At 63.4% G+C, this 86,346-nt stretch carries 70 protein-coding genes and 1 pseudogene; 31 read left to right on the top strand and 40 right to left on the bottom strand.

All coding sequences use genetic code 11. From position 1 onward, the window contains the following. Positions 1-300: 300 nt before the first annotated feature. The 7 genes from rpsA to mtnA form a co-directional block, all read right to left on the bottom strand. Positions 301-1,977, bottom strand: a complete 1,677-nt coding sequence (rpsA, locus tag WF331_RS22210; RefSeq protein WP_003252673.1) for a 30S ribosomal protein S1 — start codon at positions 1,975-1,977, stop codon at positions 301-303. Between the two features lie 124 nt (positions 1,978-2,101). Further along, the gene (cmk, locus tag WF331_RS22215; RefSeq protein WP_016501010.1) at positions 2,102-2,788 is read right to left on the bottom strand and encodes a (d)CMP kinase; all 687 of its coding nucleotides are present in this window, start codon (positions 2,786-2,788) and stop codon (positions 2,102-2,104) included. After that, positions 2,785-5,037: a bifunctional prephenate dehydrogenase/3-phosphoshikimate 1-carboxyvinyltransferase gene (locus tag WF331_RS22220; protein ID WP_284363383.1), complete on the bottom strand. Its 2,253-nt coding sequence runs from the start codon at positions 5,035-5,037 to the stop codon at positions 2,785-2,787. The genes cmk and WF331_RS22220 overlap by 4 nt, the downstream gene beginning before the upstream one ends. 151 nt (positions 5,038-5,188) lie before the next feature. Next, complete coding sequence (gene pheA, locus WF331_RS22225; protein WP_016501012.1) at positions 5,189-6,283, bottom strand: prephenate dehydratase; 1,095 nt, start codon at positions 6,281-6,283, stop codon at positions 5,189-5,191. Beyond that, positions 6,283-7,368: a 3-phosphoserine/phosphohydroxythreonine transaminase gene (gene serC, locus WF331_RS22230; protein ID WP_041168115.1), complete on the bottom strand. Its 1,086-nt coding sequence runs from the start codon at positions 7,366-7,368 to the stop codon at positions 6,283-6,285. The genes pheA and serC overlap by 1 nt, the downstream gene beginning before the upstream one ends. Before the next feature lie 228 nt (positions 7,369-7,596). Continuing rightward, positions 7,597-10,362 (bottom strand): DNA gyrase subunit A, encoded by a 2,766-nt coding sequence (gene gyrA / locus WF331_RS22235; RefSeq protein WP_059395298.1) that lies wholly within the window; start codon positions 10,360-10,362, stop codon positions 7,597-7,599. Between the two features lie 366 nt (positions 10,363-10,728). Next, positions 10,729-11,805: an S-methyl-5-thioribose-1-phosphate isomerase gene (gene mtnA / locus WF331_RS22240; protein WP_016501015.1), complete on the bottom strand. Its 1,077-nt coding sequence runs from the start codon at positions 11,803-11,805 to the stop codon at positions 10,729-10,731. Positions 11,806-11,915: 110 nt separating this feature from the next. Here mtnA and ubiG point away from each other — a divergent pair, with 110 nt between their 5' ends. The 3 genes from ubiG to WF331_RS22255 all read left to right on the top strand — a co-directional run bounded on the left by ubiG (position 11,916) and on the right by WF331_RS22255 (position 14,119). Further along, positions 11,916-12,614 carry a bifunctional 2-polyprenyl-6-hydroxyphenol methylase/3-demethylubiquinol 3-O-methyltransferase UbiG gene (gene ubiG, locus WF331_RS22245; RefSeq protein ID WP_016501016.1) on the top strand — a complete coding sequence of 233 codons (699 nt, stop codon included), beginning with the start codon at positions 11,916-11,918 and terminating at the stop codon, positions 12,612-12,614. A gap of 2 nt (positions 12,615-12,616) precedes the next feature. Continuing rightward, entirely contained in the window at positions 12,617-13,288 is a 672-nt protein-coding gene (gene mupP, locus WF331_RS22250; RefSeq protein WP_003252659.1) for an N-acetylmuramic acid 6-phosphate phosphatase MupP, read from the top strand. A gap of 90 nt (positions 13,289-13,378) precedes the next feature. Then, entirely contained in the window at positions 13,379-14,119 is a 741-nt protein-coding gene (locus tag WF331_RS22255) for a YciK family oxidoreductase (RefSeq protein ID WP_059395299.1), read from the top strand. A 124-nt stretch (positions 14,120-14,243) separates the two neighbouring features. Here WF331_RS22255 and WF331_RS22260 read toward each other — a convergent pair whose 3' ends face one another. From WF331_RS22260 to WF331_RS22290, 7 genes are all read right to left on the bottom strand, one after another. Further along, positions 14,244-15,029, bottom strand: a complete 786-nt coding sequence (locus tag WF331_RS22260) for a TenA family transcriptional regulator (protein ID WP_059395300.1) — start codon at positions 15,027-15,029, stop codon at positions 14,244-14,246. Between the two features lie 30 nt (positions 15,030-15,059). Further along, positions 15,060-17,516: an EAL domain-containing protein gene (locus WF331_RS22265; protein ID WP_284399583.1), complete on the bottom strand. Its 2,457-nt coding sequence runs from the start codon at positions 17,514-17,516 to the stop codon at positions 15,060-15,062. Between the two features lie 197 nt (positions 17,517-17,713). Further along, positions 17,714-19,546 (bottom strand): ABC transporter ATP-binding protein, encoded by a 1,833-nt coding sequence (locus tag WF331_RS22270; RefSeq protein WP_284399585.1) that lies wholly within the window; start codon positions 19,544-19,546, stop codon positions 17,714-17,716. Continuing rightward, on the bottom strand, positions 19,539-20,171 hold the full coding sequence (locus tag WF331_RS22275) for a DsbA family protein (protein WP_016501022.1): 633 nt from the start codon (positions 20,169-20,171) through the stop codon (positions 19,539-19,541). The genes WF331_RS22270 and WF331_RS22275 overlap by 8 nt, the downstream gene beginning before the upstream one ends. Positions 20,172-20,174: 3 nt before the next feature. Then, entirely contained in the window at positions 20,175-21,107 is a 933-nt protein-coding gene (gene trhO, locus WF331_RS22280) for an oxygen-dependent tRNA uridine(34) hydroxylase TrhO (protein WP_016501023.1), read from the bottom strand. Between the two features lie 220 nt (positions 21,108-21,327). Further along, entirely contained in the window at positions 21,328-21,624 is a 297-nt protein-coding gene (locus WF331_RS22285) for a BolA family protein (RefSeq protein WP_016501024.1), read from the bottom strand. Positions 21,625-21,634: 10 nt separating this feature from the next. Further along, positions 21,635-22,159 carry a DUF2059 domain-containing protein gene (locus WF331_RS22290; RefSeq protein ID WP_016485344.1) on the bottom strand — a complete coding sequence of 175 codons (525 nt, stop codon included), beginning with the start codon at positions 22,157-22,159 and terminating at the stop codon, positions 21,635-21,637. 154 nt (positions 22,160-22,313) lie between these two features. Between WF331_RS22290 and WF331_RS22295 the strand changes: the two genes are divergently transcribed. Further along, positions 22,314-23,708 carry a class II fumarate hydratase gene (locus WF331_RS22295; protein WP_016501025.1) on the top strand — a complete coding sequence of 465 codons (1,395 nt, stop codon included), beginning with the start codon at positions 22,314-22,316 and terminating at the stop codon, positions 23,706-23,708. Between the two features lie 177 nt (positions 23,709-23,885). Here WF331_RS22295 and WF331_RS22300 read toward each other — a convergent pair whose 3' ends face one another. Beyond that, positions 23,886-24,848: a DMT family transporter gene (locus WF331_RS22300; protein WP_016501026.1), complete on the bottom strand. Its 963-nt coding sequence runs from the start codon at positions 24,846-24,848 to the stop codon at positions 23,886-23,888. Positions 24,849-25,102: 254 nt separating this feature from the next. Then, positions 25,103-26,596, bottom strand: coding sequence for a polyphosphate:AMP phosphotransferase (gene pap, locus WF331_RS22305; protein WP_059395306.1), 1,494 nt, complete (start codon positions 26,594-26,596; stop codon positions 25,103-25,105). A 136-nt stretch (positions 26,597-26,732) separates the two neighbouring features. Here pap and mnmC point away from each other — a divergent pair, with 136 nt between their 5' ends. The 5 genes from mnmC (at position 26,733) to WF331_RS22330 (ending at position 34,054) form a co-directional block, all read left to right on the top strand. Beyond that, positions 26,733-28,697 (top strand): bifunctional tRNA (5-methylaminomethyl-2-thiouridine)(34)-methyltransferase MnmD/FAD-dependent 5-carboxymethylaminomethyl-2-thiouridine(34) oxidoreductase MnmC, encoded by a 1,965-nt coding sequence (mnmC, locus tag WF331_RS22310; RefSeq protein WP_340623297.1) that lies wholly within the window; start codon positions 26,733-26,735, stop codon positions 28,695-28,697. A 199-nt stretch (positions 28,698-28,896) separates the two neighbouring features. Beyond that, complete coding sequence (locus tag WF331_RS22315) at positions 28,897-30,684, top strand: N-acetylglutaminylglutamine amidotransferase (RefSeq protein WP_016501029.1); 1,788 nt, start codon at positions 28,897-28,899, stop codon at positions 30,682-30,684. Positions 30,685-30,687: 3 nt separating this feature from the next. Then, complete coding sequence (gene ngg, locus WF331_RS22320) at positions 30,688-32,433, top strand: N-acetylglutaminylglutamine synthetase (RefSeq protein ID WP_059395308.1); 1,746 nt, start codon at positions 30,688-30,690, stop codon at positions 32,431-32,433. Positions 32,434-32,557: 124 nt separating this feature from the next. Further along, positions 32,558-33,742, top strand: coding sequence for an osmoprotectant NAGGN system M42 family peptidase (locus WF331_RS22325; protein ID WP_003252630.1), 1,185 nt, complete (start codon positions 32,558-32,560; stop codon positions 33,740-33,742). Positions 33,743-33,826: 84 nt separating this feature from the next. Continuing rightward, positions 33,827-34,054, top strand: a complete 228-nt coding sequence (locus WF331_RS22330) for a YheU family protein (RefSeq protein ID WP_016501031.1) — start codon at positions 33,827-33,829, stop codon at positions 34,052-34,054. 52 nt (positions 34,055-34,106) lie between these two features. Here the strand turns inward: WF331_RS22330 and csrA are convergent, their stop codons facing one another. Then, positions 34,107-34,286 (bottom strand): carbon storage regulator CsrA, encoded by a 180-nt coding sequence (csrA, locus tag WF331_RS22335; protein ID WP_016501032.1) that lies wholly within the window; start codon positions 34,284-34,286, stop codon positions 34,107-34,109. A 290-nt stretch (positions 34,287-34,576) separates the two neighbouring features. Here csrA and WF331_RS22340 point away from each other — a divergent pair, with 290 nt between their 5' ends. Continuing rightward, positions 34,577-34,729 (top strand): DUF3309 family protein, encoded by a 153-nt coding sequence (locus WF331_RS22340; protein ID WP_003252624.1) that lies wholly within the window; start codon positions 34,577-34,579, stop codon positions 34,727-34,729. 154 nt (positions 34,730-34,883) lie between these two features. Here the strand turns inward: WF331_RS22340 and WF331_RS22345 are convergent, their stop codons facing one another. From WF331_RS22345 to WF331_RS22390, 10 genes are all read right to left on the bottom strand, one after another. After that, a complete protein-coding gene (locus WF331_RS22345) occupies positions 34,884-35,693 on the bottom strand; it encodes an SDR family oxidoreductase (protein ID WP_016501033.1) in 810 nt (269 codons plus the stop codon). A 41-nt stretch (positions 35,694-35,734) separates the two neighbouring features. Beyond that, a complete protein-coding gene (locus WF331_RS22350; RefSeq protein ID WP_340623298.1) occupies positions 35,735-39,004 on the bottom strand; it encodes a transporter substrate-binding domain-containing protein in 3,270 nt (1,089 codons plus the stop codon). Positions 39,005-39,013: 9 nt separating this feature from the next. Then, positions 39,014-39,640: a response regulator transcription factor gene (locus WF331_RS22355; protein WP_059395312.1), complete on the bottom strand. Its 627-nt coding sequence runs from the start codon at positions 39,638-39,640 to the stop codon at positions 39,014-39,016. A 29-nt stretch (positions 39,641-39,669) separates the two neighbouring features. Next, on the bottom strand, positions 39,670-40,866 hold the full coding sequence (locus WF331_RS22360; RefSeq protein ID WP_114942783.1) for a hypothetical protein: 1,197 nt from the start codon (positions 40,864-40,866) through the stop codon (positions 39,670-39,672). Beyond that, entirely contained in the window at positions 40,863-41,597 is a 735-nt protein-coding gene (locus tag WF331_RS22365) for a molecular chaperone (RefSeq protein WP_284363343.1), read from the bottom strand. The genes WF331_RS22360 and WF331_RS22365 overlap by 4 nt, the downstream gene beginning before the upstream one ends. A gap of 116 nt (positions 41,598-41,713) precedes the next feature. Then, the gene (locus WF331_RS22370; RefSeq protein WP_016501038.1) at positions 41,714-44,224 is read right to left on the bottom strand and encodes a CS1-pili formation C-terminal domain-containing protein; all 2,511 of its coding nucleotides are present in this window, start codon (positions 44,222-44,224) and stop codon (positions 41,714-41,716) included. A 91-nt stretch (positions 44,225-44,315) separates the two neighbouring features. Further along, positions 44,316-44,795, bottom strand: a complete 480-nt coding sequence (locus tag WF331_RS22375) for a CS1 type fimbrial major subunit (protein WP_016501039.1) — start codon at positions 44,793-44,795, stop codon at positions 44,316-44,318. Between the two features lie 221 nt (positions 44,796-45,016). Further along, on the bottom strand, positions 45,017-46,681 hold the full coding sequence (locus WF331_RS22380) for a cation acetate symporter (RefSeq protein WP_016485333.1): 1,665 nt from the start codon (positions 46,679-46,681) through the stop codon (positions 45,017-45,019). After that, positions 46,678-46,989, bottom strand: coding sequence for a DUF485 domain-containing protein (locus WF331_RS22385; protein WP_016501040.1), 312 nt, complete (start codon positions 46,987-46,989; stop codon positions 46,678-46,680). Before WF331_RS22385 ends, WF331_RS22380 begins: the two co-directional genes overlap by 4 nt. Positions 46,990-47,230: 241 nt before the next feature. Then, complete coding sequence (locus WF331_RS22390) at positions 47,231-48,091, bottom strand: glycine betaine ABC transporter substrate-binding protein (RefSeq protein ID WP_016501041.1); 861 nt, start codon at positions 48,089-48,091, stop codon at positions 47,231-47,233. A 197-nt stretch (positions 48,092-48,288) separates the two neighbouring features. Between WF331_RS22390 and WF331_RS22395 the strand changes: the two genes are divergently transcribed. Beyond that, positions 48,289-49,854 carry a glycoside hydrolase family 17 protein gene (locus WF331_RS22395; protein ID WP_041167838.1) on the top strand — a complete coding sequence of 522 codons (1,566 nt, stop codon included), beginning with the start codon at positions 48,289-48,291 and terminating at the stop codon, positions 49,852-49,854. Between the two features lie 126 nt (positions 49,855-49,980). Here the strand turns inward: WF331_RS22395 and WF331_RS22400 are convergent, their stop codons facing one another. Then, positions 49,981-50,349: a hypothetical protein gene (locus tag WF331_RS22400; protein WP_284363327.1), complete on the bottom strand. Its 369-nt coding sequence runs from the start codon at positions 50,347-50,349 to the stop codon at positions 49,981-49,983. A gap of 190 nt (positions 50,350-50,539) precedes the next feature. Here WF331_RS22400 and WF331_RS22405 point away from each other — a divergent pair, with 190 nt between their 5' ends. Beyond that, the gene (locus WF331_RS22405) at positions 50,540-51,838 is read left to right on the top strand and encodes a serine/threonine protein kinase (RefSeq protein WP_041167839.1); all 1,299 of its coding nucleotides are present in this window, start codon (positions 50,540-50,542) and stop codon (positions 51,836-51,838) included. Then, positions 51,831-52,658: an MlaA family lipoprotein gene (locus WF331_RS22410; protein WP_016501045.1), complete on the top strand. Its 828-nt coding sequence runs from the start codon at positions 51,831-51,833 to the stop codon at positions 52,656-52,658. The genes WF331_RS22405 and WF331_RS22410 overlap by 8 nt, the downstream gene beginning before the upstream one ends. A 114-nt stretch (positions 52,659-52,772) precedes the next feature. Here WF331_RS22410 and WF331_RS22415 read toward each other — a convergent pair whose 3' ends face one another. Then, positions 52,773-53,921, bottom strand: coding sequence for a patatin-like phospholipase family protein (locus WF331_RS22415; RefSeq protein WP_059395319.1), 1,149 nt, complete (start codon positions 53,919-53,921; stop codon positions 52,773-52,775). A 143-nt stretch (positions 53,922-54,064) separates the two neighbouring features. Next, entirely contained in the window at positions 54,065-55,000 is a 936-nt protein-coding gene (locus tag WF331_RS22420; RefSeq protein ID WP_114942682.1) for a lipid A biosynthesis lauroyl acyltransferase, read from the bottom strand. Between the two features lie 111 nt (positions 55,001-55,111). Between WF331_RS22420 and minC the strand changes: the two genes are divergently transcribed. The 7 genes from minC (at position 55,112) to WF331_RS22455 (ending at position 61,845) form a co-directional block, all read left to right on the top strand. Further along, complete coding sequence (gene minC, locus WF331_RS22425; RefSeq protein ID WP_016501048.1) at positions 55,112-55,873, top strand: septum site-determining protein MinC; 762 nt, start codon at positions 55,112-55,114, stop codon at positions 55,871-55,873. Positions 55,874-55,974: 101 nt separating this feature from the next. Further along, positions 55,975-56,787: a septum site-determining protein MinD gene (gene minD, locus WF331_RS22430; protein ID WP_016501049.1), complete on the top strand. Its 813-nt coding sequence runs from the start codon at positions 55,975-55,977 to the stop codon at positions 56,785-56,787. Between the two features lie 3 nt (positions 56,788-56,790). Beyond that, complete coding sequence (gene minE, locus WF331_RS22435; RefSeq protein ID WP_003252572.1) at positions 56,791-57,045, top strand: cell division topological specificity factor MinE; 255 nt, start codon at positions 56,791-56,793, stop codon at positions 57,043-57,045. A gap of 151 nt (positions 57,046-57,196) precedes the next feature. Then, positions 57,197-57,832: an RluA family pseudouridine synthase gene (locus WF331_RS22440; protein ID WP_016501050.1), complete on the top strand. Its 636-nt coding sequence runs from the start codon at positions 57,197-57,199 to the stop codon at positions 57,830-57,832. Positions 57,833-58,001: 169 nt separating this feature from the next. Next, positions 58,002-59,291 carry a M18 family aminopeptidase gene (locus WF331_RS22445; RefSeq protein WP_084967327.1) on the top strand — a complete coding sequence of 430 codons (1,290 nt, stop codon included), beginning with the start codon at positions 58,002-58,004 and terminating at the stop codon, positions 59,289-59,291. 188 nt (positions 59,292-59,479) lie between these two features. Continuing rightward, the gene (locus WF331_RS22450; RefSeq protein WP_016501052.1) at positions 59,480-59,647 is read left to right on the top strand and encodes a hypothetical protein; all 168 of its coding nucleotides are present in this window, start codon (positions 59,480-59,482) and stop codon (positions 59,645-59,647) included. A gap of 44 nt (positions 59,648-59,691) precedes the next feature. Continuing rightward, positions 59,692-61,845 carry a mechanosensitive ion channel family protein gene (locus tag WF331_RS22455; RefSeq protein WP_059395321.1) on the top strand — a complete coding sequence of 718 codons (2,154 nt, stop codon included), beginning with the start codon at positions 59,692-59,694 and terminating at the stop codon, positions 61,843-61,845. Positions 61,846-61,962: 117 nt separating this feature from the next. Here WF331_RS22455 and WF331_RS22460 read toward each other — a convergent pair whose 3' ends face one another. Continuing rightward, complete coding sequence (locus WF331_RS22460) at positions 61,963-62,667, bottom strand: UTRA domain-containing protein (protein WP_340623299.1); 705 nt, start codon at positions 62,665-62,667, stop codon at positions 61,963-61,965. A 328-nt stretch (positions 62,668-62,995) separates the two neighbouring features. On the opposite strand from WF331_RS22460, the gene WF331_RS22465 reads away from it, so the two are divergent. From WF331_RS22465 to WF331_RS22490, 6 genes are all read left to right on the top strand, one after another. Continuing rightward, entirely contained in the window at positions 62,996-64,054 is a 1,059-nt protein-coding gene (locus WF331_RS22465) for an ABC transporter substrate-binding protein (RefSeq protein ID WP_016501055.1), read from the top strand. A 129-nt stretch (positions 64,055-64,183) separates the two neighbouring features. Beyond that, positions 64,184-64,990 carry an alkaline phosphatase family protein gene (locus WF331_RS22470; RefSeq protein ID WP_241800421.1) on the top strand — a complete coding sequence of 269 codons (807 nt, stop codon included), beginning with the start codon at positions 64,184-64,186 and terminating at the stop codon, positions 64,988-64,990. Further along, entirely contained in the window at positions 64,987-65,838 is an 852-nt protein-coding gene (locus tag WF331_RS22475; protein ID WP_061203664.1) for an ABC transporter permease, read from the top strand. The genes WF331_RS22470 and WF331_RS22475 overlap by 4 nt, the downstream gene beginning before the upstream one ends. Further along, a complete protein-coding gene (locus tag WF331_RS22480) occupies positions 65,828-66,622 on the top strand; it encodes an ABC transporter permease (protein ID WP_059395324.1) in 795 nt (264 codons plus the stop codon). Before WF331_RS22475 ends, WF331_RS22480 begins: the two co-directional genes overlap by 11 nt. Before the next feature lies 1 nt (position 66,623). Beyond that, a complete protein-coding gene (locus WF331_RS22485; protein ID WP_016501059.1) occupies positions 66,624-67,613 on the top strand; it encodes an ABC transporter ATP-binding protein in 990 nt (329 codons plus the stop codon). 14 nt (positions 67,614-67,627) lie between these two features. After that, the gene (locus WF331_RS22490; protein WP_340623300.1) at positions 67,628-68,281 is read left to right on the top strand and encodes an HAD family hydrolase; all 654 of its coding nucleotides are present in this window, start codon (positions 67,628-67,630) and stop codon (positions 68,279-68,281) included. 120 nt (positions 68,282-68,401) lie between these two features. Here the strand turns inward: WF331_RS22490 and WF331_RS22495 are convergent, their stop codons facing one another. Next, positions 68,402-69,364: an NAD(P)H-quinone oxidoreductase gene (locus tag WF331_RS22495; RefSeq protein ID WP_284363300.1), complete on the bottom strand. Its 963-nt coding sequence runs from the start codon at positions 69,362-69,364 to the stop codon at positions 68,402-68,404. Positions 69,365-69,504: 140 nt separating this feature from the next. Here WF331_RS22495 and WF331_RS22500 point away from each other — a divergent pair, with 140 nt between their 5' ends. Both WF331_RS22500 and WF331_RS22505 read left to right on the top strand, forming a co-directional pair. Further along, a complete protein-coding gene (locus WF331_RS22500) occupies positions 69,505-71,586 on the top strand; it encodes a carboxy terminal-processing peptidase (RefSeq protein ID WP_165605159.1) in 2,082 nt (693 codons plus the stop codon). A 118-nt stretch (positions 71,587-71,704) separates the two neighbouring features. Next, complete coding sequence (locus WF331_RS22505) at positions 71,705-72,673, top strand: EAL domain-containing protein (protein WP_016501063.1); 969 nt, start codon at positions 71,705-71,707, stop codon at positions 72,671-72,673. A gap of 44 nt (positions 72,674-72,717) precedes the next feature. Here WF331_RS22505 and WF331_RS22510 read toward each other — a convergent pair whose 3' ends face one another. From WF331_RS22510 to pcaQ, 5 genes are all read right to left on the bottom strand, one after another. Further along, a complete protein-coding gene (locus WF331_RS22510) occupies positions 72,718-73,086 on the bottom strand; it encodes a hypothetical protein (RefSeq protein ID WP_016501064.1) in 369 nt (122 codons plus the stop codon). After that, entirely contained in the window at positions 73,083-73,421 is a 339-nt protein-coding gene (locus WF331_RS22515) for a helix-turn-helix domain-containing protein (RefSeq protein WP_016501065.1), read from the bottom strand. Before WF331_RS22515 ends, WF331_RS22510 begins: the two co-directional genes overlap by 4 nt. 110 nt (positions 73,422-73,531) lie before the next feature. Next, positions 73,532-73,972, bottom strand: coding sequence for a YkvA family protein (locus WF331_RS22520; protein ID WP_016501066.1), 441 nt, complete (start codon positions 73,970-73,972; stop codon positions 73,532-73,534). Between the two features lie 288 nt (positions 73,973-74,260). Next, on the bottom strand, positions 74,261-75,025 hold the full coding sequence (locus WF331_RS22525) for an FKBP-type peptidyl-prolyl cis-trans isomerase (protein ID WP_016501067.1): 765 nt from the start codon (positions 75,023-75,025) through the stop codon (positions 74,261-74,263). Between the two features lie 228 nt (positions 75,026-75,253). Continuing rightward, a complete protein-coding gene (gene pcaQ, locus WF331_RS22530; protein WP_016501068.1) occupies positions 75,254-76,186 on the bottom strand; it encodes a pca operon transcription factor PcaQ in 933 nt (310 codons plus the stop codon). A 177-nt stretch (positions 76,187-76,363) separates the two neighbouring features. Here pcaQ and WF331_RS22535 point away from each other — a divergent pair, with 177 nt between their 5' ends. Then, the gene (locus WF331_RS22535) at positions 76,364-77,698 is read left to right on the top strand and encodes a hypothetical protein (RefSeq protein WP_284363291.1); all 1,335 of its coding nucleotides are present in this window, start codon (positions 76,364-76,366) and stop codon (positions 77,696-77,698) included. A gap of 19 nt (positions 77,699-77,717) precedes the next feature. Then, positions 77,718-77,801 (top strand): annotated as a pseudogene (locus WF331_RS22540) (NAD(P)-dependent oxidoreductase); the annotation flags it as partial. Between the two features lie 47 nt (positions 77,802-77,848). Here WF331_RS22540 and nirD read toward each other — a convergent pair. From nirD to WF331_RS22555, 3 genes are all read right to left on the bottom strand, one after another. Then, complete coding sequence (gene nirD / locus WF331_RS22545) at positions 77,849-78,211, bottom strand: nitrite reductase small subunit NirD (RefSeq protein ID WP_061203639.1); 363 nt, start codon at positions 78,209-78,211, stop codon at positions 77,849-77,851. Continuing rightward, on the bottom strand, positions 78,211-80,763 hold the full coding sequence (gene nirB, locus WF331_RS22550; RefSeq protein WP_340623301.1) for a nitrite reductase large subunit NirB: 2,553 nt from the start codon (positions 80,761-80,763) through the stop codon (positions 78,211-78,213). The genes nirD and nirB overlap by 1 nt, the downstream gene beginning before the upstream one ends. A gap of 304 nt (positions 80,764-81,067) precedes the next feature. After that, the gene (locus tag WF331_RS22555; protein ID WP_284399617.1) at positions 81,068-85,093 is read right to left on the bottom strand and encodes a bifunctional nitrate reductase/sulfite reductase flavoprotein subunit alpha; all 4,026 of its coding nucleotides are present in this window, start codon (positions 85,091-85,093) and stop codon (positions 81,068-81,070) included. Positions 85,094-85,411: 318 nt separating this feature from the next. Here WF331_RS22555 and map point away from each other — a divergent pair, with 318 nt between their 5' ends. After that, entirely contained in the window at positions 85,412-86,203 is a 792-nt protein-coding gene (gene map / locus WF331_RS22560) for a type I methionyl aminopeptidase (RefSeq protein WP_229610057.1), read from the top strand. Positions 86,204-86,346 lie beyond the last annotated feature (143 nt).

An 86,346-nucleotide genomic window follows, 5' to 3' on the forward strand; every position in this document is an offset into this window, starting at 1 on the left:
TGTGAACAGTCAGAATCGGGCATTTAGTCCCACCACCCCTTCAAGTCTAACCATACAAGCGGGCATGCCCGCGAAGCAGGCGGCGCAGTGGATGGCACGGGCTTCACCCGTGTTCGCGGGCGCGCCCGCTCCCACAGTGATCGCGCTAGCTTTTAAGCTTTGTGCAACACAATTACCCCTACCGGGGATCGGGCCAGCTGATGGAACTTTGCGAGCAACGCCTACTACGCCGAGCTGGCTTCGTACACGCAAAAAAAAGGGCGACCCGAGGGTCGCCCTTTTTTACCGATCAAACAGAACTCAGTTCTGCTTGGCCATTGCTTCGCGCAGCAGCGCAGCCATGGTGGTGTCGGCAGCCGCTTCCGGAGCGTTTTTCAGGCTCTGGATGGCTTCACGCTCTTCAGCGTCGTCTTTCGATTTGATCGACAGGCTGATAACGCGGGACTTGCGGTCAACGCTGATGATCTTGGCTTCGATCTCTTCGCCTTCCTTCAGAACGTTACGCGCGTCTTCAACGCGGTCACGGCTGATTTCGGAAGCTTTCAGAGTGGCTTCGATGTCGTCGGCCAGGGTGACGATGGCGCCTTTGGCGTCAACTTCTTTCACGATGCCCTTGACGATAGCGCCCTTGTCATTGACAGCAACGAAGTTGGAGAACGGATCGTCTTCCAGCTGCTTGATGCCCAGGGAGATGCGCTCGCGCTCTGGGTCGACCGACAGGATGACGGTTTCCAGCTCGTCGCCCTTCTTGAAACGACGTACGGCTTCTTCGCCGGTTTCGTTCCAGGAGATGTCGGACAGGTGAACCAGGCCGTCGATGCCGCCGTCCAGACCGATGAAGATACCGAAGTCGGTGATCGACTTGATGGTACCGGTGATCTTGTCACCCTTGTTGAACTGGCCGGAGAAGTCTTCCCATGGGTTGGACTTGCACTGCTTGATGCCCAGGGAGATACGACGACGCTCTTCGTCGATGTCCAGAACCATGACTTCCACTTCGTCGCCAACCTGAACGACTTTCGACGGGTGGATGTTCTTGTTGGTCCAGTCCATTTCGGAAACGTGTACCAGACCTTCAACGCCTTCTTCCAGCTCAGCGAAGCAGCCGTAGTCGGTCAGGTTGGTAACGCGAGCTTGTACGCGAGTACCTTCTGGGTAACGGGCAGTGATAGCTACCCACGGATCTTCGCCCATCTGCTTCAGACCCAGCGAAACGCGGTTACGCTCGCGGTCGAACTTCAGAACGCGTACGTCGACTTCGTCGCCAACGTTAACGATTTCCGAAGGATGCTTGATGCGCTTCCAGGCCATGTCGGTGATGTGCAGCAGGCCGTCGATACCGCCCAGGTCCACGAATGCGCCGTAGTCGGTGAGGTTCTTGACGATACCTTTGACTTGCTGGCCTTCCTGCAGGGTTTCCAGCAGGGCTTCGCGCTCGGCGCTGTTCTCGGCTTCCAGCACGCTGCGACGCGAAACAACAACGTTGTTGCGCTTCTGGTCCAGCTTGATGACCTTGAATTCCAGCTCTTTGCCTTCGAGGTGGGTGGTGTCGCGCACAGGGCGGACATCAACCAGGGAGCCCGGCAGGAACGCACGGATGCCGTTAACGTCGACAGTGAAGCCGCCTTTAACCTTACCGTTGATAACGCCCTTGACCACTTCTTCGGCGGCGAAAGCTGCTTCCAGAACAATCCAGCACTCGGCGCGCTTGGCTTTTTCACGGGACAGTTTGGTTTCGCCAAAGCCGTCTTCGACCGCGTCCAGCGCAACGTGAACTTCGTCACCGACCTTGATGGTCAGCTCGCCAGCTTCGTTGTAGAACTGCTCGAGCGGGATGACGCCCTCGGACTTCAGGCCAGCGTGTACGGTAACCCAGTCGCCGTCGATGTCGACAACGATACCGGTGATGATGGCACCCGGCTGAAGATTGAGGGTTTTCAGGCTTTCTTCAAAGAGTTCTGCAAAGCTTTCGCTCATTTTAATTCCTGTAGATTCGGGCGAAACAAACGCCCATAACCACATTCCAGACAATGTGGGTTCGTTTTAAGTAAAGGAAAGCCGGCAGGACGTTGACTGGTGCCCCTGCCTGCTTTCCTGGCGATCAGGCGAGGTCGCGCAGGGCGATCTCGCTTCTGATACGTTGCAACACCTGCTCGATGGACAACTCGGTAGAGTCCAACTGAATGGCATCGGCCGCTGGCTTCAGCGGGGCCACTGCACGTTGGGTGTCGCGCTCATCACGCGCACGAATCTCATCCAGCAGACTCGACAGACTAACATCTTCACCCTTGCCCTTCAACTGCAGGTAACGGCGACGTGCGCGCTCTTCTGCGCTGGCGGTCAGAAACACCTTCAACGGCGCGTCAGGGAATACCACGGTACCCATGTCGCGGCCGTCGGCGATCAACCCCGGCACATCGCGAAATTCGCGCTGACGCACCAGCAGGGCATCACGCACTGCCGGCAACGAGGCCACCATCGACGCGCCGGCGCCGACGGTTTCGGTGCGGATGACATTGCTGACATCCTCACCCTCAAGGATGATCTGTTGCAGCTTACCGGGCTGGGCAGCGATGAACTGCACATCCAGATGGGCGGCAAGCCGGGTCAGCAGCTCTTCGTTGGTGAGGTCGACGCCATGATTGCTGGCGTTGAACGCCAGCAAGCGGTACAGCGCGCCGGAGTCCAGCAGCTTCCAGCCCAGCTCGCGGGCCAGCAGGCCGGCGACCGTGCCTTTGCCCGAGCCGCTCGGCCCGTCGATGGTGATGACCGGTGCCAGCGAATTCACGACTTGCCCTCTTCCGCCACGCGGATACCCACTTCGGCGCACAGCGCCAGGAAGTTGGGGAACGAGGTGGCGACGTTGGCACAGTCGTGGATGCGAATTGGCGCGCTGGCGCGCAGCGAGGCGACGCTGAAGGCCATGGCGATACGGTGGTCACCGTGGCCATGCACTTCGCCACCGCCCAGCTGGCCGCCGTCGATGATGATGCCGTCCGGGGTTGGTTCGCACTTGATGCCCAGGGTGATCAGGCCATCGGCCATCACCTGGATACGGTCGGATTCCTTCACCCGCAGCTCTTCGGCGCCACGCAGCACGGTACGCCCTTCGGCGCAGGCGGCAGCCACGAACAGTACCGGGAATTCGTCGATGGCCAGCGGCACGAGCTCTTCAGGGATGTCGATACCTTTCAGCCTGGCACCGCGCACGCGCAGGTCAGCCACTGGCTCGCCGCCAACTTCACGCTGGTTTTCCAGGGTGATGTCGCCACCCATCAAGCGCAGGATGTCGATTACACCGGTGCGGGTCGGGTTGATGCCAACGTGTTCCAGCACCAGCTCGGAACCTTCGGCAATGGAGGCCGCCACCAGGAAGAAGGCTGCCGAGGAAATGTCGGCCGGCACTTCAATGCGGGTAGCGGTCAGCTTGCCGCCGGACTGCAGCGAGGCCACCGGGCCGTTCGACTCGACCGCATAGCCAAAGCCGCGCAGCATGCGTTCGGTGTGGTCACGGGTAGGCGCAGGCTCGGTAACGGTGGTCTTGCCTTCAGCGTACAGGCCGGCCAGCAGCAGGCAGGATTTGACCTGGGCGCTGGCCATCGGCAGCGTGTAGGTCAGCCCTTTGAGCTTGTGGCCACCGCGAATGGTCAGCGGCGGACGGCCTTCCGGGCCGGTTTCGACTACGGCACCCATTTCACGCAGCGGGTTGGCCACACGGTTCATCGGGCGCTTGGACAGCGAAGCGTCGCCGGTCATGGTCACGTCGAACGACTGACCGGCCAGCAGGCCCGACAGCAGTCGCATCGAGGTACCCGAGTTGCCCACGTACAGCGGCCCGGGCGGCGGTTTGAGGCCATGCAGGCCAACACCATGAATGGTCACGCGACCGTGGTTGGGGCCTTCGATGACCACACCCATGTCGCGGAATGCCTGCAGGGTCGCCAGTGCGTCCTCACCTTCGAGGAAGCCTTCGACTTCGGTGGTGCCTTCGGCCAGCGAGCCGAGCATGATCGAGCGGTGGGAAATCGACTTGTCGCCCGGTACGCGGATCCGCCCGTTCAGGCGGCCACCCGGTTGGGCCAGGAAAATCAGATCGTTGGCGTTCATAGCGTCCACATAGGCCCGGCGGGCCAGGATTTTACTGAAATGCTCGCGGGCAACACGCGCACGGGTGAATACACCCAGCAACTGGTGCCCGTCCCCTTCTGCGATCGCGTCGCGCAAGGCGTCGAGATCGCTGCGATATGTATCGAGTGTGCGCAGGACAGCGTCGCGGTTGGCGAGGAAGATGTCGTGCCACATGGTCGGGTCGCTGCCGGCGATTCTTGTGAAATCGCGGAAGCCTCCCGCAGCGTACCGGAAGATCTCGAGGTTTTCATTGCGCTTGGCCAGCGAATCGACCAAGCCAAAGGCCAGCAGGTGCGGCAAGTGGCTGGTGGCTGCGAGCACCTCGTCATGACGCTCGACCGACATGTGCTCCACATCGGCACCCAGCGCACGCCACAGGCGGTCGACCAGGACCAGCGCGGCCGGGTCGGTTTCGGCCAGCGGCGTGAGGATCACCTTGTGCCGACGGAACAGGGTGGCGTTGGAGGCCTCTACCCCGCTCTGCTCGGAACCCGCGATCGGGTGGCCGGGGACGAAGCGCGGCAGGCGCTGACCGCTCTCGTTGACAAAAACAGAGCGCGCCTCACGGACGACGTTGCCCTTGGCACTGCCGACATCGGTAATGATCGCATCGCCCAGATCGAGCCGGGCCAGCAGGGCCAGGACTTTTTCCATGGCCAGGATCGGCACGGCCAACTGGATGACATCGGCACCGACACAGGCTGCGGCAAGGTCTTCTTCGCAGCGGTCGACCACGCCCAGGGCCACGGCCTGCTTACGCGAAGGGGCGTCCAGGTCGACACCGACCACTTCGCGGCACAGGCCGCTTTCACGCAGGCCCTTGGCGAACGAGCCACCGATCAGGCCGAGACCGACCACGACCAGGCGGTTGATGATCGGCTCAGGTTTGGTTTTTGCTGCTTTTACCACTGGTGCGAACCCTGTTCTGAAATCTGGACAGCCTGCTGGACCCTACGGGGCCGCTTCGCGACCCTTCGCGGCACAAGGCCGCTCCTACAAGGACCCTGTAGGAGCGGCCTTGTGCCGCGAAGGGCTGCTTTGCAGCCCCAAGGGCCTTGAATCAAAGCACCGCCTTCGGATAAGAGCCCAGCACCTTCAGCGCCACAGCCTCCTGGCTGATCTGCTCGAGCACCGCCTTGATCAACGGGTCGCGGTGGTGGCCAACGAAGTCGATGAAGAACACGTAGGTCCACTTGCCACTGCGCGACGGGCGGGTCTCGATGCGGGTCAGGTCGATGCCGTTCTGGTGGAACGGCACCAGCAACTCGTGCAAGGCACCTGGCTTGTTGCTCATCGAGACAATGATCGAGGTCTTGTCGTCGCCGGTCGGCGGCACTTCCTGGCTGCCGATCATCAGGAAGCGCGTGGAGTTGTCCGGGCGGTCTTCGATCTTTTCGGCCAGGCGGGTCAAACCATACAGGTTGGCCGCCATGTCGCCGGCAATCGCCGCCGAGTTCCACTCGCCCTTGACTCGCTTGGCCGCCTCGGCATTGCTCGAAACCGCCACGCGCTCCACGTTCGGGTAGTGCGCGTCCAGCCACTTGCGGCACTGGGCCAGCGACTGGGCGTGGGAGTAGATGCGCGTGATGCTGTCGGTCTTGGTGCTCTCACCTACCAGCAGGTGATGGTGGATTCGCAGCTCGACTTCGCCGCAAATGACCATGTCGTGCTCAAGGAAGCTGTCCAGGGTGTGACTGACAGCGCCTTCGGTGGAGTTTTCCACCGGCACCACGCCAAAGTTGACGGCACCGGCCGCCACTTCGCGGAACACTTCATCGATTGCCGCCATCGGCCGGCTGATCACCGCGTGGCCGAAGTGCTTCATGGCCGCAGCCTGGGTGAAGGTACCCTCAGGGCCGAGGTAGGCGATTTTCAGCGGCTCTTCAAGGGCCAGGCACGACGACATGATTTCGCGGAACAACCGCGCCATCTCCTCGTTGCCCAGCGGGCCCTTGTTGCGTTCCATGACGCGCTTGAGCACAGCAGCTTCGCGCTCAGGGCGGTAGAACACCGGCTTCTCGCCTTCTTTCAGCGAGGCGGTCTTGACCCGGGCGACTTCTTCAGCGCAACGGGCACGGTCGCTGATCAGCTCGAGAATCTTCTCGTCGAGGCTGTCGATGCGTACACGCAGCGCCTTGAGTTCCTGTTCGGACATCAGCCGTGCTCCTTCTCGAATTCGGCCATGTAGCCCACCAAGGCCTCTACAGCCTCAAGGCCCAGGGCGTTGTAGATGGAAGCGCGCATGCCGCCCACCGAACGGTGGCCCTTGAGGTTGAGCAGGCCGCGGGCATCGGCGCCGGCGAGGAAGGCCTTGTCCAGGCGCTCGTCAGCCAGGCGGAACGGCACGTTCATCCACGAACGGGCGTTGACGCTGATCGGGTTGGTGTAGAAATCGCTCTTGTCGATGAAGCCGTACAGGCGCTCTTTCTTGGCGCGGTTGCGCTGCTCCATGGCGTCGACGCCACCCTGCTCTTTCAGCCACTCGAAGACCAGGCCCGACAGGTACCAGGAGTAAGTGGCCGGGGTGTTGTACATCGAGCCGTTGTCAGCCGAAACCTTGTAGTCGAGCATGGTCGGGCAGCTGCTGCGGGCATGGCCCAGCAGATCTTCGCGCACGATGACCACCACCAGGCCGCTTGGGCCGATGTTTTTCTGCGCGCCGGCGTAGATCAGGCCGAACTGCGACACGTCGATGGGGCGCGAGAGAATGTCGGAGGACATGTCGACCACCAGCGGCACATCGCCAGTCTGCGGCACCCAGTCAAACTGCAGGCCACCGATGGTCTCGTTGGACGCATAGTGCACGTAGGCAGCGTTCTTGGTCAGGTTCCAGTCGTTCTGGCCCGGGATATTCAGGTAGTCGTAGGGCTTGGCACTGGCTGCGACGTTGATGTTGCCGAAGCGGCGCGCTTCCTCGATGGCCTTTTTCGACCAGATACCGGTTTCGATGTAGTCGGCAGTGCCGCTTTCCGGCAGCAGGTTCAGCGGAATCTCGGCGAACTGCTGGCTGGCGCCGCCCTGCAGGAACAGCACCTTGTAGTTAGAGGGGACGGACAGCAGGTCACGCAGGTCCTGCTCGGCCTTTTCGGCGATGGCCACGTAGTCATCGCTGCGATGGCTCATTTCCATCACCGACAAGCCCTTGCCGCGCCAGTCCAGCATCTCTGCCTGGGCGCGCTGCAAGACAGCATCAGGAAGCGCGGCAGGGCCTGCGCAGAAGTTAAAGGCTCGTTTGCTCACATCCACTCTCGCTCTGCCAAATAGAACAAAATCTTGATTCGATGCTACCGGGAACCCTGTGGGAACGGGTTCACCCGCGAACACCGGCGCAGCCGGTGCCATCTACCGTGTCGCCTTCTTCGCGGGTGAACCCGCTCCCACAGGGTATTGCACCGCCCTCGAGGACGTTGCCACGTCTAATCAGTCAAACGGGGCGACCTTGGTCGCCCCGTTCGGGTTTACGCTTGCTTACTCCTGCGGGGCCTCTTCGGCACCCGCAGCGTCTTCATTGTCTGGCGCTTCAGCCTCGACGCCCTCCTCGTCCGTCTCGATCACATCATCGAGTTCGTCCTCGGACGGCTCCTGGATACGCTCCAGGCCCACCAGGGTCTCGTCAGCCGCCAGCTTGATCAGCGTAACACCCTGGGTGTTACGGCTCAGGCTGGACACCTCGCCAACCCGGGTACGCACCAGCGTGCCCTGGTCGGAAATCAGCATGATCTCCTCGCCTTCCTGCACCTGGATAGCACCGACCAGCAGACCGTTGCGCCCTTTGGTCCCCATGGCGATCACGCCCTGGCCACCACGGCCGCGACGCGGGAACTTGGACAGCGGGGTGCGCTTGCCGAAGCCACGCTCGGAGGCAGTGAGGATCTGCGCGCCGGACTCCGGGATCAGCATCGAAATGATCTGCTGGCCTTTGCCCAGTTTCATGCCGCGCACACCGCGGGCCGTACGGCCCATTTCACGCACGACGCTTTCGGCGAAGCGGATGACCTTGCCGGCGTCGGAGAACATCATGACTTCTTTGGCGCCGTCGGTGATGGCCGCCGCAATCAGGGTGTCGCCTTCTTTCAGCTTCAAGGCGATCAGGCCGTTGGAGCGCGGACGGGCAAACTGCACCAGCGGGGTCTTCTTGACGGTACCGGAGGCGGTGGCCATGAAGATGTAAGCGCCAGTCGGCTCTGCCACCCATTCTGCGGTGTCGCCGTCTTCTTCGTCGACTTCCTCGGCCTCTACCAGCTCACCCTCAAGCACGGTGTCATCAGCGTCTTCCAGTTCTTCGTCGAGGTCGGCGTTCTGCTGCAGCGCTTCGAGGTCGATCTGCAGCATGGCGGTGATGCGCTCACCCTCCTCCAGCGGCAGCAGGTTGACCAGCGGGCGACCACGGGCAGCGCGGGACGCTTCGGGGATTTCGTAGGTCTTCTTCCAGTACACCTTACCTTTGCTGGAGAACAGCAACAGGGTGGCATGGCTGTTGGCAACCAACAGGTGCTCGATGTAGTCCTCGTCCTTCACGCCGGTTGCCGACTTCCCTTTGCCGCCACGGCGCTGGGCCTGGTAAGCGGACAATGGCTGGGTCTTGGCATAACCACCGTGGGAGATGGTAACCACGCGCTCTTCTTCCGGGATCATGTCGCCGTAGTTGAGGTCGTGGCTGGCATTGAGGATTTCGGTGCGGCGCACATCGCCGTACTCGGCACGGATGGCTTCCAGCTCTTCGCGGATCACTTCCATCAGGCGCTCGGCGCTGCTGAGGATGCGGATCAGCTCGCCGATCTGCTCGAGGATTTCCTGGTACTCGGCCAGCAGCTTCTCGTGCTCCAGGCCGGTCAGGCGGTGCAGGCGCAGGTCGAGAATGGCCTGGGCCTGCTCCGGCGACAGGAAGTACTTGCCCTCATGCAGGCCGTACTGCTCAGGCAGGTCTTCAGGGCGGCAGGAATCGGCGCCGGCGCGCTCGACCATGACCTGCACGGCACTGGATTCCCACGGCGTGGAAACCAGGGCTTCCTTGGCCTCGGACGGGGTCGGCGAAGCCTTGATCAGGGCGATGACCGGGTCGATGTTGGACAGCGCAACCGCCTGGCCTTCAAGGATGTGGCCACGCTCACGGGCCTTGCGCAACTCGAATACGGTGCGGCGGGTCACCACTTCACGGCGGTGACGGACGAACGCTTCGAGCAGGTCCTTGAGGTTGAGCAGGCGCGGACGACCGTCGATCAGGGCGACCACGTTGATGCCAAACACGCTCTGCAGCTGGGTTTGCTGGTAGAGGTTGTTGAGCACCACCTCCGGCACCTCGCCGCGACGCAGCTCGATGACGATGCGCATGCCGTCCTTGTCGGACTCGTCGCGCAGCTCGGTGATGCCTTCGATCTTCTTCTCTTTGACCAGCTCGGCGATCTTTTCGATCAGGCGCGCTTTGTTCAGCTGGTACGGCAGCTCGGTGACGACGATCTGCTGACGGCCGCCCACCTTGTCGATGTCTTCGATTTCGGAGCGGGCGCGCATGTAGATGCGGCCACGACCGGTACGATAGGCCTCGATGATGCCTTGGCGACCGTTGATGATGCCGGCAGTCGGGAAGTCTGGCCCAGGGATGAACTGCATCAGTTCATCGATGGTGACTTCCGGATTGTCGATCAGCGCCAGGCAGCCGTCGATGACTTCACCGAGGTTGTGTGGCGGAATGTTGGTCGCCATGCCCACGGCGATACCGCTGGAACCGTTGACCAGCAGGTTGGGAATACGGGTCGGCATGACTGCCGGGATCTGCTCGGTGCCGTCGTAGTTGGGCACCCAGTCGACGGTTTCCTTGTGCAGGTCGGCCAGCAGCTCGTGCGCCAGCTTGGTCATGCGCACTTCGGTGTATCGCATGGCTGCGGCGTTGTCGCCGTCCACCGAACCGAAGTTGCCCTGGCCGTCGACCAGCAGGTAGCGCAGCGAGAACGGCTGGGCCATACGCACGATGGTGTCGTAGACCGCAGTGTCGCCGTGCGGGTGGTACTTACCGATCACGTCACCGACCACACGGGCGGATTTCTTGTACGGCTTGTTCCAGTCGTTGCCCAGTTCGCTCATCGCATAGAGAACGCGACGATGCACGGGCTTCAAGCCGTCACGCGCATCGGGCAGCGCTCGCCCGACAATCACGCTCATCGCGTAGTCGAGGTAAGACTGTCTCAGTTCGTCTTCGATATTGACCGGGAGGATTTCTTTGGCCAGTTCGCCCATGAGAAGCCTGATTCCTTTTTCTGGTGAAACTTCGCAGCTCCATCAAGGGCCGAACGAAGCTCGCCGCCGCAGCGTACAAGCGTGCGACGACTTACGACAAATCAATGAGTTGTGCCATGGATCTGCGCAATGAAGGCCGCCGTGATGGGCGGTCTTGGAAACTGCCGGATGTTATCACAAAGGCGGGGGCGGTGGGGAGAGGTGGCAGCTGGTCTGAGCCGGGTTTGACTCCTGGTTTTTTTATTGCCTGCACCGGCCTCTTCGCGGGCTCGCCCGCTCCCACAGATTCACCACCGCCCTAAGGCCATGCGATCTCCCTGTGGGAGCGGGCAAGCCCGCGAAGAGGCCGGTGCAGGCAGCGCAAAATCAGTGCAGACGCTTGCGGCAAATCAACTGGGCCAGTTTGGCGGTATCCGGGCGCTCGACAACACCCCGCTCGGTCACGATAACGTCAATCAGGTCGGCCGGGGTCACGTCGAACACCGGGTTGAATACCTGCACATCCCGTACCGCCGGGGCACCGCCAAAGTCCAGCCACTCGTCGGCGTCACGCTCTTCCAGCGGGATATCCTCGCCGGTGGCCAGGTTCAGGTCGATGCTGGTACTCGGCGCCACCACCATGAAGCGCACACCATGGTGCATGGCGCTTACCGCCAACTGGTAGGTGCCGATCTTGCTGGCCACGTCGCCATTGGCAGCGATGCAGTCCGCGCCCACCACCACCCAGGTGATGCCCTTGGTCTTCATCAGATGCGCCAGCGCCGAATCGGCGCACAGGGTCACCGGAATTCCCTCGTTGGCCAGCTCCCAGGCCGTCAGGCGCGAGCCTTGCAGCCAAGGGCGAGTTTCGCCGGCATACACCCGCTCCACCATGCCCTCCAGGTAGCCGGCGCGGATAACCCCCAGCGCAGTGCCGAAACCGCCACTGGCCAGGGCACCGGCATTGCCGTAGGTAAGCAGCGTCTGGGCATTGCCCTGATGACGGCGGATCAGCTCGATGCCTTGCTGGGCCATGGTCAGGTTGGCTTCACGGTCGCTTTCGTGGACGGCCACTGCTTCTGCCTCCAGCGCTGCCAGCACGTCTTCATCCGGGCGCAGACGCAGCAGGCGCTCACGCATGCGGTTCAGCGCCCAGAACAGGTTGGCCGCCGTGGGGCGTGCTTCGGCAAGGGTGAGAAAGTCCTCTTCAAGGTCCATTTCCCAGTCGCCACCCTCTGCCAGCCGCTCTTCCAGGGCCAGTACCAGGCCGTAGGCGGCAGCAATGCCGATGGCCGAGGCGCCGCGCACTGCCATGTCGCGGATTGCCGCCGCCACCTGCGCGACATTGTCGCAGGCCAGCCAGCGTTCTTCCGACGGCAGCAGGCGCTGGTCGAGCAGGTGCAAGATGCCGCCCTGCCAGCGGATCCCGGTCACCTTCTCAGCCGCCAAAAGTCGCTCGCGCATCGCCTCTCCCCGTGGTTCGCATGTCAAAAGCCGGCGATTATAGCGAGCCTGGGGGCCGAGCGCTCGGGTATACTCCGGCGCAATTTTGCGAAGTTTCAGAGGACTGTTCAATGAGCAACGTCGACCGCGCCGAAATCGCCAAGTTCGAAGCGCTGGCCCACCGCTGGTGGGACCGCGAAAGCGAGTTCAAGCCGCTGCACGAAATCAACCCGCTGCGCGTCAACTGGATCGACGAGCGGGCCAACCTGGCCGGCAAGAAAGTGCTGGACGTAGGCTGCGGCGGCGGCATCCTCAGCGAAGCCATGGCCCTGCGCGGCGCCACGGTCACCGGTATCGACATGGGCGAGGCCCCCCTGGCCGTGGCCCAGCTGCACCAGCTGGAGTCGGGCGTACAGGTGGAATACCGGCAGATCACCGCCGAAGCCCTGGCCGAGGAAATGCCCGAACAGTTCGACGTGGTCACCTGCCTGGAAATGCTCGAGCACGTGCCCGACCCATCCTCGGTGATTCGCGCCTGCTACCGCATGGTCAAGCCTGGCGGCCAGGTGTTCTTCTCCACCATCAACCGCAACCCCAAGGCCTACCTGCTGGCCATCGTCGGCGCCGAGTACATCCTGAAGATGCTGCCGCGCGGCACCCATGACTTCAAGAAGTTCATCCGCCCGTCCGAGCTGGGCGCCTGGAGCCGCGATGCCGGCCTGCAGGTGAAGGACATCATCGGCCTCACCTACAACCCGCTGACCAAGCACTACAAGCTCAACAGCGACGTCGACGTCAACTACATGATCCAGACCCTGCGCGAGGAATAAGCATGCGTTTGCGAGCAGTACTCTTCGACATGGACGGCACCTTGCTGGACACGGCGCCGGACTTCATCGCCATTTGCCAGGCCATGCTCGCCGACCGCGGGCTGCCGGCCGTTGACGACAACCTGATCCGTGGCGTGATCTCGGGTGGCGCCCGCGCCATGGTCGCCACTGCGTTCGCCATGGACCCGGAGGCTGACGGCTTCGAGGCCCTGCGCCTGGAATTCCTCGAGCGTTACCAGCGCGACTGCGCGGTGCACAGCAAGCTGTTCGAGGGCATGGCCGAGCTGCTGGCCGACATCGAGAAAGGCAACCTGCTGTGGGGCGTCGTCACCAACAAGCCGGTGCGCTTCGCCGAGCCGATCATGCAGCAGCTGGGCCTGGCCGAGCGTTCGGCGTTGCTGATCTGCCCAGACCACGTGAAAAACAGCAAACCCGACCCCGAGCCGCTGATCCTGGCCTGCAAGACGCTGAACCTGGACCCGGCCAGTGTGCTGTTCGTCGGCGACGATCTGCGCGACATCGAGTCTGGCCGCGACGCCGGCACCCGCACGGCAGCGGTGCGCTACGGCTATATTCATCCAGAGGACAACCCCAACAACTGGGGTGCCGACGTGGTGGTGGACCACCCGCTGGAACTGCGCAAAGTGATCGACAGCGCGCTGTGCGGCTGCTGAGTTGCAATGGTTGACGACTGACCCTGTGGGAGCGGGCACGCCCGCTACCACAGGGCTCGGCGCCACCCCAATGACCAAGGGAAAATGCTGATGTTCGACTACACCGCCCGTCCCGACCTGCTGCAAGGCCGGGTCATCCTGGTTACCGGCGCAGGCCGCGGCATCGGTGCTGCGGCCGCCAAGGCTTACGCGGCAGTGGGCGCCACCGTGCTACTGCTGGGCAAGACCGAAGCCAACCTGAACGAGGTCTACGACGAGATCGAAGCCGCCGGGCACCCCCAACCGGTAGTCATCCCGTTCAACCTGGAAACCGCCCTGCCCCACCAGTACGACGAGCTGGCAGTGATGATCGAAGACCAGTTCGGCCGCCTGGACGGCCTGCTGAACAACGCCTCGATCATTGGCCCGCGCACGCCGCTGGAGCAGTTGTCGGGCGACAACTTCATGCGCGTGATGCACATCAACGTCGATGCCACCTTCATGCTCACCAGCACCCTGCTGCCACTGCTGAAACTGTCGGAAGACGCCTCGGTGGTGTTCACCAGCAGCAGCGTCGGGCGCAAGGGCCGGGCCTACTGGGGCGCTTATGGCGTGTCGAAGTTCGCCACCGAGGGCCTGATGCAGACCCTGGCCGACGAACTGGAAGGCGTGGCACCCGTGCGCTCCAACAGCATCAACCCGGGCGCCACGCGCACGGCGATGCGGGCCCAGGCCTACCCCAGCGAAAACCCGCAGAACAACCCGCTGCCTGAAGAGATCATGCCGGTGTACCTGTACCTGATGGGGCCCGACAGCAAGGCAGTGAACGGGCAGGCGCTCAACGCCCAATAAGCCTTTTGCCTGTACTGGCCCTATCGCCGGCAAGCCAGCTCCCACAGGGATTGCACATTGCCCTGGCCTGTGGTGATCCTGTGGGAGCTGGCTTGCCGGCGATAGGGCCGGTACAGGCGGATGATCAGCCCGCCGCCAACGCCGGGCGCAAACGGCCTTGCTGGCGCCCTTCCAGCTGCATGCACCGCTCCAGGAACAGGTACATGCAGTCATAACTCTTGCAAATCGCCCTGCGCAACTCGGTACGCAGCCCCAGGGTCGGGTTCTCGCCGGCCAGGGTACAGATGATTTCCAGCGCCTCCCACGGGTGCGCATCGTCATACTGGGCATGCATCTTCAGCCATTTCATCGCCCGCTTGCGCTGGTCCTCCGGGAAGCCCTGGGCGTAGGTATCGGTCGAGCACACCACCGCCGACCATTCCCCGGTCGCACCTTCGATGGCGTAGTTGGTCGCCGCCATGGAAATGGCCAGGTTCTCGGTGGCACACACGCGCCAGCACCAGTCGTTCAGGCCGTTCAGCTCGGGGGGCACTTCCTGGGCCTGCAGCTCATGCAGGTGCACACCATGGGCCTGACACCAGTTCACCCAGTAGTCGGCATGGTTGAGCTCAACCCGGATATTGCGCATCAGCCAGCGCCGCGCCATGTCTTCGCCCTGATGGCGGCCATAGCGGGTCTTGGTCAGGTTGTGTGCCATGTACAGCGAGAACTGCTCCACCACCGGCCAGCCACCGATCAGGTACTGACGAATGGTCGACTGCTTGAGCTGGCCGTCGCGCAGGCGCGCGTAGAACTCATGCTCCACCACCCGGCGCTTGCTCTCGCGGCAGTCTTCAATCAGTTGCTGGGCCCATTGGGGATAGCTGGCGGGGTCCATCAAAGGCCCGATACGAACGAATGCATCAATCACTTTCAGCTCCTTGATCCTTGTGATTTCTCGCTAGCGAAACGTGCCAGGTGCCCGCTGCAACAGAGGCCGGGCGGCGATCCGTTGGCGCTGCAGACTGTCACAGGTGAACACCTGGGGGCGTTCGATCAGGTAACCCTGGGCGTAATCCACGCCGATTTCCTGCAGGGCCTGCTCGATCAAGGGTGTTTCGACGAACTCGGCTATGGTGCGTTTGCCCATGACATGGCCGATGTGGTTGATGACCTCTACCATGGCCCGGTTGACCGGGTCATCGAGCATGTCCTTGACGAAACTGCCGTCGATCTTCAGGTAATCCACGGGTAAATGCTTGAGGTAGGCGAACGACGACATGCCGGCGCAGAAATCATCGAGCGAGAAGCGACAGCCCAGCCCCTTCAGCTCGTTGATGAAGCGAATGGCACTGCCCAGGTTGGCAATCGCGCTGGTTTCGGTAATTTCGAAACAGATCATCCGCGGCGGAATGGCGTACTCGACAAACAACCGCTGCAGGTAATCGAGGAACTTGTCATCGCCGATGCTCGACCCCGACAGGTTGATCGCGCAGATCGACAGGGGCCCTTCGCGGCCTTCGTCCAGGCATTGGCGCACAACCTGGAACACATTGCGCACCACCCAGCGGTCCAGCGCAGTCATCAGGCCGTAGCGCTCGGCTGCGGGGATGAAGCTGCTGGGCAGGATGGTGCGGCCACTTTCGTCGTGCAGGCGCAGCAGGATTTCGATGTGGCCTGGGCCTTCGAAGGTTTTCAGCGGGGCAATTTCCTGTGCGTACAGGCAGAAGCGGTTTTCTTCCAGCGCCACATGCAAGCGCTGGATCCAGGCCATTTCGCCAAAACGCATGGACAGCTCGCTGTCGTCGGCGTGGTACACCTGCACGCGGTTGCGCCCCTTCTCCTTGGCCATGTAGCAGGCCATGTCGGCAGCACGCAGCGAGGTTTCCAGGGTGCCCGGGGTTTGGGCGATGTGCACCAGGCCGATACTGACCGTGGTGACGAACGGCCGCCCCTTCCACACGAAGTGCAGGCTCTGCACCATCTGGCGCAACTGCTCGGCGATGCGCTCGGCCTGGTCTGGCGGGCAGCTTTCCAGCAGCACGCCAAACTCGTCGCCACCCAGCCGGGCCAGCGTGTCACCTTCGCGCAGGCCAGATTGCAGCACGGCGCAGATGTGCCGCAGCAATTCGTCACCCGCGGCATGGCCGCAGGTGTCGTTCACCAGCTTGAACTGGTCGAGGTCCAGGAACATCAGCGAATGCCGCCCGGCCTGGCGCGCAAGGCCGTTCAGCGCCTGTTCCAGGCGGTATTCGAACTCACGGCGGTTGGCCAGCCCGGTCAGGGCGTCATGGGTGGCCTGCCAGGACAGGTTGGCGATGTACTGACGCTCCTGGGTCATGTCATGCAGCACAAGCACGATGCCACTGAGGTGGCCGTCACTGACGATCGGCGAGCCCACCAGGTTGATCGACACGGTGCTGCCGTCAAGCCGCTGGATCAGCCGGGCATGCTCGGCACCGCCCTTGAGGCTGCCGCTAAGCACCTGCTCGACCAGGCTGCGGCCATCTTCCTCGGCCTGCTCGTCCACCAGGCTGAACAGCGCCGACAGTGGGAGGCCCTGGGCCTGGCCAGACTGCCAGTGGGTGAGTTGCTCGGCGGCCGGGTTCATGTAGCCGATGCAGCCATCCACGTCGGCAGTAATGACCGCATCGCCAATGGCCTGCAAGGTGGTCTGTGCCCGCTCTTTCTCTGCCTGCAGGGCGGTGGCGAAGGCCTGACGCTGGGCCAGCAGCTTGCTGGAGCGGCGCCAGGCAATGGCAATGAGGAACATCGCTGTCAGCAGGTTGGTGATCAGCAGCACCCGCAGCAACATGCGCGAGCCTTCGCCCAAGGCATCGCTGAACGCTTTGGCAGCGGGCGTGACCCCTTCATTGATGGTGACGATGCGCGCCTTCCAGGCATTGACGGCCTGGGCGTCGACCGGGCCACTGGCAAAGCTCTGGCGCATCTCGCCGGCGAGCACATCCAGCTTGGCCAGGTAGTCGTCGCCGATATCCCAGTAGTCGATGGCTGTCTGCATGTAGCTGATGTTGCGGAAGTTCCGGTAGAACCAGATGATCCGCTCGACATCGTCGGGGTGGTTACCGCCTTGCAGAACGGCCTGGCGAGCAGCCGCCAGGTCGGGGCTGGGCTGGTCGAGCACCTCGCGCAGCTGGTGGTCGCCCTGGGGCACGGTAATGGCCTGGCGATAGCGCTGGTAGCTGCTTTCGTCGCGAGTGTCGGCGTACAGGTTCAGATAATAGATGGCGTCTTTCTGCGCCTTCGACCACAGGCTTTCGCCCGCGACATAGGCGCGCACGGCCGAGAGCGTATAAAGGCTGAGGCTGCCCAGCGCCACCTGAAAGACCACAACGGCGATGAAGGGCCAGGTGATGCCGATCAACTTCGGCGCTTCGAGTGTGCGATGTCCCTTCATGGAGTCCCTGTCACAGAGCAGATAAGGCGCAAATCGACCCAGACAAGCACAGCGTAGGCCATCTGCCATCAACGTGACGGGGTTTTTTATGACAGGGAATCGCAGGATTTGCACGCACGCCGTGGGAGCGGCCTTGCGTCGCGAAAGGGCCGCGACGCAAGGCCGCTCCCACAGCAACGGCACAAGGCACCTGAAATTCAGCTTTGCTGCAAGTGCCCATAAAGCTTGGCGTACAACCCACCCTCGGCAATCAGCTGCTGGTGGTCGCCATCTTCGGCTACATGCCCGCCATCGAACACCAGCACCCGGTCGGCCTGCTTCACCGCCGACAGCCGGTGGGCGATGATCAGCGTGGTGCGGCCGCTGAGGAAGCGCGCCAGGGCCAGGTGCAGGTTGTACTCGGTGGCGGCGTCCAACGCCGAGGTGGCTTCGTCGAGGATGACCACCTTGGGCTCGGCCAGCACCATGCGGGCGATGGCCAGGCGCTGCCGCTGCCCGCCAGACAAGCGCACGCCGGAGCGCCCCACCACACTGTCCAGGCCCTGCGGCAAGGCGGCGATGGTGGCGTCCAGCTGGGCGATGCGCAGCGCCTGCCAGCAGGCGTCGTCGCTGCTGTCGCGGCCCATGGTCAGGTTGGCGCGTACGGTGTCATTGAACAGCGACGGGTGCTGCAACACCACCGCGACGTTTTCGCGCAGGGTTTCCAGGCCGATTTCCTGCAGGCTGGCACCGCCAAAGCGGATGGTCCCGGCCTGGGCGCTGTAAAGGCCCAGCAGCAGTTGCACCAGGGTGCTCTTGCCGCCACCACTGGCGCCGACAATCGCCACCTTTTCGCCCGGAGCGATAGACAGGTCGAGGTTTTCCAGCACCGGCTCGTCGGCATAGGCAAAGCGCAAGTCGCGCACTTCGATGCCCACCGTCTCACGGCCAGCGAACGGGTCACTGGCGGCCGGGTACTGCGGTTCGTCATCGCGCGCCAGCAGCTCGTTGAGGCGGCTCAGCGCACCGCCGGCGGCGTAGTAGGCATATTGCAGGTTGAGCAGTTGCTCCACCGGCCCGATCATGAACCACAGGTAGCTGAACACCGCCAGCATCTGGCCGATCGACAAATCGGAGAACAGTACGGTCAGCATGGCTGCGGCGCGGAAGATATCGATGCCGAACTGGAACAACAAGCCACTGGCACGGCCACTGGCATCGCTTTTCCACTGCGAATCCACGGCGTAGTCACGCACTTCGCGGGCGCGCAGGCCCAAACGGCCAAGGAAGTAGCCCTGGCGGTTGCTGGCACGGATTTCCTGGATGGCATCGAGGGTTTCCGTCAGCGCCTGGGTAAAGCGCGCGGTGCTGTCGTTCTCAAGCTTTTTCAGGTGTTTGACGCGTTTGCCCAGCTGCACGGTGAAATAGATCACCAGCGGGTTGAACAGCAAGATCAGCAAGGCCAGCTGCCAGTGCATCCAGATCAGGATCGCCGCTGTGCCGGTCAGGGTCAGCATGGCCACCAGGAAGCGGCTGAGGGTTTCGCCCACGAACTTGTCGAGGGTGTCCAGGTCGGTGACCAGGTGGGTGGTTACCGTGCCGCTGCCCAGGCTTTCGTATTCCTTCAGCGAAATGCGCTTGAGCCGCTCGATCAGGCGGATACGCAGGCGGTAGACGATATCCTTGGCCAACCCGGCAAACAGCTTGGCCTGGATCACGTTGAACGCCAGGGCAGCCAGGCGCAGGCACAGCGTAAGCGCCAGCATCAGCCCGATATAGCCGGCTGCCACCTGCCAGTTGGAGGGCAGCAGGTGGTTCATCCACTTCAGCGCAGCATCGCCATGACCGAGCAGTACTTCGTCCACCAACAGGGGCAGCAGCAACGGAATGGGCACGCTGCAGCAAGCCGCCAGCACGGCGATGAAGTTGGCAGACCAGAGGTTCTTCTTGTGATGCAGGGCCAGGCGGCGGATTTCCGCCCAGCTCAGTCGATCGCCCGCAGCGTGAGGCTTGCCCGGCACCGGGTCGGGTGACCCAGGCACATCAAGCACAGGCGGCCTGCTGCAGCCAGCGGCCGAGCAAGGGTTGCAGGCGATCCAGCGGCTGGTAGCCGTTGGTCAGCAGGGCCAGTTGGCCATTGCGCTCGGCCAGCAGGGTCGGAAAGCCGGCAATACCCAGGTCCTGGGCCCAGCTGAAATCGGCTGCGGTGGCGGCGCGGGTATCGGCGCGGGCGAAGGTTTCGGCAAACACGGTGCGGTCGAAGCCGCACTGCGAGGCCAGCTCGACCAGCTGCGGCGCCGTGGTCACGTCCACGCCCTGCTCGTAGAACGAACGCTGGATCAGCGCCAGCAGCGGCCAGACGCGTTCGGCGTCCAGCTCACGGGCAGTGACCAGAGCGCGGCAGGCCGGCTCGGTGTCGTAGACGAAGCCCTCAGGCATGGCCCCTTCGAAACGAAATGGCTGGCCGGTGGCGTCGGCCACCGCCTGCCAGTGTTCGAGGATGTACTTGCGGGTGGAGCTGTCCAGGGCGCTGCCGCCGGTGCGCAGCCCGCCCGGCACCACGCGGGTGACAACGCCCGCCTCACGCGCCTGGGCGATCAGGGCGGCGGCTACCGGCGCGAAACCCCAGCACCAGGAGCACATCGGGTCCATCACATAAATCAGGCGTGCAGACATGCATCAGGCCTCGGCTTTGTAGTTGTAACCGATCGGGTGCGGCAGGTTGCGGGCCTTGGCCAGCTCGATCTGCTTCTGCCGGTCGATGGCACTGCGCCGGGTTTTCTCGCTCAGGGTGTCCCAGCAATGCGGGCAGCTGACACCTGGCGAATAGTGCTCGGACGCGCGCTCCTCTGCATTGATCGGGTGGCGGCAGGCGTGGCACTGGTCGTACTCGCCTTCGCTCAGGTCATGGCGCACCGTGACGCGGTTGTCGAAGACGAAGCAGTCGCCGTCCCACAGGCTTTCTTCCTGAGGCACTTCCTCGAAGTACTTCAGCACGCCACCCTTAAGATGATAGACCGCCTCGAAGCCTTCACCGAGCATGTAGCTGGAGGCTTTTTCGCAACGAATGCCGCCGGTGCAGAACATGGCCACTTTCTTGTGCTTGCTGGGGTCGAAGTTGGCCTTGATGTACTCCGGGAACTCGCGGAAGGTTTCGGTCTTCGGGTCCATCGCGCCCTTGAAGGTGCCGATGGCCACTTCGTAGTCGTTGCGGGTATCGATCAGCAGCACTTCCGGGTCGCTGATCAGCGCGTTCCAGTCCTTGGGCTCGACATAGGTGCCGACCGCCTGGTTCGGATCCACGCCCGGCACGCCGAGGGTGACGATCTCTTTCTTGAGCTTGACCTTCGTGCGGTAGAAGGGCTGCTCGTCGCAGTACGACTCTTTATGGTCGACATCAGCCAGGCGCGGGTCGTTGCGCAGCCAGGCCAGCAGGCCGTCGATGCCTTCGCGGGTGGCCGACACGGTGCCGTTGATGCCTTCGTGGGCCAGCAGCAGGGTGCCTTTGACGTCATTGTCGAGCATGGCTTTGAGCAGCGGCTCGCGCAGCTCGACGTAGTCTTGCAGGGTGACGAACTTGTACAGCGCCGCGACGACGATAGGTTGTGACATGAAGCGGGTTCTCCAGGTGGTTGCCCTCGTAAGGGGCGGACCGGGTTTGACAAAAAGCAGGGGGCGCTTTGCGCCCCATTCGCGGCACAAGGCCGCTCCTACAGGGAAATACACAACCCAACGGGCGGTGCAATCCCTGTAGGAGCGGCCTTGTGCCGCGAATGGGCCGCACAGCGGCCCCCTTGGATGGTACGGATTCTACCAGAACGACAAAAAGGTTTCAGTGCCCGCCGCCGGCGCACACCGGCGAGGCCGGCGCCACGCCGACCTTGGCCCACTCTTCGGCGGTGTAGGTATGAATGGCCAGGGCATGGATCTGACCCATCAGCTCACCCATGGTGGCGTACACCTTCTGGTGGCGCTTGACGCTGTTCAACCCGGCAAACTGCTCGCTGACGATCACTGCCTTGTAGTGGGTCTCCTGACCACGACTGTGCATGTGGCTTTCGTCGAGCACTTGCAGGTGCTGCGGCGCCAGGGCGCCCAGCTGTTGTTCAATGCGCTGTTGCATGGTCATTGCGGCGTGCTCACTTCTTGGCAGGGACGGCAGCCTTGCCAGCGTTAGGGTCCAGTTCCTTGGTCATGTCTTCCAGCAGCTTGTTCACCACCGGCACTGCTGGCTCCAGGCTCTGCTGGGTCAGCTGGGCCGACTGCTGGGTAACCTTGGGCATTTCACGCAGGACTTTCTTGCCCAGCGGCGATTCATAGAACTTGACCAGGTCTTTCAGCTCTTGCTCGGTGAAGGTCTGGGTGTACAGGTCGACCATCTTCGGCTTCAGCTTGTTCCAGCCGATGGCGTTGTCCAGCGCGGCGTTGGCTTTGGCCTGGTAGCTTTCCAGCACTGGCTGTTTGGCGGCCGGGGCCTTGGTTTGAGCGAAGCGCTGGGCGAACATCTGTTGGACCTGCATGTACACCGGGGTGCCCAGCTTGTCGGCGTTGGCCAGGGTCAGGAATTTCTCGGCAGCAGCGTTGTGGCTGGCGGTGGCAGCGAGCACCTGGCCGCTGGCGCAAGCCAGGGCAACGGCGGCACAAAGGACACGGAGACGGGTCATTGCATTTCCTTCAAGAAGAGGGAGGCGGGTACCTCAGAGTAGAGCATTCTGCGCCGTGGTGGCGATGTGCTCAAGTGGCACGACGAGCGACGGAACCGCTCGGTCGAATCAAGGCCTAAACTGCGATTTCGAACTACACAGGAGTGAGTACAGAATGAGCCGTATCGAGACAGACAGCCTGGGCCCGGTCGAAGTTCCTGATGGCGCCTACTGGGGTGCGCAAACCCAGCGTTCGCTGATCAATTTCGCCATTGGCAAGGAACGCATGCCCCTCGCGGTGCTGCACGCCCTGGCGCTGATCAAGAAAGCCGCGGCACGTGTCAACGACCGCAACGGCGACCTGCCGGCCGACATCGCCCGGCTGATCGAACAAGCCGCCGACGAAGTGCTTGATGGCCAACACGACGACCAGTTCCCGTTGGTCGTGTGGCAGACCGGCAGCGGCACGCAAAGCAACATGAACGTCAACGAAGTGATCGCCGGGCGCGCCAACGAACTGGCCGGCAAAGGCCGTGGCGGCAAAGCGCCAGTGCACCCCAACGACCACGTCAACCGCTCGCAGAGCTCCAACGACTGCTTCCCCACAGCCATGCACATCGCTGCGGCGCAGGCGGTGCACGAGCAGCTGCTGCCGGCAGTCGCCGAACTGTCGTCGGGGCTTGCCGAGCTGTCGGCCCGCCACCAAAAGCTGGTGAAGACCGGCCGCACGCACATGATGGACGCCACGCCGATCACTTTCGGCCAGGAGGTGTCCGCCTTCGTCGCCCAGCTCGACTATGCCCAGCGCGCCATCCGCGCCACCCTGCCGGCGGTATGCGAACTGGCCCAGGGCGGCACCGCGGTTGGCACCGGGCTCAATGCCCCGCATGGTTTTGCCGAAGCCATCGCTGCCGAGTTGGCGGCGGAGTCCGGCCTGCCGTTTGTGACGGCGCCAAACAAGTTCGCGGCGCTGGCCGGCCATGAACCGCTGACCAGCCTGGCAGGCGCCTTGAAAACCCTGGCAGTGGCGCTGATGAAAATCGCCAACGACTTGCGCCTGCTGGGCTCCGGCCCACGCGCAGGCTTTGCCGAAGTGCGCCTGCCGGCCAACGAACCGGGCAGTTCGATCATGCCCGGCAAGGTCAACCCTACCCAGTGCGAGGCGCTGTCGATGCTGGCTTGCCAGGTGCTGGGCAACGATGCCGCCATCGGTTTTGCCGCTAGCCAGGGGCATCTGCAGCTGAACGTGTTCAAGCCGGTGATCATCCACAACCTGTTGCAGTCGATCGAACTGCTGGCCGATGGCTGCCGCAACTTCCAGTTGCACTGCGTGGCGGGCATCGAGCCCGATGCCGAGCAAATGGCCGCGCACCTGGAGCGGGGCTTGATGCTGGTGACGGCGTTGAACCCGCATATCGGCTATGACAAGGCGGCGGAAATTGCCAAGAAGGCTTACAGCGAAGGCAAGACCTTGCGCGAGGCTGCGCTGGAGTTGAAGTACCTGACCAATGAGCAGTTCGACCAGTGGGTGCGGCCGGAGAACATGCTGGCACCGGGTGGCAAGGGCTGAGCTCTTTATTGCCTGCCCCGGCCCTATCGCCGGCAAGCCAGCTCCCACAGGGATCGCACAACATTCAGGCCTGTGGTGATCCTGTGGGAAGCCAACTTCCACAGGGGCCCCACCTCTTTCAGGCCTGTGGTGATCCTGTGGGACCTGGCTTGCCGGCGATAGGGCCGGAGCAAGCGATCACTGAACCTGGGCCAACCGCGCACGCCTCGCGCGCCAACTGGCCACCAGCGATGGCCCCAGCGCTACCAGCGCCGAGCCGGACACCACGGTCACCGCCCCTACATAGCCCAGGGCATTGATGTCCTCGGCGTGCACATACTCCGGCCACACCAGTGCCGCGAGTGCCACCGCAACAAAGGTCACCAGGGGTGTCAACGCCAGGGTGGCACTCACCCGCGACGCCTCCCAGTGCGCCAGCGCCTCGGCAAATGCGCCGTAAGCCACCAGGGTATTCAGGCAGCAGGCCAGCAGCAGCCAGCCCTGCACCGGGGTCAGTTGCAACGCTTCCAGCGGGTGTACCCAAGGCGTGAGCAGCGCAGCACAACTGAGGTAGATCACCATCATCACCTGCTGTGAATGCCACACGGTCAGCAGTTGCTTCTGGCTGAGGGCGTAGAACACCCAGATGCTGGTGGCCAGCAGAATGGTCAGCACGCCGGTGGTGTAGGTGCCCAATGAAGTCAGCAGCTCTTCGAGGCGCTGGTTGAAGAACAGGCCAAAACCCGCCAGCAGAATCACCAGGCCCACGCCCTGCCCCAGGCTGAAGCGCTCGCGGAACACGAACACACTGGCCACCAGCAACAGCACCGGGCCGACCTGTACCACCAGTTGCGCCGTGCCGGGGCTAAGCAGGTTGAGGCCGATCAGGTACAGCACGTAGTTGCCCATCAGGCCAAGCACCGCCACCACGACCAGGCCCTTGCCCTTCGGCGCCAGCCGGGTGAACGACGGCAAGCGCCGCCTGGCTGCCAGCCAGGCAAACAGCAGACCGCCGGAAACCAGCAGGCGGTACCAGGTGACAGTGATCGGGTCGACCACTTGCAGTACCTGCTTGAGCTTGATCGGCAAGATGCCCCAGAGCAATGCGGTCAGAAGTGCCAGGAACAGGCCATAGCTCCAGCGGCCGGAAGTGGTGTGCATAGCGTCCTCGTTCAAGCCCGTGGTGGGGGTTGGTGGATTCTACGGGCTTGGAGGGCAGTGACGGGGAAGCGTGCCAAGAAAAGAATTCATCAGGTCATTCTTGTGTGGCATGGCTTGGCAGGTGTGCAGCCTGTTCTGGCCTCTTCGCGGGTGAACCCGCTCCCACAGGGACTGCACAATGGCCAATCCTGTGATCATCCTGTGGGAGCGGGTTCACCCGCGAAGAGGCCAGAACAGGCAATCAAGAGCCCTGGCTATTTCTTGTCCTTGGCAAACGCCGCCTCAAGCGCCTGGTTGATGGTGCGCAGCACCTTGACCCGCGCCCAGCGCTTGTCGTTGGCCTCCACCAGCGTCCAGGGTGCAATCTCGCTGCTGGTGCGGTCGACCATGTCGCCCACCGCCTGGGCATACTCGTCCCACTTGTCGCGGTTGCGCCAGTCGTCCTCGGTGATCTTGTAGCGCTTGAACGGGATCTGCTCACGCTCCTGAAAACGCTCCAGCTGGGTCTGCTGGTCGATCGCCAGCCAGAACTTCACCACCACCACGCCGGCATTCACCAACTGCTCCTCAAAGTCGTTGATCTCGCTGTAGGCACGCATCCAGTCGGCCGGGCTGCAAAATCCCTCAACCCGTTCCACCAGCACCCGGCCATACCAGGAACGGTCGAAGATGGTGAACTTGCCGCGTGCCGGAATATGCCGCCAGAACCGCCACAGGTAGGGCTGCGCCCGCTCTTCTTCAGTGGGCGCGGCAATCGGCACGATGCGGTACTGGCGCGGGTCCAGCGCCGCGGCCACGCGGCGGATGGCACTGCCCTTGCCGGCAGCATCGTTGCCTTCGAACACCGCCACCAAGGCGTGCCGGCGCATGCGCTTGTCGCGCAGCAGGCCGGCCAGGCGAGCCTGTTCGGTGACCAACTGCTCCTGATAGTCAGCCTTGTCCAGGCGCAACGTCATGTCCAGGGCGCCGAGCAGGCTGCGGTCGTCGATGCTGCGGCCCAGCGGGGCGACATTGCCCTGGTGCTTGCCCTTGGGGTTGTTGGCCAGCGCGGCTTGCAGGCTGTCCAGCAGGATGCGCCCCACCGCCAGGCTACGGTAGTTCGGGTCTACCCCTTCGACGATATGCCACGGCGCATAGTCGCGGCTGGTGCGGCGCAGCACGCGCTCGCCAAAGCGCACGAAGCGGTCGTAGGTTTGCGACTGCTGCCAGTCCAGCGGGCTGATCTTCCAGCTGTGCAGCGGGTCGTCCTTGAGCGATTTCAGCCGTGCCTTCATCTGCTTCTTGGACAGGTGGAACCAGAACTTGATGATCAGCGCACCTTCATCGCACAGCATCTGCTCCAGGCGCTCGGCGCCCATGATGGCCTGATCGAGCACGGCATCCTTGAACACCCCGTGCACCCGCCCCTGCAGCATCTGGCTGTACCAGTTGCCAAAGAACACGCCCATCCGCCCCTTGGGTGGCAAAGCCCGCCAGTAACGCCAGGCGGGCGGCCGTGCCAGCTCTTCGTCGGTCTGCTGGTCGAAGGTGAGCACATCGATCATGCGCGGGTCCATCCACTCGTTGAGCAGCTTTACCGTCTCACCCTTGCCAGCGCCTTCGATGCCGTTGATCAGCACGATCACCGGGAAGCGCGCCTGCTGCTTGAGTTCGTACTGGGCTTCGAGCAGGGCCTCGCGCAAAGCGGGCACCTCGGCGTCGTAAGCCTCCTTGTCGATACTGTGGCCGATCTCGGCGGATTCGAACATGCACTGGCTCCTTCAATGGATAAGCAAGACTAGCGGATTTCATTTATGCCTGTACTGACCTATTCGCGCTTGAACGCGCTCCCACAGGTAACCCGGATGGCATAAAATCCCGCCATCCGCTGCAACCGAGCCAACCATGTCCACCCTCCTCCAGCACGCCCAGATCGACTGGGACGACCAGGGCCGCCCCCACTCGCGGCAATATGACGACGTCTATTTCGCGGTCAACGAAGGCATCGAAGAAACCAAACACGTATTCCTCGGCCAGACCCGCCTGGCCGAGCGCTTTGCCAACCTGACGCCGCACAGCTGCATGGTGATTGGCGAAACCGGTTTTGGCACCGGCATGAATTTTTTCTGCGCCTGGCAACTGTTTGACCAGCACGCCCACAGCGACGCACGCCTGCACTTCGTGAGTGTCGAGAAATACCCCCTCGGCCACGACGACATGGCCCGCGCCGTGCGCCTGTGGCCTGAACTTGCAGCCTACACCGAGCCCTTGCTGGAACAATATGTGGCGGTGCACCCGGGCTTTCAGCAATTCACCTTCGCCAATGGCCGGGTCACCCTGACCCTGCTGATCGGCGACGTGCTCGAGCAACTGCCACAACTCGATGCGCAGATCGATGTGTGGTTCCTCGATGGCTTCGCCCCCGCCAAGAACCCCGACATGTGGACACCAGAGCTGTTCGCGCAGCTGGCGCGGTTATCGCACCCGGGCACTGTGCTGGGCACCTTCACCACCACCGGCTGGGTGCGCCGCAGCCTGGTCGAAGCCGGTTTCGCCATGAAGAAGGTGCCAGGCATCGGCAAGAAGTGGGAGGTGATGAGCGGCGCCTACGTCGGCCCCCTGCCAGCCCCAGGCGCACCTTGGTACGCGCGCCCCGCCCCTTCACAGGGGCCACGCGAGGCACTGGTGATCGGTGCCGGGCTGGCCGGCAGCACAACCGCTGCCAGCCTGGCCCGGCGGGGCTGGCAGGTCACCGTGCTGGAGCGCCACGAAGCTCCGGCCCAGGAAGCATCGGGCAATCCGCAGGGGGTGCTGTACCTCAAGCTGTCCGCCCATGGCACCGCACTTTCACAGATGATCCTGTCCGGTTTCGGCTACACCCGGCGCCAGCTTGAACGCCTGCAGCGTGGCCGCGACTGGGATGCCTGCGGCGTGCTGCAGCTGGCCTTCGACAACAAGGAAGCTGAGCGCCAAGGCAAGTTGGCCGCCGCCTTCGACCACGATTTGCTGCACGCACTGGAGCGCGCCGACGCCGAAGCCATCGCCGGGGTGGCCTTGCCGGCCGGCGGGTTGTTCTACCCCGAAGGCGGCTGGGTGCACCCACCTGCGTTGTGCCAGCAACAGCTGCAGCACCCAGGGATTCGGCTGGTCACCCATCAGGAAGTGCTGGAGCTGCGCAAGGTCGACCAGCAGTGGCAGGCCTGGGCGGGTGACTGCCTGATTGCCAGCGCGCCCGTGGTGATTCTGGCCGGTGCCGCCGAAGTAAGGCGCTTCGAGCCTTGCGCGCAACTGCCGCTCAAGCGTATCCGGGGGCAGATTACCCGCTTGCCCGCCACCGCCAGCAGTCGGGCGCTGCGCACCGTGGTGTGTGCGGAGGGCTACGTGGCGCCGCCGCGCGGTGATGAACATACCCTGGGCGCAAGCTTTGATTTCCACAGCGAAGACTTGGCGCCGACGCTGGCCGAGCACCAGGGCAACCTGGCGTTGCTGGACGAGATTTCCGTCGATCTGGCCCAGCGATTGGGCACGGCCGAGTTAGCCCCTGAGCAGTTGCAGGGGCGCGCGGCGTTCCGTTGCACCAGCCCGGATTACCTGCCGATCGTGGGGCCGGTAGCTGATGCACAGGCGTTTGCCGAGGCGTATGCGGTGTTGGGCCGGGATGCGCGGCAAGTGCCGGATGTAGCCTGCCCTTGGCTGGATGGGTTGTATGTGAACAGCGGACATGGGTCGCGCGGGTTGATCACGGCGCCGCTCAGTGGCGAGCTGGTGGCGGCCTGGGTGTGTGGTGAACCGCTGCCGTTGCCCCGGGCAGTGGCAGAGGCGTGTCATCCGAACCGGTTTGCCTTGCGTAAGCTGATTCGGGGGAAGTAAGAAATCGGGGCCGCTGTGCGGCCCTTCGCGGGCTCGCCCGCTCCCACAGGCATAGCACGAGTCGGGCTTGCCTGCGGACATTGCCCAGCGGCCGCATATAACAAATCGTTCTAAAACTCTCAAAAAGCACATCGGTCAGTTCCTTAAGGTGCCCTAATCCTGGGCACCCCCTCCCCAACGGAAAAACCGGTAAGGACTTATGTGCGGATTAGCAGGAGAGTTGCGTTTCACCCCCATCGACCAGGCCCCTCGCCCAGCCGACCTGGCTGCGGTAGAGCGCATAACGCATCACCTCGCGCCTCGCGGCCCGGATGCGTGGGGCTTCCATAGCCAAGGCCCTATTGCCCTCGGCCACCGGCGCCTGAAAATCATGGACTTGTCCGACGGCTCGGCGCAGCCGATGGTCGACAACACCTTGGGCCTGTCACTGGCGTTCAACGGTGCCATCTACAACTTCCCCGAACTGCGCCAAGAGCTGCAAGACCTGGGCTACAGCTTCTGGTCCGACGGCGACACCGAGGTGCTGCTCAAGGGCTACCACGCCTGGGGCGCGGCCTTGCTGCCCAAGCTCAACGGCATGTTCGCCCTGGCCATCTGGGAGCGCGACAACCAGCGCCTGTTCCTGGCCCGCGACCGCCTGGGCGTAAAGCCCCTGTACCTGTCGCGCAACAGCGAGCGCCTGCGTTTTGCCTCGACCCTGCCAGCGCTGCTCAAGGGCGGCGACATCGACCCGATGCTCGACCCGGTGGCGCTCAACCATTACCTGAACTTCCATGCCGTGGTGCCGGCACCACGTACCCTGCTGGCCAACGTGCAAAAGCTGGAGCCCGGCACCTGGATGCGCATCGACCGCCATGGCGAGGTCGAGCGCCAGACCTGGTGGCAGCTGAAATACGGTGCCAACCCGGATGAGCGTGAGCTGGACCTGGAAGGCTGGACCACCCGCGTGCTCGACGCCACCCGCGACGCCGTGGCCATCCGCCAACGCGCGGCCGTCGACGTCGGCGTGCTGCTGTCCGGTGGTGTCGACTCCAGCCTGCTGGTCGGTCTGCTGCGCGAAGCGGGCGTGGACGACCTGTCGACCTTCTCCATCGGTTTTGAAGATGCCGGTGGCGAACGTGGCGACGAGTTCCAGTATTCCGACCTGATCGCCAAGCACTACGGCACCCGCCACCACCAGCTGCGCATCGCCGAACACGAGATCATCGACCAGCTGCCAGCGGCATTCCGCGCCATGAGCGAGCCAATGGTCAGCCACGACTGCATCGCCTTCTACCTGTTGTCGCGGGAAGTGGCCAAGCACTGCAAGGGTGTGCAAAGCGGCCAGGGCGCCGACGAGCTGTTCGCCGGGTACCACTGGTACCCGCAGGTGGACGGCGCCGATGACGCCTTTGCCGCTTACCGCGATGCATTCTTCGACCGCAGCCACGCCGAATATCGCGACACCGTGCAGGCGCCCTGGGCGCTTGAAACCGACGCGGCCGGCGACTTCGTGCGCGAGCACTTCGCCCGCCCCGGTGCCCGCGACGCGGTGGACAAAGCCCTGCGCCTGGACAGCACGGTGATGTTGGTTGATGACCCGGTCAAGCGAGTGGACAACATGACCATGGCCTGGGGCCTGGAGGCACGTACGCCATTCCTCGATTACCGCCTGGTGGAGCTGTCGGCGCGTATTCCGGCGCGCTTCAAGCTGCCCGATGGCGGCAAGCAGGTGCTCAAGCAGGCGGCGCGACGGGTGATCCCACATGAGGTGATCGACCGCAAGAAGGGCTACTTCCCGGTGCCGGGCCTCAAGCACCTTGAAGGCGCCACCCTGGGCTGGGTGCGTGAGCTGCTGACCGACCCCAGCCAGGACCGTGGGCTGTTCAACCCGGCCATGCTCGACCGCCTGCTGAGCAACCCGCACGGCCAGCTCACCCCGCTGCGCGGCTCCAAGCTGTGGCAGCTGGCGGCGCTGAACCTGTGGCTGAGCGAACAAGGAATCTGACCGATGAAAGCCCATGAAATCGCATACGGTCAGCGCCTGCTGCGCGGCCAGGCGCCGTCCTACGAGCGCCTGCAGGCGCGCCTGGCCGGCGACGGCAGCCTGCCCCACGACCAGCCGCGTGCCGTGCACTGCGGCTGGGGCCGGCTGCTGATCGGCCATACCTACCCCGACCCGGCCAGCCTGGCCGAGGCGCTGCTGGACGAAAGCCCCGGCGAGCGCGACATCGCCCTGTACGTGGCCGCGCCGCAGCAGTTGTTGGCCCAGGCCCCGCAGCAACTGTTCCTCGACCCGTCCGACACCCTGCGTCTATGGTTTACCGACTACCGGCCAGCGCAGCGGGTGTTCCGCGGTTTCCGCGTGCGCCGGGCGCAGAACCCCGCCGACTGGCAGGCGATCAACACCCTGTACCAGGCCCGCGGCATGCTGCCGGTCGACGCCGAACTGCTTACGCCCCGGCACTTGGGCGGACCGGTGTACTGGCTGGCCGAGGACGAAGACAGCGGCGCGGTGATCGGCAGCGTCATGGGCCTGAACCATGCCAAGGCGTTCGACGACCCGGAACACGGCAGCAGTCTGTGGTGCCTGGCGGTGGACCCGCACTGCACCCGCCCCGGCGTGGGCGAGGTGCTGGTGCGTCACCTGATCGAGCACTTCATGAGCCGTGGCCTGGCTTACCTCGACCTGTCGGTGCTGCACGACAACCGCCAGGCCAAGCGCCTGTATGAAAAGCTGGGTTTTCGCAACCTGCCCACCTTTGCGGTCAAGCGCAAGAACGGCATCAACGAGCAGTTGTTTCTTGGCCCCGGGCCGCAAGCGGACCTCAACCCCTACGCCCGCATCATCGTCGATGAGGCCCGGCGCCGCGGTATCGAGGTGCAGGTGGATGACGCCGCTGGCGGTCTGTTCACCTTAAGCCTGGGCGGGCGACGCATTCGCTGCCGTGAATCGCTCAGCGACCTGACCAGTGCCGTGACCATGACCCTGTGCCAGGACAAGCGCCTGACCCAGCACGCCCTGGGTAATGCCGGGCTGCAGGTGCCGGCGCAGCAGCTGGCGGGTAATGCCGATGACAACCTGGCGTTTCTCGACGAACATGGCGCGGTGGTGGTCAAGCCGGTCGACGGCGAGCAAGGCCAGGGCGTGGCGGTTAACCTGACCTGCATCGATGACATCACCCGCGCCGTGGCGCACGCTCGCCAGTTCGACAGCCGCGTGCTGCTGGAAAGCTTCCATGCCGGGCTGGACCTGCGCATCGTGGTGATCGGCTACGAAGTGGTGGCCGCTGCCATCCGCCACCCGGCACAGGTGCTGGGCGATGGCAAACACAGCGTGCGCCAGTTGATCGAAGCCCAGAGCCGTCGGCGCCAGGCTGCCACCGGCGGCGAAAGCCGCATTCCGCTGGACGACGAAACCGAGCGCACCCTGCGCGCCGCGGGGTTTGGCTATGACGATGTGTTGCCTGCCAGCCAGCGCCTGGCCGTGCGACGCACCGCCAACCTGCACACCGGTGGCACCCTGGAGGATGTGACCGAACGCCTGCACCCGGTGCTGGCGGACGCTGCCGTGCGCGCTGCACGGGCGCTGGAAATTCCTGTGGTCGGGCTGGACTTCATGGTGCGCGATGCCGGGCAGCCGGAGTACGTGATCATCGAAGCCAACGAACGTGCCGGCCTGGCCAACCATGAACCCCAGCCAACGGCCGAGCGCTTTATCGACCTGCTGTTTCCGCATAGCCGGCCGTTGGCGTAACCGCTGATGGCCTCTTCGCGGGCGCGCCCGCTCCCACAGGCCCGGCACAGTACTTGAGGCTTGTGGGGTCCCTGTGGGAGCGGGCGTGCCCGCGAAGAAGTCAACGCAACTCTAAGGAGTACTCATGTCCGAACGACTCCCCGAACCCGATCTCGACTACCTCAAACGTGTGCTGCTGGAGATGCTGGCCATCCCCAGCCCCACCGGTTTCACCGACACCATCGTGCGCTACGTGGCCGAACGCCTGGACGAGCTGGGCATACCCTTCGAGCTGACCCGCCGCGGCACCATTCGCGCCACCCTCAAGGGCCGCCAGACATCCCCCGACCGCGCCGTGTCGGCCCACCTGGACACCATCGGCGCCAGCGTGCGCCAGTTGCAGGACAACGGCCGCCTGGCGCTGGCACCGGTGGGTTGCTGGTCCAGCCGCTTTGCCGAAGGTAGCCGTGTCAGTGTATTCACCGATACAGGCGTGTTCCGTGGCAGCGTGCTACCGCTGATGGCCAGCGGGCATGCCTTCAATACCGCCATCGATCAGATGCCGGTAAGCTGGGAGCATGTGGAAGTGCGCCTGGATGCCTACTGCGCCACCCGCGCCGACTGTGAGGCACTGGGGATCAGCATTGGTGACTTTGTCGCCTTCGACCCATTGCCAGAGTTTACCGAAAGCGGCCATATCAGCGCCCGTCACCTGGACGACAAGGCCGGTGTAGCGGCATTGCTGGCTGCACTGAAGGCTGTGGTGGAAAGCGGTCGCCAGCCGCTGATCGACTGCCACCCGCTGTTCACCATCACCGAGGAAACCGGCTCGGGCGCAGCCGGCGCCCTGCCTTGGGATGTCAGCGAGTTCGTCGGCATCGACATCGCCCCGGTGGCACCTGGCCAGGCGTCCAGCGAGCATGCGGTAAGCGTGGCCATGCAGGACTCGTCCGGGCCTTACGACTACCACCTGTCCCGGCATTTGCTGAAGCTGGCCGGCGACCACGACTTGCCGGTGCGCCGTGACCTGTTCCGCTATTACTTCAGCGATGCCCATTCGGCGGTGACCGCGGGGCATGACATCCGCACCGCACTAGTGGCATTTGGTTGCGACGCCACCCATGGCTACGAACGCACGCACATCGACAGCCTTGCGGCGTTGAGCCGGTTGCTGTCGGCGTACTTGTTGAGCCCGCCAGTGTTTGCCAGCGACTCGCAGCCGGCCAATGCCTCGCTGGAAAGGTTCAGCCACCAGCTGGAGCACGATGCACAGATGGAAAGCGACACGCGGGTGCCTGCGGTGGACAGCCTGGTCGGCAATAAAGGCTGATGGCCTTGGGGGGCTGCCTGGCAGCCCCCCAATTCCCGAACGTTTCGCGTAGCATTGCCACACTTACTTCAGAAACGACCCACCATGCTGATCCCCTACGACCAACTGCAAGCCGAAACCCTGACCCTGCTGATCGAAGACTTCGTCACCCGCGATGGCACCGACAATGGCGACGATACCCCGCTGGAGACTCGCGTACTGCGGGTGCGCCAGGCGTTGGCCAAAGGCCAGGCATTCATCCTGTTCGATCCGGAAAGCCAGCAGTGCCAGTTGCTGGCCAAGCATGATGTGCCTCGCGAGCTGCTCGACTAGCAGGCCCGGCCCCCTTCGCGGGCAAGACTGCGCAGGGATGCTGAAGGCAACATCAGGCCTCGCCTTGCTTGGCCTCCTTGATGCGCTTGTAGACCTCGGCCCGGTGCACCTGCACCGAGCGCGGGGCGTCCACGCCAAAACGCACCACGCCCTCCCGGACATCCACCACCATGATGCGGATGTTGTCGTCAATCACGATGATTTCCCCCACTTCACGCCCGATTACCAACATGTTCCGATCCTCTTGCCAAAGGGAAAACCGGAGACTGCCTGCCAGGCATTCGGCTACTCAATAGTTCCACTGCAATTCAGAAGAGCCCTACATTTCAGGGTAACTTCCCCTACAGACTATTCCTCGCGAACAGGCTTGGCGCGCACTTTCACCGGCTTATCGGCATTGTGCTGCGAAGCGGCTGGAACAAGCGGTACACCGATGGAATCTTTCGCAAGCGGCGCCGGTCCGATTTAACAAGAGGCCTGCAGTTCGAGGCCCTTGCCCCTCAACCACGCAAGGACTCCACCATGACCACGATCCTTATCATCATCCTGATTCTGCTGCTGATCGGTGGCTTACCGGTCTTCCCCCACTCGCGTAGCTGGGGCTATGGCCCGTCCGGCATTATCGGCGTGGTATTGGTGATTCTGCTGGTCTTACTGTTGCTCGGGATGATATGACCGATGCGGACAGCCACTTCAGGCGACCGCTGAAATGAGAACGCCCCGCCAGTCGGGGCGTTCTTGAGTGCTGCGGTTTAGCGCATCAGCGACCTAGGTCTTGTCGGGCGCAGGCTTGCACCACCCTGCCCCGGTCAGTGCTTCTACAGCCCCTTCATCGCGAAGGGGCCTTTGCGCGCATTTTCACCGCCATATCGGCCATCTCGTCATACAGCCGCTCAGGCGCCTGGCATTTCAGCTGCCAAGCCTGGCGCCCGGCCTCGTGGGGCAGAATCAGGAACTCGCCCGCGGCGACCTGCTGGTGAATGTACCCGGCAATGTCGGCGGCGCTGATCGGCGAACCCTCCAGCAGCTTGCCCACCTGCGCCTTCATCGCCGGGTTCGGTCCGCGAAACGAGTCCAGCAGGTTGGTCTGGAAGAACGACGGGCACACCACGTGCACCGACACCTCCAGCTGGCGTAACTCCACCAGCAGGCTTTCCGAAAGCGCCAGCACGCCAGCCTTGGCGACGTTGTAGTTGCTCATGCCAGGGCCCTGCATCAGTGCGGCCATCGATGCAACATTGATGATCCGGCCCTTGCTGCGCTCCAGCAGCGGCAAAAAGGCCTTGCAGCCCTTGACCACGCCCATCAGGTTGACCGCGATCTGCCAGTCCCAGTCTTCCAGGGACAGTTCAGCAAAAAATCCGCCAGACGCAACGCCAGCGTTGTTGACGATCACGTCGATGCCCCCGAACTGCTCGGTGCATGCCTGGGCCAGGGCAGTGAGCTGGCTGTAATCACGCACATCGCAGCGCTGGATGAAGCCTTCGCCGCCGGCGGCACGGGCCAGTTCCAGGGTTTCGCGCAGGCCGTTTTCGTTGACATCGGCCAGCGCCAGGCGCCAGCCCTCGCGCGCCCAGCGCAGGGCGATCTCGCGACCGAGGCCGGACCCGGCGCCGGTGATCATGATGCGGTTATGCATGGTGGCTGGCCTTGTTCTGGCAGGTAGTGCAGCGAGTCTAATCAAGGCCTGGGGGGCTGGCAGGGTTCATCAGGGTAGTGAATGGGCAGACATGACTGTGTGGTCGGTACCCCTTCGCGCTGCGGGGCATGCTCCGCGAGGTAGCTGGCAAGCCAGCGGTCCAGGCGCAGCATGGTCTCCTCCAGCGCTCTGGCTGCCTGGCGAACCTGTGACGCATCCGCCGGCCGTCGCATACACTGGGCTTCAAGCCGCTCACATGACGCGACCAACGCTTGTGCCCGCACAATGCGTGCGCCGCCTTTCACCCTGTGCGCCACTTCAACGAGCGCCGAGGGGTTGTCGCTCGAGTATCTGAGCTGCGCCAGATCCGCCAGGTTACTGCTGGCCAGATCGGCTAGCAGTGCCACCAGCACAGCCCGGTCATCGCATACCAGCTTACGCAAATGGGCAAGATCAACGGCAGGCAAATGTTCGTCTGGCTCGCAGGTGACGTACTGGAAAGCTTGCAACGTTTGCATGAGGGTATCCAGGTTCAGCGGCTTGAACAGGCAGTGGTCCATACCCGCAAGCCCCGCGCGACGGCGCTCCTCTTGCAGGGCACTGGCGGTGAGCCCCACCACCCGACAGCGCGGCCTGGCCCGGCGGCGTTCGTGTTCGCGGATTGCCCGGGCCAGGGCAAAACCGCCAAGCCTGGGCATGTTGCAATCGCTGATGACGACGTCGAACGTTTGCTGCAACCAGAGGCGCAAGGCTTGATCGCCATCTTCGGCAACCTGTACCTGGTGACCGAGAAACGCCAACTGGTGCGCGAGTAGCAAGCGGTTGGCCGGGTAGTCATCGACCACCAGCACGCGCAGGGCAGCCAGCCTGGCAGGGTTGCCCTGCGGCGTTGCCGGCCTGGCCTGCACCGGCCGCGCTGCCAGCGCCAGGTCCAGGCGGATTTCAATCCGCGTCCCTTGGCCCAGCACGCTGTGCAAGCGTAATTGCCCGCCAAGCATTTCACACAAGCTGCGGCTGATCCCCAGCCCCAGCCCGGCACTGCTGCGTGGCGACTGGCGCTGATTGCTGGCCTGGCGAAAAGGCTGCCCGAGGCTTTCCAGCTCGGCCTGGGCAATGCCTATGCCAGTGTCTGCGACTTCGAGCAATACACTTGCCCGCCCGGCTGCAGCCTGCATATTCAGGCTGACCAGGACCTTGCCCTGCGCGGTGAACTTGATTGCATTGCTGACCAGGTTGGCCAGGACCTGCTTGAAACGCACCGGGTCCAGCATCACCCAGTTTTCCACTGCCCCCTTGCACACCATGTCCAGGGCCAGCCCCTTGCCGCGTGCCTGTTGCTCGAACAACTGAACCACCCGGGCGACTTGCTCGCGCAGGCTCACCGGCACCAGTGCCAGCTGCAACTGGCCGGTTTCGATGCGTGTGATGTCGAGTACATCGCCGATCAACTCCTGCAGCCCGATAGCGGCATCCGCCGCTACTTCGATGGCCAGATGGTCCAGTTCGCCCTGCCCTGCCTTGCGTCGGGCAAGCTCCAGCATGCCCAGCACGGCATGCAGAGGCGTGCGGATTTCATGGCTCATGGCCGCGAGAAACTGCGTCTTGGCCTGGTTGGCCGCCTCGGCCTCGCGCTTTGCACGATGCAATTGCACCTGCATCCGCCGCAGGTAGCGAACCCACAGCAGGGCCAGCAACAGAAGGCTGCATGCCAAGGCGATGCCCGCCAGCATGCGCCCGCCATAACGGCGCCATAGCCCGTCGCCAACGATCATCGGGTTACGCCAGCGTCGCAGCATGCTCTCCATTTCTGCCGGGGGCAGCGCGAGCAAGGCTTTGTCGAGAATACCCAGCAGCTCTTCGTCGCCATGGCTACTGGCAAAGGCGAAGTGCACCGGTGGCAACGCCAGGCTGGCAGCGATACGCAGCCTGCCGGGGAAGTGACGTGCAACCAGCGAGCATGCCTGGTCCAGTGGCAGCACGGCGGCGCCTGCCTTGCCTTGCTCCAGCGCCTGCAGCGCAGCCAATGGATGAGGCACGAGCCGCTGACGGATACCCGGGTATGACTTGGCCAGCGTCTGCGCCTGGGCGCTGCCACGTACCAGCGCCAGCGACCGCCTGCCGAGCTGCGCCAGGCTGCTGGGGGCCACCGTCTCGTTACGCGTTACCAGCACCAGCGGCAAGCTCAGAAAACTGCGGCTGAAACGCAGTTGCCTGGCGTGTGCCGGGCTGTACCCAAGCCCGGCAATCAGTTCGGCCTGGCCCTGGCGCACTTGCTCGATCATGTGCTGTGTGCCTGTACCCCCGTGCACTTCGAAGTGCAAGCCAGTGAGGCGGCTGATGCGTTGCAGCAAGTCCATGCTCAAGCCGCGCAACTGGCCATGCTCATCGCGGTAGCTCAACGGTAGTTGGTGCTCACCGAGCAACACCTTGACCACGGGGTTTTCCGCTATCCAGCGCTGCTGGGCTTCGCTCAGTTCAACCAGGCCGGGTTTGACCGGGCTGGCAGGCTGTGGGCTCCAGTGTCCGCGAATGCGGGCATGTTGCTGTTCGGTCAGGCCTTGCAGCACGGCATCGACCAACCTGGGTAATGTGCCGCGGTCCCCGAGCATGGCAAATCCCAAGGGCTGGGCTGGAAAATCGGGCTGATCGACCCATTCCAGGCCTGGCAGTTGCCCTCGGGCCAACAGATAGCGGCTGCTCAGGGCATTGCCTAGAAACAACTCGGCTTCGCCAAGCTGTAACGCCGCCAAGGCGCTGTAGGGGGTGGGGTGCAGCTGGATCCGTGCGTTGGGATAGGTGTGCTGAAGCAGGGCCAACGGTCGATACCCCTCAACCGCCAGCAGCCGCGGGCTTGCGCTGTTACCACTGACGAACCGCTCACTGGCCAGCAGCAATGGCTGGTCAACGATGTAGGGGCTGGACAGCCGCAGCTTGGCTTCCTGCGCCTGCTGTGCTGTTACCGAGCTGACCAGGTCGACACTACCCTTGCGCAGGGCCGAGAAGGCAGCGTCGTAGGTCTCGAACAGCCGCAGACGGACCTCCAGGCCTAGCTTCTCGGCCAGCACACTGGCGTACTCGGCGCTGATGCCTTCGTAGGCGTGGCCGGTGCCGAGCATGTCGAAGGGCGGGTTGTCGCGGCCGACTACCCCCAGGTTCAGATGGCGCTTCTCCCACAACCAGCGCAGGTCGGCGGGGGCCAGCGCCAGCGCAGGGCCCGTTTCCACGCCCCGAGTGTAGAGCTGCGGTGCGCAGAAAGCGGGTAGCGGGTTCAGGCAATACAGCAGCCACAGCAGCAGGACGCGGATTGGCACGGGTAGCGACTAGATGAGCGCATTGCGACGGGCGAAGTCCGCCAGGTCGATCAGAGAGTTGACCCGCAGTTTTTCCATCAGCCGGGTTTTGTAGGTGCTGATGGTCTTGTTGCTCAGCAGCATGGCTTCGCCGATTGCCTTGTTGCTCAGCCCGCGGGCGAGCTGCTGCAAAATCATCAGCTCACGGTCGGTCAGTGAGGCGATGCATTGCGCGTCTGTGAACTTGAGGTCCTGCTTGTGCACCGAACTCAGCACCACTTCAGGGAAGTAGGTATAACCCGACAACGTTGCGCGCACCGCCTTGCCAAGTTCGTCCAGCTCATCGGTCTTGGCCACGAAGCCCATTGCACCGGCCTGCATGCAGCGTAGCGAATAGGCCTCGGGCAATTGCGACGTCAGCACCAGAACCTTGGGCGGCTGCGTCATGGCCTTGATGCGGGCGATTACCTCAAGGCCATCGAGCCCGGGCATGGCGATATCGAGGATGACCAGGTCCGGCGCCAACTCACGCGCCAGCCGCACCGCGTCAATACCATTGTCTGCCTGGCCGACGACATCGAGCCGCTCCTTGCGCAGCAGCATGCACACGGTGGCCCGGATGAACGGATGGTCGTCAACCACCACGACTTTGTACATAGGTTAACCTCGCGCATCATGGCGGTGGGCTAAAGCTCAGCGTCGAAAACGACGGTGACCTGGCCGGCATAGGTGGCGCCAGGGTATCGGAGCATGGCCTGCACGTCGTTGCGCTCCACCTGGAAACGCAACTGGCCAGGGCGATTGAGCGTGGGCATCGCCGATTCGAACGCTAACGCAGCCGCCTGCCCGCTCGGCAACGCCAGTTGCTGAACCGGCCGGCCCTGGTGCTCGATACCTCCGGGCAAGGTAATGGCCACGTTCACAGGCACTTCATGGCTGGCGTCGTTACGGATACCGCACGTACCTGCCGTGTAGTGCTGGCACAACTTGTAGGCTTTGAATGGGCCGGTTGACCATAGCCGGAACGGCAGGTCACGGTAGATGAGCCCGGGGGGCTGGCCACCGCCCAGCCAGGCCTGCCAGCCACCCTTGGGCTCAAGCACGGCGCGCTCCGAGCCAGGCGGGAACTCGAAGATGAAAGCGTGCTGCACATCCAGTTCGAAGTTGATCACCAACGTATCGCCGCTCAGGCCGGTGACATTGTTGCCGAAATCAAAGTCGCCCCCAGGGCCTATGGTGTAAGTGAGGCTGCCGCGGTACATACCGGCGCGCAGGCGATAAGGCGGGGGAATGTCCAGCTCGAAGGAAATGCCCGTGTCCAGTACCGTCGTGGTATCTACAAGATCATCCGGCACCCATGAGTAGCTGATCACGCAAGGGGTCGGGCTCTGCGGGTTGACCAACGAGGTGTGGTATCTGAAGCGGCTTTGGTTGCCGACGGAGTTCATGCCGCGACAACCCTCTGTGAAGCCGCCGTTAAGCGGGTTGTGAGGGCTACCCAACACAGCTTCCTGGCTGATGGAGCGCACCTCGAAGGTCATCTGCCTGGGCTCGCCCGTCTGTTGGTGGCGTACCTCTACTTCACGACGCCCCGGCAGTTTCACGAAATATCGATCACGCAGGTCGGGGGCACGGTTGATGCTTGTCTTCTGGTAGGTGATTGGCAGGCTCACGGTGCCGGCACTGGCGCACAGGCCAGCCCAGACCCTGCAAAAATCAGCAGGCGGCGTGGTGTTTTCGAAGCGCCCCGACCCACCGCCACGGTATTGCGCCGAAAGCGTCACCTCCAGCGCGCTGGCCAAGGGAGCGAATGCCAGCAAACCTGCGACCAGCCCGGCGCGCAAGTGACGGATGCGGGCCAAGCGCCCTGTGCTGCTGCTCATCCTTCCACCACCATGCGCTTGCGCGCTTCGCCTTCATGCAACTCAAACTGATGAACCTTGGCCGCCTGCCCTTCGAATTGCCGTGTCCGCCCCGGCAACACATGATGTTTGGTGGCAGTCTCGCAGGCCACGCCAGCCGCCTGGCACTGCCGGAACTGATCCAGCACGACAGTGGCATTGCCCTCGTTGCTGACCGTAAGGCTACCGCCCTTGCGCTGCACTGGCGTCTGGAACCGGGTTTCGCCAGGCCGAACGAACAGCAACGTGCCGTAGCCGGCCAGTAAGTTGACCCCAACCTTCAGGCTATCGCGGTACCGCTCGGCCTCTCCCTCGTCCACGGCAAACCCATCACCCAGTTCGGGCAGGACCGGGACGAAGCGCAAGCGGAAATAGCGCTCTGTATCGCGCTGCCCCCGGTACACCAGGCGCACCGCCTGCATGCCCTGCGCCGGCACGATCAGCCGCGCCGGGCTGGCCACCAGGCCGCGCTGCTCCAGCGGCAGGCCTTCAGTGTCGACCTCGCGGGCATTGCCATCGCTGTCGTACACCAGCTCAGCGACACTCACCTTGACGAACGCCGTGGTATCACCGCTATTGCGCACCCGCTTGAGCAAGGTGCTTTTGCCGGAATCCAGGTAATCGTACAACGCGCCGACGTTAAGCTCGGGCGCCCCAATGGCTGCCAGCGGGGTAACCAGAAAGGCCAGGGCAAGCAGACGATGGATATTCACGTTTGAAGATTCCTTGGATAAGTGCAGCGATTGGCATACCGTAAACCGGGAGCAATCGCAGGATATGTAGGAGCCGTCTGCAACGACGGTAAGGCGGCTCTGTTACTGACCCTGAGCTAGCTCTCAACAGGCTCACCCCCGTTATCAGCAGCTTTGGCCAGGCTTGCCGGCGTGCAACGCTGGTCGCCGGCCAACAGCACATCGTCTTCACGTACCAGCTGCGTAAGATTCAGCGTCAGCAGGCATACGACCTGCCCTTGCTGACGCACTTCCAGGCTGGGTGTGGACTCGCTCATTTCCACCGCAAAGAACCCATCGGCCTCACTGACACTGCGACTGGCGTGGTTGATCACCTGCGCGCCCCGCAGCGGACGACCCTGGCTGTCGAGCAGGCGGCCGATGACAGTCAGCGTGCGCAATACCCGCAGCTGCCGGTAGCCAATGCCGCCACGGTTCAGGTGGTAGTCCACACTGGAAGGCTGAATCACCGCGGCGGTGGCTTGCGCGCCTTCAAGGTCGAATTGCACATTGCCGGCCTTGTAGGCGGCCACCGGGACCAGGTTGCGCCCAGGCCGCAGATTGGCAGCACCGCCATGGCGGTCGTCAGCGCGTAGTTTCAAACCTTGGATATCGGTTTCGACATCGACGATAAGCCCAGCCTGGTGCGGCAGGTACTGGCCACTCACGGCCGCCTTGCCAGCCCCGACAGCCAGCATGCTTTCCAGGTTGAGGCCGCCGCTGAACTCACCGTTGTAGGAAGACCGCTGGAAATAGGCATCACCGTGCAGCTGCTGGCTCTCGAACTGCGTGTCGCCACCCAGGCCGGCGCCATAGCGGTCGGCGCTGGCGGTCAGGCCAACGCTACGCAACGGGCCCAGGTCGACGTCCTGCTGATAGGCCACCGCGGCATTGAGGTCACGCCCGCCATCGCGCGCTGTACGGCTGCCGACGCTGGCCGACAGGCGCCGCCCACTCGTGCCACCCAGGCTCATGCTCAGGCTCAGGTTGACCCCGCGGCTGCGGGCCTCACCGGTACCCGCGTTGCCTGGTCGGTCGAACAGCGACAGGCGCCAGTTGGTCTGCGACCCCAGTAACTGGCCGAAGTACGACCAGCCCAAATCCACCCCCGTACCGGCGCTGGCCCCACTGCTGTGGGACACACGCACGCTGGCGGTATTGCGCGGGTCGAGGCGATGGTTGTAAGACACCGACGTCTGGGTTTGCCGCGCCTGCCAGCGGCTCGGCTGACGGTCATCACGCAGTGACTCGGGGCGGGTCAGCCAGGTGCTGCTCTGGCTGGCCACCAATGAGCTGTTTTCACCGGCGTGGATCATTTGCAGGTCGTAGCCGTTGCCGTAGCCCTGGGCCTGGAACAGGTTGCCGTACAGTTTGAAACGGTCGCGCACATCCCAGTCCAGCGACGTGCCGTATTGCAGGGTCTGGTCGATGCGCTGCGCCGAGACGCCAAGGATAGCCCGTGGGTGCACCAGGTAATTGGCCAGCACGCCTGCCGCCAGGCTGTCATCTGCGTCACGCTGCCAGTTGCTCAACAGGCTGCTCTGCCGCCCCAGGTACAGGTTGTAGCGCCAGGGGGCATCGGTGCTGCGCCAGTTGCCGGGTTTGTAGATGAATGCCTGGCTGCGCGAGGTCACCTGGCCGTCCTCGACCAGGCGGATTTCCACTTCGTAGATGCCACCGGGCAACACTTTGCTGTCCAGCGTCTGCAGGCCGGGCTGCACCGGCTGGCTATTGATCAGTACGCCGTTGCGGTAGATTTCTGCCACGGCCGGGCGGTTGGGCGTGACATAGATGGGCGTCGCGCTGGGCGCGCCATTGTCGGTGGCCAGGCTGTCGCTGCTGCCGAACATCAGGCCCAGGGTGGTATCGGGGCTGGCACCCATCAGCCGTGGTTGGCGGGTCAGGCCTTGGGCACTGGGGGTGAAATAGCCCAGGCGATAAAAGTGGTCCTGCACCAGTCGCTCACCGTACAACTGATCAACCCGGTAGCGCGTGCCCTGTTGGCTGTCGCTGCCACGGTCAAGCTGGCCATCGGCCAGGGTCGTCCAGTTACCCAGGCTGCCCTGCCCTTGCAATGCATAGCGGCCGCTGGTGACCCGGCCATCATTGACCAGGTTGAGTTGGTTACGCACCAGCAGGCCATAGCTGCCCTGTTCGGGAAGCCGGTGATAACGCTCGTCTGCCGTTGACGCTTCGACCTGGTCGGTAAGCAGTGACAACTGCGAATTGGCCAGGCTGTAGTGCACTGCGCGCAGGCCATCTGGGCAGTCAGCCTGGCAATCACCCAGCGGGCGCCCTTCGACCAGGCGTTCGCGCCAGCGCCGCCTAAGGCTTTCTGGCTCACGGCTGTCGACGGTTTCGGTGAATTCCAGCAGTTGCACGCGCTGATCCCGGCTGAGCACGACCATGGCATCACCCAGATAGCGGCCGTCCAGGTCTACCCTCACGGCCAACGGCACTTCATAGAAGTGCGCTTCGAACTCACTGGGCAGGCCTTCGATGCCACCCAGCGCCGCGGTCGCAGCGTGGCCCGTAACTGGCACTGCGGCCAGGCAGGCTGCCAACGGCAAGCTCAGGTACAGCGCGGAAAGGGGAAATTGTAGGGTCATGGGCGTCGCTTGCGGGCAATACCTGCCCGCCCCGCGGCAAGCGCCGAGGGCAGGAACAGGCAACAGCGGATGAACGATGGGGGGGGGTGAATCAAGGCGTGCCAGTTTCGAAGATCATGCTCACCAGGCCTTGGTAGTTGCCTGGCTCATAACCCGCCGCGGGGGCTGGGTGGGCTGCAATTTCGAAGCCAATGATCGCCCCCGGTGCGGCTTGGGTGGCGCTGACCACTTCGGCTGGGGTGGTCTGCAACACGGTGCCGCCAACCTTCACATCCAGGCCAATGTTGTGGGAACCGCTGGCAATGACTGCGGGCGAAACCAGGTAAGCGTTGATAGCGCCAACGGTGCTCTTGACCTGCAGCTCCTTGCGGACCGGGTCGAGCTTGGCCTGATTGGGGTTCCAGCCCAGTTCTTGCGGGTCGTTCATCCAATTGCCGCCGACCGGCTCGACGAAGAACGCATCGGTCGGCACTTGGGCAGTGACTTGCACTTGCTTTTCGATCGGGTCCAAGGCGTGGGCGGCACCGGCAAACAGCATGGCCAGAGGGAGGGCAAGCAGCATACGTTTCACGATCAAATCTCCTTGAGGGAATCACTGGCTGACGGGCGACTGCCCGATCAGTGGTGGCGATTATTCGTGAACGCTGGCGATTGGAAGTTAGGACCGTTCCGAGCGGATTTAGGAAATTTCCCAAGGGATGCAGTTTGCCAGTATTGCCGGGAGCAACCCCAGAATGCATAACGCCCCGGCTAGCGGGGCGTTATGCATTTCAGCGCGTTATTGCTACTGCATCAGTGGGAAACCGCCCCGCTGGCACCCAGGCCAGTCTGCGAACGCACGAACTGCGGGTAGAACAGTGCACGCTCGTCGTCGGCAGCCTTGGACTTGTCGGTGACCGAGAAGAACCAGATGCTGACGAAGGCGATGGCCATGGAGAACAGCGCCGGGTACTCGTACGGGTAGATCGGCTTCTCGTGGCCGAGGATCTGCACCCAGATGGTCGGGCCGAGGATCATCAGCGTTACCGCACTTACCAGGCCCAGCCAGCCGCCAATCATGGCGCCCCGGGTGGTCAGTTTCTTCCAGTACATGGAAAGCAGCAGCACCGGGAAGTTGCAGCTGGCAGCGATGGAGAACGCCAGGCCGACCATGAAGGCGATGTTCTGCTTCTCGAACAGGATACCCAGGCCGATCGCCAGCACGCCCAGGGCGATGGTGGTGATCTTCGACACGCGGATCTCGTCCTTGTCGTTGGCCTTGCCCTTGCGCCATACGCTGGCGTACAGGTCGTGGGACACCGCCGAGGCACCGGCCAGAGTCAGGCCGGCAACCACTGCCAGGATGGTGGCGAATGCCACTGCCGAAATGAAGCCGAGGAAGATGCTGCCACCCACGGCATCGGCCAGGTGCACCGCTGCCATGTTGTTGCCGCCCAACAGGGCGCCGGCGGCGTCCTTGAAGTCCGGGTTGGTGCTGACCAGCAGGATCGCGCCGAAGCCGATGATGAAGGTCAGGATGTAGAAGTAGCCGATGAAGCCGGTGGCGTAGAGCACGCTCTTGCGCGCTTCCTTGGCATCACTGACGGTGAAGAAGCGCATCAGGATGTGTGGCAGGCCGGCGGTACCGAACATCAGTGCCAGGCCCAGCGAGAAGGCCGAGATCGGGTCCTTGACCAGGCCGCCCGGGCTCATGATCGCCTCGCCCTTGCTGTGCACCTTGATCGCTTCGGAGAACAGGGTGTTGAAATCGAAGCCTACGTGCTTCATCACCATCAGCGCCATGAAGCTGGCACCGGACAGCAGCAGCACGGCCTTGATGATCTGTACCCAGGTGGTGGCCAGCATGCCGCCGAACAGCACATACAGGCACATCAGGATACCCACCAGGATCACCGCAACGTGGTAGTCCAGGCCGAACAGCAGTTCGATCAGCTTGCCGGCACCGACCATCTGCGCGATCAGGTAGAACGCCACCACCACCAGCGAACCGGAGGCCGACAGGGTACGGATTTCCTTCTGCCCGAGGCGATACGAGGCCACGTCGGCAAAGGTGTACTTGCCCAGGTTACGCAGGCGTTCGGCGATCAGGAAGAGGATGATCGGCCAGCCTACCAAAAAGCCGATCGAGTAGATCAGGCCGTCGTAGCCAGAGGTGAAAACCAGTGCGGAAATACCCAGGAAGGAGGCAGCCGACATGTAGTCGCCGGCGATCGCCAGGCCATTCTGGAAGCCGGTGATCTTGCCACCGGCAGCGTAGTAGTCCGCCGCCGACTTGTTGCGTTTGGAGGCCCAGTAGGTGATACCGAGGGTGAAGGCGACAAAAGCCACGAACATAGCGATCGCGGCAACGTTCAGCGGCTGTTTCTGCACCTCGCCGGTCAGGGCATCGGCTGCCCACACGGCGGGTGCGAAGGCTCCGCAGGCCAGTACAGCCAGGGCTTTGGCGTGGCGAATCATTGTTGCGCCTCCTTGAGGATGGCCTTGTTCAGCTCATCGAATTCGCCGTTGGCGCGGCGTACGTAGATGGCGGTCAGGACGAATGCCGAAACGATCAGGCCGACGCCCAGGGGAATGCCCCAGGTAATCGACGACTCAGGGCTTAGCTTGGCGCCCAGCAGATGAGGACCGTAGGCGATCAGGAGGATGAAAGCGCAGTACAGGCCGAGCATGATCGCCGAGAGAATCCAGGCGAACCGTTCGCGTTTGGTGACCAGCTCCTTGAAGCGGGGGCTGTTTTGTATCGAGAGGTAAATGCTGTCGTTCATTGTTTTTGTCCTAGCAGCACAGGTAGGGGTGAAACCCACGCCCTTACTTTATGCGGCTGTTGGACGGCAACCAGACGACCTTAGTCTTAGATGCAACGGTGTTTTACCGATTGCGTAACAAAGTTAGGGCCCATTCGCGGGCTCGCCCGCTCCCACAGGGGCATCACAAGGCCTGAGGGCAGTGATATCCGTGTGGGAGCGGGCGAGCCCGCGAACAAGCTGAACTGGCCCTTGAGAGTGATTACTTGCCAGTCCACTCCTTCACGCGATCAGGGTGCTTGGCTACCCAATCCTTGGCCGCCGCTTCAGGCTTGGCCCCTTCCTGGATCGCCAGCATCACCTCGCCAATCTCGTCCTTGGACTGCCAGCTGAATTTCTTCAGGAACTCCGCCACTTCCGGTGCCTTGGTGGCCAGCTCCTTGCTGCCGATGCTGTTCACGGTTTCCGCCGCGCCATACACGCCTTTCGGGTCTTCGAGGAACTTCAGCTTCCACTTGGCGAACATCCAGTGCGGTACCCAGCCAGTCACTGCAATCGACTGTTGCTTGGCATAGGCACGGCCCAGTTCCGCCGTCATCGCCGCGCCCGAGCTCGCCTGCAGCTTGTAACCGGTCAGGTCGTAGTCCTTGATCGCCTGGTCGGTCTTGAGCATCACGCCGGAGCCTGCGTCGATGCCGACAATCTTCTGCTTGAAGCTACTATCGGTCTTGAGGTCGGCGATGCTCGCCGCCTTGACGTACTCGGGGACGATCAGGCCGATCTTGGCGTCCTTGAAGTTGGCACCGTAGTCGACCACGTTGTCCTTGTTCTTGGCCCAGTACTCACCATGGGTCACCGGCAACCAGGCCGACAACATGGCATCGAGCTTGCCGGTTGCCACACCCTGCCACATGATCCCCGTGGCCACAGCCTGCAACTTCACGTCATAGCCGAGCTTTTGCTTGATCACTTCGGCGGCCACGTTGGTGGTGGCAACACTGTCGGCCCAACCATCCACGTAACCTATGCTTACTTCTTTGGCCATTGCCTGTGCAGCGCTCATGGCCATTACCAGGGCGGTACCCACACCCAGTAAACGTCGCATTTTTTTCAAAGTTGCCATCAAAGCATCCCCTCGTCAGGTCTTGGAGATTGCATCATCTTCCTGCAACACAGGTCGACCTGATCCAGCTGCGACCTGCACCCGCCCCATATGCGACAGCACTGTGCCATTAGCGTCATCGGCCTACACCCGCCTGCGCGATCCTTGCATGCCAAAGCTTTGGCGCCGGGCTACTATCTACCCTTTTGCACCTGACGATGGACCGCCCGATGCCCAGTTCTGCCCGCCTGTTGCTGCCGCTGTACCTGCTTGCCTGCCTGCTGGCCCTGCTCGGGCTCGCCGGGCTCTGGTACGGGCTTGGCAAGCCGGTGCACCTGCCCGATGCGGCCAGCCCGACGCACAAATTGCAATGCGCGTCCTACACGCCGTTCGACAAGGACCAGTCGCCCTACGACCAACCATTTCGCCTGCGCCCGGCACGCATGGACGCCGACCTGGCCTTGCTGGCTGAGCGTTTCCAGTGCATCCGCACCTATTCCGTGACCGGCCTTGAGGCAATCCCGGCACTGGCGCGCAAGCATGGGCTAAAAGTGATGCTGGGCGCCTGGGTCAACGCTCACGCGGCCGACACCGACAAGGAAATCGACCTGCTGATCGCCACCGCCAACGCCAACCCCGATGTGGTCAGCGCGGTGATCGTGGGCAACGAAACGTTGCTGCGCAAGGAAGTCACAGGCGCGCAGCTGGCCAAGCTGATCGCCCGGGTGAAAAGCCAGGTGAAGGTGCCGGTGACCTACGCGGATGTGTGGGAGTTCTGGCTGCAGCACCCGCAGGTAGCACCCGCGGTGGACTTTTTGACCATCCACCTGCTGCCCTACTGGGAAGACGATCCGCGCGGCATCGACGATGCGCTGGCCCACGTGGCCGATGTACGCCGGGTGTTCGGCACACGCTTTGCGCCCAAGGACATCCTGATTGGCGAAACCGGCTGGCCCAGCGAAGGCCGCCAACGCGAAACCGCAATACCCAGCCGGGTCAACGAGGCACGCTTTATTCGCGGCTTCGTGGCCATGGCCGAAAGCAACGGCTGGCACTACAACCTGATCGAAGCGTTCGACCAGCCGTGGAAGCGCGCCAATGAAGGGGCAGTAGGCGGTTACTGGGGGCTTTACGATGCCGACCGGCAGGACAAGGGCGTGCTGGAAGGGCCGGTGAGCAACCTGCATGACTGGCCGCAATGGCTGCTGGCCAGTGCACTGCTGATGGCGGCCATGTTGTTGCTGGCCGGGCGCCCTGCTACGCCGATGGCGGCCTTGCTGTTGCCATTGCTGGCGGCGTTTGGCGCAGGTTGCCTGGGGTTGTGGGGCGAACTGATGCGCACTCATGCACGCTTTGCCGGGGAGTGGCTGTGGGCCGTTGCGCTGGCCGGGCTGAACCTGCTGGTGCTGGCCCATGCGCTGCTGGCGTTGGCGCAGCGGGCCGGCTGGCGCGAGCGCTTGTTCGCCTGGCTGCAAGCGCGGGCGGGCTGGCTGTTGCTGGCGGCGGGCTTTGCCGCGGCGGTGAGCATGCTGGCGATGGTGTTCGACCCGCGCTACCGCAGCTTCCCCAGCGCCGCGCTGGCCTTGCCGGCGCTGGTGTATGTGCTGTGGCCGGTGCGGGCCCGGCGGGCGGAGGTGGCGCTGCTGGCGTTCATTGTCGGGGCCGGGGTGGCGCCGCAGTTGTTCGTTGAAGGGCTGGAAAACCAGCAGGCCTGGGGTTGGGCGGTGGTGAGTGTGCTCATGACAGCCGCATTGTGGCGCAGCTTGCGGGTGCGCCAGGCTTGATGCCCGGGGGCCGCTTCGCGCCCCATCGCCGGCAAGCCAGCTCCCACAAGTGTTGTGCACCCTTCGGAACCTGCGCGGTCCCTGTGGGAGCTGGCTTGCCGGCGATGGGGCGCGAAGCGGCCCCTGTCAGCCTTGCCGCTGTCTCCTGACCAGGCGCAACCCCGCCAGCACCAGCGCAAACACGGCAATGCTGGCGGTATACAACACCAGCGCCGGCACAGCGAACACCAATGCCAACACCCCCAGCCACCAGCCCGCGCGCGCGGGGACGAACTGCGCCAGCAGCGCCAGGCCCAGCCCGCTCCAGGCCAGCACCTGGTGGTGAATGCCCAACCCCAGCAATGACCGCACCTCACACTGCCAATACGCCGCAGGCACCGTGCACAGTCCAACCCACTGGCCATCCTCCATCAGCCCATAGCGCACGCCATAGCTGGCAGCGAGCCACAGCCCCAGAAACAGCACCAGCAGCGCAGCCGGCAGCGAACGAGACATCCTGTTCTCCAATAGCGGTAATCGAAAGCATCCATGATCGCTTATGCCCGGTTGTAAGGCAAAATCCCAACCCTGCAGCTATGTTGCAGATAACAAGCACACCAAAGGCCACCGCGACTGGCAACTTTGCCCGGTTGGCTGTGGTCCTAGCCTGCACACTGCTCGACCTTGCGTTCTTTTGGGGGATTACATGCTTCGATCTTTGCGCCTCGCTGCCGTGCTCGGTAGCCTGCTCATGGCGGTGGCCGCTTCAGCGCGGGATATCGACGCTGCCAGCTACGGCTACCCCTTGACCAACCCGTTCGAGGCGACCATCGCCACCACGCCGCCGGACCAGCGCCCGACCCTGCCCAGCGACGATGACATCGACCAATCGGACTACAGCCTCAACCTGCGCCCGGAGCGTGAGTTCACCTTGCCCGACAATTTCTGGGCGGTGAAAAAGCTCAAGTACCGCCTGGCCCGCCAGGATCACGAAGCGCCGCTGATCTTCATCATCGCCGGCACCGGTGCACCGTACAGCAGCAGCATCAATGAATACCTGAAGAAACTGTTCTACCAGGGCGGCTTCCACGTGGTGCAACTGTCATCGCCCACCAGCTACGACTTCATGAGTGCCGCCTCGCGCTTTGCCACCCCCGGCGTCAGCCAGGAAGACGCCGAAGACATGTACCGGGTGATGCAGGCCGTGCGTGCCCAGCACCCTCGCCTGCCAGTCAGTGAGTTCTACCTCACCGGCTACAGCCTGGGTGCGCTGGACGCTGCTTTCGTCAGCCATCTGGACGAAACCCGCCGCAGCTTCAACTTCAAGCGTGTGCTGCTGTTGAACCCACCGGTCAACCTGTACACCTCGATCAACAACCTGGACAAACTGGTGCAAACCCAGGTCAAGGGCATCGACCGCAGCACTACGTTCTACGAGCTGATGCTGACCAAGCTGACCCGCTACTTCCAGGACAAGGGCTACATCGACCTCAACGACGCCCTTCTGTATGACTTCCAGCAGTCTAAACAGCACCTGTCCAACGAACAGATGGCCATGCTGATCGGCACTTCGTTCCGTTTCTCGGCAGCCGACATTGCCTTCACTTCCGACCTGATCAACCGCCGCGGCCTGATCATTCCGCCGAAGTTTCCGATTACCGAGGGCAGCAGCCTCACGCCGTTCTTCAAGCGTGCCCTGCAGTGTGATTTCGACTGCTACATGACCGAACAGGTAATCCCGATGTGGCGCGCCCGCACCGACGGCAACAGCATCCTGCAGCTGGTCAACCAGGTGAGCCTGTACGCCCTGGAAGACTACCTGCGCGGCAGTGACAAGATCGCGGTGATGCACAACGCCGACGACGTCATTCTCGGCCCGGGCGACATCGGCTTCCTGCGCAAGGTATTTGGTGACCGGCTGACCCTCTACCCCCATGGCGGCCATTGCGGCAACCTCAACTACCGCGTCAACAGTGACGCCATGCTGGAGTTCTTCCGTGGTTAACAAACTCCTCTTCGCCACTGCCCTGCTTGCCGCCGGCCACACCATGGCCGCCGAAACCGCCCCCCGGGCCAGCGTGATCGAGGCCGACCCGCAAGTGATCGGTACCGCGCCGCTGGTGCCTGAATCCGATGGCTTCATCGACCCGCTGCGCGAGCTGAAATTCAACCCGGGGCTGGACCAGCGCGAGTTCGAGCGCTCAACCCTGGAAGCGCTGAACGTGTACGACCCGCTGGAGTCGATAAACCGGCGCGTCTATCACTTCAACTACCGGCTGGACCAATGGGTGCTGCTGCCGCTGGTGAGTGGTTACCAGTATGTAACCCCGCGCTTCGTGCGCACGGGGGTAAGCAACTTCTTCAACAACCTGGGCGATGTGCCAAACCTGTTCAACAGCGTGCTGCAGCTCAAGGCCAAGCGTTCGGCCGAGATCACGGCGCGTCTGATGTTCAACACCCTCATCGGGGTGGGTGGGCTATGGGACCCGGCGACCAGCATGGGCCTGCCGCGCCAGAGCGAAGACTTTGGCCAGACCCTGGGCTTCTATGGCGTACCGGAGGGGCCGTACCTGATGCTGCCGGTGTTGGGGCCTTCGAACCTGCGCGACACCACCGGGCTGGTGGTGGACTATGCGGGCGAGCAGGCAATCAATTACCTGAACGTGGCCGAAACCAGCACCGACCACCCGGAAATCTTCGCCCTGCGCGTGGTGGACAAGCGCTATACCACCAACTTCCGCTATGGCCAGCTGAACTCACCGTTCGAGTACGAGAAGGTGCGGTACGTGTATACCCAGGCGCGCAAGCTGCAGATAGCTGAGTAAACCTGCTTCGGCCCAATCGCCGGCAAGCCGGCTCCCACAGGTCCGCACAATGCCCAAGGCTGTGGTAATCCTGTGGGAGCTGGCTTGCCGGCGATGAGGCCGGTACAGGCAACATCAAATTCCCAGGAACTGGCACAGCTCCCGCTTCTTGGCCAGGGCATCCTTGCGCCCCAGTTCGATCAGTTCACTGCAATAACTGGCCTCGAACAGCAGATAGCTCAATACCCCCGCCCCGCTGGTGCGCGTCGCCCCCGGCCCGCGCAGGAACAGGCGCAACGCCGCCGGCAGCTCGCGCCGGTGCCGGGCGGCGATCTCGTCCAACGGCTGGCTGGGCGCTACCACCAGTACCTCGATCGGCGCCAACCCCAGGCGGCGGGCATCCAGGTGCGCCGGCAACAGCCGGCTCAAGTGGTTGAGCCGCTGCAGCAGTTCGATGTCGTCTTCCAGGCTATCAATGAACGTGCTGTTGAGCATGTGCCCACCGATCTGCGCCAGGCTGGGCTGCTGCCCGCTGAACACACGCTGAGTGGGCAACGGCGGCGCTGGCCGCTGCGGGTTGCCGCTGACCCCGACCACCAGCACCCGGCTGGCACCCAGGTGCAACGCAGGACTGATCGGCGCCGACTGGCGCACCGCGCCATCCCCGTAGAATTCGTCGCCCAGCTGCACCGGGGCAAACAGCAGCGGGATGGCCGCGCTGGCCAGCAGATGGTCGATGGTCAACGGAGTGGGCACGCCGATGCGGCGGTGGCGCAGCCAGGCTTCGATGGTGCCGCGCCCCTGGTAAAAGGTGACCGCCTGGCCGGACTCGTAGCCAAAGGCGGTGACTGCCACCGCGCGCAACTGCTCGGCGGCCAGGGAATGTCCGATGCCATCCAGGTTCAGGTGTGCCTCCAGCAGGCTGCGCAACGGGCTGCTGTCCAGCAGCGCCACCGGCGCCTGGCCGCCTAATCCCAACAGGCTGTGGCCGACGAAACGGCTGGCCTGGCGGACGACGCCGGGCCAGTCACTGCGGATGACCAGGTGGCTGCGAAAGTTCTGCCAGAAGGCGGTCAGCCGCTGAACGGCATCGTTGAAGTGGGTGGCGCCGCTGGCGAGGGTGACGGCGTTGATGGCACCGGCAGAGGTGCCGACGATGACCGGGAACGGATTGTGTGCGCCGGCGGGCAGCAGCTCGGCGATGCCGGCCAATACGCCGACCTGATAGGCGGCGCGGGCGCCGCCGCCAGAAAGGATAAGACCGGTTACCGGGAGTGGGGCCATCGCTTCCTTCCTGGATCAGCTGTTTTCAGGCCCGGCCTCTTCGCGGGCTTGCCCGGTCCCACAGGTCCGCACTCTGCCAAGGCCTGTAGCGAGCCTGTGGGCGCGGGCAAGCCCGCGAAAGGGCCGGCACAGGTAAAGTCAGTTCAGCGCTTTTTCTTGTCGTACAGCCGCGGCGCACCCTCGGGCCGCGACTTGAACCGGCGGTGCGCCCACAGGTACTGCTCGGGGCACTCGCGCAACACACTCTCGACCCACTGGTTGATGCGCAGGCAGTCGGCCTCTTCGCTTTCGCCGGGGAAGTCCGCCAACGGCGGGTGGATGACCAGACGATAGCCGCTGCCATCCTCCAGGCGCTTCTGGGTGAACGGAATCACCTGTGCCTTGCCCAGCCGGGCGAACTTGGTGGTGGCGGTTACCGTCGCGGCCGGGATGCCAAACAGCGGCACGAAAATGCTCTGCTTGGCGCCGTAGTCCTGGTCCGGTGCATACCAGATCGCCCGGCCCGAACGCAGCAGCTTGAGCATGCCACGCACATCCTCGCGCTCCACCGCCAGCGAGTCGAGGTTATGCCGCTCGCGGCCGCTGCGCTGGATGAAGTCGAACAGCGCGTTGCCGTGCTCGCGGTACATGCCGTCGATGGTGTGCTGCTGGCCCAGCAGGGCGGCGCCGATTTCCAGGGTGGTAAAGTGCACAGCCATGAGGATGGCGCCCTGCCCCGCCTGCTGGGCGGCCTGCAGGTGCTCCAGCCCCTCGATATGGGCCAGGCGCGCCAACCTGGCCTTGGGCCACCACCAGCTCATGGCCATTTCGAAGAAGGCGATACCGGTGGAGGCGAAGTTGGCCTTGAGCAAACGCCGCCGTTCGTCGACCGACAGCTCCGGGAAGCACAGCTCAAGGTTGCGCGCGGCAATGCGCCGACGTTCGCCGGCAAAGCAATACATCACGGCCCCCAGCGCGGCACCGGCTTTCAACAGGGCCCGGTACGGCAACTGGACCACCAGCCACAGCAGGCCCAGGCCCAGCCACAGGCCCCAGAACTTTGGGTGAAGGAAATAGGGACGAAAACGCGGGCGTTCCATTGAAGCTTCCGGAAAGACAAAGGCTGCGCATTCTACAACGGATCAGCGTATGTTGCGGGCAACCGGTGTTCTCGTTATAAATCAGGGCACTTTTTTCGCAACAAGCCGTCTATGCAGACCATGAGCCCAAACCACACATCCGACACCGCCTCCGTGTTCCAGCTCAAGGGCAGCATGCTCGCCATCACAGTGCTGGAGCTGGCGCGCAATGACCTTGAAGCCCTCGACCGCCAGCTGGCGGCCAAAGTTGCCCAGGCACCGAACTTCTTCAGCAATACGCCACTGGTGCTGGCGCTGGACAAACTGCCGGCCGGCGAAGGGGCAATCGACCTGCCAGGCTTGATGCGCATCTGCCGCCACCATGGCCTGCGTACCCTGGCCATCCGCGCCAACCGCATCGAGGACATCGCCGCCGCCATCGCCATCGACCTGCCGGTGCTACCGCCGTCCGGCGCCCGCGAGCGGCCGCTGGAGCCCGAGCCCGAGGTAGTCAGAAAGCCCGAGCCGGCGCCCGCCCCACCACCGGCCCCCGAGCCCGAGGTGCGGCCGACCCGGATCATTACTGCGCCGGTGCGCGGCGGCCAGCAGATCTATGCTCAGGGTGGCGATCTGATCGTTACCGCCTCGGTCAGCCCGGGTGCGGAACTTCTGGCCGATGGCAACATCCATGTGTACGGCGCCATGCGCGGCCGGGCCCTGGCCGGCATCAAAGGCAATACCAAGGCGCGGATCTTCTGCCAGCAGATGACCGCCGAAATGGTCTCCATCGCCGGCCAGTACAAGGTTTGCGAAGACCTGCGCCGCGACCCCCTGTGGGGCACAGGTGTGCAAGTCAGCCTGTCCGGTGATGTGTTGAACATCACCCGTCTTTAACGGATACTTGCCGTCATTTTCAGAGCAACTTTTTTAACTGTTGCCGTTTATTTGCTTTTTGCCGGGACACGTGTCCCGACTTATTTTAGGGGTGAAACACCTTGGCCAAGATTCTCGTGGTTACTTCCGGCAAGGGGGGTGTGGGCAAGACCACCACCAGCGCCGCCATTGGTACCGGCCTCGCACTGCGTGGCCACAAGACCGTCATCGTCGACTTCGACGTGGGCCTGCGTAACCTCGACCTGATCATGGGCTGCGAGCGCCGCGTGGTGTACGACTTCGTCAACGTGGTCAACGAAGAAGCCAACCTGCAGCAGGCCCTGATCAAGGACAAGCGCCTCGAGAACCTGTACGTACTTGCCGCCAGCCAGACCCGCGACAAAGACGCGCTGACCCTGGAAGGCGTCGAGAAGGTGCTGATGGCGTTGAAAGAAGATTTCGAATACGTCATCTGCGACTCCCCGGCCGGTATCGAGAAAGGTGCGCACCTGGCGATGTACTTCGCCGACGAAGCCATCGTGGTAACCAACCCTGAGGTTTCTTCGGTACGTGACTCGGACCGCATGCTGGGCATTCTGTCGAGCAAATCGCGCCGCTCCGAAAACGGCGAGGAGCCGATCAAGGAACACCTGCTGATCACTCGCTACAACCCAGAGCGCGTCGTCAACGGCGAGATGCTGAGCATCGACGACGTCACCGACATCCTGGCGATCAAGCTCAAGGGCGTAATCCCTGAGTCCCAGGCTGTGCTCAAGGCCTCCAACCAAGGTATCCCGGTCATCCTCGACGACCAGAGCGATGCTGGCCAGGCGTACAGCGACACCGTCGACCGCCTGCTGGGGAAAGACAAACCCCTGCGTTTTGTTGAAGTGCCGAAGCAAGGATTCTTCGCGCGCCTGTTTGGAGGCAAGTAAACCATGAACCTTTTTGACTTCTTTCGTGGCAGACAGAAACAGACCAGCGCGTCGGTAGCGAAAGAGCGTCTACAGATCATCGTGGCGCACGAGCGCGGCCAACGCAGCGAGCCGGACTACCTGCCGGCGCTGCAGAAAGAACTGCTCGAAGTGATCCGCAAGTATGTGAACATCGGCAACGATGACGTGCATATCGAGCTTGAAAACCAGGGCAGCTGCTCGATTCTGGAGCTGAACATTACCCTGCCGGATCGCTGATCTGGCTGAAAGCCGGGGCTGCTTTGCAGCCCATTCGCGGCACAAGGCCGCTCCTGCAAGGGATCGCGTTCCCCTGTAGGAGCGGCCTTGTGCCGCGAATGGGCCGTAGAGCGGCCCCGCTTTTTTCTCCCGATTTAACAGAGAACACGCAATGCCGCTGTCCAAAATCCAGATCCTGCACGAAGACGCCGCCATCCTGGTGATCAACAAACCGACCCTGCTGCTCTCGGTGCCTGGCCGCGCCGAGGACAACAAGGACTGCCTGATCACCCGCCTGCAGGAAAACGGCTACCCTGACGCGCTGATCGTGCACCGTCTGGACTGGGAAACCTCCGGCATCATCCTGCTGGCCCGCGATGCCGACAGCCACCGCGAGCTGTCGCGCCAGTTCCACGACCGCGAAACCGAAAAGGCCTACACAGCACTGTGCTGGGGCCAGCCGGCACTGGACAGCGGCAGCATCGACCTGCCGCTGCGCTACGACCCGCCAACCAAGCCACGCCATGTGGTGGACCACGAGCAGGGCAAGCATGCGCTGACGTTCTGGCGCATCGTCGAGCGCTGCGGCGACCACTGCCGGGTAGAACTGACGCCCATCACCGGGCGCTCGCACCAGTTGCGCGTGCACATGCTGTCGATCGGCCACCCGCTGCTGGGTGACCGGCTGTATGCCAACCCCGAAGCGCTGGCGGCGCACGAGCGGCTTTGCCTGCATGCATCCATGCTGAGCTTTACCCACCCGGTGTCCGGGGAGCGGTTGAAGTTCGAGTGCCCTGCGCCCTTCTGATTTTCGGCTGGCTGCCCCGGCCTCTTCGCGGGCTCGCCCGCTCCCACAGGGATGACACTGCACTGGAAATGTGTGCGGTACCTGTTGGAGCGGGCAAGCCCGCGAAGAGGCAGACACAAATTGTAGACATTGTGCGTTAAACTCGCGCCACTGCTGTCTGGAGTGAGCTATGCGCGACGAACTGAATTCCGGCCTTATCGATTTCCTCAAGGCCTCCCCCACGCCCTTCCATGCCACCGCCAGCCTGGCCCAGCGCCTGGAGGCTGCCGGCTACCAGCGCCTGGACGAGCGTGACAGCTGGACCACTGCGCTGGGCGGCCGCTACTACGTCACCCGCAACGACTCGTCGATCATCGCCATCAAACTGGGCAAGCAGGAACCGTTGCTGAACGGTATCCGCATGGTCGGTGCCCATACCGACAGCCCGTGCCTGCGGGTCAAGCCGCAGCCCGAGCTGCAGCGCCACGGCTTCCTGCAGCTGGGTGTGGAAGTGTATGGCGGCGCCCTGCTGGCGCCCTGGTTCGACCGCGACCTGTCCCTGGCCGGCCGCGTTACCTATCGCCGTGACGGCAAGGTAGAAAGCCAGCTGATCGACTTCAAACTGCCGATCGCGATCATTCCAAACCTGGCCATCCACCTGAACCGCACCGCCAATGAAGGCTGGGCGATCAACCCGCAGAACGAGCTGCCGCCCATCCTGGCCCAAGTCGCGGGTGACGATCGCATCGACTTCCGCGCCCTGCTTACCGAGCAGCTGGCCCGCGAGCATGAGCTGATCGCCGACGTGGTGCTGGATTACGAACTGAGCTTCTACGATACCCAAGGCGCCGCGCTGGTCGGCCTGAACGGCGACTTCATCGCCGGGGCCCGTCTGGACAACCTGCTGTCGTGCTACGCCGGCCTACAAGCCCTGCTGGCCGCCGACAGCGACGAAACCAGCGTGCTGGTGTGCAACGACCACGAGGAAGTCGGCAGCAGCTCCGCCTGCGGCGCCGACGGCCCAATGCTGGAGCAAACCCTGCAGCGCCTGCTGCCCAATGGCGACGCTTACGTGCGCACCATCCAGCGCTCGCTGATGGTGTCGGCCGACAATGCCCACGGTGTGCACCCCAACTACGCCGACAAGCACGACGGCAACCACGGGCCCAAGCTTAACGCCGGGCCGGTGATCAAGGTGAACAACAACCAGCGCTACGCCACCAACAGCGAAACCGCCGGTTTCTTCCGCCACCTGTGCATGGCCGAGGAAGTGCCGGTGCAAAGCTTTGTGGTACGCAGCGACATGGGCTGTGGCTCGACCATCGGCCCGATTACCGCCAGCCACCTGGGGGTGCGCACGGTGGATATCGGCTTGCCGACCTTTGCCATGCACTCCATTCGCGAGCTGTGCGGCAGCCACGACCTGGCGCACCTGGTGAAGGTGCTGACTGCCTTCTACCGTAGCCGCGAACTGCCTTGATGTAAGCAGGCCCGGCCTCTTCGCGGGCTCGCCCGCTCCCACAGGGATCGCACAACCTTGGGGAACTGCGCTGACCCTGTGGGAGCGGGCAAGCCCGCGAAGAGGCCGGGCCTGCTCAAGGTCAATCCCGCTTCGCTTGCCAAGCGCTATGCTTGTTACATGGCCCCACTGCAAAAGGATTGCTGTCCATGTCCCCGTTTTTGTCACTGTTCGTGCCGGTGTTCCTGTTCCTGATGCTGCTGACCATCGGCTTCAGCATGCGCGAGCGCAATATCGGTGTGCTGATGATGTGGATCGGCACCTTGGGCATCTTCGGCCTCACCTGCTGGAAGATCCTCGAGAAACTGCCGACATAAACCTCTACACTCGGTCAATCGTTTGACCTGAGGTAGATTTACCCGTGCCTGCCCTCCTGCGTTACCTGTTCCTTCTCTTGCTGTTGTTCATCACTCCGGTACAGGCAGCGGGCCTGCCCGGCCTGCTGGGCGGCAGTGCGCCCGCGCAACCGGAGGCCACCGAGCCACTGGGCAAGTCGCTGGACGAAGTGATCAAGAACCTGGAAAACGACCAGCAGCGGGCCAAGCTGCTGGCCGACCTGAAAAAGCTGCGCGACGCCACCAAGCAATCACAACCCAGCGTGGAACAGGGTGTGCTCGGCCTGATCGGCGGCGCCCTGCACGACTTCGAAAAACAGTTCAGCGGCGAGGCCAGCCCTTTCCACCGCTGGTCTACGGAAATCGAACAAGCCCAGGCCGAACTGACCGAACTGGTGGTGCCGGTGCACCAGTGGCCGGCGATCCTGTTCGGCTTTGCCGCCGTCATTGCCGTGTGGAGCGTGCTGGCCTACGCCTTCAACTGGGTCGGCCACCGGATACGCCTGCGCTTTGGCCTGAGCGAAGAACTGCCCCAACACCCGCGTACCTGGGACCTGGTGCGCTTTGCCCTGCGCAAGCTCGGCCCGTGGTTGGTGGCGCTGGTGTTCACCGTGTACCTGAGCTTTGTGCTGCCGCCGTCGCTGGGTAAGTCGCTGGCCATGGTGCTGGCCTACGCGCTGGTCGTCGGCACCTGCTTCTCGGCCATCTGCGTAATCGCCTTCTCGCTGCTCGACGGCCCGCACCGCCACCGCGCCCTGCACATTTTGCGGCACCAGGCATTCCGCCCGCTGTGGCTGATCGGCAGCTTCGCAGCGTTTGGCGAGGCCATGAGCGACCCGCGCATGCTGGTCGCACTGGGGACCCACCTGGCCCATGCCTTGGCGACCCTGGCCAACGTCATCGCCGCGCTGTGCACCGGGCTGTTCATTCTGCGCTTCCGCCGCCCGATCGCCCACCTGATCCGCAACCAGCCGCTGGCGCGACGCCTGACCCGCCGCACCCTCAGCGACACCATCGAGATCCTCGGCAGCTTCTGGTTCATCCCGGCGTTGATCCTGGTGGCCATTTCGCTGTTCGCCACCTTCGTCTCGGCCGGCGACACCAGCACCGCCCTGCGTCAGTCGCTGATGTGTACCGTGCTGGTGGTGGTGTGCATGGTGCTCAACGGGCTGGTACGCCGCCACGCCGCCAACCCCAAACGCGCCAACAAGCGGCAGGCCGTGTACGCCGAACGCCTGCGCAACTTCGGCTACCTGCTGGTGCACCTGTTCATCTGGCTGGTGTTCATCGAACTGGGCCTGCGGGTGTGGGGCCTGTCGATGATCAGCTTCGCCGAGGGCGACGGCCACGAAGTCAGCCTGCGCCTGATGGGCCTGGCCGGCACCCTGATCGTCGCCTGGCTGGTGTGGATCCTTGCCGACACCGCCGTGCACCACGCCCTGGTGCGCTCGCGCCGGGGCCTGGCCAACGCCCGCGCACAAACCATGATGCCGTTGATCCGCAACGTGCTGTTCGTGGTGATCTTCATCATTGCGGTGATCGTCGCCCTGGCCAACATGGGCATGAACGTCACCCCGCTGCTGGCCGGTGCCGGTGTGATCGGCCTGGCCATCGGCTTTGGCGCGCAATCGCTGGTGGCCGACCTGATCACCGGGTTGTTCATCATCATCGAAGACTCGCTGGCCATCGACGACTACGTGGATGTGGGCGGGCACCTGGGCACGGTGGAGGGGCTGACCATCCGTACCGTACGCCTGCGGGACATCGACGGCATCGTGCACACCATCCCGTTCAGCGAGATCAAGAGCATCAAGAACTACTCGCGGGAGTTCGGCTACGCCATCTTCCGTGTGGCCGTCCCGCACAACATGAACATCGACCAGGCGATCACTCTGGTTCGCGAGGTGGGGCAGAAGCTGCGTAATGACCCATTGATGCGCCGCAACATCTGGTCACCGCTGGAGCTGCAGGGGGTGGAGAGTTTCGAGTCGGGGTCGGCGATCTTGCGGGCCCGGTTCAAGACCGCGCCGATCAAGCAGTGGGAAGTGTCGCGGGCGTTCAACCTGGCATTGAAGCGGCAACTTGATGAAGCAGGCCTGGACCTGGCAACGCCGCGGTTGTCGGTACAGGTGGTGACTGCTGGTGGAGGTGGTATAGCGGAATCCGGTTCCTCCAGTTAGGTCCCTGTCGACAGCAAGCCAGCTCCCGCAGGTACTGCACAGGGCCTGAAGCCAATGCAATCAAGGTGGTAACTGGCTTGCCGGCGATGGGCTGCAAAGCAGCCCCGGAATCCAGGATCAACCGGCCTGTGCACGGATGCGGATGGCATCGTGCCGCCAATACTCCAGGTCGCAGTCGATCAGGTGCCCATGCTGGTCGCTGTTGACCCGGGTGATGTGCAACCCCGGGCTGCCCACCGACACCTTCAATGCCGCCGCGGCCTCCACCGGCAACGCCGTCGGCAGGATTTCGAAGCACACCTGCCCATACCGGATGCCATACACCCGTCCATAAATCTCGGTCAGCGACTGCGCCAGGTCGTGTTCGAGTATGTCCGGAAAGTACCGGGGGTTGAGGTAATGCTCGGCATACAGCACCGCCCGCCCGTCAATCCGCCGTAACCGGCAGATACGCACCACACTGGACAACGCCGGTAACTGCAAGCGCGCACAGATGGCCGCCGAGGCCGGTTGCAGCCGTGCCGAGAGCAGTTCGGTAGTGGCCACACGCCCCTGGTCACGCACCATGGCATGGAAGTGACTGCGCTCGATCAGGTCGTAGGTCAGCCGCTGGGGCGCGACGAACCAGCCGCGGCGCTCTTCGCGGTAGATCAGGCCTCGGGCCTCCAGCTGCGCCAGCGCCTCGCGCAGGGTGATGCGCGTGGTGTCGAACACCTCGCTAAGCTTGCGCTCGGCCGGCAGCTTGCCGCCCGGCGCCAGCAGGCCGTGCTCAATCTGCTCCTGCAAGGCATGGCAGATGGCTGTTACCGCACGCGGTGGCATCAAAGGTTACCTATCTGGACTAGTCCAGCCCCAGAACAGGGCACTTGGAGATTAGTGCAAGCCTAGGCAGGGCTGATGAACATCCTGTGACAAGGCTGCCGAGAAGGCACTGCCAGAATCGGGCCAGCCCCGCAAAACCGGGGGTTAACCATGGTCTACGCTGTATTGCCAGGGGCCCATAGCCACCTGGACGGGCCCCTCCCTACATCAAATTGTCACGCAAGCGGCCTACCTTGGCTCAAGGTTTGCTGACCTAGACCAAAGGTTCCAGGCAACGGCTTCACTCATAACAACGATCGGTTAAAGGCACCCACCCAAGGAGCTACGGATGAAAAAGTTGTTCATGGCGTCACTGCTCGGTTCGGCCATCGCGTTCTGTACCTCGGCCATGGCCGAGGACCTCAAGGCCCTGGAAGATGCCGCCCGCAAGGAAGGCACCGTCAACAGCGTGGGCATGCCCGATGCCTGGGCCAACTGGAAAGGCACCTGGGAAGACCTGGCCAGCAAGTACGGCCTCAAGCACAGCGACACCGACATGAGCTCGGCCCAGGAAATCGCCAAGTTCGAAGCCGAGAAGGACAACGCCAGCGCCGACATCGGTGACGTGGGTGCCGCCTTCGGCCCCATCGCCGTGACCAAGGGCGTGAGCCAGCCGTACAAACCAAGCACCTGGGACCAGGTGCCGGAGTGGGCCAAGGACAAGGACGGCCACTGGGCGCTGGCCTATACCGGTACCATCGCCTTCATCATCAACAAGGACCTGGTGAAGGAAGAGGAACGGCCGAAAACCTGGCATGACCTGGAAAAAGGCAAGTACAAAGTCGCCATCGGTGACGTAGGCACTGCCGCCCAGGCCGCCAACGGGGTGCTCGCCGCCGCCATCGCCTACAAAGGCGACGAAAGCAACGTGGCGCCGGGCCTGCAATTGTTCACCAAACTGGCCAAGGATAAGCGCCTGTCGCTGGCCAACCCGACCATCCAGACCCTGGAGAAAGGCGAGGTGGAAGTCGGCGTGGTGTGGGATTTCAACGGCCTGAGCTACCGTGAACAGATCGACCCCAAGCGCTTTGAAGTACTGATCCCGTCGGATGGCTCGGTGATCTCCGGCTATACCACGGTCATCAACAAGTACGCCAAGCACCCCAACGCGGCCAAACTGACCCGTGAATATATCTTCAGCGATGCCGGACAGATCAACCTGGCCAAGGGGCATGCCCGGCCGATCCGTGCCGAGCACCTGAAGCTGCCGGCAGATGTGCAGGCCAAGTTGCTGCCTAACGAGCAGTACGGTGCCGCCCAGCCGATCAAGAATGCCGAAGCCTGGGAAGCCACCTCGAAGAAACTGCCGCAGATGTGGCAGGAGCAGGTGATCATCGAGATGGAGTAAAGGGCTAGCTTGCCTAGTGCCTGACACGGCCCCTTCGCGGGCACGCCCGCTCCCACAACCACCGTGCAAAACCCTGTGGGAGCGGGCATGCCCGCGAAGAAGCCAACGCGGTTTATGACTGGAGCCACCATGCAACACAACGTCATCCTGGTCCTGCTAGACGGCCTGAACTATCAGGTCGCCCACCACGCCATGGGCCACCTGCATGCCTATGTCGAGGCTGACCGCGCCGCGCTGTACCGCGTGGAATGCGAGCTGCCGTCGCTGTCACGGCCGCTGTACGAATGCATCCTCACCGGCGTGCCGCCGATCGACAGCGGCATTGTGCACAACAACATCAACCGCCTGTCCAACCAGCGCAGCGTGTTTCACTACGCCCGCGAAGCCAACCTGGGCACCGCAGCGGCGGCCTATCACTGGATGAGCGAGCTGTACAACCGCTCGCCTTTCGACCCGCAGCGCGACCGCCACACCCACGCGCCGAAGTTGCCGATCCAGCACGGGCTGTTCTACTGGGACGACCGTTACCCCGATTCGCACCTGCTGGCCGATGGCGAATACCTGCGCCGCCGCCATGCCCCCAACTTCCTGCTGGTTCACCCGATGAGCATCGACGATATCGGCCACCGCCACGGCCTGGATAGCAGCCAGTACCGCAACGCCGCCCGCAGCGTCGACATCCTGCTGGCCGACTACCTGCCCGGTTGGCTCGAAGAGGGCTATCAGGTGCTGGTCACCGCCGACCACGGCATGAACAACGACCGCTCGCACAACGGTTTGCTGGCCGAGGAGCGCGAAGTGCCATTATTCGTCTTCGGCGACGCGTTCAGCCTGGACCCGGCGGCCAAGCCGTTGCAGACCGAGCTGTGCGGCACCATGTGCGAGCTGCTGGGCGCTGCCCACGACAAGACCGTGTGCCGGGAGCTGCTGAAGTGACTGCACCCAAGCGCAGCGGCGCCCGTGGCCGCTACCTGGCCCTGCTCTGCCTGCTGCCGTTTGCCGTGTTCTTTGTCGTCTTCCAGATTGCCCCGCTGGCCTGGGTAGCGATCAACAGCGTGCAATCGGAAGCGGGCTGGGGCGTCGAAAATTTCAGCAAGGTATTTAGCTCGAAGTTCTACCTGCAGGCCCTGCAACGCAGCCTGGAAATCAGCTTCTGGTCGAGCCTGTTCGGCATCGTCATCGCCACCCTTGGCGCTTATTCGCTGCGCCAGGTGGACTCGAAACTGCGCGACTTCGTCAGCGCCTTCGCCAACATGACCAGCAACTTTGCCGGGGTGCCGCTGGCCTTCGCCTTCATCATCCTGCTCGGTTTCAACGGCGCGCTGACGCTGCTGCTGAAGCAGATCGGCCTGCTGGAAGACTTCAGCATCTACTCCAAAAGCGGGCTGATCCTGGTGTATACCTACTTTCAGATCCCGCTGGGCGTGTTGCTGCTCTACCCCGCCTTCGACGCCCTGCGTGAAGACTGGCGCGAGTCGGCCGCGCTGCTCGGTGCCAATCACTGGCAATACTGGCGGCATATCGGCTTGCCGGTGCTGACCCCGGCACTGCTGGGCACGTTCGTCATCCTGCTGGCCAATGCCCTGGGCGCCTACGCCACCGTGTATGCGTTGACCACCGGCAATTTCAACGTACTGCCGATCCGCATCGCTGGCCTGGTGGCCGGCGACATCAGCCTCGACCCCAACCTGGCCAGCGCCCTGGCGATGGTGCTGGTGGGGCTGATGACGCTGGTCACGGTGGTGCATCAATGGCTACTGAAACGGAGCTACCATGCGCGCTGACACCCGTTCCGGCGGCTGGTACCACCGCATCGTGGTCTACCTGCTGTTCCTGATCCTGCTGTTGCCACTGGCCGGCACTCTGCTCTACTCGCTGGCCACCAGCTGGTCGGCCAGCCTGCTGCCCAGCGGCCTGACCCTGAAATGGTACGTGGCGCTATGGAGCGAGCCGCGCTTCCTGGCCGCCTTCGGCCAGTCGCTGCTGGTGTGCATGGGGGCGCTGCTGCTGTCGGTGGTGCTGATACTGCCGCTGCTGTTCGTGGTGCACTACCACTTCCCGCGGCTCGACGCGCTGATGAACATCCTCATCCTGCTGCCGTTCGCGGTACCGCCGGTGGTGTCGTCGGTGGGGCTGCTGCAGCTGTATGGCAGCGGGCCTATGGCCATGGTCGGCACGCCCTGGATCCTGATCGGCTGCTACTTCACCATCGCCCTGCCGTTCATGTACCGGGCCATTACCAACAACCTGCAGGCGATCAACCTGCGCGACCTGATGGACGCCGCCCAGTTGCTCGGCGCCAGCACCTGGCAGGCCGCGCTGCTGGTGGTGCTGCCAAACCTGCGCAAGGGCCTGATGGTGGCGCTGCTGCTGTCGTTCTCGTTCCTGTTCGGCGAGTTCGTGTTCGCCAACCTGCTGGTCGGCACCCGCTACGAGACCCTGCAGGTGTACCTGAACAACATGCGCAACAGCAGCGGCCACTTCAACAGCGCACTGGTGATCTCGTACTTCGCCTTTGTGCTGGTACTGACCTGGGTCGCCAACCGCCTGAACAAGGACAAGACCTGACATGAGCTTCGTCAGCGTACAGAAACTGCAGAAAAGCTACGCCGGCAGCCCGGTATTCGAGAACATCGACTGCCACATCGAACGCGGCGAGTTCGTTACCCTGCTAGGCCCGTCCGGCTGCGGCAAGTCCACCCTGCTGCGCTGCATCGCCGGGCTGACCCCGGTGGACAGCGGGCAGATACTCCTCGACGGCCACGACATCGTGCCGCTGAGCCCGCAAAAGCGTGGCATAGGCATGGTGTTCCAGAGCTACGCGCTGTTCCCCAACATGACCGTGGAACAGAACGTAGCCTTTGGCCTGCGCATGCAGAAGGTCAAGGCCGACGAAAGCCAGGCCCGGGTGCGCGAGGTGCTGGCGCTGGTGGAGCTGGGGAACTTCGCCGGGCGCTACCCGCACCAGCTGTCTGGCGGCCAGTGCCAGCGCGTGGCCCTGGCCCGCTCGCTGGTTACCCGTCCGCGCCTGCTGCTGCTCGACGAGCCATTGTCGGCACTGGATGCGCGTATTCGCAAACACCTGCGCGAGCAGATTCGTGCCATCCAGCGTGAACTTGGGCTGACCACCATCTTCGTCACCCACGACCAGGAAGAAGCGCTGACCCTGTCCGACCGCATCTTCCTGATGAACCAGGGGCGTATCGTGCAGAGCGGCGATGCCGAAACCCTCTACACAGCGCCTGTGGACCTGTTTGCCGCCGGCTTTATCGGCAACTACAACCTGCTCGACGCCGACAGCGCCAGCCGCCTGCTGCAACGCCCGGTGGCCAGCCGCCTGGCGATCCGCCCGGAGTCGATCACCCTGGGCGTGAATGGCGAACTGGACGCAGAAGTACGCAGCCACAGCCTGCTGGGCAATGTAATTCGCTACCGCGTGAACGTGCGCGAGGTGGAACTGGTGGTCGACGTGCTCAACCGCTCGCCAGCCGACCTGCACGCGGACGGAAAACGCGTTAGCTTGTCCATCGACCCGACAGCGCTGCGGGAAGTGGCTTAAGGAGATTCAACACAATGGCACTGGCAATTTTCGATCTGGACGAAACCCTGATCCACGGGGACTGTGCGTCGCTGTGGAGCGAGCAGATGGCCCGGCTGGGCTGGGTCGACGGCAAGGACTTCCTGCGCCGCGACCGTGAGCTGATGGAGGCCTACGGCAAGGGCCACCTGCAGATGGAGGACTACATGGCCTTCAGCCTGGAGCCGATCGCCGGGCGTACCCTGGAGGAGGTCGAGCATCTGGTTGAGCCGTGGGTCGAGGACGTGATCGAGCCCATCATCTTCGGCGACGCCTGCCGCTGCATTGCCGAGCACCGCCAGCGTGGGGACCGCATTCTGATCATTTCCGCTTCGGGGACGCACCTGGTCGGGCCCATTGCGGCGCGCCTGGGGGTGGATGAATACCTGGCGATCGAGCTGGAGGCGGTGAACGGGGTGTATACGGGCAAGACTCACGGGGTACTGACCTACCGCGAAGGCAAGATCACCCGGCTGCTGGAATGGCTGGATCAGGAGCAGGAGAACCTTGAGGGGGCGAGTTTCTATTCCGATTCACGCAATGACCTGCCGCTGTTGCTGAAGGTGGATCACCCGCATGTGGTGAACCCGGATGCGGTGTTGCGCGAGCATGCCCAGACCAAGGGCTGGCCGATCCTGAGCTGGACCTGACTTTGTAGCGCCTGTTCTGGCCCTATCGCCGGCAAGCCAGCTCCCACAGGTCCGTAACAGGCCTTCGATCCTGTGGTGAACCTGTGGGAGCTGGCTTGCCGGCGATAGGGCCGGGCCTGCTTATGAAAGGCTTGGGTCGATCACCATTACCAGCTTGCCCGAGACCTGGTTGGTCTCAAGCTCGGCATACGCCGCCTGGGCGAACTCCACAGGATAAGTATCGACCAGCTGCGGCGACAAACGCCCTTCGGCGAACAGCGGCCACACCTGCTGTTGCAGCTCGCGCAGCAACTCGGCCTTGAAGCCGTCGTCACGGTTGCGCAGCGTAGAGCCGGTAATCTCCAGGCGCTTGCCCAGCACCTGGGCCAGGTCCAGCTCAAACTTGCGCCCACCCATCAGGCCGATGATCACCCAACGGCCGTCACGGGCCAGCAGCTTGAGGTTGAGCTCACCGTAGCTGGCGCCCACCGGGTCGAGAATGACGTCGAACGGCCCGAAACCTTCCAGTGCATCCAGGTTCTCGTTTCGTACCACACCCCCCGCAGCGCCCAGCGCTTCGCAATAGGCCAGGCGATCCGGCGAGCCGACGCTGACCCACACCGGGCTGCCGAATGCCTTGCACAGCTGGATGGCAGCCGAACCAACGCCACTGGCGCCAGCATGCACCAGCACCTTCTCACCGGCCTTCACACCCCCTAGCTGGAAGATGTTCAGCCAGGCGGTGGCATACACCTCCGGTAACGCTGCCGCTTCATGCAGGCTGAGCCCTTCGGGCACCGGCAGTACATGACGGGCATCGACCACCACTTCCTCGGCCATGGCACCGCTGGCCAGCAGTGCGCACACACGGTCGCCCACGCGCCAGTCGGCGCCGGCGCCCACTTCCTCGACCACACCGGCGCATTCCAGGCCCATGTACGGGCTGGCGCCTGGCGGTGGCGGGTACAAACCTTTCATCTGCAGCAGATCGGCGCGGTTCAGGCCCGCAGCAGCCACGCGAATGCGCACTTGGCCCGCGTCACAGGCCGGGCGTTCGGCCTCGACCCACTCCACATGTCCGTCAACGCCTTGCAATGCCTTCACAGTGCCTCCATAGTTGAATCATGACTGGGCCTGGGGAACGCACACCCCAGGCTTTTTGCAGTATTTGCCCGGTTCCATGGAACCGGCAACGGAAAAGACGGCCTACTATGCGTGATCAATTGCCTCCACGTCGAATCAGCATGAAGCATTTCCTCCCAAGCACCGCCCTCGCTGTAATGATCGGCCTGGGCAGCCTCGCGCTCGGCGGCAATGCAGCGGCCGCCAACAAGTGGGACGGCCTGCAGCCGGACCGCGACGAGATCGTCGCCAGCCTCAACGTGGTGGAATTGCTCAAGCGCCACCACTACAGCAAGCCGCCCCTGGACGATGCCCGTTCGGTCATCATCTACGACAGCTACATCAAGCTGCTGGACCCGGCGCGCAGCTACTTCACCGCTGCCGACATTGCCGAATTCGACAAGTGGAAAACGCAATTCGACGATTTCCTCAAGAGCGGTAACCTGGACCCGGGCTTCACCATCTACAAACGCTACCTGGACCGCGTCAAGCAGCGCCTGGACTTCGCCCTGGCCGAGCTGAACAAAGGCGTGGACAAGATCGACTTCACCGCCAAGGAAACCTTGCTGATCGACCGCAAGGACGCCCCGTGGATGAAGGACCAGGCCGAGCTCGACGACCTGTGGCGCAAACGCGTCAAGGACGAGGTGCTGCGCCAGAAGATCGCCGGCAAGGAACCCAAGCAGATCCAGGAAACCCTGACCAAGCGCTACAAGAACCAGCTGGCGCGCCTGGACCAGACCCGTGCCGAGGATATCTTCCAGGCCTACATCAATACCTTCGCCCAGTCCTACGACCCGCACACCAACTACCTGTCACCGGACAACGCCGAGAACTTCGACATCAACATGAGCCTGTCGCTCGAAGGCATCGGCGCTGTGCTGCAAAGCGACAACGACCAGGTCAAGATCGTGCGCCTGGTGCCGGCAGGCCCGGCAGCCAAGACCAAGCAGGTAGCCCCGGCCGACAAGATCATCGGCGTGGCCCAGGGCAACAAGGAAATGGTCGACGTGGTCGGCTGGCGCCTGGACGAAGTGGTCAAGCTGATCCGTGGCCCGAAAGGCTCGGTGGTACGCCTGGAAGTCATCCCGGCCAGCAATGCGCCGAGCGACCAGACCAGCAAGGTCGTGTCGATCACCCGTGAAGCGGTGAAACTTGAAGAGCAGGCGGCGAAAAAGTCGGTGCTCAAGCTCAAGCAGGACGGGCGTGACTACAAGCTGGGCATCATCGAGATCCCGGCCTTCTACCTCGACTTCAAGGCCTACCGCGCCGGTGACCCGGAGTACAAGAGCACCACGCGTGACGTGAAGAAACTGCTCACCGAACTGCAGAAGGAGAAAGTCGACGGCGTGGTCATCGACCTGCGCAACAACGGCGGCGGCTCGCTGCAGGAAGCCACCGAACTGACCAGCCTGTTCATCGAGAAAGGCCCGACCGTACTGGTGCGCAACAGCGACGGCCGCGTCGACGTGCTGGAAGACGAAAACCCGGGGGCCTTCTACAAGGGCCCACTGGCGCTGCTGGTCAACCGCCTGTCGGCCTCGGCGTCGGAGATCTTCGCCGGCGCCATGCAGGACTACCACCGCGCGCTGATCATCGGTGGCCAGACCTTCGGCAAAGGCACCGTGCAGACCATCCAGCCGCTCAACCATGGCGAGCTGAAGCTGACCCTGGCCAAGTTCTACAGGGTTTCCGGGCAGAGCACCCAACATCAGGGCGTGCTGCCGGACATCGACTACCCGTCGATCATCGACACCAAGGAAATTGGCGAGAGCGCCCTGCCCGAGGCCATGCCATGGGACACCATTCGCCCGGTCGTCAAGCCGGCGGCCGACCCGTTCAAGCCTTACCTGGCCATGCTCAAGGCGCAACATGAAGCGCGTAGCGACAAGGATGCCGAGTTCACCTACATTCGCGACCGCCTGGCCCTGACGCAGAAGCTGATGACCGAAAAAACCGTCAGCCTCAACGAGCAGGATCGCCGTGCACGCCACGACGAAATCGAAGCCAAGCAGCTGGCGCTGGAAAACATCCGCCGCAAGGCCAAGGGTGAAGAGCCGCTCAAAGAGCTGAAGAAAGAGGACGAAGACGCGTTGCCGGTCGAAGATGAAAACACCAAGCCGGAGGACGACGCCTACCTGTCCGAAACCGGTCGTATCCTGATCGACTACCTCAGCGCCAGCACCAAGGTGGCCAAGAAGTAAGGCGCAGCGGCGGTGATGGCAGAATAATGTGATCTGTCATCAAACAGTCATCGCGCTGTCGTGAAATACGGGGGCCGGGCATGCAGATGCCCGGCCCTTTCATTTTCAGGAATACGTCATGACCGTCGCCGAACAGCTCAGTGCCTTGAGTGCCATCCTGGCTCAACGCAGCATTCACAGTCTGTTCCAGCCGATCATGTGCCTGAGCGAACAACGGGTTTTCGCCCATGAAGCGCTGAGCCGCGGGCCGTCCAACAGCCCGCTGCATGCACCGCTGAACCTGTTCAGTATCGCCCGCCAGGCCGGCCGCCTGACCGAGCTGGAAGCCGCCTGCCGGGAAAGCGCCTGCCGGCGCTTCAGCGAGCAACAGCTGCAGGGCAAGCTGTTTCTCAACATCTCGCCCGAATCGTTGCTGGAGCCACACTACCCGTCCGGCCTTACCCTGAAGCTGCTGGAGCAGGTCGGCCTGCCGCCCAGCCGGGTGGTGATCGAGCTGACCGAGCACACCCCGACCGACGATTTCCAGCTGCTGTCCAATGCCCTGCATCACTACCGCGACATGGGCTTTTCGATTGCCCTCGACGATCTGGGCGCGGGTTACTCGAGCTTACGCCTGTGGTCGGAGCTGCGCCCCGAATACGTGAAGATCGACCGCCACTTCATCGACGGCATCCACCGCGACCCGCTCAAGCGCGAGTTCGTTGGCTCGATCTTGCAGATTGCCAGGGCATCGAAGGCACAGGTGATTGCCGAAGGCATCGAGCTGGCGGAGGAGCTGGCGGTGCTGACGGAGATGGGTGTGGACCTGGTGCAGGGCTACCTGCTGGGGCGGCCGCAGGAGTTGGGGGTGCGGGAAAGCTGGCCTTTACCGACGCCGATGAGCGCGCCTCTGGCTGGACAGCCGACGGTGCGGCTCAATGCGACGCTTGGGCAGTTGCTGGAGCTGTTCGAGCGGCATCAGCACCTGGAGGCATTGGAGCTGGTGGATGCTGATGGCAACGGTTGTGGATTGATCCACCGGCATGGTTTGCCTGCCCTGGCCCTATCGCAGGCAAGCCAGCTCCCACAGGTTCACCACAGGCCTTGAGCCTCGCGCTGTATCTGTAGGAGGGAGCGCGCTGATGCTGACAATCAGGCTGTTTCCGGGTAGCTGTACTCGAACACCCGAACCACCTCGGAAGCATGCCACGACGCCGCCTCCATGCCATCGACCGGCCCGGCAAAGCGCCCCAGCCGTTCGACACATTCAAAGAAGCCGGTACGCGGCAAACGGCTGGCACCCTGGCTGATCACCAAGGAGCTGCGCAACGGCTGCTCGGCACGGGCATCCAGTACCGCCAGGTACTCCAGCGCAGCGGTCAGCGTCTGCATGGCAGGGCTAGGCAGTTGCAAACGCTCGATCAGCGCTCGGTAGGTCAGCAAGTGACGTTGACGACGGGCCAGGTCAAGCTCGCCCAGCAGGTTATCCCAGTGCTGACGGCTGATCCTGACCTGGCTCATGATGGCTCGCTCCAGCCAGCCACCCCCAGATGCCAGGCCAAGGCGCGGCGGATGGCAGCATCCGGCTGGCGTTCGCCCGACTCGATCATGGCCAGATACGCCGGGCTCACCCCGACATTGCGCGCCAGTTGCTCAGGGGCAATCCCTTTGGCCTGGCGAATCTGCGCCACTTCGCTGAACGCCGGCAATGGCGCCACGGCAGCTGAGCCAGGCTCTTCGCTGACGACCGCCTCGGCAGGCGCCTGCCCCGCCGCCTTGAGCAGTGCCTGGTACTGCTCCCAGGGAACGACGGCGTACTCGGGTTGACCGTCCCGGCTAATGACCTGAATACCCATTACAAACCCCTTAAAAAAGGATTACAGCATGTAATCCGTAGGCATAACCCTTATGCCAATTATATTACCAACTCCGGGGTCTGTCCGGTTGAGTGCAGTTCAGGCTGTTTTCAATGCGTGTTGCGCTCCAGCCCCAGCGCTTGTGGGGTAGCCGGCAGGCGCTCGACCACGCGCAGCCGCTCGGGTGCCTGGCTGTCGCGCCAAGCCTTGAAGCGCGCCAGTTCGTCGGCCACGGTCTTCAGCACCCAGCCCAGCACCGCGATGTCATCGAGAAAACCCACGCCCAGCAACCAGTCGGGTATGGCATCGATGGGGCTGACGAAATACAGCAGGCCGGCCACGATGGTGACCAGGGCCTTGGGGCTGATGGCGCGGTATTCGCCACGCCACCACGCCAGGCACAGCGACTGCAGCAGTTTCACGTCCTCACGCAACCGGCCGATGCGTGGGCCTTTGCGGGCCACTGCAAACAGCAGGGCCGGTAGCCGACCACGGCTGAGCAGGCGCTCGGCCAAGGGCAGGAAACGGGCAAAATTCCAGGGTGCGCTCATGGAGCCTCCAGGCGGAACAGGTTATCCACATTTATTGTGGATAACCTTGTGAACAGGGTCGCGTTTCTGAGCCCAGGTGCCTGCCAGGCAAGGCCCACGGTCAGATCGGGCGTTTTTTACACAACCGTTTCAAGCCGTGGGTACCTGGCCGCAAACGATTTGCGCCAGAAACATCCTACATCTACTAGCTGCATTTCCTCGGACAGTATCAGTTGTTGCTGGTTCGTCCAATCGCCACAAACGAAAACGCCCCGTCAGGACGGGGCGTTTTGCAAGAACCAACCAGCGTTACTTGGCAGGTGCTTCAGCAGGTGCTTCAGCTGGAGCCTCGGCTTCCGGCTCGCCGCCCTGCAGCTGGGCCGGATCCTTGATGGCGATCAGTTCCAGATCGAACACCAGTACCGAGTTCGCCGGGATCAGCGGGCTTGGGCTTTGTGCGCCGTAGGCCAGTTCAGCCGGGATGAACAGCTTGTATTTCTCGCCAACGTGCATCAGCTGCAGGCCTTCGACCCAACCCGGGATCACACCGCTGACCGGCAGGTCGATCGGGCTGCCACGCTCGACAGAGCTGTCGAACACCTTGCCATCGATCAGCTTGCCTTCGTAGTGGACAGTGACCACGTCGGTCGGCTTTGGCTGCGGGCCATCAGCCTTCTTGACCACTTCGTACTGCAGGCCCGAGGCAGTGGTGACCACGCCTGGCTTCTTGGCGTTTTCTTCGAGGAACTTCTTGCCGGCGGAGGCGGCTTCTTCGCTGGCCTTGGCCAGGCGCTCCTCGGCGCGTTTCTGCAGGGCGGTGAACGCCTCTACCAGCTCTTCGTCCTTGATGCGTTGTTCTTTCTTGCCAACGGCGTCTTCGATACCGAGGGCGACCGATTTCGAATCAAGGTCTTCCATGCCTTCCTGAGCCAGGCTCTTGCCCATGTTCAGGCCGATACCGTAGGAGGCTTTCTGCGCCGGAGTCTTCAGCTCGGGGCTGCTGGCCTGTTGATCACAGCCAGCCAGTACCAGGCCTACCAGGGCAACCGCAGCCGCCAAACGATGCTGTTTCATGCTATTTCCTTGTTCATGCGCCATAAGGGCAATCAGGGTAAAGCCGCGAGCTTAGCAGGCGGCCATGACCAATGGCTACCGGCATAGGAGCGGGTTTTGGTAAGGAAGTTCAGTAGTTAAACGGTAATTCATGCTGGGCTTGCAGCCACTGGCCAGTATTGACCGGTTGTGCCATTTTTGCCCGGTTCTACAGGGGATTTATTTCGCTGGACTCTGAAAGGCCTGCACTCAGGGGTAGTTGCCGTCCCGGTACTCCCCTGCCACCTCGCGCAACACCTCGCACACCCACTGCCCAGGCAGGCTCTGCGGCAAGGCGGCATTGCGGCAGATCCCCACCGAGCCGCCCGGCTCGCGCACGCCCAGGTCGAGCTCGACCAGCTCACCACGGCGCAGGTCGAGCAGCACCGCGTCGCGCGGCGCTACCCACAACGCATCGCTGCCCAGCAGGTAGCGCCGGCTCAGGGCCAACGACAGGGTTTCCAGGCGCTGCGCCGGCATCTGGATGCCGCATTGCACAAACAGGCTGTCGGCATGCTGGCGGATGGTGGTGCCCGCCGGCGGCAACACCAACGGGTAACGCCCGACCTTGGCGCGCTCGACCGGCGTGGCGGCCAGCAGCGGGTGGCCCGGGCGTACCACCAGGCTCATCGACTCGCTGTACAGGTGCTCGAACGAAAGGCCCTGGATCTGCGGGCTGTCGGTCATGCGCCCGACCACCAGTTCCAGCTCACCCAGACGCAGTTGGCCGAGCAGCTGCGCGCTGACCCCCGTGGCCACACTGATGACCAGCGCTTCATGGCGCTGGTGCAGGCGGCACAGCACCTCGGGCATGAGCAGGCCCTCGACCGTCGACAGCACGCCAACGCGCACCTGCGACGGCGCCCGCGCTTCGCCACGCAAGCTACTGACGCCATCGCGCAGGGCCTGCACGCTGGGCCCGGCATACCGCATGAAACGCGCTCCGGCCGGGGTCAGCTCGACGCCCTGGCGGCTGCGCGCGAACAGGCGCGCTTCCAGCAGGCCTTCGAGTTCCTTGAGGGTCTTGGAAATTGCCGGCTGGCTGATCGCGAGCACGTCGGCAGCCCTGGCCAGGCTGCCCTGCCGGGCAATCTCCAGGAAGCACAGCAGGTGGCGGTATTTGATGCGGGTGTCGAGGTTCATGGCAGCAAGCTTACCGCATCGCTACCTGCGGCGTATCCAGGTCTGCCGCACCGTACTCACCCCTGCCCTTGCATACCCAGGCCGGTGACGCACCTGTCACTTCTGCCAGTAGCCGATCCAGGCCAAGCATCGCTCAATAGGCGTTCAGCGGTTTAATTGTGAATGGAGCCCAACGCCATGATCCGACCCAAGAAGCACTTCCCTTCTACCCAAGCAGTGCCGCCCTCTCTCCAGGCTCTTCAGCAGCAACCCGTAGCCCCCATCGATCTCAGTTATGGTGACAAAGGCCATGCCCACTTCACCCAAAGCGGCCGCGGCAACCTGGGGGGTACGACCAGCGTACTGAGGAGCAAAGTGCGTCCGGCCCGGTTCTATGTGACTGGGTATCAAACCGATCCCGATGGGCTAAACAGTGTTTTCATCGCCTGCCTGGACGCAAGTGGAAAGCTTGACACCACGTTCAATGGTAGCGGCATGTTCAAGTTCACCACAGAGACCACGGACCGCTACCTGAACGCCACTGGAGTAGTAGAGGACGTGACGGGCAATCTGCTGGTGACTGTGGAGCTTTTTGGGGAAACCACTTCTCATTTGTGGAAGCTGATTGCGAAAGGCGAACCCGATCCGGGCTTTGGTCAAGGAAAGGGTTATATCGACACACGTGCCTTGTTCGGTGCAGATCTTATGCTGGACAAAGTGGCCTGCCACCAGGAAGGGCTGGTGGCGACCGCGGCTCGATACGAAGCAGGGGATTCCAACGCGGTGGTTGTCGCCCTGGACAGCAATGGTAGAAGGGACCCCCAATTCGGTGAAAATGGGCTGCTGGCGTTGAGCGATCTGATTCCCGAAGGTTCACAGCACAGCCTTGAAGGCATTGCCGTCATCTCCCCAACTGCGGGGATGCAGCGCATCGTGATCTGCACTTACGTGGAAAGCGATTCGGGCTGGTATTCAGTAACGAGTGGCTTGTCGCTGACGGGGCGTCTCGATGACAAATTCGGCGAGGTGGGCCACCACTGGTCAGACGAGGGGATCATCAATAGCGGCTTCACGGTAGAAGACAGCAGCCAACGCATCACATTGTACGGCCAACACTACTCGGTCGACGACGATCGCAGCCAACCGACCATCTACCGGCTGGACTATGCTGGCGAACCTGCCCGCGAGTTCAACCAAGGGCAGGTAGTGCGTTTCCTCGTCGACGGCGGGTGGGCCCATATTGAAGAAACCGAGGGGGGGCTAATGGGGTACGGTGGCTTCTTTACCTTCAACATGGCAGTGCGCTACCAATCAGACGGCCAACTCGATACCCGCTTCGTCTCCCCGCACGGCTACGGTCAGTTTGGCGCGTTTTCGCAGGAGGATGGTTTCTATACCGCCGAGAATTCGGTAGTAGTCGATACCGTGAATCAGCGCATGGTGGTGAGCGGAGAAGACGTGCAGCAGGGCTACCGACTTCCCTGCCTGCTCGCCCTCTCTCTGAAAACCGCTTCTGTAGTGCGTCACGACTGAAGCGGGCAGGCTTGAAGCATTGCTGCGTGCGTTAGGTGCAGAGGGATACCTGATCAACATCGCACGCGGCAAGCTGGTGGATGAGCCGGCGTTGATCGCGGCTGAAGCCGCTCCCACAGCGAAGAGGCTTGGGTAGGCAGCAAATGGTTATCAGGCCACAGCCAGCTCTACTGCCTCCCCCTTCAACCGCACCGGCCACACTCGCAACCTCTGCCCGGCATCCTCCAGGCACTCCCCACTCAGCAGGCTGAAGTGCTGTTTGTAGAGCGGCGCTGCCACCACCAACTCACCTTGCACACTGCCCACCAGCCCGCGACCGATGATGTTGGCGCCGGAACGCGGGTCGCGGTTGTCCACCGCATACAGCGGCTGCGGCTGCCCTGGCAGGTAGAACAGCGCCACCTGAGCCCCGTCGAGCCATACCACGACCCCGGAATCGGCCACCAGGTCTTGCGCCTGGCACACCGCCTGCCAGTTCTCACAGGTTTTCACAGCAGCATTGGACAGGTTCATCAGACAGCCTCCTCGACAGTAGGGATCAGGTGCAGCGGCGCCGCTGGCCGGCGTTGTTCGCGTTCACGCACGAAGTGCACGTCCGGGTCAGCGCGGCGATCGTTGACAAAGGTACGGAAGCGCTTGAGCTTCTCGGGGTCGTTGAGGGCGTTGGCCCATTCGCATTCATACTGGTCGACCACATGCTGCATCTGGCTTTCCAGCTCGCTGGCGAGCCCTAGGCTATCGTCGATCACGACCTGCTTCAGGTAGTCCAGGCCGCCTTCCAGGTTCTCGCGCCACACCGAGGTGCGCTGCAACTTGTCGGCCGTACGGATGTAGAACATCAATACGCGGTCGATCAGGCGTACCAGGGTTTCGTCGTCCAGGTCGGTGGCGAACAGCTCGGCATGCCGTGGGCGCATACCGCCGTTACCGCACACGTAGAGGTTCCAGCCCTTGTCGGTGGCGATCACGCCGATGTCCTTGCTCTGCGCCTCGGCACACTCGCGGGTGCAGCCAGACACCGCGAACTTGAGCTTGTGCGGGCTGCGCAGACCCTTGTAGCGGTCTTCCAGGCGCAGGGCCATGGCGACGCTGTCCTGCACGCCGTAACGGCACCAGGTGCTGCCCACGCACGATTTCACCGTGCGGGTCGACTTGCCGTAGGCGTGGCCGGTTTCGAAGCCGGCCTTGATCAGCTCGCCCCAGATCAGCGGCAGCTCGTGCAACTGGGCACCGAACAGGTCGATGCGCTGGCCGCCGGTGATCTTGGTGTACAGGTCGTACTTCTTGGCCACCTGGCCGATGACGATGAGCTTGTCGGGGGTGATTTCACCACCCGGAATACGCGGCACCACCGAGTAGGTGCCGTTCTTCTGCATGTTGGCCATGAAGGTGTCGTTGGTGTCCTGCAGCGGCACCAGCGCCGGGTCCATGATCGGCTGGTTCCAGCAGGAGGCGAGGATGTTGCCTACCGCCGGCTTGCAGATGTCACAGCCAACGTGGCCCTTGCCGTGGCGTGCGAGCAGCTCGCTGTAGGTGCGGATGCCCTCCACCCGCACCAGCCCGTAGAGCTCCTGGCGGGTGTAGGCGAAGTGCTCGCACAGGCTCTTGTCCACCGCTACGCCACGTGCGGTCAGTTCGTGCTCGAACACCTGCTTGAGCAAGGCCGCACAACCGCCGCAGCCGCTGCCGGCCTTGGTGCAGCCCTTGACCGCAGCAAGGTCGCTGCAACCGCTGTCGATGGCGTCGCACACCGCGCCCTTGCTGACGTTGTGACACGAGCAGATGGTCGCGCTGTCGGGCAGCGCGTCGGCGCCCAAGGCCGGTGCACCACCGCCTTGCGGCAGGATCAGCGCTGCCGGGTCGGCTGGCAGGGCGATGCCGTTCTGGGCGTATTGCAGCAGGGTGTCGTAGTAGCTGTTGTCGCCGACCAGCACTGCGCCGAGCACGTGCTTGCCGCTGGCGTCCACCACCAGCCGGCGGTAGGCGCTGTTGGCTTCGTCGATGAAGCGGTAGCTGCGCGAACCGGGGGTGGCGCCATGGGCATCACCAATCGAGCCGACATCCACGCCCAGCAGCTTGAGCTTGGTCGACATGTCGGCGCCGGTAAACGCTACCGCCGCTTCCCCCATCAGCAAAGCCGCCAGGTTGCGCGCCATGCTGTAGCCTGGGGCGACCAGGCCGAACACGCAACCGTTCCACGAGGCGCACTCGCCGATGGCAAAGATGCGCGGGTCGCTGCTACGGCAATGGTTGTCGATCACCACGCCACCGCGGGCGGCGATGTCCAGGCCGCAGCCACGGCCCAAGGCATCCTGCGGGCGGATACCGGCGGAGAACACGATCAGGTCGGTTTCCAGATGCTCGCCACCGTCGAAGTTCATGCGGTAGCGGTAGGCTTCACCGGCGCTGATCGACTGGGTGGCGCGCGACAGGTGCACGCCCACACCGAGCGCTTCAATCTGTGCCTTGAGCGCGGCACCGCCCTCGCTGTCCAGCTGAACCGGCATCAGCCGTGGGGCGAACTCCACCACGTGGGCTTCCAGGCCCAGCGACTTGAGGGCGTTGGCTGCCTCCAGGCCGAGCAGGCCACCACCGACCACCACGCCACGGCGGGCACCGGCTGCGGCAGCGCGAATGGCATCGAGGTCGTCGAGGGTGCGGTAGACCAGGCGGGCATTGCCGCTGGAACCTTCGATCGGCGGCACGAAGGGGTAGGAGCCCGTGGCCAGGACCAGCTGGTCGTAGCCGTAGCGCCCCTCGGCCGTGACTACTTCGCAGCGCTCACGGTCGATTTCCAGCACGGCCTCACCGAGGTGCAGGTGCACGCCGTTGGCGTTGTAGAAATCGTGCTCGCACAGGGCCAGGGTCTCGGCACAGCTGCCGCCGAAGTATTCGGACAGGTGCACGCGGTCGTAGGCGCGTTGGCGCTCTTCGCCGAACACCTGCACCTCGAAGCGCTGCAGGGCGCCGCGGCTGACCAGTTGTTCGACGCAATGGTGGCCGACCATGCCGTTGCCGACGATGACCAGTCGCTCTCGTTGCCCGCTGCTCGCTGTTGCCTTCATAAGCCGATCCTCGATCAAAAAAAAAGCGCCTGGAGCCGAAGCTCCAGGCGCCTTTGCCTGTATTCATCACGGTGTACCCCCGGGTTGATCGCCGTTGATCAGTGGGGCTTGTTGTATTGGAGGTAAAGCAGGGACTGTGCCAATCCTTTTTCCTGTGCTGGCCCTATCGCCGGCAAGCCAGCTCCCACAAGGGCCGCCACAGGTTTCGAGGTTTGTAAGATACCTGTGGGAGCTGGCTTGCCGGCGATAGGGCCAGCACAGCAATTGCACATTCCAAGTGCATCACTCCCCATCCCGGTGCACTTCAGTACACATCCCGCAGATAACGTTTGCCCTTGCTCAAACCTTCCACATAGGCAGCCGCCTGCGCCGCATCCATCCCGCCATGCTCAGCCACGACCGCCCGCAACGCCGCATCCACATCCTTGGCCATGCGCTGCGCATCCCCACACACATAGAAATACGCCCCCGCTTCCAGCCACTGCCACAGCTGCGCGCCCTGCTCCAGCATGCGCTGCTGCACATAGATCTTCTCGGCCTGGTCGCGGGAAAACGCTGTATTCAGACGCAGGTGGCCGCTTGCCTGCCAGGCCTGTAGCTGCTCCCGGTAATAGAAGTCGGTAGCGGCGCACTGTTCGCCAAAGAACAGCCAGTTGCCCCCTTTCGCCCCCCGCGCCTCCCGCTCTTCGAGGAACGCCCGGAACGGCGCAATGCCGGTACCGGGGCCGACCATGATCACCGGCACGCTGTCGTCCGCGGGCAACCGGAAGTGCCTGGACGCCTGCGGGAAAATTGCCACCTTCAACGCTTGGGCGCGGTCGGCGAGGAAGGCCGAGCATACGCCCTTGCGCTCGCCATAACGCACGGTGGAGACGGTCAGGTGTACCTGGCCGGGATGCGCTAACGGGCTGGAGCTGATCGAGTACAGACGCGGCTGCAAAGGCTTGAGCAGTTCAAGCCAGCTGGCCAGCGGTAGCTGCTGGGGAAAGGCCCGCAGCACATCGACCAGTTGCCGGCCCCACAGCCAGTCCTGCAGTTCGGCCTTGCACTCGGGCTGCAGTAGACGTTGCAGGCCCGGGGCGCTGCCCGCGAAGGCTTGCAGTTGCTGCGTGGTGACCTTGGCGATTTCCAGGTGCGCGTGCAGGGCTTCGGCCAGTGGCATGGCAGGTTGGCCCTTCAGCTCGACCATGGCCTGGCCATCAAGCTGCATCAGCGCCAGCAGTTCGTCGACCAGCGCCGGGCAATTGCGCGGCCACACGCCCAAGGCATCACCGGCGGCATAGCTGAAGCCGCTACCGCTCAGGTCGAACACCAGTTGCCGTGTTTCCTTACTGGCACCGGGGCCGTTGAGCAGGTGGTTTTCCAGCAAGGTGGCGGGCCAGGGTTGTTGTTTGCTCCAGCCCGCCATGGGTGCAGGTTCATTCGCCGGTGGTGGCGCAGCGGCCCTGCCCAGCAAGGGCAGCAACACGTCAAGCCAGCCTGCGAACGCTTCGTCAAAGTCTGGCTCGCAGTCCACCCGTTGCAACAGGCGCCGGCCACCCAGTTCGGTCAGACGCTGGTCCAGCTTGCGGCCAAAGCCGCAGAACTGATCGTAACTGGAGTCGCCCAAGGCCAGCACTGCATAGGGCAGTTCGGCGCAGCAGGCGCCCTCCTCGCCCTGCAAGGCGTGCCAGAACGCCGCTGCGCTGTCGGGCGCATCGCCATCGCCAAAGGTGCTGGCGATCAATACCACGCTGGCGGCGCCCTGCAGCTGGCTCGGCCTGACCGCCTCCATGCAACTGAGCTGCACATCCAGGCCGGCACCGCGCAGGCGTTCGGCACAGCGCTCGGCCAGCTGCTCGCCGTTGCCGGTCTGCGAGGCCCACAGCACCTGATGCCGTGGCGCCGCCAACGCCGCAACGGGCAGTGCCGCAGGCTGGGCGAACAGCCCGGCCAGCAAGCCGTCGATAAACAGCCGGTGGTTGGCCGCCAGTGGCGCACTGGCCGGCAGGCTGGGCACGCGCTCGGCGCGGGCCTGGTTCAGGCCCAGCAGGAAACCTTGCAGGTAATGGCGCTCTTCTTCTGCCAGCACCGGGGCTGGCAAGGTGTCCAGGCCAAGCAGACGGGACAGGGTGGCAGTGGGCATGCGGGCTGGCTCCGAAATGGCAGCGTTCAGGTCAAGGGCGTGGATACGCTCGCCTGCGACCCGTTGCAGAGCCACGGCGCAGTGTTTGAAAGCGGGTTGCAGCGACAGCGGATCGACGGCATCGCAGGTGACGGCATTGATTGCCAGTTGCTCGCCGACCAGGTCGTTCCAGTGGAACGGCGCAAAGCAGTTGCCTGGCATGACCCGGTCGCTGATTCGCGCCGGCAGTACGGCTTGACCGCGCCGTGAGCGGACGGCCACCTGATCCTTTTCAGCGATGCCAAGCCGTACGGCGTCGTCTGGGTGAACCTCGACGAAGGGGCCAGGCTCCAGCTTGTTCAGCGCCGGCACCTTGCCGGTCTTGGTCAGGGTGTGCCACTGATGCTGCACGCGGCCGGTGTTCAGCACCATGGGGTAGTCGTCATCCGGCAACTCCGGTGCCGGCAACCAGGGCCGGCCGAAGAAGCGGGCCTTGCCGCTGGAGGTGGGGAACGCCAGCGCCGGGCAATCGCCCTGGGCATCGTGCAGCAGCGCCTGGCTGCTGCCGTCGTTCAGGTAGCGTAATGGGCTGCGATCGCTGCCATGGCCTGGCGCACAAGGCCACTGGCGTGGTTGCTGACGCAGCTCGGCGTAACCGATGCCGCGCAGGTCGTAGCCGGTGGCGGGGTTATGGAAGCGGCGGATTTCTTCATATACCGCTTCGGCATCGGGGTAGTCGAAGGCTTCGGCGTAGCCCATGGCGCAGGCCACCCGGGCGATGATCTGCCAGTCGGGCAGACTCTGCCCTGGCGGCTCTACGGCGCGCGGCATCAGGGTGAGGTTGCGTTCGCTGTTGATCATCACGCCCTCGCCTTCGGCCCACAGCGCGGCCGGCAGCAGGATGTCGGCGTAGCGGTTGGTTTCGGTGTCGAGGAAGGCATCCTGGGTAATCACCAATTCGGCCTGGCACAGTCCATCGATCACCTGCTGGCGGTTGGCAACGCTGGCTACCGGGTTGCTGCAAATGATCCAGCACGCTTTTACTTCACCCGCGTTCATCTGCTCGAACAGTGCCACCGTACCCTCGCCGCCTTCGCTGCGCAGGCTGCCGGGTGGCAGTTGCCACTGCTGCTCGACAAATGCGCGATCGCCTTCCACCAACGCCGAGCGCTGGCCTGGCAGGCCGGGGCCCATGTAGCCCATCTCACGGCCGCCCATGGCATTGGGCTGGCCGGTCAGCGAAAACGGCCCGCTACCGGGGCGGCAGATGGCGCCCGTGGCCAGGTGCAGGTTGCAGATGGCGTTGCTGTGCCAGGTACCGTGAATGCTCTGGTTCAGGCCCATGGTCCAGCAGCTCATCCAGTCGTTGGCGGTGCCGATCCATTCGGCGGCCTTGAGGATGTCGGCCTCGGCAAGCCCGGTGATGGCGGCTACGCGCTCGGGGGTGTAGTCATCGAGGAAGGCGGGTAATTCGTCCCAGCCTTCGGTGTGGCGGGCGATGAAGTCGGGGTTGGTGTGGCCATTGCGGTGTAGCAGATACAACAAGCCGTTGAGCAAGGCCATGTCACTGCCGGGGCGTACTTGCAGAAACAGGTCGGCCTTGTCGGCGGTGGCACTGCGCCGTGGGTCGACGACGATCAGCTTCGCGCCGGCCTTGACCCGATCGAGCAGGCGCAGGAACAGGATGGGGTGGCAGTCAGCCATGTTGGCGCCGATCACCAGGAACACGTCGGCGTGCTCGAAATCCTGGTAGCTGCCAGGCGGGCCGTCAGCGCCGAGCGACAGCTTGTAGCCGCTGCCGGCGCTGGCCATGCACAGGCGCGAGTTGGACTCGATGTGGCGGGTGCGGATAAAGCCTTTGGCCAGCTTGTTGGCCAGGTACTGCGCCTCCAGCGACATCTGCCCCGACACGTACAGCGCCACGGCGTCGGGGCCGTGCTGGTCGATGATGCCGCGCAGGCGTTTGCCGGCGTCGGCGATGGCCTGGTCCATGCCGGTGCGCGTCGGTTGCTGGTTGCGCTGCTGGCGCACATAGGCGTCTTCCAGGCGGCCGGCGGCGGTCAGCGGCACGTGCGCAGTGAGGCCTTTGGTGCACAGCCGGCCGAAGTTGCTGGGGTGCTGCTTGTCGCCGCTGACCTTGACGAGCTTGCCATCGGCAACGCTCATGACGATGCCGCAGCCAACGCCGCAGTAGGGGCAGACGCTGCGTACTTCGCTGTTGGCCATGGGCGGGCTCCTGTGGGAAACGCAAAAAGGCGCCGGCTGCCCCGACTTGCTGAAGCAAGCGGGGCAACACGGCGCCTTTGTCGTGAAGTTTTGTGGGCTGTCGACGTTGATAGCCCGGGATGAAGGTAGATCAGCAATTTATGGGCCAGCTATACCGGCCCTTTCGCGGGCACGCCCGCTCCCACAGGGCTATCGCAAGGCCTGAGGGGCGTGCCGTGCCTGTGGGAGCGGGCGTGCCCGCGAAGAGGCCGGCACAGGCTACGCACCATGCGGTGGCAACCCGGTACCCGCTGGCGCTATGCTGGGGCAAATAACAGCATGAGCAACTGCCCTCCCCCTATGTCCCAGGTGATTCTCAAGACCCCCGCCCAACTTGACCTGATGCGCCGCGCAGGCCAACTGCTGGCTCAGGTTTTCGCCGACCTCGACGGTTTCATCCGCCCCGGCGTGACCACGATGCAGATCAACGACCGTGCCGAAGCATTCATCGTCGACACGCTCAAGGCCCGGCCGGCGAGCAAAGGCCAGTACGGCTTTCCTTATTCGCTCAATACCTCGGTGGACCATGTGGTGTGCCATGGCATGCCCAATGCCGATGAAGTACTGAAGGAAGGCTCGATCATCAACGTCGACATCACCCTGGAACAGGGCGGCTACATTGCCGACTCGTCGAAGATGTACAGCATCGGGCACATCAGCGATGAAGCCCGACGCCTCGTCGACACCACCTACGACGCGCTGTGGAAGGGCATCGAGCAGGTGCGCCCCGGGGCCACGTTGGGCGATATCGGCCATGCCGTCCAGGCCCATGCCGAGGCGGCAGGCTATAGCGTGGTGCGCGAGTATTGCGGGCACGGCATTGGCCAGCAGATGCATGAAGGGCCTGAAGTACTGCACATCGGCCAGCGCGGCATGGGCATGAAGCTGAAGCCGGGGATGGTGTTCACCATCGAGCCGATGATCAACCAGGGTGGGCGCGGTACGCGCACATTGAAGGATGGCTGGACAGTGATTACCCGCGACCACAGCCTGTCGGCGCAGTGGGAGCATACCGTGGCGGTGACCGATGACGGGTTCGAGGTGCTGACGTTGCGAGAAGAAGAGCGCTGATACAAAAATTGCAGACACAAAAAAAGCGACCCTAAGGTCGCTTTCTTTGTTACTTCCAGGTGTTCAGTGGGCCTGGAAGCGGAATATGGCGCAGCGGACGGGACTCGAACCCGCGACCCCCGGCGTGACAGGCCGGTATTCTA

This window comes from Pseudomonas sp. YNh (genome assembly GCF_037993085.1).
Lineage (GTDB): Bacteria > Pseudomonadota > Gammaproteobacteria > Pseudomonadales > Pseudomonadaceae > Aquipseudomonas > Aquipseudomonas putida.

Coding starts and splice junctions, on each gene's coding strand:
- WF331_RS22290 (WP_016485344.1), bottom strand. CDS start 22,159: ATGACCCGTCTCCGTGTCCTTTGTGCCGCCGTTGCCCTGGCTTGCGCC.
- nirB (WP_340623301.1), bottom strand. CDS start 80,763: ATGAAGGCAACAGCGAGCAGCGGGCAACGAGAGCGACTGGTCATCGTC.
- WF331_RS22370 (WP_016501038.1), bottom strand. CDS start 44,224: ATGACCCTACAATTTCCCCTTTCCGCGCTGTACCTGAGCTTGCCGTTG.
- csrA (WP_016501032.1), bottom strand. CDS start 34,286: ATGTTGGTAATCGGGCGTGAAGTGGGGGAAATCATCGTGATTGACGAC.
- WF331_RS22325 (WP_003252630.1), top strand. CDS start 32,558: ATGTCCGAACGACTCCCCGAACCCGATCTCGACTACCTCAAACGTGTG.
- WF331_RS22470 (WP_241800421.1), top strand. CDS start 64,184: ATGCAACACAACGTCATCCTGGTCCTGCTAGACGGCCTGAACTATCAG.
- minE (WP_003252572.1), top strand. CDS start 56,791: ATGAACCTTTTTGACTTCTTTCGTGGCAGACAGAAACAGACCAGCGCG.
- WF331_RS22295 (WP_016501025.1), top strand. CDS start 22,314: ATGAGCCGTATCGAGACAGACAGCCTGGGCCCGGTCGAAGTTCCTGAT.
- WF331_RS22395 (WP_041167838.1), top strand. CDS start 48,289: ATGGACCGCCCGATGCCCAGTTCTGCCCGCCTGTTGCTGCCGCTGTAC.
- WF331_RS22465 (WP_016501055.1), top strand. CDS start 62,996: ATGAAAAAGTTGTTCATGGCGTCACTGCTCGGTTCGGCCATCGCGTTC.
- WF331_RS22510 (WP_016501064.1), bottom strand. CDS start 73,086: ATGAGCCAGGTCAGGATCAGCCGTCAGCACTGGGATAACCTGCTGGGC.
- pheA (WP_016501012.1), bottom strand. CDS start 6,283: ATGTCCGAACAGGAACTCAAGGCGCTGCGTGTACGCATCGACAGCCTC.
- WF331_RS22505 (WP_016501063.1), top strand. CDS start 71,705: ATGACCGTCGCCGAACAGCTCAGTGCCTTGAGTGCCATCCTGGCTCAA.
- WF331_RS22390 (WP_016501041.1), bottom strand. CDS start 48,091: ATGGCAACTTTGAAAAAAATGCGACGTTTACTGGGTGTGGGTACCGCC.
- WF331_RS22380 (WP_016485333.1), bottom strand. CDS start 46,681: ATGATTCGCCACGCCAAAGCCCTGGCTGTACTGGCCTGCGGAGCCTTC.
- WF331_RS22360 (WP_114942783.1), bottom strand. CDS start 40,866: ATGAGCAGCAGCACAGGGCGCTTGGCCCGCATCCGTCACTTGCGCGCC.
- mtnA (WP_016501015.1), bottom strand. CDS start 11,805: ATGCGCGAGCGACTTTTGGCGGCTGAGAAGGTGACCGGGATCCGCTGG.
- WF331_RS22420 (WP_114942682.1), bottom strand. CDS start 55,000: ATGGAACGCCCGCGTTTTCGTCCCTATTTCCTTCACCCAAAGTTCTGG.
- WF331_RS22535 (WP_284363291.1), top strand. CDS start 76,364: ATGATCCGACCCAAGAAGCACTTCCCTTCTACCCAAGCAGTGCCGCCC.
- WF331_RS22300 (WP_016501026.1), bottom strand. CDS start 24,848: ATGCACACCACTTCCGGCCGCTGGAGCTATGGCCTGTTCCTGGCACTT.
- WF331_RS22485 (WP_016501059.1), top strand. CDS start 66,624: ATGAGCTTCGTCAGCGTACAGAAACTGCAGAAAAGCTACGCCGGCAGC.
- rpsA (WP_003252673.1), bottom strand. CDS start 1,977: ATGAGCGAAAGCTTTGCAGAACTCTTTGAAGAAAGCCTGAAAACCCTC.
- WF331_RS22385 (WP_016501040.1), bottom strand. CDS start 46,989: ATGAACGACAGCATTTACCTCTCGATACAAAACAGCCCCCGCTTCAAG.
- gyrA (WP_059395298.1), bottom strand. CDS start 10,362: ATGGGCGAACTGGCCAAAGAAATCCTCCCGGTCAATATCGAAGACGAA.
- WF331_RS22345 (WP_016501033.1), bottom strand. CDS start 35,693: ATGCATAACCGCATCATGATCACCGGCGCCGGGTCCGGCCTCGGTCGC.
- WF331_RS22500 (WP_165605159.1), top strand. CDS start 69,505: ATGAAGCATTTCCTCCCAAGCACCGCCCTCGCTGTAATGATCGGCCTG.
- WF331_RS22440 (WP_016501050.1), top strand. CDS start 57,197: ATGCCGCTGTCCAAAATCCAGATCCTGCACGAAGACGCCGCCATCCTG.
- WF331_RS22400 (WP_284363327.1), bottom strand. CDS start 50,349: ATGTCTCGTTCGCTGCCGGCTGCGCTGCTGGTGCTGTTTCTGGGGCTG.
- WF331_RS22355 (WP_059395312.1), bottom strand. CDS start 39,640: ATGTACAAAGTCGTGGTGGTTGACGACCATCCGTTCATCCGGGCCACC.
- WF331_RS22525 (WP_016501067.1), bottom strand. CDS start 75,025: ATGAAACAGCATCGTTTGGCGGCTGCGGTTGCCCTGGTAGGCCTGGTA.
- mupP (WP_003252659.1), top strand. CDS start 12,617: ATGCGTTTGCGAGCAGTACTCTTCGACATGGACGGCACCTTGCTGGAC.
- WF331_RS22315 (WP_016501029.1), top strand. CDS start 28,897: ATGTGCGGATTAGCAGGAGAGTTGCGTTTCACCCCCATCGACCAGGCC.
- WF331_RS22255 (WP_059395299.1), top strand. CDS start 13,379: ATGTTCGACTACACCGCCCGTCCCGACCTGCTGCAAGGCCGGGTCATC.
- WF331_RS22555 (WP_284399617.1), bottom strand. CDS start 85,093: ATGGCCAACAGCGAAGTACGCAGCGTCTGCCCCTACTGCGGCGTTGGC.
- WF331_RS22405 (WP_041167839.1), top strand. CDS start 50,540: ATGCTTCGATCTTTGCGCCTCGCTGCCGTGCTCGGTAGCCTGCTCATG.
- WF331_RS22275 (WP_016501022.1), bottom strand. CDS start 20,171: ATGTCTGCACGCCTGATTTATGTGATGGACCCGATGTGCTCCTGGTGC.
- WF331_RS22520 (WP_016501066.1), bottom strand. CDS start 73,972: ATGAGCGCACCCTGGAATTTTGCCCGTTTCCTGCCCTTGGCCGAGCGC.
- minC (WP_016501048.1), top strand. CDS start 55,112: ATGCAGACCATGAGCCCAAACCACACATCCGACACCGCCTCCGTGTTC.
- pap (WP_059395306.1), bottom strand. CDS start 26,596: ATGTTCGAATCCGCCGAGATCGGCCACAGTATCGACAAGGAGGCTTAC.
- ngg (WP_059395308.1), top strand. CDS start 30,688: ATGAAAGCCCATGAAATCGCATACGGTCAGCGCCTGCTGCGCGGCCAG.
- WF331_RS22285 (WP_016501024.1), bottom strand. CDS start 21,624: ATGACCATGCAACAGCGCATTGAACAACAGCTGGGCGCCCTGGCGCCG.
- nirD (WP_061203639.1), bottom strand. CDS start 78,211: ATGAACCTGTCCAATGCTGCTGTGAAAACCTGTGAGAACTGGCAGGCG.
- WF331_RS22265 (WP_284399583.1), bottom strand. CDS start 17,516: ATGAAGGGACATCGCACACTCGAAGCGCCGAAGTTGATCGGCATCACC.
- WF331_RS22445 (WP_084967327.1), top strand. CDS start 58,002: ATGCGCGACGAACTGAATTCCGGCCTTATCGATTTCCTCAAGGCCTCC.
- WF331_RS22340 (WP_003252624.1), top strand. CDS start 34,577: ATGACCACGATCCTTATCATCATCCTGATTCTGCTGCTGATCGGTGGC.
- WF331_RS22490 (WP_340623300.1), top strand. CDS start 67,628: ATGGCACTGGCAATTTTCGATCTGGACGAAACCCTGATCCACGGGGAC.
- pcaQ (WP_016501068.1), bottom strand. CDS start 76,186: ATGAACCTCGACACCCGCATCAAATACCGCCACCTGCTGTGCTTCCTG.
- WF331_RS22330 (WP_016501031.1), top strand. CDS start 33,827: ATGCTGATCCCCTACGACCAACTGCAAGCCGAAACCCTGACCCTGCTG.
- WF331_RS22480 (WP_059395324.1), top strand. CDS start 65,828: ATGCGCGCTGACACCCGTTCCGGCGGCTGGTACCACCGCATCGTGGTC.
- map (WP_229610057.1), top strand. CDS start 85,412: ATGAGCAACTGCCCTCCCCCTATGTCCCAGGTGATTCTCAAGACCCCC.
- mnmC (WP_340623297.1), top strand. CDS start 26,733: ATGTCCACCCTCCTCCAGCACGCCCAGATCGACTGGGACGACCAGGGC.
- WF331_RS22450 (WP_016501052.1), top strand. CDS start 59,480: ATGTCCCCGTTTTTGTCACTGTTCGTGCCGGTGTTCCTGTTCCTGATG.
- ubiG (WP_016501016.1), top strand. CDS start 11,916: ATGAGCAACGTCGACCGCGCCGAAATCGCCAAGTTCGAAGCGCTGGCC.
- trhO (WP_016501023.1), bottom strand. CDS start 21,107: ATGTCACAACCTATCGTCGTCGCGGCGCTGTACAAGTTCGTCACCCTG.
- WF331_RS22460 (WP_340623299.1), bottom strand. CDS start 62,667: ATGCCACCGCGTGCGGTAACAGCCATCTGCCATGCCTTGCAGGAGCAG.
- WF331_RS22515 (WP_016501065.1), bottom strand. CDS start 73,421: ATGGGTATTCAGGTCATTAGCCGGGACGGTCAACCCGAGTACGCCGTC.
- WF331_RS22415 (WP_059395319.1), bottom strand. CDS start 53,921: ATGGCCCCACTCCCGGTAACCGGTCTTATCCTTTCTGGCGGCGGCGCC.